The following is a 90,756-nucleotide window of genomic DNA, read 5'->3' on the forward strand; positions in this document are numbered from 1 at the left end:
GCTTTTCTAAAGATTCATATTTCTCCAGCAAGTTCATAATTTCCTGCTTGCTGCGAAAGCGTACTGCCCGACGCGGTTTGATTGGTTGTAGCTCCATAATAATATTTTATGAAGCCAAATTTATAAACCGTGATAGCTCTCGTCAAGATGCACTGTAGTGTTAGCTTACATAATTTTTCGAGCAAAATTATTTGGTAGTATATTATTTTCGATAATATCTATTAGAGCTTGTTTAAGCTCAAATAGCAATTTTTCATAGGCACTATTACTTAGTTGAAATTCGTTACTGTAATGAGAATTTTCCCAAAAAGACCCATTATCAAAAGATTTACCTGAAAAATCTCTCAACTTAATTGAGTTTTCTTTCTCAATTTGACTAGATAATTGAGCTGCTATACTAATAGTCGCTAATGGTTTATAAATTAATTCGTTTCCATCAGAAGGTCTTTCGAAGCAGTTAAATATTATTACATCCTTCTTTGTAAAAATAAAGAACATTGGAACTTGACCAGAACTATAAAGCTGCTTATGTAAATTTATCAATTCAGTCTGATCAATGCTTAGGTTTTCAGTGTAATCGTATAAATAAATTTGAGCGACTGAAGGCCTGTCTTTAAATCTTCTGAAGTATACGTAATTAGCTTTATACTTACTTGCGTTTTCAATTGCAATTATTTCTTCTGCACTCGAATTAACAATATATTTAATATCTTGGACAGGAACTAGTCCTGAAAAGGGATTTGAATCACCTATCATTTCTAGACTTTCAAGATAATATTGTAATTGTTCGTTCATTTGTTTAGGAAGCGCTACCTCAAAGTAAAGTTTTAAAGTTAAACCTATTTCATGCTAAGATAGATAAAACCAACATTGTATAAGCATTTTTTGTGACTTTCAGTATCCAAAAATAGGAATTATATTAACTAGGTGTAGGCTAATAAGTGTCTAACCTAATTGTTCAATTCGTACTATGTTTTAAATGAGTAATCTACATTCGATTACTGGTTTAACGGGGAGTAATTATTATCCATGGCTTAATATTGTTTATACCAAGTAAATCTTATAGTTGAGTTATTATTTCAGTAAAAAATGAATCAAATAAGCTTATTTCCAAAGCTATTGAGGGATAAACGACTTGGCTGTTATCCTGCCCAACCATCCCTATCCAAACTCCTGTAATTGATGGATTCGGCCAAATGCTCGAGTTCTACATTTTCACTTCCGGCTAAATCGGCAATGGTTCTGGCTACTTTTAAAATCCTATCGTAAGCACGGGCCGATAAACCTAACCTTTCCATTGCGGTTTTTAATAAAGTAGTACCTGCTTCGCTAATCTGGCATACTTTACGCACCATTTTCGGACTCATTTGGGCGTTGCAGTGCAATTCTTCTTTATCAAGAAAACGTTTGTCCTGGATTTCTCGGGCTTTAATTACACGTTCCCTAATGCGGTTGCTTCTTTCTGTGTCGGCTGTGGAGGCTAATTCTGTAAAATTAACCGGCGTTACTTCTACATGAAGATCAATCCTGTCTAGAAGCGGTCCGGATATTTTACTCAGGTACTTTTGAACCACGCCTGGTGCGCAAACACAATCTTTCTCCGGATGGTTGTAAAAACCACATGGACAGGGATTCATCGAGGCCACCAGCATAAAGCTGGCCGGATATTCTACCGAAAACCTTGCCCTTGCAATGGCCACTTTACGGTCTTCTAAAGGTTGACGCATTACCTCTAAAACAGTACGTTTAAACTCAGGTAGCTCATCTAAAAACAAAACACCGTTATGGGCCAGCGATATTTCTCCAGGCTGCGGGTTCATTCCCCCGCCCACTAAAGCAACATCGCTAATGGTATGGTGTGGCGAGCGGTACGGACGGATCGTCATTAAAGCATCGGCAGCAGAAAGTTTTCCGGCAACGGAGTGGATTTTTGTGGTTTCTAAAGCTTCATTTAAATTTAAGGGGGGTAAAATAGTTGGCAGGCGCTTGGCTAACATGGTTTTGCCTGCCCCCGGCGGACCGATTAAAATAACATTGTGACCACCCGCTGCGGCAATTTCCAATGCTCTTTTAATATTTTCCTGGCCTTTAACATCTGCAAAATCGTGTTCGTAATTATTGATGTTTTTTAAGAATTCTTCTTTCGTATTGATTTTAACCTGTTCTAGTGTTTCGCTCTTATTAAAGAAAGCGATTACCTGAGCCAGGTTTTCTACGCCATAGGCAATTAAATCGTTTACAATGCCAGCCTCGCGAACATTTTGTTTCGGTAAGATGAAGCCCTTAAAACCATCTTGCTGTGCTTGGATCGCGATTGGTAAGGCGCCTTTAATGGGCTGAATGGTACCGTCTAAAGAAAGTTCGCCCATAATGAAATAGTCGTCCAGTTCGTCGGCAGGAATTTGCCCAGATGCGGCTAAAATGCCTATGGCTATTGGGAGGTCGTAGGATGAACCTTCTTTTTTGATATCTGCAGGTGCTAGATTGACTACAATTTTCTGCTTCGGCATACGGAACCCCGAAATATTAATGGCGCTGGCCACACGTTGAAGACTTTCTTTTACGGCATTATCTGGCAGGCCTACCATATAGTATTTTGTACCTGCGCTAATATTCACTTCGATTGTTATGGTTAGTGCATTTACGCCATAAACAGCACTCCCGTATGTTTTTACAAGCATTGATTTTGATTAAAATAAATTCGGATGTAAATTATTCGGGATGAATATTGATTCTAATATACAGATTATTTAAAAAAGATCAAGTTTTAGAGCCTGTTTAAATTTGATACAATTATTTTACTTATCTAACATTTTTGTCACACTGAGGGGTAATTTATTTCACAAAATCAATATGAATGACAGATGGATAAAGCCGGTGAATGGTCTTGAAGTATCGTCATTTCGACCGCAGTGTTCCAAAGGAACTCCTTTGGAGGAGAAATCTTTTAACTTTGATTCAATAACTTGGTACAAAGATCTCTCTCCCGAAAGTTCGGGACTGCGCTACAGTCGAAATGACGACCATTCTATTGGAGCCTGTCAATGATAGCAGAGTCGATCGCTTTTAATATACCGAAAAACGAGTCCTCGACTACGCTCTCCACAGGAGTCCTTTGGACAGACTGACATATTAACCTGAGTTCGATAATTATTAGCTGAAAATCATATCTTATACACGCCTAATCCAGCTTTATCGTCCTGCTAAATTTATTTCAGCATCTTTTTAGCGTGAAAGACCCTGAAATAAATTCAGGGTGACGACCGTCTTAACAGAAAACTTGATTAAAACGCCACAAAATGAGATTTAATAATCGAACTCAGGTTATTAATAATTTACAATGAAATTAAACAGGCTCTTAGTATCTATTAGCGAGGCGATTCACCAACCGCTGTTAAATAAACCTGATTGGACGAATGCCGATTCCTTCTATCGGCAGCAGGGAAAGCAGGGCTAAAACCCCCTATGGAATACTGAGCCCCCATTTCCAAAACCTATAAAACAAAAAATCCCAACCATTACTGACCAGGATTTGTATTATTTTAAAGATGCTGAAACAAGTTCAGCATGACGCTGTAGGTTGCGATCGGGATTTGTATTTTCACGAAGAATAAGGCCTTACGCCCTAAACCCTCTACCCTAACCCTTCTAAACTACCTGCCAAATGGCATTTTAGGCATACCTTTCATCATTGCTGCTGCGGCTGCCGGGTTAGAAAACTGCTTCATCATTTTACGCATATCTTCAAACTGCTTAATCAGCTTAGTAACTTCTTCTACCTTGCTGCCCGAACCTTTTGCAATACGTAAACGGCGGCTTTGCTGGATACTATCTGGGTTTTCTTTTTCAAATGGGGTCATTGAATTAATAATGGCTTCGATTGATTTAAAGGCATCGTCCTGGATATCTACATTCTTCATCATTTTACCAACACCCGGTATCATACCCATCAAATCTTTCATATTACCCATTTTCTTGATCTGCTGAATCTGGTTGTAGAAATCGTTGAAATCGAATTTATTCTTGCGGATTTTTTTCTGAAGTTCTGCTGCCTCTTTCTCATCGAACTGCATCTGTGCACGTTCAACAAGCGAAACCACATCACCCATACCCAAAATACGCGATGCCATACGGTCTGGATAGAAAACATCAAGTGCTTCCATTTTCTCGCCGGTACCGATAAATTTAATTGGCTTGTTTACTACCGATTTAATTGAAAGCGCTGCCCCACCGCGGGTATCGCCATCTAATTTGGTTAAAACAACGCCTGTAAAATCAAGCCTGTCATTAAATATTTTGGCTGTATTTACCGCATCCTGACCGGTCATCGAATCCACCACGAATAAAATCTCGTGCGGCTGAGTTTTGGACTTAACTTCAGATATTTCGTTCATTAAAGATTCGTCGATCGCTAAACGACCTGCGGTATCTATAATGATTACGTTATTTCCATTTTCTTTACCATGTGCAATACCTTCTAAAGCAATGCCAACAGGATCGTTTGATGCACGGTTAGCATAAACTGAAACACCAACCGAGGTTCCTAAAACCTCCAATTGATCTACAGCCGCCGGGCGGTACATATCGCCTGCAACCAATAAAGGTTTTTTTCCCTTGCCTTTTAAATGCAAAGCCAGTTTACCTGCGAAAGTAGTTTTACCTGCACCGTTTAAACCAGCAATTAAGATAATGGTAGGATTTGCTTTAGTATCTAACTCTGTAACTTCACCACCCATTAAGGCTGCAAGTTCATCGTTCATTATTTTGGTAAGCAATTGACCTGGAGAAACGGCTGTAAGCACGTTTTGCCCCAAAGCTTTTTGCCTCACATCATCGGTAAATGCTTTTGCTGTTTTATAGTTAACATCGGCATCTAATAATGCTTTACGAATTTCTTTCATGGTTTCTGCCACGTTGATTTCCGTAATGCTGCCTTGTCCTTTTAGTACTTTAAATGCTCTGTCTAGCTTGTCCTGTAAATTATCAAACATCTTTTTTTAAGCTAAAAGCTTCATGCCGAAAGGCAAAAAGCTACTTGTTTTTAATAAAAGGCAAATGTATCAAATTTTGCTTGTAAATCTTAGCAACTCAAAGTCAAAACTTTAGGAAGATGAATATTAAATTTTTTTTTTTGGTGCAACATTTTGTTTAAGGCACGGTCTTATACCTAACTAACCTAAACGAATGAAACGCTGCATCCTCCTTTTTTTTATATTTATTTGTGCTTTTTCCCAAGCCCAGGATATTTCGAAACAGCGCCAACTGGAAGCAAAAAGAACACTGCAAAGCCCCAAAATAGATGGTATTTTAAATGATGAGTGCTGGAATAATGTTCCAATTGCTACTGATTTTATTCAGATCAGGCCACAACCCGGAAAGATAGAAACTCATGATCGGCGTACAGAAATGAAGGTGCTTTATGATGATGTTGCGATTTATGTTTATGCCCGGATGTACGATCACCCTGACAGTGTTTCGCACGAGTTGGTTTCGAGAGATAATATTGGCAATGCCGATTTCATTTCAATTATTGTCGATCCCTTTTATGATAAGATGAATGGAAATGGCTTTTTCGTTACCGCTGCCGGTGTTCAGTTTGATGCCAAATACTCGCAGGTGGGTGATGAAGATGCAAGCTGGAACGCTGTGTGGGAAAGTGCTGTTAAAATTGATGATAAAGGCTGGACCTGCGAAATGAAGATCCCTTATTCGGCCTTGCGTTTCTCTAGTAAGGATGTCCAGAACTGGGGTTTGAATTTTAGCCGCAGGATACAGCGGAGCAATACGCAGACATTTTGGAATTTTGTAGATCCTAAAGTAAATGGTTTTATCAATCAGGAGGGGTTGTGGATGGGAATAAAAGATGTTAAACCTCCGTTAAGATTATCTTTTTCGCCATATATTTCAGCTTATGTAAATCATTATCCGGTTAATTTGCCCGGGATAAAAAACACAACCTCTCGGTTTAACGGGGGGATGGATGTTAAATACGGAATCAACAATAGTTTTACGCTGGACATGACTTTAGTGCCCGATTTTGGGCAAGTGCAATCCGATAACCGGATACTGAACCTCACTCCTTTTGAGGTGAAATTTAATGAAAACCGACAGTTTTTTACCGAAGGAACAGAATTGTTTAACAAAGGCGACCTGTTTTATTCGAAGCGCATTGGTTCTATTCCATCCTATTATAATTACAGCGGGGTAGGCAGTGATAAAATTGTAAAAGATCAAACTGAAGCCAAGGTATTAAACGCCACAAAAATTTCAGGACGGACAGCAAAAGGCCTGGGTATTGGGATATTTAATGCCATTACCAATAGCATGGAAACCGAGGTAGAGGATGCTCAGGGCAACCTTCGTATGGTAGAAACGCAACCGCTCACCAATTATAACATTCTGGTTTTCGATCAGTCGTTAAAAAATAACAGTTCGGCTACGTTTATAAACACAAATGTGCTTAGACAAGGTTCTGCTTATGATGCCAATGTGAGTGCCCTGCTTTTCAGTTTAAACAATAAAGGCAATAAATATTTCGTAAATGGCGGGGGCAAAATGAGCTATTTACGGGGTGAAGAATCGAGCACGGGTTATAGCTACACCTTAAGGTTTGGAAAACAGAGCGGCAATTTTACCTGGAGCTACAATCAGGTATATGCAGATGATAAATTTGATCCATCAGATATGGGTTTCTTTACCAATAACAACTTTTTAGATCAGCGGATTAGTATTGGTTATAACGTATACAAGCCAAGCAAATGGTATAATCAATTTGAAAGTTGGCTAAATCTGAATTATTCTCGCAGAGCAATACCGAGTGCTTACCAAAAAACCAGTACAAATGCAGGGTATTGGGTTCAGTTTAAAAATCAATGGTCGGCAGAGTTTGATTTAAGCGTAGATAGAAAAGGGAACGACTTTTACGAAGCTCGAAATGGACAAATGTATCAGGCGCCTGGAAATTTTGGTGTTGCCTTGTATATAAATCCCAACCGTGCTAAAGCCTATAATTTTGGTGGAAATGTGCGCTATTTTGAGCAACAACTTTTTGGTGGTAAACAGTACAACTTTTACTTTTTCCAGAACCTGAGGGTAAATGATAAGATTGCTTTTGGTTTAGACCTGAATTTTAACCCGAATTACAACTATGTAAACTGGGTAACCGCACAGGGAGATCAAGCCATTTTCTCTAAATACGACCGCAGAACGGTAGAAAACTCATTTGATGCTAAATATACCTTTACCAACTTAATGGGGCTAACCGTTGTACTAAGACATTATTGGAGTGATAGAAGAAATAAAGAATTTTACCTGCTTCAGCCTGATGGCCATTTAACCGATTATCAAGGGCCAACATTAACCGCGATGGATAGAAACTATAATGTGTTTAATATTGATTTGATTTATACCTGGCAATTTGCACCCGGTAGCACCCTTTCTGTTTCGTACAAGGATGCGGCCGAAACTTATGATACTTTTTATACGCAACGTTATAATAAAAACCTGAGCGGAATTTTAAATGCCCCTCAGAATAACAGCCTCTCTGTAAAGGTTTTATATTATGTTGATTATCTCGATTTAAAGAAAAAAAGGAAAAAGATTTAAGTTTTGGCCGTTCCTAGCTTTGGGTTTAAACCCAAGGCTAGGAAATGTGCACTAAGGACTAACCTTACCTTGCTTTCCCCGGGCTTACACCAAATTTTTTACTAAAAGCACTGCTAAAGTGCTGTACCGAAGAATAGCCCAGTTCGTCGGAAATATTCTTGATATTTTTGCTGCTATCGGCCAGAAGTTCTTTAGCCCGCATTAATTTATAATCGCTTAAATAGCCAAAAACGGTATTCTGGAAAACCTCTTTAAAGCCTTGTTTCAGTTTAAATTCGTTTATGCCTGCAACCTTTGCCAATTCAGTTAAACATGGCGGATGATTGGCATTGGCTAACAAATATTCGCGTGCATAATAAATGCGGTCTTTATCGTAGGTCGATTTAATAGTAGAAGTGTCGGTTTTTTTTGCTGCAAGTTCAAAAGCCTGGGCTTGTAATGCCAAAAGTTCGAGGCATTTAGACTGCAGGAACAAGAGCTTTAATCCACCGGTAAACTGGCAGTTCATAATATCATTTATACAACTGTGCATGGCTAAGCTGATGGGCAGGTTTTCTGATGAAAGCTCTACCGAACGGTTGTTCATAATTTTGTCGGCAAAGTTTTTTAGCAAAGTGCTGCTTTCGCCAGTTAAATCAACAAAACGTGATCTTTCGAAATTTACCTCGAAAAATTTATGCGGCCCCCCTACCGAAAATTCTGCCATCCCATCAAAATCAGGACTGTAAATAATATTGTGCTGATTGGCTTTGATATCCAGGCGTTTGTTGGTGAGGTAATTTTCCATAATGCCGCCGCCTGTAATTGAAAAATGAAGCTCAACCATATCTGGCTCATCAAAAGATTTAATGCGCAGGCGGCTCTTTTTCACAAGCATATCGCCGTAAACAATGTAAATACCCGAAAAAGCGATCTCCACAATCTCTGCATCGCCAAAGGGAAAGCTGTATTTGTCTCTTCTTTCGGTTACCAGTGCCTGATTAAATTCGTTATTGTCGAACTTGTTACCAACAATATAGTATTTATCGTCACCATCATAAATGCTTAAAGCCATAAAATCCTTTTGATATAAACTTTAATCCTTTTGGTATAAAAAGATGCGTTTGTTAGACAACTACTTTTGTTCAAAGTTACTAAACAAAAGAATACGATGCCAAAATTACCATCATGGCTGGCCAACACTATGGAAAAAGTGATCAGCAATAAAATATATCAGGTAGAAGTTGTAGAAACTAAAATGTTGAGCAGCAACTTAAAGTGCGTTACTTTTAAAGGCGATTTTTTCGATGCCAAATTTATTCCTGGAATGGAAGTGCTGTTTAGGGTTAATTCAAACGAGTACAGACATTATACCCTATCTGCCTTTAATCAAATGGAAGAAACCTGCGAAGTTATCTTTTATTTAAACAGACAAGGGCCAGGGCACAGTCTTGCCGTGAACATTCAGAAAAGAGACACTTTAAAGCTTATTCTAGACCGTGCGAGGATTAAATATAAGGAAGAATCTAACCAGCATTTCTTTTTTGGTGATGAAACCAGCCTGGGTTTATACGAATCGCTTGGGAAAAAAGTGGTAGATGAGGATGTGGAATATTTTGGCATTTTAGAGCTGCAGGAAGAAAACCTTTGCGCTGCAGAGCAGCTAAATCTGTTGATCGATGTGGTGCCTTCTGATGTGGATACTCCTGCTAAAAATGCCATCAACTGGATGGAAAATATGCACCCCATGTGCTGGGAAATGTGGCAAAATGCTACTTTTTACCTAACAGGAAGAGCAAAATCTGTACAGTTGTTTAAAAGGTACCTAAAGCAAAGGGGAGTAAGCTTTAAGCAGATTGTTACGATGCCATATTGGGAAATCGGTAAGGTTGGTGGCGCCTAAACCTATCTGGGAAAGGTAAAGCCAAAACCCAACGCTAAAGTTTGGTTCGCCTGTATTTTGTTCGTGCCTGTATCCTTATCGAACAAGAGTACGCCAGTTAAACTCGTGTTCATAAAGCGATTGATTTTTGCCGTTAATGCAACATCTAAGCGGTGATCAATATTGCTCATCATAAAATCCTTATAGGGAATGAACATCTGGTAACGTGCTTTAAGATTGGTATTGGTAAATATATCCTTATCAAATGCACTTACAATCTGAAAAGCCAGCTCATTACGTACTTTTTTGCCATACGCTACACCATAAACACTGGCTTTTGGTGGCTTGGTATTATCAACTGGATCAAGAAAAAGCTTTTCGTCTAAAACAAAAGTCTGGCGCGCTGTACCGGTACCTATACGGGTAGAAAAATATTTAACCGGTTTGTACTCGAAACCGATAGATTCTGTTAAATAACCCGGACCCATAAATTTTGAAATTAGCGTAGCGGTTTCTTGTCCGTTTGTAACGTTGTAAGAATAACCTTTATCAAACTGAGATTCAAAACTTATCGATCCGAAAAAGAACCAGCTTTTAGAGAGTTGGAAAGACGCTTTATTGTCCCAAAAAATACGGTCGTTGGTTTTCTTTTGCAGCTGATCTTTATTTTTGATTTTACCATATTGCAAAACAAGTTCACTGATATAGCTATAGCTGTTTTTATTATATTCTGCTTTCCAGTTTAGCAAGCCACCAACAGCCACAGAGTTGGTACCCCCACCTTTCCAGTTGTTACTAAACTGGGCCTGGTTAACATTGATACCGATGTTGGTTCTTGTTTTCCAATAATTAATCTTGGCGTTTACCACCAAAGGCTTAATTTTTACCGGTTCAAAGTTTAATGGTCCTTGTCTGCTCGGCAAAGGACTACGCTTTAACTTTATATTCAGGTCTTTTGTATTGATCGGAATAGTATCAATTTCCTGTGCATATAATTTGGTAGAGCAGAAACTTAGAATCAGGATTATGGCAGCTAAACAGTTCTTCATTGCCTACAAAGAAAACGAAAAATTTTAGAGATAAAAAGCATTTAACAAAATGATTGTCAGATTGACAATTGAATTGGGGGCGAAAACTGTTGTTTCAGATCTTTTTAAACCAGCCATACCAATTATCCTTTTTTAGGTAATTTAAATCATTTTCATTTTCATAAGCTTCCTGCTCAAAAACGATGTTACGGTAGGCTAAATCGTGGTTCCGGTATTTAATAAGATTAACCAGGTAGTTAACCAGATATAAAATATAAAAAGGGAAAATAAGCAATTCTAATTGCTGGCGTAAATGGATTTTTTCGTGGTTAATAATGATAAGATCGTTTTTAAACCGCGGCGATTTTAACAGGATGAATGGAAAAATTGCCATGCCTGCTGCCGGAAGTTTTTTAACGATGATGATTGGCGCTTTCAAAGCTTATCGATGGTTATTTTAGGCAATGGGGGCAATTGTAGTGCTTTCGGGTTTAACCTGTAGCTTTTATAGGCATTTCTGATAAACTGGTTAAAAGAATAATCAGTAGCATTGAGCACAAACTGATAAGTTGGGCGGTATTGCTGCATAAAATCAATGAGCTCAGCATCTTTTATACCTAATACCTGGCTAACCAGACTGGCGCTGAAACGATAATCGATCAGGTCTTCACGATAGTCTTTTTCCAGGATTTTTTGAAGGTGGCGAGCATTTCTTCCTTGCTTGCTTAACAGATTATAGATCGCATCGATACCTAAACCAACACCGCCGTTACCTAAATTCAATAAATCTTTACTACTTCCTTTCATGGTTTGGTAACGATATTCCTGAACATTTTTTTCGTATTGCTGTTGCGGACTTAATCTTTTTTGTTGAATAAGTACATCGCGCAGTCTTATGCCCAACGATCTCAGTTGAAAGTATGCGGCAGTTTGTCCCTTAAAAACAATAGTATCTACCCCATAGCCCGATAAAGCTGCAACTAAGGTGTCACCAGGCAGCGCAAAGGTACTAAACTCACCCTTCGTATTGTTATATAAACCATCGCCTGTACGGATGTTATAAATATAAACCTTGGCCAAACGCTGCTTTGTTTCTTTATCAATAACAATTCCCTGCACAGGTTTATTCTGTGCATGAAGCAACGTAGAGCAGCCGAAAGCAAGTATAAAGAGAAGAAAAAATTTCATTAAGCTACAAAACTACAAATATCTGGCAGGCTATGTTTGTACTTAACATTATTTAACCTTAAGTATTTGACCCAGTTTAATGGCGTCGGTGCTCATTTCGTTCAGCATTTTTAACTGATCAACTGTTAAATTAAAACGTTTTGCAATATTGTAGAGTGTATCTCCTTTAACAACGGTATAAGTACCATCGGCAAGAATGGGTCTAGCTCCGGCAGGTGGGGTTTCCACTGGCGTAAATTTAGCCTTTTCCTGCGGGATATTCTGGTTGATTTCTGAAAAGACACGATCCTCCCGGGCAATCTTTTGCTTTTCGCTTTCCGATTGATCGTATTGATAAAGCTGGTATTTTTCGATGGTGTTGATTAACAGATCCGGATATTTTGGATTGGTGGCATATCCCGCTGTTTTTAAGCCTTGTGCCCAACTTTTGTAGTCGTTTTTATCCAACTGGAAGAGAAAGCTATAACGTTTGCGTTTTAAAAACTCAGAGTGATCCCTGAAAGATTCGCGGGCATCCTTATACACCCTAAAACAGTCGTTTTTTTGATCATCATCTCTGAAATAGTTTTTCCCCTTCCAATCTGATGTACATTTAATACCGAAGTGGTTGTTGGCATATTTAGCCAGATCGCTATTTCCGCTGCCCGATTCTAAAATTCCCTGCGCCAAAGTAATACTTGCAGGGATCCCGTTGGCATTCATTTCTTCTACCGCAACGCCTTTAAATTCGTCGATATAACTTAGGGTATTGTAACTTTTGTACGAATTGTTGTTGGCCTTGTTGGCTGCTTTTTCGATTTGTTTGTTGTTTTTAGAAAATTTCCGCGTACCGCAAGAGCTAAAAAATAGGAGGGTTGCCGCTAATAGGATAAGATGGTTGGATGAACGCATTATATGGTGATGTTTAATCGGTTAATTGTTTAAATTGGTTAACTGTGAACTGCAAATTGCAAACTGGAAATTAGACTTAAGACTCATGACTATGGACTTAAAACTTAATCTTTTGTCCTGGTTTTAAGTTCGCTTTTTTTATGCCGTTTTTTTGCATCAGGGCTTTAACGGTGGTGCCTTTCTTTTTGGCAATTATACTCAGGTTGTCTCCAGATTTTACGGTATAAGTTTTAGCTGTTCTGCTGCCTTTGCTGCGGTGGCGCACTGGTGCTGCATAAACTGGCTCTTCATATCCCTCTGGTCTTTCATCGTATTGGTAGAGGTCGTATTTTTTAATTAAGTCAATTACCTGGCTGGCCCAGCTCCTACTGCTGGCGTAACCGCAACGGCGGATTCCGTAAGCCCAGCCTTTGTAATCATATTGATCGTATTTTTCAAAAAGATTATTAAAAGGCTTGCGGGTTTCCATAATTTCTACAAAATGGCTGTAAGATTCATCCGCATTTAGGTAATCGCGATAGGATGAACGGATTTCGGCATTGTTATTCGGGCCTTTTACTCCAAAATGATTATTAAGGTGTTGTGCGATTTTACTGTTTCCTGCGGCCGATTCGTGTATGGCAACAGCTAAAATAACGCTGGCCGGAATTTTATGATCGTGCATTAAACCCTGTGCATATTCTACATGCTCTGCAATATATTCTTCCGTATCTTGCGCTCTTGCAACAATCCCTGTTAAAAGGAGCAGACAAAAAGTAAAGATTTTTTTAGTCATGGTTTTTATATTTTCCGTCATTGCGAGGCACGAAGCAATCCTACAATGATCGCTAGTCAACCCAACGCTTTAAGATTGCTTCGTGCCTCGCAATGACGATTTTTATATTTTCCTAATCACAAACAAACCATCGCGAACAGGTAATATCAGTTTCTCAACCCGTTCATCTGCAGCTATTTTATCATTAAAACTAGTAATATTTCTGGTGTCTTTATCCTGTTTCTCCTGCAGTACTTTTCCACTCCATAATACATTATCCACAATGATAACCCCGCCTGGACGAACGCGATCAAAAATCAGATCGTAGTAAGTGCCATTATTTTTCTTGTCGGCATCGATAAAGACAATATCGAAAACTTCGTCTAAACCCGCTATTGTGGTGGTGGCATCGCCTAAGATATAGTTGATCTGATCATTAAATGCAGATTGTGCAAAGTTACGGTGCACCATATCTTCCAATTCCTCATTAATATCCAGCGTATACAACAGGCCGTCTTTGGTTAAGCCCTCAGCCAGGCATAAAGTAGCATAACCGGTAAAAGTGCCGATTTCTAAAATCCTTTTAGGGGAAATCATTTTGCTCAGCATGCTCAAAACCCGGCCCTGATAGTGGCCAGATAACATGCGGGGCATTAAAACTTTAAGATTGGTTTCGCGGTCTATCTGTTGAAGCAATTCGCTTTCAGGCTCGCAATAGGCAATTAGTAAATCCTGTAAATCGTCGTTTATTAGGCTCATTTGTTGGTTATAAACGGTTACTTTCCATAAAATATTGTAAAATGATGGTTGCGGCAATGGTATCAACCCGATCTTTATCTCTTCTGTCCATTTTTTTTAGGCCACTTTGCATAATGGCCTGATGGGCAAGTTTAGAGGTAAAGCGCTCATCAACCCAATGTCTTGGGATATCGGGGAATGATTTTTTTAGCAGTGTAGCAAAACCCTTTACATGTTGTGCCGAATCAGACGGAGAACCGTCCATCTGTTTCGGATCGCCCAATACAAAAGCCTCCACCTGCTCGGTGAGCATATACTTTTTAACATATTCGATCACATCTTTCGGGTGCACCGTGTCTAGTCCTGTCGCGATAATCTGCAAGGGATCGGTTACCGCGATACCGATGCGTTTTGTTCCATAATCAAATGCGAGGATCCGTGCCATAAAAATAGTTAAGCGTTGGGTGTTTGGCGTAAAGCGTTTAGCTCCGTTTAAAAAATAAAAGCCAAAGGTAAGGTTTTTTAGGAAATGGGTTTTTTAGCAAAAAGGCTTCTTCAGAACCAATCTAAACCCTATTGCAGCGGCATCCCCAAATTAGTTCAATTTGGGATATAGCGGAAAGAGGGGCCGAACCGAACAAAAGCATTACCGGAGCCTGCTTTTCTAAAAAATAAAATGTCGTTTTAATCTAAAAAATACAGATTCTGAAGCAAGTTCAGAATGACGAGGCTGTGAATCTCATATCTATTTCTTATTTTGCACCAAATGCAGTTTAAAGAAATCATCGGACAGGAAAGAGTGAAGCAACAATTGGTGCAAACGGTTAAGGAAAACCGCATTAGCCATGCACAACTGTTTTTGTCGCCTGCCGGTTCTGGCGCTGTACCGCTGGCTATTGCCTACGCACAATACATTAATTGCCTTAACAAAGGCGAAAATGATAGTTGCGGCGAATGTTCGAGTTGTAGAAAATACGAACGGTTAATTCACCCCGACCTACATTTCTCCTATCCTTTTTTTGCTTCTGCAAGTGTAAAAACAGCTGTAGATGTGTTGGAAGAATGGCGGGGTATGTTAATGCATGACCCTTATTTCGATATGGATATCTGGCGTTCTAAACTCGATGCAGCCAATAAACAGGCCAATATTAACATTGCGGAGTGCCACGATATTATTAAAAAACTAAGTTATAAAGCCTTCGAAGCCGAAACCAAGGTTTTAATTATGTGGCTGCCCGAATATTTGGATAAAGCCGGAAATGCGCTGCTTAAATTAATTGAAGAGCCACCCGCAAATACTTTATTTATTTTAATTGCACAAAGCCAGGATCAGATTTTAACCACCATTTTATCCAGAACGCAAATTGTGAAAATCCCAAAACTTTCGTCGGAAGAGGTAACTGGATATTTATTGAATGCGAGGGGATTAAGCGAGCACCAGGCTATTGATTACTCATTTTTGGCGGATGGAAATTTAATTGAGGCAAAAGCACTGGCTGCCGATACGCAAAGTGATAGTTCGGGTACATTTACGGCCTGGTTGAGGATGGGTTTTGGCAACAAAGTTCCCGATCTGATCGAATTTACCGACGAGGCCGCGAAGTGGGGAAGAGAAAACCAGAAGAATTTTTTAAAATACGGCGTAAATTATTTACGCGAATGCTGTTTAATTTTAAGTGGTGCTGAAGAATTGGTGAAATTACCCCCCCTAACCTTCGAAACCGCTAAAAAACTCAGTACACATGTACTTACCTTGCCTATGGCAGAGGCTATAATCGGCGAACTGGAAAAGGCACATTACCACATTGAAAGAAACGCAAACCCGAAAATTCTGTTTTTAGATGTATCTTTACAATTGGTAAAAATTATCAAGTTTAAAACGCTCCCCGCGGGGATTCAATATATATACAATTAATATGGGATGTGGAAGTTGTTCAACAGGTGGTGGTTGTACCCCTAATGGATGCAAAAGTAATGGCTCATGCGGCACCGGTGGTTGCCAAACAATGGAAGTTCACGATTGGCTATCTAATTTGGATATGCCTTCTAATTATAAACCTTTTCAGGTTACAGAAATCAAATTTAAAGGCTCACGCAAAGAGTTTTTCCTTAATAACGATAACATTTACCTCGAAATTGGAGAACTTGTTGCCGTTGAAGGACCAACTGGTGGTTTTGATGTGGGGCACGTTTCGCTTACGGGCGAACTCGTAAGGATCCAGATGAAACGCCGTAAAACGGCGCTCGATCAGGTAACCAAAAAAATCTACCGTAAGGCTACAGAAGCTGATGTAGAAAAATGGAATGCCGCTAAAGGGATGGAATGGGAGACTATGCACAAAGCCCGTAAACTAGCCTTGGATCTTCGTTTACAGATGAAAATCAGTGATGTAGACTATCAGGCCGACAAAACCAAAGCCACTTTCTTTTATACAGCAGATGGACGTGTGGATTTCCGTGAGCTCATTAAAAAAATGGCAGAGAGTTTCCGTATCAGGATTGAAATGCGCCAGATCGGGATGCGTCAGGAAGCTGGCCGTTTAGGCGGAATTGGCTCCTGCGGCAGAGAATTATGCTGCTCAACCTGGTTAACCAACTTCAAAACCGTATCTACTGCTGCGGCGCGTTATCAAAACTTATCACTAAATACTTTAAAGCTTGCAGGGCAATGCGGTAAATTAAAATGTTGTTTAAATTATGAGCTAGATACCTATTTGGATGCTTTAAAAGATATTCCCGATAGAATTGAAAACCTTGATACTGAGGCTGGTTATGCCCGTCACCAAAAAACCGACATTTTCAAAAAAATCATGTGGTTCAGTTACCAGGGTGATGAAAACTGGATTCCTGTTAAAGCTGCGCGTGTAAAAGAGATCATGGCAATGAACAAGGCAGGCAAAAAAGCGCCTAACTTAAAAGAAGAGGCCGTTCAGATTGCTGCGCCAGTTGTAGTAGAAAAACCTTTCGATTATGAAAATGTAGTTGGTCAGGATAGTTTAACCCGTTTAGATGAACGCTCGAGGGGTAAAAACAACCAGAACAAAAACAATAATCAGAAAAACAGCCGCAACAACAACCAAAATAAAAGAGAAAGAATTCCTGCCGGAGAGAAAAATGCAGGCCCTAATAATAAGACTCAGCAACCTCAACAGGGCGCGCAGAAAGCTCAACAAGGCGGCAAACAACAGCCTAACGGACCAAAGCCCCAACAGGCAGTGCCTAAACCACAGCATGTTAATGGGCCAAAACCTCAAAACAATAAGCCAAAACAACAGCAGCCACAAGCACAAAAGCCTGTAGTAAAAGCTGAAGGAAATGTAGCGGCCGAGGGTGTTAAGCCAGAACAGAGCAAAAATAAAAACAGAAATAACCGTAGGAAAAACAATAACCGCCGAAACAATAATAATGGCTCAGAAAATAAACCTGCTGCTGAATAAAAAGCAAATAATTTTGCTTGGCTTTTTATTCATTACTTCGCTATTTGTTGGCTGTACACCCAGCGTAATTAATAGTAATGTAGAAATTGCCAACCGCAGGTGGACCTACCGTAACCATATTTCGACACCGTTTGAGGTTAAGGATAATACTAAGGCCTATAACATTTATTTTAAGCTTAGACATACCGCCGATTATAAATATGCCAATATTTTTATCCTTGCTCATTTTAAAGATGGCAAAAAGATGATCACCCGGCGTTATCAATACAAACTCGCCAAAAATGATGGCGAATGGTTGGGCAGTGGTTCGGGGAATGTATTTAGTTATACCCTTCCGATGTTAACTAACTATCATTTTCCCCGAAATGGTAAGTTTGAGATCGAAATCGAGCAGAATATGCGCGATAATCCACTATTGGAAGTGAGTGATGTAGGGCTTTACGTGGAGGAAGTTAAGTAAACCACTGCTTGGGCCAAAGCAGCCCCGCTCTGATTGGGTTTAGGGGGCTTAAATAGTACAACTGTTAAACGTAAAATAAACCCGGCCGACAGCGTTATCCAGGTTCAAGCATTTTTTCTTTATGGCCTTTTTTATCGGGATCAAGCAAAGGACGGGACTACCGGAACCGTTTATCACAGGCTTTGCTTTCCTTAAAATAAAATCTGTTGCCTTTTATCTGAAAATGAAAATTTTGTGGTGCTTCGCAAGCAGCAATCCCGTTATCCGCTATAGCTCCGATGAAAAATCGGAGGCTGTCGCTTCTACCGGGTTTAGGGTGTTTAAACCGTACTGCTATCAGGGGTAAATAAACCAACTTAGCGCAAGATTCCGTAAATGGATTATAAGTACTGTAATAAACTTTCCAGTTTCATTCCTCTTGACCCTTTTAACAATACCAAATGATTCTGAACGAGGTTTGCCTGCAAATATGCTGCGGCTTCGGCCGGACTTTCGAAAAACATGCCCTTAAAATTGTCTTTAAATGAATAGAAATCCTTCCCGATAAAAATTAGCTGATCTAAACCACTTTCATTTGCCTGTTTCGCAATGAGTTCATGCTGTTCATGAGATTCTGGTCCAAGCTCAAACATATCACCCAAAATGGCAGTCTTTTTATCGGCCGATAATACTGCAATATTTTTCAGTGCAGCGGTCATGCTGCTTGGGTTTGCATTATAAAAATCGCAGATTACGGTATTCTTTTCTGTTTTGGTTAATTGAGAACGGTTGTTTTTCGGCTGATAATTAGATAAACCGGAATTGATTTCATCCGGAGTCATGTCAAAGAAATCGCCAATACAGATTGCAGCAAGAATGTTTTCGAAATTATAACTACCTGTTAAATTGGTTTTAACAGAAGAAGACACGTCATGGTTAGTCCAATCCACTTCGATAAATGGATCACTGCTTTTTAATTCGCCTTTAATGGTATTGCCGTTTTCTGTTCCGTAATAAATAAGTTTGTTTAAGCCTGCAGCGATACTCATTTCAAGCAAGTATGGATTATCTCTATTGATAAAAGTATAACCATGGGTTTCTTTTAAATAGGCATAAAGTTCTGCTTTGCCCTTTTTTACCCCTTCAAATCCGCCGAATCCATCTAAATGTGCCATGCCAACATTGGTAATAATGCCATGTGTGGGCTGAGCAATGGTACAAAGCAGTTCTATTTCCTTTTGGTGGTTTGCTCCCATTTCGATTACCGCAATCTGCACCTCACCGGTGATGGATAAGATAGATAACGGAACACCAATGTGATTGTTTAAATTGCCGAATGTGGCAAAGGTTTTGTATCGTTCTGCTAAAACAGCATTTACCAATTCTTTGCTGGTTGTTTTGCCATTACTGCCCGTTAAACCGATTACCGGGATATTTAATTGTTTGCGGTGATAACGTGCCAGATCCTGCAAAGTGCTTAATACATTTTCAACCAATAGGCATTGACTATTTTTGGCATATTTTTCTTCATCTACAACTGCATAAGCTGCACCTTTTTCAATAGCTTGAGCAGCAAATTCGTTGGCATTAAAAAGATCTCCCTTAAGCGCAAAAAAGATACAACCCGGGCTAATGTTTCTTGTATCGGTAGAAATAACATTGTGCTGTAAGTAATGCTGATAAAGGGTTTCTGTATTTGTCATTTTAAATAGATTGCGGAGGTAAAATTAAGAAACAAGCTCAAATAAAACACTCTTTTTCGAATCTTCACTATTTCTTCATCGATTTTGTAAGAAAAAGTGAGTATATTCATTTACTGATGAGAAAATTTAGGTTTGCTTATCGGTCATTATTAACTTAACTAGACATAAAACATGAAGAAACTATTACAAAGTTTGTTCGTTCTGCTGCTATTTGCATCTATTGCAATGGCGCAGGAAAGAACTGTTGTGGGCACGGTTACATCAAAAGAAGATGGTGCGCCAATCCCGGGGGTAAGTATAAAGGTAATTGGTACCAATATTGGCGTATCAACTGGAGCAGATGGGAAATTTTCTTTAAAAATTTCGTCAGATGCAAAAAGTTTGCAATTCTCTTCATTAGGATTCTCAACACAGACGGTAAACATAGGTGCCTCTAATATAATCAACGTTATATTGCTTACCGATTCAAAAATTTTAGGAGAGGTGGTGGTAACGGCTTTAGGCATAAAAAGAGAGAAACGTACACTCACTTTCTCTACGCAAGAAGTTAGTGGAGGCGCTTTAGTAGACGCGAAAGAAAACAACCTGGTGAATGCGTTAGCTGGTAAAGTGGCGGGCGTTCAGATTACAAATTCAAGCGGTGCGGCAGGAGGATCTTCAAAAATTGTAATTCGAGGTAATACCTCATTAACTGGAGAAAATGGAGCACTTTTTATTCTGGACGGTGTGCCTATCGATAACTCTGAGGCAGGTAATCCTGATGGTGCGCTAAGTGCCGGGGGAACATCCAACCGAGCCATCGATATCGATCCAAATATAATAGAAAGTGTAACTATATTAAAAGGAGCAGCCGCAAGTGCTTTATATGGCGCTGCTGCTGCTAGAGGTGTCGTAATTATTACCACTAAAACAGGAAAGGGAAAACCATCTGTAACCTTAAGTTCTGGTGTAACGTTTGATAACCCTATATTTCCTGAGTTTCAGGACAAGTATGCGCAAGGTAGCAATGGGGTGTATGTTGATGGAAACAATGGTAAACTAAGTTCATCCTCATGGGGGCCACTTATAGATGGGTTAATGGTAAACGGACAGCCCGTAGAGAAACATGATCCAAGAAAGGAATTTTTTAAAACAGGTTTTACAACAGATAATACTTTAGCAGTAAATGGTTCAACGGATAATTCTACTTACCTCGTTTCTTATTCCTATCTAAAAACCAATGGAACGGTACCATCAACAGATTTTGGACGACATTCATTATTCACGAAATTTTCTAATAAAATCACAAAAGATATCACTGTTACGGGACAGTTTAACTATGTTAATTCTGTAAATAACCGTTTGGCTGAAGGTAACGGGTTGGCCAGCCCGTACTGGACTGTTTATGCTGCTCCTATCTCGTGGAACCCATTCCCAACAACAAATCCTGACGGCTCACAACGTGTATACCGGGCGGCAAGGAACAATCCATATTGGCTGGTAGATAATACCAAGTTTGTTTCTGCGGTTAACCGTTTTTTACCGGTACTTACTGTGAGCTACAATCCTTTACCATGGTTAACCATAACCGAACGTGGTGGTGCGGACATTTACAATGATAATAGTAACTACCATGAAGCACCAGGAATAGTAGGTGGCGAATCTGCTGATGGTAAAATGTATAACCGAGAAATAAATTACAAGCAGTTTAATAATGACATTATTGTTGAGGCCAAAAAGAACTTTAATGAAGATTGGTTTGGTAGCATACTTGTAGGGAACAACATTCTAAGCAATTCTCAAAGGAATGTGTTCGATAAAGGAGTAGGCTTATCTGTTACTGATTTTTACAACATCAATAATGCCTCCACTCAAATATCATCTATAAATAATTACACCAAAAGAAAAGTTGGCTATTATGCTCAATTAACAACAGAGTATAAAAGAATGCTATCATTATCATTAACCGGACGTTATGATGGAACTTCAGTATTAAGTCAGGATAAAAACTATTATCCTTACGGCTCTGCCTCTGCAGCCTTTATTTTTACGGAACCACTTCATCTAGAAGATAATGCCATACTGAATTTCGGTAAAATCAGGGTATCGTATTCTTATGTAGGAAATGATAACGTAGGCCCTTATGCTTTAAATACCACTTATGTACACCCTGTAATTTCAAACATAGAATTTCCTTATCAAGGTCAAAACGGATTTTTGCTAACCAATACTTATGGCGATCCAAATCTTAAAAATGAAGGATTAAAAGAGTTTGAAACAGGACTTGAGCTAAAGATGTTTAGAAGTAGATTAAGTATAGAAGCTACTTATTTTGACAAAAAAAGCGTTGATTTAATCACGACTACACCTATTACGCCATCTTCGGGCTTTAATGCAGCTACGATTAATGCGGCAAGTATGTATAATAAAGGAATAGAATTAATTCTAAATGGTACACCTATTAAAACAAAAAACATTACTTGGAATATTGGCCTTAATTTCTCTAAAATCAAAAATGAGGTTACTGAAATTGGTCAAGGACTAGATAATATACAATTTGCAGGTTTTACAAACCCAGGTATTTTTGCCTATAAAAACCAACCATATGGAGTAATATTCGGTTCCAGGTATAAAAGAAATGATAACGGCAAAATGCTGATTGATGATGACGGTTATCCAATTATTGATGACCAACTTGGTGTAATTGGAAATACAACGCCAAAGTGGAATGCAGGTTTGACTACAACTTTCACTTATAAAGGATTGAGCCTGTCTGCAGTATTTGATATGAGGTATGGTGGTGATGTATATAATTTAGATGGCCATTATTTAGATTTTTATGGAACAACCAAAAAAACTGAGGATAGAACAGCAACTAAAATATTTGATGGGATTAGAGAAAGTGATGGTGCGGTAAATACAACTGTAGCAAAGCTTGATCAAGGATATTATCAAAACAATGAAAGTGTAGTTGATGAAACTGGTGTAGAAGATGGTACTTATTATAAATTAAGGCAGGTAACGTTAGCCTATACCTTTAATCCTTCCTTTTTAAAGAGAACGCCGTTTAAAGGATTAAGTATCTCAGCTACTGGCAGAAATTTATGGCTTTACGCACCACATTATACGGGTTCAGACCCAGAGGTGAGCTTGTATGGAACGGGTAATGGGGCAAGTTTTACCAATTTTGTTACGCCAACCAACAGGAGCTATAATTTTGCTATAAAAGTTACTTTTTAATTTCGAAGAACATGAAAATCATATATTATTCAATAACAACTTTATTACTGCTTTCCGTTACCAGCTGTAAGAAATTTCTTGATGTTAATCAAGACCCAAATAATCCAACAATGGTGCAGGAATCGTTGATTTTGTCGCCAATTGAGCTTTATACTACTACGCAAATTGCGGCGGGTTACCCGTCGGTTACTACAGCTTATTGGACACAGCAGCTGGCCTTAAATCAGGAATCGCCAAATATCGACACTTACCGCATTACCCCTACTGATGTAAACAATACCTGGAGTTTTGATCTTTACCCAGCTATCTTTTATAATTTACGTACTATGATTAGTAATGCGGATCAGAAAGGTAACACAGGTTATTCAGGTGTAGGAAAAGTATTACTAGCTTATAATTTAGCTGTTTGTACTGATTTATGGGGAGATGTTCCTTATACACAGGCTTTCCAAGCTTTAAATGGTGTAAAACCAGCATACGATTCTCAAGAAAGCATCTATAAAATTATTCAATCAACCCTTGATGAAGCTATTGCTAAATTGAATACACCTCCTGGAGGCAAACTTGTAGGTTCTGATGATTTTATTTATGGCGGAAATTTAGCTGCGTGGAAAAAGTTTGCCTATACACTTAAGGCACGATACTATCTTCGATTAAGCAAAGCGGCAGGTTACAATGCAGCAACACAAGCAGATCTGGCGCTTACAGCCCTTCAGAATGGTTTTGCTTCAAATGCAGATAATGCTTCTCTAACCTATGCAGGAACGGCGAAAGCTGAAAACCCATGGTATCAGAATACATTACCAGGTGCGGGCGGGGTTGTTTTATCTTCGTATTTAGTTAATATTCTAAAATCAAATAACGATCCAAGACTACCAATAATGGCAAATCAAGGTTCGGGGAGCAACTATATTGGAAGAACAAGTGGTACTGCTGCTGCAACAGACCCAACTATATATGCGACCGTGGGAACATTTTACGGCGGATTTATCGACGGAGATGACAGCGGTGCGGCAGCTCCTGTATTCCTGGCTACTTATTCAGAAGCATTATTTCTTAAAGCGGAGGCAACACTTTATAAATCCGGAGCTGCTGCGGCAACACCAATTTACAGTAGTGCCATTGGAGCCCATATGGATATGCTAAAGGTTGCTACCGCAGACAAGGCTACTTATTTAGCGGCTCACGCAACACTTGATCCAGTTACTCCGTTAAAAACTATAATTGGCGAAAAATATATTGCCGATTTTTTATCTCTTGAAGTCTACAACGACTGGCGTAGAACGGGATATCCAAGTTTATCTGTGGTTCAAAATGCATTTAAGCCTTATATCCCACAGCGCTTTCCTTATCCTTCACAAGAAATCACATCAAATCCACAGCCACAGCAAAGTATTGCTACTTCAACAAAGGTTTGGTGGGCTAATTAGATTTAGTTTTCACATGGCAGTTCGAAATGGCACTGCTTTATGATCTGATTTTATAATAAAATAAGGCTTCCAATAATGGGAGCCTTATTTTTATCCAGAATACGATAGTTAGCCACAAAAATGATATGATATAGGTGTTCAAATCATTTTTATTTTATGTATTATTGGTTAAACTATTATTTTTTCATGAGATACGTTCTGTTCTGCCTTGCTTTATTCATTAATCTAAACGTTTATAGCCAAATACAAAGTCCTGATGATTTTTTGGGCTACCAGTTAGGTTCGCACTTTACCCCGCACCATAAAGTAGCCGATTATTTTAGGCAAACCGCTGCGGCTTCTGATAAAAACATGAAACTGATAGAATACGGTAAAACCAATGAAGGCAGACCCTTAATGGTGGCAGTTGTTTCTTCACCAGAAAACATAATCAAACTCGAACAGATTAGGAACAACAATTTAGTTTTAGCAACGGGCACCACTAATAGTGTCGATTTAACAAACCAGCCCGCTATACTTTGGTTAAGTTATAATGTGCACGGTAATGAGGCAAACTCAACTGAAACCTCTATGAAGATGCTTTATACCTTAGTTTCGGGTAATAATAAACCTGCAACAGAATGGTTAAAAAATACAGTTGTGGTGATTGATCCTTGTTTAAACCCCGATGGAAGAGACCGTTATGTGAATTATTTTAATAGTGTAGTGGGGAAAACCCCCAATTCCGATCCATTATCAAGAGAACACATAGAGCCATGGCCAGGTGGTAGGCCAAATCATTATTATTTCGATTTAAACCGCGATTGGGCCTGGCAAACTCAGGTTGAAAGTCAGCAAAGATTAGCGCTATATAACCAATGGATGCCACAGGTACATGTCGATTTTCACGAGCAAAGTTATAATGAACCTTACTATTTTGCACCAGCTGCAGAGCCTGTTCACCAGGATATTACGCCCTGGCAAAAAAGTTTCCAGATTGTAGTGGGTAAAAACAATGCCAGGTATTTTGATGCAGGAGGCTGGCAATACTTCACCAAGGAACGGTTTGATTTGCTATATCCATCTTATGGCGATACTTATCCTTTATACAATGGATCAATAGGCATGACCTATGAGCAAGGTGGAATTAGGGCCGGATTATCGGTGGTTACCAATGATGGCGATACCTTAACCTTAAAAGACCGCATTGCACATCACTTTACAACAGGAATGTCGACCCTTGAAGTAACTTCCTTAAATCGTCAGAAGTTATTAGAGGAGTATAAAAAATATTTCCAGCAGGGATTAGCCAATAGTCCGGGTGTTTATAAAAGTTATATCATAAAAGCGACTAATTTGTCACGCTTAAAAAAACTGGCTGAACTGCTAACCAAAAATAAAATCGAATTTGCTTTTGGTGGTGATAAAACGGGAAGAGGTTATGACTATGATACGCAAAAGGAAGAAAGTTTCAGCATCGCCCGTAACGATTTAATTGTTAATATTCAGCAGCCAAGGGCAGTTTTGGCGAACGTTTTATTAGAGCCCCAAACTCTTGTAACCGACTCTAATACTTATGATATTACTGCATGGGCCCTACCTTATGTATACGGATTAAAAGGTTATGCCAGTAAAGAAAGTATTAAAGGGAAATATTCAGCAATTGAAGAGGCAAAGATAATCAGTAATGAACTTGAGAAGCCCCTGGCCTGGTTATTTAGCTGGGGAACAGGCGAAGATGTTCAGGTTTTAACGGCACTGCAAAATGAAAATATAAAAGTTAGACAGGCCGATCAGCCATTTGCGGTAAACGGTAAAGACTATCCTGCCGGAACCCTAATTGTGTTGAGGGCAGAAAACGAAAAGCTGATCAAAGGAACGAAAGATAAGGTTGCATCGATCGCCAAAATCTTAAACAGACCAATTCAGGCCATTAGCAGTGGTTTTGTAGAAAAGGGAAAGGATTTTGGCTCTAACGTTTATCCATTGTTAAAACAGCCTAAAATTGCCATTGTATCTGGTATGGAGGTTTCTTCTCTCGCTTTCGGCGAAGCCTGGTTTTTTCTTGAGCATGATCTAAATCTTTCACCAAGCATTATTAATGCCAAGGATCTGAATAACCTGGATATTAATAAGGTAAACACCTTGATTTTGCCCGATGGAAGTTATAGTGCTTTTATAGGGGATGGTTTAACCGCATGGCTAAATAAAGGAGGAAGATTGATTTTGATGGAAGATGCCATCGAAAGCGTATTCGAGAAAAAGGGATTTGATGTTAAAAAGAAGGAAGCCGTTGTAAAAAAGGACGAAAAGCCAGAAGCAAACAAGCTTCTTTTCAAAGATAAGAACAGAGATGATTTCGAAACGACCATACCTGGTGCAATTTATCGCATCAATCTTGACGCTAGTCACCCCTTTTCTTATGGCTTGGGTAAAACTTATTACAGTTTAAAAACAGACCGTAAGATTTATGAGCCCTTGGTTAAAGGTTGGAATGTGGGTTTAATTAACGAAAAAAGTTTAATGGCAGGTGTAGTTGGTAAAAAAGCAAGGGAAGAGCTTAAAACCGGGCTCCTTATCGGCGTACAAGATTTCGGCCGAGGCCAGGTCGTTTATTTGGCTAACGACCCGCTGTTTAGAAACTTCTGGGAGGGTGGGAAAACCTTATTTGGAAATATAATTTTTTGTGGGTATTAACAACCGTACTTGAAAACAGGCGCTGATTACTAGATTTTTAGTTAAAAGTTTAATTAGCATAAAAAAGTTACGCCTGTGAAATGGGCCTCAGGGGGCATTTAAGATGCCATTAGTTAAAAATAGTTAAAATAAATTTGCTTCAGGAGTTAACTAACTCTAATTTAGCATAAATTTTAATACATTAACTAACCTATTTCTACTATGAAAAAACTTCTACAGAGTTTGTTCATCCTCATGTTTTTTACGGTAAACGTAATGGCACAGGATCGAACAATCACAGGAACAGTTATGTCTTCAGAAGACAAGCTACCAATTCCTGGCGTAAGCGTAAAAATTCAGGGTGCCACTGGTGGTACTTCAACTGATGCTAATGGAAAGTACTCCATTAAAATCTCATCGGATGCTAAAACAATCGTATTTTCATCAATTGGCTTTGTATCTCAATCCAAATCCATCGGAGGATCAAATGTAATTGATGCTGTTTTAACAAGCGATTCTAAAACTTTGGGCGAGGTTGTGGTAACCGCCTTGGGCATCCAGCGCAAGAGAAATGAAGTTGCCTACGCAGCGCAGTCTCTTGATGGTACAGCCGTGAGCGAAAACAGATCGCCCAACATCGGAAGCAGTTTATCCGGAAAGGTGTCAGGTTTGGAGATCCGTCAAAATAATACTATGGGTGGCTCCACAAACATTGTTGTACGCGGGGTGAAATCCATCACGGGTAATAACCAGGCACTTTTTGTAGTTGATGGTGTTCCTGTTGCAAATACAAGTATGAACACTACTGGGCAGACCAGTGGCGTTGGTGGTTACGATTATGGTAACCCGGCTTCAGATATTAATCCGGATGATGTTGAAAATATTACGGTATTAAAAGGGGCGGCAGCTTCAGCACTGTATGGTTCCAGGGGTAGCAATGGTGTAATTTTGATCACCACTAAAAAGGGAAAATCTGGCTTAAATATCACCGTTAATGCAGGTATTAATTATTCGATAATTGATAAGTCGACTTTTCCGAAGTATCAAAAGCTATATGGAGGTGGATACGGACCGTATTATGGACCAAATGAAGATTCTTACCTCAATTCGGCTGATATTGACGGAGATGGAAAAGCTGATTTAGTGGTGCCGCTAACCGAGGATGCCTCATACGGAGGGGCCTTTAATCCAAACTTAATGGTTTATCAATGGGATGCTTTTGATCCATCCTCACCAAATTACAAGAAAGCAAGACCTTGGGTTGCTGCAGCGAACGATCCGACAACCTTTTTCGAAAAACCTGTTTCCAATAACCAGAGCATCATGTTAACAAATAGTTATGATAAAGGGACATACAAAGTTGGTTTTAATAGAGATGATCAGAACGGGATACTTCCAAACTCGAGCATTCAAAAAAATGTATTTAATTTCGGGGCAACTTATAATATCACCAGTAAATTAACCGCAGGTGCAGAGGTAAACTACTTCAATGTAGAAGGTAAAGGAAGATATGGAACCGGATATAACGGAAATGGTGTATATAATCCTGCTACTAACTTTAGGCAATGGTGGCAAACCAATGTGGATATTAAAGAACTCGAACAGGCTTATTTAAGAACAGGAAAAAATGTAACCTGGAACTGGTCAGACTTAACTGGAACAAAGCCGATTTATTGGGATAATCCATATTTTTCGCGATATGAAAACTTTGAAACAGATACACGTAACCGTTATCTGGGGAACGTTAATTTAAACTATAAGGTAACTGACTGGTTAAATTTAATGGGCCGTTACTCAATGGATACCTATAATCAGGTACAAGAAGAAAGACAGGCTATTGGGAGTTTAGACGTGCCTTTTTATTCTAAATACCTGGAAGACTATAACGAAAGCAACGTTGATTTTCTGGCGAATTTTGATAAGAATATATCTACTGATCTGAATTTCAAGGGGCTTCTGGGGCTAAATATCAGAAAACAAAGAACACAATCCATGTTTTCGATCACCAATGGAGGGCTAGGTATTCCTGGAATATATTCATTAAGCAATTCATCTAATCCAATTGAAGCGCCAGTTGAACGGGATCTTAACCGGGAAGTTCATGGCTTATTTGCAGGTGCATCATTTACCTATAAAAACATGCTAACTTTAGATGGAACAATTAGAAGAGATGTTTCCTCTACCCTTCCTAAAGGAAATAACGTTTACTACTATCCCTCGGTTTCATTGGGCTATGTCTTTTCAGAAATGCTTAAGGAATACAAATGGCTTTCTTATGGTAAGTTAAGAGCAAATTATGCCGAAGTGGGGTCTGATGCCCCAGTTTATAGTTTACAGGATACCTATTCGTTAATTACGCCAATTGATGGGCGTGCTCAAACGGCGGTTCCAGTCATAAAGAATAATCCTAACTTAAAACCAGAAAAAACAAAAAGTAAAGAGATTGGCCTTGAAGCCTCATTCCTGAATAACAGAGTCGGTATTGATTTTACTTATTATAATGCCAAAACGGTAAATCAGATTATTCCAGTAAGTTTATCTACATCAACAGGGTACAATTCTCAGTATCTAAATTCAGGAAGTGTTGTAAATCAGGGTATAGAACTGTCCTTAAATGGTTCGCCTTTTAAAACGAGTGATTTCGAATGGAAAGTCAATGTAAACTGGACCAAGAATAACAATAAAGTAACCGAGCTATTTAAGGATGCAACCGGTAATGAGGCTCAGAATCTGTTAATTCAAAGTTTTCAAGGGGGAGTGAGTGTAAATGCTACCCTTGGCCAGCCGTATGGAACAATACGAGGGAAAAATTTTGTGTATTTAAATGGAGAGAAGGTTGTTTCGAGCAACGGACGATATGCACAGTCTGAAACCTCAAATGAAGTTATCGGTAATATGAATCCTAAATGGACCGGAGGTATTAATAATAGCTTCAGGTACAAAGATTTCAATTTGAGTTTCCTGATTGATATTAGGCACGGGGGAAGTGTATTCTCTCTTGATCAATACTATGGACTTGCAACTGGTGGATATGTTGAGACAGCCGGGCTAAACGATCTGGGAAATCCTTCGCGGAATGCACTTAATCAGGGAGGTGGCTTTATCAATCCCGGAGTTAAGGCAGATGGAACCCCGAATACTACCAGGGTAACAAATGCTGAGTTTGGATCTTATGGCTACAGGCGTCTGCCTGCTGCAGCGTTTGTATACGATGCCAGCTTTGTGAAATTAAGAGAAGTAGTTTTAGGATATTCATTACCTAAAACATTTGTAAGTAAACTCGGTCCTGTTAAAGGGGTCGATCTTTCTTTAATTGGAAGAAACTTATGGATTATCCACAAGAATCTGCCTAATGCCGATCCAGAAGATGGATTAAGCTTTGGTAACGTTCAGGGATACCAGGTAGGATCTTATCCGAGTGTTAGAAGTTTTGCCTTCAATTTAAAAGTTAGATTTTAATTACGAATAATTATGAAAAAGATATTATTAGCCCTAATAGCAGTGCTATTTATCGGAGCGTGTAAAAAGGATGTAACTACTGTTAACGTAGATCCTAAGCGCCCTTTAAATGTGTCATCTGCCTCTCTGTTTACAAATGCTCAACGTAGGCTTGTAAATACGGTAACCTCATCAAATGTGAATTTAAATATATTCAGATTAATAGAGCAACAATGGCAAGAGACAACATATATAGATGAAAGTCAATATGATTTACAAACCAGAACAATTCCCGATAATTTGTGGAATGCTTTTTACAGAGATGTATTAAAGAATTTTAAAGAGTCAAGAACTATTGCCGCTACCGAAGGGAAATCCGCAGTTGATTTGAAAAATCAGTTGGCCATCACCGATATCATGGAAGTATACAGCTGGTACTACATCTTAACCACATTTGGAGATGTTCCATATTCAGAGGCATTGAATATTGATAATGCGTTTCCTAAATATGATGATGGCTTAACAGCTTTTAAAGATTTACTTAAAAGGTTGGATGCAGACATTGCCGCACTTAATCCAGCCTCAGCCTCTTTAGGTTCGGCAGATGCCATTTATGATGGTGATCCGCAAAGCTGGAAGAAGCTTGCCAACTCATTAAAACTGAAGGTGGCCTTAACCATAGCCGATGCAGATAATGCCACTGCAAAAACAGCAGCAGAGGCCGCGGTTGCTTCGGGAGTTTTTGCCTATTCGGTTGGAGGTGCCAATGTAGATAATGCAAAATACCCTTACACTACCATCACCCCAAATACCAATCCAATTTGGGTTGATCTGGTTCAAAGCGGTCGTTTAGATTTTGTAGCAAACAATACCATTACTACGCAGATGAATACACTCAATGACCCTAGAAGACCTTTTTTCTTCACCTTGGATGCTGACGGAGTATATTCAGGAGGTAATCCAGGAGAAAGTAGTCCTTATGCAAACTTTTCTGCACCTGCAGTTCCCATCACCAAACCAGATTTTCCAGGTTCATTAATTGATGTAGCTGAAGTACAGTTTTTATTGGCGGAAGCTGCCGAAAGAGGATATAGCGTTGGTGGAACAGCAGGGGTATTTTATTCCAATGCTGTTACAGCGTCAATTTTAGACTGGGGAGGAACTTTAGCTAGCGCAACCATCTATTTGGCACAACCGTCTGTTGCCTATGCTACAGCAACAGGTACATGGAGAAAAAAAATTGGTACACAGAAATGGTTAGCCTTATACAATAGAGGTTTAGATGCATGGATTGAAAATAGAAGATTGGATTACCCTCAATTACCCGAAGCGGCAGACGCCCAGACCGATTTTCCGGTAAGATTCACCTATCCTGTTAAAGAGCAGAACGTCAATAACGTGAACAGAGCTGCTGCGGCAACAAAAATTGGCGGAGATAACGTAACCACTAAATTGTTCTGGGATAAATTTTAGAAATCCAGATACAAAGTAATCCCTGTTGATGACAATGTGTCGTCAACAGGGATTTTTTATGAAATTAACGCTTTTTAGTAAAGGTGCAACAACAATTTGTTTTAAGTGAAGTATTGCATCTATACTTGACTGAATGAGGTCAAAAATGCGTCGATTTGCACAAAAGCATTTTCTTTAGGAGCGGCTGAAAGCGCCCCCCCTGGTTCGTCGAAAAAATAAGGCAAATTGTAAGCTCAATATTATTTAATCACTTTATTGAAGAATACTAAATAGTCAAGTGTGAATATTTGTTTACATGAATTGATTTCTAATTAACAATATTTTTGGCATAGTTTTTTTTCGAAAACCAAATCGGTCTGGAGGTTTTCGTACTCTAGTTCTTTAAAACCCAATAAAAGTCAAGAGATAGCATCTTGATCATTCACTTTTTGTCGGGATAATTCATAAATTGTCTTTTTTGTAATACGGTTATTTTGTCATAATAAAGTCATTATATGTTAGCGGCTTGTTAAATTATGTTAAAATGTTGCTGATCTCTGCTATATTTAGTGAGTAAAAAAATCATTAACTAACCTATTTTCAAATTATGAAAAAACTTCTACAAAGTTTGTTCATTCTTGTGCTATGCGCCTCCTCGGCGTTTGCCCAAGAAAGAACAGTATCTGGTACAGTAACATCTCAGGAAGATGGACTTCCTGTACCTGGTGCATCGGTAAGGGTAAAAGAAATCCCTAATTTAGGTGCTCAAACGGGCGCTAACGGAAAATTTTCACTAAACGTTCCCAAAAATGGTAAAACTTTAGTGGTAACCTTTTTAGGTTATGCAACAAAAGAGTTTGTTATCCCTGCAAACAATGTTGTTAACGCTGTTTTAAATTCAGATGTCACCTCTTTAAATGAGGTTGTGGTTACTGCGGGTGGTATCACCATTCAACGTCGTCAACAGGGTAACCAATCTACTACCGTAAAAGCTGAAGAGCTAACTCAGGGTAAAGCCTTTAACGTAGCAAGTGCCTTAACTGGTAAAGTTGCCGGTTTACAGGTAAATGCTGTAAGTAGTGGTGTTAATCCTAGCGTACGTTTAGTTTTAAGAGGTAACCGTTCGTTATTGGGTAATAACCAGGCTTTGGTTGTTGTTGATAACGTAATCGTGCCTAGTGATATCTTAGGGAACTTAAATCCAGAAGATATTGAGAACATTGAAGTATTAAATGGCGCGGGTGCTGCTGCACTTTATGGATCAGACGCTTCTAATGGTGCATTAATTATCCAAACTAAAAAAGGGAAAAGAGGAAGTTCTACAATTAATGTAAGCCATACCACTAACGTAGAGCAAGTAAGTTTCTTGCCTCAGTTACAAGAGCGTTTTGGCTCTGGTACAGGAAATGATGATATACCAACCTATACCCCGTTTGAAAACCAACAATATGGTCCAGCATTTGACGGTGTTGTGCGCCCAATAGGTAAACCTTTAGCAGATGGATCTATCCAATCAGTACCTTACTCATTCAATGCTGATGAGAATAAAAATGCTTTCTGGGAAACAGGTGTTTCAAACCAAACAGATTTTAACGTTTCTTCTGGAGACGATAAAGGTACATACTATTTTTCTGGGCAGTATTTTGATCAAAAAAGTACAGTTCCTGGTGATAAATATAATAGGTTTACCATGCGTGTTAACGGAGAGCGTAATTTAGGTAACAATGTCACATTCAGTTTTAACGCTAATTATGTTCAAAACCGTTATAATCAATCAAGTGCTATTGCTACTGTTTTTGATAACGTTCTTCAGTCGCCGGGTGAAATTCCACTGACAAGATATAGTGATTATAAAAACGATCCTTTTTCTACTCCAGATGGATACTATAATGAATACTATCAAAATCCTTATTTTGCATTAGGTAACAACCGTAGTATTACGCGTAACGATTATTTAACAGGTAATGTGCAGTTAAAATGGTATCCAATTAAAGAATTGTCTTTATTGGTTAGAGCAAGTTTATCAAACCGTAGTTTTGCAAATAAATCTACAACAGATAAATTTACTTATTCAGACTACAGATTAAAAGAAACACCAAACTTTTCAAACGTTGTGGGGGGAGTAAGTGAATCGTCTGGTTTTAATACCCAAATCAACCCAGAGTTTATCGCTCAGTATATTAAAAAACTGTCTAAAGATTTCACATTAAATGTGATTGGTGGCGGTACGATTAGACAAAATACTTACAAAACGGTTAATGTTAATACGAATGGGGGATTAGCCCAAGGTGGTTTCTTTAACATAAACAACGGTTTAGGTAATTCTGGTGCCAGTGAAGCTGATTATAAAGCCAGGCAAATCGGTTTATATGGTGATGTCCGTTTAGGTTTCAGAGACTATTTATACCTACACGTTACAGGTAGAAATGACTGGAGGTCAATTTTGTCTGCTGAAAACAGATCATTCTTCTACCCATCTGCAGATATTTCATTCATTGCATCTGATGCAATTCCTTTATTAAAAAACTCAAACGTTATTGAGTCATTAAAGATTAGAGGTGGTGTGTCTAAAGTGGGTAATGTTAACTTAGGTAACAACTCTAACTTTGGTGCTTATTCATTATTGCCAACATTTGGTTCGGCTTATGGATATCCTTTTAATGGAATTCCGGGATATACTTTAGGCGGTCAAGTTGTTTCTGCAAACATTAAACCAGAGATGACTTTGGCGTATGAAGGTGGTGTTGATTTTGCTTTATTTAAATCAAGAATAACAGGTAGTTTTACTTATTACAATACTAGTACAACAGATCAAACTGTGCCTATCGATATTGCAAGCTCTACCGGTTTTACTAAATTTTTAACCAATACTGGTGAGGTATCAAACAAAGGTGTAGAAACTTCAATTCGTGTTGTTCCAGTTAGAAACCCTACAAGTGGATTAGAAGTTTCAGTTGGTGCAAACTATACTTATAATCAAAATAAAGTTCTATCAATTGGTAACGGATTAAGCCAGATTTCATTATCTGGTTCAGCAACAACTGGTTTAGGAGTATGGGCAATTGAGGGTCAATCATTCCCTTCATTAAAAGGATCTGACTATGTTAGAGATTCTCAGGGTAGAATCATTGTTGATCGCATTACTGGATTTCCAAGCAATACAACTGGTACAATTATTTTGGGGAATACGGAGCCAAGACACCGCATAGGTTTAGATGTAGCCGCTTCCTATAAAGGATTCCGTTTAACTGGCTTGTTTGAATATAGAGGTGGTTTTGTAATGGCACAAAGCTCTGGCAGTTATGATTTCTCTGGTGCTGGTATCAGAACTACTTATTTCAACCGTGAACGTTTTGTGGTGCCAAACTCATCATATTTGGATCCGGCTACTAATACTTATGTTGAAAATACAAACATTACCACCAGAACAGGTGGTGTAGATTTCTGGACTAACGGACCAACCAATACAGCAGTAGGTACAAACTACGTTTACTCTGCAGCGTTTTGGAAATTAAGAGAGCTATCATTAGGATACGATATTCCTAAATCTGTTTTGGGCAATTTAAAATATGTAAAAGCTGCCCGCATTAGCGTGCAAGGTAGAAATTTATTCATCTGGACACCTAAAACAAATATCTATACTGACCCTGAATACAGTTCTGCAGGTTCTGATAATAATGGTATTGGTATTGTTAACTTAGGCCAAACGCCTCCAGCTAGATTCTACGGAGCAACTTTATCATTAACATTTTAACACACATTAATATGAAAAAGATTTTAAACCTTTTATTGATAGGTGCCGTTGCGGTTGGCTTTTCAGCATGCAAAAAATACCTTGATATAAATACTAATACAAATAATGCAACTACAGCAACACCTGCGCTTGTTTTGCCTCAGGCAATTGTAGGGTCTGCTTCTATTGTCCAAGCATTAAATGCTGCATACTATTTCCCAGGGGGATTTGCTGCTAATATTTATGGTGTTGGTGGGTATGGAGCAGGTGTAACTTATGCATATACTGCAGGAAGTTTTGTTACGGGATTTTCATCTTCATATGACAATGCCCTTGATTATCAATATGTAATCGATAATACTTCTGGTACTCCCTCGTTAGCCTATTCAACGGCTATTGCCCGGATAATGAAAGCTTTCATTTTTTCGAAAATTGTAGATCAATACAATGATGTACCATATACAGAAGCATTAAAAGGAAATGCCCTTTTAACGCCAAAGTATGATAAAGCTGAAGATATCTATAAAGACTTAATTTCTCAACTTACATCTACTATTAATGCTATTACAGCTGCTCAAGCTGGTACTGTAGCAAATACTGTTGCTGCAAGTGCCGATCCTTTGTTTAAAGGGGATATGAACTTATGGAAAAAGTTTGCCAATACGCTGAAATTAAGAATGTTGGTCAAAATGGCTGGCGTTCCTGCACAAGCATCATATGCAACTACTGAATTTGCCGCTTTAAATACAACGATTGGATTCTTGACTACAGATGCATTGGTTAATCCTGGCTATGTTAAAGCAATAAATTCACAAGGTATTAGTCAGCAAAATCCTAATTATGGAAGTCTTGCATTTGGTACAGATAATGCTAGGTCTCAGGGGCAGGCAATCCCAACAAGGTGGATAATGAGTTTCTATAATGGTCTAAAGTTATCTGACCCGGGACGTGGCGCGGTTATCTACAGAGGTTACCCAGCTACAGCTGTTAACCAATTAGGTGAAGAAAATACAACTTCAAGTCAGGTCCCTCCTTCAGGGTCTACTTCATGGTTCACGGGTGTTGATGCAAATACACCGGGTTTGGGTGTGGCAAAAGGACCCTCTCAAGGTCAACCTTTATTGTTGGCTACCGAAAGTTACTTTTTACAAGCTGAGGCTTATACAAGAGGATATTTAACTGGTAACGCTAAAAATGCCTTCACTGCAGGTATTACCGCATCATTTAACTATTTATACCAAAACCAGAGCAATGTGGTTGATGCAAGTAAAAATGTAAGTGCTGATGTTACAACTTATTTAACGGCCAATACTGCTAGCCGCTTAGTAAATTTTGATTTAGCGCTAACTACAGATCAAAAAATCGAAGCTATTATTACTCAAAAGTATATTGCTTTGAATGTAATCCACAGCGACGAAGCCTTTAATGAGTTTAAGCGTACAACTTATCCAGCAATTGTTAATGGATCACAAGATCCTCTTTTAACGTTTGCATCTAAACAATCTGTTTCAACACGCCCAGATAAATTGATTGGAAGGGTTCTTTATCCTCAGTCTGAGTATAACTTAAACCCTACTAACGTTCCTTCAGTAACGTTATTTGGATCACGTATTTTTTGGGACTTAAATTAATAAAGACATGAAAAAAAATATTTTTAAATCTATAATACTTTTACTTGCGGTAACCTCACTTACCTCTTGTTTAAAAGACGATAGCTTGGTGTTGGATCCTGCAAAAGGCCATAACGTTATCGAATTTGCCAATCCAGCGCAAATAGCTGTTAATGGAACGCCGTCTCCTTTGTACGTTTTCTCTTATGATGCGGCGTCTACGCCTACACTCCCAATAACAATCAGTTACTCTGGGCCAGAAGCAGTAGCACCTCAGGATATCACAGTTAAATTTACTGTAGGTAGCCAAGCAAAAATTGATGAATACAATACTGCGACTTCTAATCATTATGTAATGCTGAAACCTGTTAGCTATACTTTATCAACAAATGAAGTAGTGATCAAAGCTGGTACCAGCAAAGCAACTTTCAATATTGCGTTAAAGCCTTCAACTTTTGATTTCGCCGTTTCAGAGGTATTGCCTCTAACTATTACCTCAGCTTCTTCTGGTATCATTAGTGGAAACTTCAGTACAATCTTATTGAATCTTGGAGCGAAAAATAAATTTGATGGTGTTTATACATACTACGCCCTTCACGAAGCGCCTGATAGACCAACATTCTTAATAGGTACGGAATTTAAATATCCAAATGATGTTCAACTAAGAACAACAGGTGCTTCTAAGGATAATCTGTTTAATACTTATTACGGAGACTTCTTAATTCCATTATTAACCAGTACAAATGGTACCAGTGGATTTGGTTCAACAAATTTGGTATTAGAATTCGACCCGGCTACGAATAAAGTAATCTCAGCTGCCAACGCCAATATTGCACCGGCAAATGGTAGGGCAATGAATCTTGATCTTACGGCTAATAACTATTTTGATCCTGCAACGCACAATGTGTTTGTAACGTATTTTATGACACAGCCTGGTTTCAGTCCTTTAAAGATTACAGCAAGATTAGTTTACAAAGGATCTAGATAAAAGAATCCAAATAATGGACGATTAATGATTTTAACCATTCGTTAAATCTACTAACTTCAAACGGCCCCCATCTTTATAGTTGGGGGCTGTTTTTTTAATTAATAATTTTATGCAATAGACTAATTTACAGGGATTTTTGTTGTTTAAATTTAAAAAAAGGAAATAGATAATTTAAAAATTAACTATATTTATGTTCAAACTAACTAGCTCCATTATGAATATTTACAAAAACATTTATTTTGCTGCCGTTGCACTTTTCGCATCTGCACAATTAAGCCAGGCCCAGGAACAAAAAACATCCGTTCTTTCTGATCAAACGAAGGTTGTTTATGCAATGAACGACGCTAAAAAACTAGAGGGCGTTTATTCTGTTTTGAAGAATGACGATAAAGTTTTTTTAAGAGGAGTTTATAAAGATAATGTAAGATCAGGTAATTGGTATGCGTTTAACGATAATGGAAATGTTTTTCTTCGCTACAATTACGACCTTAAAAAACTGCTTTATTTAGATACGGTAAGCATTAATCGATTAAAGGTTGAAGTGAAAACCGATGATCCAGAAGTAAAAGAAAAAGCGAGTATCCCTGTCCCCATTTCATCAATCGATCAGTATATTTCGTTATTGGCAACAGAATTAAAAAGGGTGATCCTAAAGGATAATAAAAATGCAGATGGTACACTTGATGCGGATCTAATTACCAATATTGATAAAAATGGTAAAGCCAGTTATGAAGCAAGTTATACTGTTGATGGGATTCCTGTAACCAAACGTCTAATTATTTCTGAAAAAACATTTGATATTGACTGGATTCCTTCAAGTTATAAAGGTGTAAATTATGCATCGGTGTTTTCGGTTAAGGCCAAAATAGATTTTGCACAAAAGCCAGGAATAAAACAGAGATTTATTTGGGTATACTAGCATAGTAGCCAATGGAGGAAAACTTCCTAGTGATATTCATTAGTTAAATAACAAAAGGAACGACTGCAATCGTTCCTTTTGTTATTTAAACATTTTGAATTATACCAATGGCCAATAGTTGTTTAATCGTGTCAGAACACATTATTCTCATAAAAGTAGATTTTAAAAGACATGATTGCTAAGTATTTTGTCTGTGTCATTTAAAAGTCAAATACAAGTTTGTTTTGTTAATGTTTGTTAAAAATCTATAAAACGCGATTATATTTAAGGCTTTTTAAAACAAACTAAATCATTTACTAACTTAAATTTCATGAAAAAACTTCTACAAAGTTTGTTCGTGTTGATGTTTATTGCATTTAATGCAATTGCTCAAGAACGAACAATTACTGGTTCTGTTATCTCGTCTGACGACAAACTGCCACTTCCCGGAGTAAGCGTTAAGGTTCAGGGTGTGCAAGGTGGGGCGATGACCGACGCAAATGGTAAATACAGTCTTCGTGTTTCGGCTGGGTCAGCTATTTTACAATTTACTTACTTAGGTTATGCTACACAAACTCTAAAAATTGGTGCGGGCAATACCTTAAATGTGGTTTTAGTACCTGATGCTAAAGATTTATCTGAAGTGGTTGTAACTGCTCTAGGTCTAAAAAGAGCCAAAAGAGACTTAGGTTATTCCACACAGAATGTTAAAGGGGAGCAGCTTGTTGATAGAGGAGATAATAACTTCCTTAATGCTTTACAAGGTAAAATTGCTGGCGTGGAGATTACTGGCGCGAGTGGTAGCGCAGGTTCTTCAACTAACATTATTTTACGGGGGATGTCTTCGTTATCTGGCTCAAACCAACCATTATTCGTAATAGATGGCATTCCGATTAGCAATGATGTAGATCAAACTACCAATACTTTGTATGGTAATCAGCCAGCTAACCGCGCTTTGGATATTGACCCAAACAATATCGAGTCTTTAAACGTGCTGCAAGGCCCAGCTGCTGCCGCACTTTATGGTTCGAGAGCATCAGCAGGTGCAATTATAATTACCACAAAAAAAGGATCAGGAGCGGCTGGTAAAACAGACATTACAGTTAATTCTGCCTATGGTGTGCAAAATGTTTATGGATTTCCTAAATTACAAAATGAATTTGGCCAAGGTTCTAGTGGGGTGTTTTCTCCAACCTCAACATTTTCATTAGGTAATAGATTTGGCACAACACCAACAGTTGCAAATGGTTTAATCGCTGCTGCAGGCACAAACCCAGTAATTAATGGCGTAACTTACAAACCTGGTGATGTATTGCCGTATATTAGCTATCCAGATAACTTTAATACATATTTCGCACAAGGTCATACGTGGGATAATAATATTTCAATCGTAAGCGGTGACGCTAAAAATAATTATGCATTCTCTGCAGGTAATTCAACAACCAAAGGTATCTTGCCCGCATCTGATTTTGATAAAGTTAACTTAAGATTTAGTGCGGGTTCTCAGCTAACCAAAAAGTTAAATCTTAATGGTTCTGCAAATTATTTCAATACTTTCCAAAACGGTGCTACAACTCAGGGTAATGGTGCAAACAGTAGTATGTTTGGGGTTTTCGGAATTACTAGATCAACAGATTTGGCTTATTATAGAGACAATTATAAAAATGCTGATGGTACGAATAATTGGTTTGTTACAGGTCGCGATAACCCATATTTTGCAGCATATGAAAATTCTTTTAAAAGTAGAGTTTCTCGTTTCTTAGGTAACGTTAGTTTAAGCTATGATGTTTTAGACTGGTTGAACGTTAGTTATCGCTTAGGTTTAGATACTTATACTGATAGGCGTAAACGTTATGTAGCTATCGGTTCAACTCAGGCGGCAAGTTCTGCTGGTAGCGTAACTGAAGATAACTTCTTTAGAAGTGAGTTAAATGGTGACTTACTTATCACAGCTAAAAAGCAAAATATTTTTACAAAAGGGTTGAATGCTACTGCGTTATTAGGGCAGAATATCAACCAAAGAGATTTCCAAAATGCTACAGTATCAGGTGTCGGATTAACTATCCCAGACTATGCTAATGTTGCAAACGGACAAGTTTTCACTAATTCTGGTGAAAGTACGACAAGAAGAAGATTATTAGGTTATTATGGACAGATCTCATTGGGATATAATAACTATTTATTCTTGGAACTGACTGGCCGTTTTGACCAATCTTCTACTCTTCCTGTTGCTAATAACACTTATTTCTACCCATCAGTATCTACAAGCTTTGTGTTTACAGATGCATTTAAAATTAAATCAGACATTTTAAGCATGGGTAAAATTCGTGCTTCTTATGCTAAGGTTGGTAAAGATGCTAATCCTTACGTGTTAGATGCTAGATCTTATTCTTCTGGTAGCTATGGGAATAATACTGCAAGCTTTAGTTTCCCTTATGGATCTATATTAGGATTTGGTGCAAACAGTTCGATTGGTAATCCTGATTTAAAACCAGAATTCACTAATTCTTATGAATTTGGGTTAAACTTGGGTTTATTTAAGGATAGGATTAACTTAGATGCAACAATCTATAAACAAGGTAGTAAAAATCAGATTGTTAGTGTAGCATTGCCTGCATCAACAGGATACGGTAGCCGCTTAACAAATATTGGTGAAGTATCTAATAAAGGTATCGAACTATTATTAAGTGGTTTAGCGATTAAAACTAAAGATGTTAGTTGGGATATCTCCGCAAACTTCTCTAAAAACAAAAATAAAGTTGTTTCAATTGCCCCAGGTGTAACTTCATTTGCCGTTGCTGGTAATGCATTCACTGGACAGATCCCAACTATTTATGAAGGTTATGCTTATGGTGTAATTGTAGGTAGTAAATATCCACGTAGTCCTTCGGGCGATTTGATCGTTGATAAAACTACAGGTCTTTACAGTACTGCAACTATTCCAAACCAAGTTATTGCAGATCCAAACAAACAATGGACTGCAGGTTTAACGAATACAGTAAGGTATAAGAACTTCATTTTCTCCGGACTTGTTGATTTCAAAAAAGGTGGAGATATTATTTCATGGACTGCAGCTACGTTAAGATCTAATGGATCATTATTAATCACTGCAGAGGATCGTGAACAACCACACATTTTGCCGGGAGTTATCCAAAATACAGATGGAAGTTTTTCTCCTAACAACATCCAGATTCCAGGACAAACATATTGGAATGCAGGTTTTGGTGGTATCGGTGGAAGTGAGTTCAATGTATATGATGCGACAACTTTCCGTTTAAGAGAGATTACCATTGGCTATGATTTAGCTGGTAAAGTTTTAAAAACAAACGTTATTAAAAATATTCGCTTAACTGTTTATGGCAGAAATCTTTATTATTATGCCCCAAATAGCCCTATCGATCCTGAAGTCTCAACTCAAGGTGCCGGCAATATTAGAGGCTTAGAGCTTCAAAGCGCACCTAATACAAGAAACTTTGGGGCTAGTTTAAGAGTAACTTTTTAATTAACTATCGTAAATATTTAAATATGAAAAAAATTATATTATTTGCAGCGTGTGTATTGTCGATGGCATCCTGCAAGAAATTTTTAGATGTAAACCAGAATCCAAACTCTGCGTTAAAGGTGCCTTCTAAAGTGTTATTGCCAACAACCTCTATTGGAATTGGATGGGCTAATGCAAATGAATTAGGTAGATGTGCATCTATTTTGATGCAGTATAATGCTGGCTTAGCTAATCAAAACTTAACCTATGATAGTTATAATATCTCAGGTTTATTTGATAACCAATGGAATTTTGAGATTTTTCAAGGTTGTATAAATAACTTACGTGTTATTATTCAGCAGTCTGAATCTACAGATCCTGCTTATTCAGGTATTGCTAAAATTCAATTGGCTTATATTTTTTCTGTGATGACAGATCTTTGGGGAGACGTTCCATATTCACAAGCTGGTTTCGGTTTAGATTTCCCAGCGCCAAGATATGACGCTCAAGCAGATATCTACCAAGGTAATTCAGGAGCTGGCATCACTTCACTATTTGATCTTGTGAAAAGTGGTATTGCTGATTTAAACAAAACATCGGCATTAAAACCAGGTACCGATGATTTAATTTATGGTGGTGTGTTAACGAAATGGAAAAGAGCTGGAAATAGCCTAATCTTAAAATTCGCAAATACGATTTCAGGTGTAAACCCAACATTGGCAAAAGCCCAGATCGATGGCGTACTGGCTAGTGCTGAAGGTTATATTGATGATAATCAGTATGATTTAATGGTACCTTTTAGCTCAGCTGTTACTAACCAGAACCCAATGTATGTTCAAGACATTTCTGGAAGTTTTAAGAATGGTGAAATGTTAAGTACGAGATTGTTAGCTTTATCTAAAAGTGTTAATGATACCGTTAGGTTGTCTAAGTTTTATACTAAGCCACTGGGTACAAGATTTGTTGCCTACGAAAATGGTTCTACTGTTGCTGCGCCAACGCTTGCTACTAGGTCCATGTATAATACATACGTGGTTGGTACTGCGGGTGAAGCACCGGTTAGGTTGTTAACCAATTTCCAAGGAAAGTTCATCTTGGCTGAATCGGCTTTATTATTAGGTACAGCTGGTGACGCAAATAGCTTATATCAGGCGGGCATAAGAGCTTCGATGACTAAAGCTGGAATGACTACAGCAGAAATTACTCAATATTTTACTGATAACCCTACTGTTGTTACTTTGAGTGGTACTAATGCAGATAAGCTTAAACAAATTATCACTCAAAAATATCTTTCGTGGGTAGGTAATGGTATCGAAGCTTATAACGATTACAGAAGGACCGGATACCCGGTATTAGCTCCTGCATTAAATGCTGTTGGAGATAACAATGGAGTAATTCCTTTGCGTTATGTTTATACTTCAAATGAAGGAAACGCAAATCCTAATCAGCCTAAGCCGCTTATTAAAACAAGTGTAAAGGTTTGGTGGGGTAAATAACAAATATTAAGTACATTTTAGATAAACATCATGAAATTAAATATAAAATCAAGTGTGTATTTGGGATTAATGGTTATTATGGGATTGGCTTCTTGTAAAAAAGAAAATATTTCTAACGTTAATAATCTTCCCGAAATACCGGTAACCGTAAACAATAAATACGATATCTTTACTGCACCAACTGTTAAAACCTCTTTAAGCGGGGGCGGTGCAATTCAGATTGTATTGTCAATCCCTGCTGAATCGGGCAGAACTATTAAAGAAATAACAAGGGTAGCGGCTGGAACGGCTTATGGAAGTGTTCAGGTAGCTACTGGTTTATATAATACTGCTCCTATTGTTGGAAATGGTACTACTGTTACCTTTAATACGACTTTAGCCGAATACACTGCTAAAACAGGTTTAGCTGCCCCTACTTCAGCTGTAGCAGGAACAACTACTGCTGCGATTTTGGCAAGAAGTTTTTATTTCCTCATTACCCTTGATAATGGACAAACTATTGTTCCAACATATGTAAGGGTTTATGTAGATAAGTAACTCATTTAAAAACAGTATTAAGAGGAGGAGATTGCATTGCAATCTCCTTTTTTTGTCTGAGATTTTTAACTTTATTTATTGTGTGTGTATATTTTGTTTTTTTTGATTCTTTTTTTTGTTGTATTTTAGTTTGTTATTGATTTTTTAGTTTTTATATTCAGCTATTATTAACTAAACTAAAATTTTTATGAAAAAACCTCTACGGAATTCATTCGTATTTCCGTTATTGCAAATTTTGAAACAAATTACGATCGAATTTTGGCAAAAATCCTATCATGTGGGGATGATTCATCGCTCTTTTCTGATTTATGTGTTAAAATGAAGTTTAAACTGGCAGAACCACCACAGTTGTAATTACGATAGCTCATTTTATCATTCAATTAACAAATATTATTTCTTTAATTTTTTTGCAAAAAAAGGGTTAACTGACTAAATGAAGCTAATCTGTTTTTTAAGGGTACTTTGATTTTTGAGTGAATAATGCAAATATAAAATTGTAAAATTTGCATTACAAAATACTAAATCATATATTGGATTATTATTAACTAAACTAAATTATTTTTATGAAAAAACTTCTACAAAGTTTGTTCATATTGCTATTTATTGCCACCTCAGCAATAGCGCAAGATCGAACAATCACTGGAACAGTTACGGCTCAAGAAGATGGATTACCTCTCCCAGGTGTAAGTGTAAAAATCAAAGGTGCAACTGGCGGAACCACTTCAGGTGCAGATGGTAAGTATTCACTCAAAGTCAATGGCAAAGCAACAGCACTAGAATTCTCGTATATCGGTTTCTTAAGCCAAACAAAAGCTATTGGCGGTAGTAATGTGGTTAACGTACAGTTAAAAAGCGATTCTAAAACATTATCTGATGTCGTAGTAACAGGTTATACCACACAATCAAAGAGAGATGTTACCGGGTCAATAGCAAGTGTAAGTGGAGAAAAGCTTAAAAACTTACCTGTTCAGAGTTTTGAGCAAGCACTTGCAGGTAAAGCAGCAGGTGTAAACATCATTCAGCCAAACGGCGTTTTAAATAACCCTCCTGTTTTTAGGGTGCGTGGTTTTAACTCTATCTCTTTAAGTTCTTATCCATTAATCATTGTTGATGGTATTCCTGTATTTACCGGCGATCAATCGGCTAACAGTGCTGCAGGTAATGCATTGGGAGACATCAACCCTGCTGATATCGAATCGATCGATATCTTAAAAGATGCGGCATCATCTGCAATCTATGGTTCCAGAGCAGCTAACGGCGTTGTAGTAATTACTACTAAAAAGGGTAAACAAGGGGTAACTAAAATTAATTATGAAGGTTGGGTAGGAACTACAAAAGCCCAAAACCTTACACCATTATTAAATGCCGCCGAATATGTTCTGATCAAAAATGAATCCAGAACAAATAATGGCCAGGCTCCAGCATTCTTTCTACAAACAAGATCGGATGGTTCGCAAGTAGAAACAAATTGGTATGATTACGCCTATAGAACAGCCACATCTCAAAACCATGCCTTAAACTTTTCTGGGGCAAATGAAAAAACTTCATATTATGTATCATTAGGATATAGCAATCAAGAAGGTTTTATCATTGGAAACTCTTTTGAAAGGAAAAATGGCCGTGTAAATATTGACCATAAATTATTTAAAAACGTAACTATTGGAACAAACTTTTCATATAGTAATACCTTAAACCGTGCACCCAATACGGGTTCACTACCTGGACAGGCTTTCTCAACTGTTGGTTTGGGTAGGTTGGCAATTGTATTGCCTCCAAACGTAGCGGCATATAACGAGGACGGCTCTTATAATATAAATGCGCCGGCAGGCTCTGTCGGTTTAGGTGCAAATACCATTGCATCAAATTATCCGAATGCAGCTGTATTGGTAAACGAAGATAAAAATACATCAGAAAGTGACCGTATCATAGCAAATGCTTATGCTTCAATCCAGATTGTAAAAGGCTTAACTTTTAAAACGACTTATGGTTTAGATAACCTTAAAATCGATAACAATTCATTTGTTAACCGTTTACAAGGTGATGGTTTTCCTTACGTTGGAGGTGCCACCAGTAATTTTGTAAAAAATAGTAGGTGGAATTGGTCCAACACGTTAAACTATAATGGTGTATTTGGTGATCATTCCGTGGGTGCATTTATCGGTGCTGAAGACCAGTATACCAAATCGCTTGGCTATGGTGCAACCAGACAAGGGGTAATTGATCCTTTCATTGAAGTTTTTCAGGGAGCCTTTGGCGCCATTACACCTGCTGGATTAGTACAGGGAGATAATGCTTTCCGCTCTTATTTTGGTAGTGTCAATTATGATTATAAAAAGAAATATTATTTAACTGGATCTTTCAGGCGTGATGGCTACTCTGGATTATCAGCTGCGAATAAATATGGTAATTTTGGTGGCGCATCAGTTGGTTATGCTATTTCAGAAGAAAGTTTCTATAAAGACCTCGGTATCAGTAAAGTCTTAACACGTATTAAATTACACGGAAGTTATGGAGAGGTTGGAAATATCAACATTGGTAATTACCCAGCCTTGTTCCTATATAATCCAGGGTTATACGGTTCTTCACCAGCACTGTCTTTTTCACAAGCAGGTAATCCTGATTTAAGGTGGGAAACTAGTAAAAAGGCCGATATTGGAATTAATTTAGAATTTTTAAGCGGACGTTTCTCATTAGATGTAGATTATTACCACAATGATATCGATAACCTGGTTCAGAACGCACCGCAGGCACCTTCAAAGGGCATTCCGGGGAATGCAATTACAACCAATGTTGGTAAAATGTATAACAAGGGGCTTGAATTTACATTAAATTCAAGGAATTTTGATGGTGATGACTTCGGTTGGACAACCAGTTTTACTTTCAGTACATTGAAAAACGAGGTTACTGCATTGGGTAATAACAATGCAGATTTATTTGGCGCTACCTCTTTAGAAACTGCAAATATTACAAGAGTGGGCTATCCTATTGGATCGATCTATACGGTTGAAACTGCAGGTGTTGACCCAGCAACCGGCGAACGGATTTTCGTTAATAGATTTGGGCAAAAATTAAGGTTCAGTTTTGGCCGTGCTACTGCAGCCCGTTACCAGTATCTTGATGGCCCGAATGCAGGACAAAATGCCCCAGCAATTGATGCCGCATTAGATGCCACAATAACCGGACAATCAATACCAAAATGGTTCGGCGGTTTAGATAATAATTTCCGTTATAAAGCTTTTGATTTAAGTTTAGGGTTAACATTCTCGGGTGGAAACAAGATTTACTATGGATCATTAGCGGGTCTTCGTGATCAACGCTTTTGGAACAATGAAGCAGGTGTATTGAACAGATGGACCACACCAGGTCAGATCACAGATATACCCCGTGTTGTTTATGGTGATAATACTTCAAATGGATCTGCTTTTGCCCAATCACAGAATGTTTTCTCTGGCAATTTCTTGAAAGTTAGAAACCTAGCTTTGGGTTATACGCTGCCAAAAACGCTTTTAAGTAAATATGGGGTTTCAAACATTAGGGTTTATGCGCAATCAAGTAATCTTTGGATTATATCAAACTACCCAGGCCCTGATCCAGAGGTTTCTGTAAATGGTAACTCTACCACAACAGGAAATAGTGGTAACCTGGCACCAGGTGTAGATAGAAATTCTGTGCCATCTGGTAGAACACTTACTTTTGGTATTAATGTTGGATTTTAAAATTAGAGATCATGAAAATTAAAATAAATAATAAAATAAAATATCTTTTTATCGCCGCTCCTTTACTCTTTGCGTCGTCGTGTAAAAAGGATTTCTTAACCACAGCTCCAGATACAGCTTTACCAATTGAAGATGCGTTTTCCAATCCGGACAGGATTCTATCGCAGGTAAACGGTATTTACGCTGGTGTTAAAACTGGCCAGTTTTATGGTGCAAGATATTTAATCTATAATGATATCCGTGGCGAGGACTTTGTGGTAAATAAACCCAACGGGGTAACAGGTTTAGATACCTGGAGGTTCAATTTAACTTCGAATACCAATGAGGTTGTTAATTTATGGGGCGCAATTTACGCTGCAATAAACAGGGCTAATCTGGTTATTGAAGGCATAAATGCCAATGCATCTTTACTTGCCCCGGCAGTAGCGAAACAATATATTGCAGAAGCCAAGTTTTTGAGGGCTTTAAGTTATTATAGCGCATTACAATTATATGCAAAACCCTATATTACGGATAACGGTGCCAGTCTGGGTGTACCCTTAAGACTTAAAGGTGAAAAGGATCTGACTGGTAACGACTTAAAGAGAAGTACTGTTGCCGAGGTGTATACACAGATTTTAAAAGATTTAAATGAGGCAGAGCCAGACTTGGCATTAACTTTACCAACAACGGCAACATCCATAAGGGCTTCCAGGAATACTGCTATTGCCTTTAAAACCAGAGTATACCTGGCGATGGGGAATTTACCGGCAGTAGTTACCGAGGCCAATAAAATTGTTAGCGCAACAGCACCATTTAAAGCAACAACAGGTACACCTTTACAGTTAGAAGCTAATATTGCTACTGTATTTGGTGGTTCTTATACAGGTAATGCAACTGCTACTGAAGCTGTGTTATCTTTTCCAATGGCAGATTTAGATGCTCCCGGTACGCAGAATCAGTTGGCTTATTACTACAATGTTTCAACAAACCAGGCAGGCGGTAATGAAGAATATTTCTTAAACCCTACAGGTATTTTGGCCAATCCTGTTTTCGCTGCCTCTTCTACCGATGCAAGAAAAAGTTTGACTGCGGTTTCTGGAGCAAATACCTATTTAACTAAATTTAAGAGGCCGTCTCCATATACAGATTATATTCCTGTAATTAGATATGCTGAGGTTTTATTAAACTTAGCAGAAGCTACGGTAGTAACCGATCCTGTAAGATCTATTGCGCTATTAAACGCAGTTAGACAAAGATCCAATCCTGGTTATGTATTTCCAGCAACTGATTTATTGCCTGCAAATCTTAAAAACACTATTCTTACCGAAAGGAGAATTGAGTTGCTTGGGGAAGGCTTTAGATCTCCGGATGTAATGAGGCTAGGGGCTAACTTTGTTGCCAAAAGTGGCCCTCAGGGTACCGCTCCTGCAATTCCATTTAATACTGCAGGCTATATTTGGCCAATATCGGCTAATGAGGTTCAAAACAATAAATTGATTGTTCAGAATTAGATTTGTTCTTTAACAAGAAAGCCTAGCGAAGAATTTCTTCGCTAGGCTTTCTTGTTTATATAGTAACCTTTTATTTCTTATCCACACTATACTTACCCGGCCCAATAAAAATCAGTCCGAAAAATACAATACCCAATTCTATTGCATGACTGGCACCGCCTAATCCATCTCCTTTACCAAAATGAACCAGTGCTGCAATAATCATCGTAAAGATTAATAAAATTAGCGCCGGACGGAAAAACAACCCTACAATTAGCAAGAAACCACCAAAGGTTTCGGTAGCGGCGGCCATAAAGCCCCAAAATATTGGTAAAAAGTCAATGCCGATTACTTTCATGCTTCCTCCTAAACCTGTCCAGCCGTTTGGGCCACCAGCAAGTTTCGGGAAACCATGAATAATAAACATGGTGCCTAAACCAATGCGTAGCAGCAACAAGCCTGTATTGCGGTATTTCCCTAAATTGTCTAAAATCGCCATCTTATAAATATTTAAATTGAACGTTGTTTGTTTCTACTTTTAAGTTTACCTCAGCACCTAAAACCATACTGAGGTTATTATCGATATGTCCCGTCGGAAAATTAAAGCAGACTGGAAAATCATAGTCCTTAACAATATCCCAAATTACCTCATCAGCCGTTTGCCCGAAAGAAATCTTTTCTTCTTCAATCTCATTAAAGGCACCAATAATCAAACCCTTTAAGACTTTTAGCTTACCCGCCCTTTTCAGCATCCGCAACATTCGGTCTATAGCGTATTCTTGTTCGCCAACATCTTCCAAAAAGAGAATTTTATCTGTAAAATCCATTTCCGAAACTGAGCCCTGTAATATGGTAAGCAAAGTTAAATTGCCTCCAATCAAAACCCCGGTCGCCTCTCCTGCCCGATTTTCAAAGGCACTCTGGTAAGAATAGGTCTGTTTCTCGCCAAATAAAGCCTGCTGTAAAGAAATTAAAGCTTCTGTGGTAGATTCGTCAAAAGTATAGGGCATTTGCGCGTGCATGCACTGGGTATTACATTGCGCAATCAAATGCGACAATAGCACGGTAATATCGCTGAAGCCTACAAACCATTTAGGGTTCTTGTTAAATTCTGTAAAGTCAAGGTCATCAATAATCCTGATGGTACCATAACCGCCACGGCCCGAAATAATCGCTTTTATAGATGGATCGTCTAAAAAACGCTGAATATCTTTGGTTCTTAACGCATCAGTTCCTGCAAACTGGTGGTGACTGGCGTATACGCTATCGCCAATAATAACCTCCAAGCCCCAGCTTTCTAATCGTGCTATGGCATGGTCTATAGGTTTGGGTAATTTCTTTGCCGGACATACCAGGGCAATCTTATCTCCTTTTTTTAAATACGGGGGCTGCTTAATCATCTTCAAAACACTTATCTTTGCCAAATTAATAAAAATTGTTTTGGATAATAGTAAAATTAAAAGATATACCGTAACTGCAGCGCTTCCATATACCAATGGACCAGTTCATATTGGGCACCTGGCTGGTGTTTACATCCCTGCAGATATTTATGCCCGTTATTTAAGGTCGAATAAACGTGATGTAAAGTTCATCTGTGGATCTGACGAAAATGGTGTGCCCATTACTTTAAAAGCCAAAAGAGAAGGTATTACGCCTCAGGAAGTGGTAGATAAGTACCATAAGATTATTGGCGATTCTTTTAAAGAATTCGGCGTATCTTTCGATATCTATCACCGTACCTCATCGCTTACCCATCACCAAACCGCTGCCGATTTCTTTGAAACGCTTTACGATAAAGGTGTTTTTACCGAAGAGGTTACCGAGCAATATTACGATGCCACTGCAAAACAATTTTTAGCCGATCGTTACATTACCGGTACCTGCCCAAAATGTGGGAATGAAAATGCTTATGGCGATCAGTGCGAAAACTGTGGCTCTACACTTAATGCGACCGATTTAATCAATCCAAAATCGACACTATCTGGTGATAAGCCAATTTTAAAGGAAACTAAAAACTGGTTTCTGCCGCTAGATAAATACGAAGACCGTTTACGCACCTATATCGAAAGCCATAAAGAATGGCGTCCAAATGTGTACGGCCAATGCCAAAGCTGGTTAAATGCAGGTTTACAGCCAAGAGCCATGACCAGAGATTTAGATTGGGGTGTTCGCGTTCCGCTTCGCGATGCCGAAGGTAAAGTGCTTTATGTTTGGTTCGATGCCCCAATTGGATATATTTCTGCCACCAAAGAGCTTTGTAACTATGCCAAACTCGATGTTTGGAACCCCATAGCCGAAGAATATTACATCAGCAGCCACGAGAGTGATAAATGTGGTTGGGAAGAATACTGGAAAAGCGACGAAACCAAACTGGTTCACTTTATCGGTAAAGATAACATCGTTTTCCACTGCATTATTTTCCCTGCAATGTTAATGGCCCATGGCGAATATACCCTGGCCGATAATGTGCCGGCAAACGAATTTTTAAACTTAGAAGGACAAAAAATATCGACTTCTAAAAATTGGGCAGTTTGGCTGAACGAATATTTAAGAGAGTTTGAAGGTAAACAAGATGTATTGCGTTATGTATTAACCGCAACAGCTCCCGAGACCAAGGATAACGATTTTACCTGGAAAGATTTTCAGGCGAGAAACAATAATGAATTAGTGGCCATACTGGGTAACTTTGTAAACCGGGTAGTGGTGCTTACGCATAAATACTTCGGTGGTTCGGTGCCTACCTGCATGGAAATTACGGATGTAGATCAGGCTGTTATTGATGAACTGGCTGGGTACCCTGGTAAAGTCTCTGCGTCTATCGAGAATTATCGCTTTAGAGAAGCCTTATCAGAAGTAATGAATGTTGCCCGTTTAGGAAATAAATACCTGGCCGAAACCGAGCCGTGGAAACTCATTAAAACGGATGAAGACCGGGTGAGAACGATATTGAATATTGCGCTTCAAATCGCCGCCAATATTCAGATCCTGATTGAACCTTTCTTGCCATTTACAGCAGAAAAGTTAATGAAGATGCTTCAAAACGGCGGTCATGATTGGGATGATGCAGGTACGGTGAGCCTGTTAAAACGTGGCCACGAAATTGGCGAAGCTGTGCTCTTGTTTGATAAAATTGAAGATGCAGAGATCGACTTCCAGATTGAGAAACTAAACCAAAGCAAGGCCAGTAATGCAGCCAGTAATATAATTGCTGTTCCGGCAAAAGAGAATATCCAGTTTGATGATTTCTCGGCAATGGATATCCGTGTAGCCACCATTGTTGCTGCCGAAAAAGTAGAGAAAACAAAAAAACTATTAAAATTAACGGTAAATACCGGTATCGACGAAAGAACAGTGGTTTCGGGCATAGCCGAATATTATAAACCTGAAGATATTGTTGGTAAACAGGTAAGTATGATCATAAATCTTGCTCCACGCGAAATCAAAGGGATTTTATCACAAGGCATGATCTTGATGGCCGAAAATGCCGAAGGCAAACTCACTTTTGTGGCACCTGTAGAAAAGTTCCAGGAAGGTAGTGTAATTAGATAGTGTTTGCCTGCTGTAATTAAAATATAAAGAGATTGTATCATAAATATAGATTTGTCATCCTGAGCTTGTCGAAGGACCTGTTTAAATACGCTTTAAGGTGTTTCGACAGGCTCAACATGACAGCATCTGGGCTGAAATCGCCTTTATGATACACCCTCTTTTTTTATGCTATCTCTACGCAATAATCCAAAAGGGCGTTTGTTATTATTAATTTTTTTATCTTTTTAAAGACAGTTATCCTTAGATAAATGCTTGTTAAAATGAATTCTCTTGCGACAAAACTTTTGTTATATGTGCGCAATAAATGGTCCCCTAGTTCAACGGATAGAATAGAAGTTTCCTAAACTTTAGATATGAGTTCGATGCTAGTCGGATGATTTCTTAAACCATTTGTTTTCAGTTAATTATAGGCTTTCTCTCGGCTAAAATGTGACATTTTTGATTCGTATAATGGCAAACTCGCGCATTGCTACATTTAGCTATATTTCAATAAATTTTAGCTATAAATTATTTCTATAGTTAATAGTAAGATTATAGATGGCCTATTTTCAATTGTAAAACACTTAATAAACATGACCTTTCAATACGCATCTGATTTACATTTAGAATTCCCTGAAAATTATGATTATCTGAATAAATTCCCAATTCAACCTAAGGCTGATGTATTGATTTTAGCTGGCGATATTGTAACTTTTAGCCAGCTTGAAAAACGTATGGATTTCTTTAATTATGTTTCAGATAATTTTGAACAGGTATATTGGATCCAAGGTAATCATGAATATTATTACGGTGATATCGCCAGATGTTCTGGGCCCCATCTAGAGCACATCAAAAATAATGTTCAACTGATCAACAACATTACGATCAAAGCTACAGATTACGATTTAATCTTTTCAACAATGTGGTCTCGCATTAGTCCTCCAAATGAGAGACAGATATTTGATGGAATGTCCGATTTTTATGTGATCCGGAATAATGGGCAAGTTTTCAGGCCAGCTGATTACAATAAACTACATCAGGAAAGTTTAGACTTTATTCAGCGTGAAATATCAAATGAAAATGGACAGCAAAAGATTGTAGTTACTCATCATGTACCAACTTTAAAGAACTATCCTTCCAGGTTTTTGGGAAGTATACTGAATGAAGCCTTTGCTGTAGAATTAACTGAGATGATAGAAAAATATAATCCTCTTTATTGGATATATGGACACCATCACCAAAACACTTTGCCTTTTAAAATCGGTGAAACAATAATGTCAACCAATCAACTTGGTTATGTAAGATCAGGGGAGCATACTAATTTTAGTTCAGCTAAACTTCTCGAGATTCTGGACTAGATTTTAAAGATTTGCTTAATTTTGCGACAGGAAATATTTGTATTTGGGATATGAGCTATTGTCTCCGAGAATAATCAAATTATCTGCTCTTCAAGAGTGTCTTTCCAGATTACAAATCCTTTCCGCTCATCTGAATAGTCATGTAGGATGCGACTGAAGTTTGCTGGCGCAGAAGTTAAGTAAGCTAGCCTACCTTGATTTCTTATTACTCTGACATACTCATTTATTCTTTCAAGTTCGATTTTTAAATCACCAACACTTTTATTGATACGCCAAATATATGTTGCTTCTTCACTGTCTAATGTTTCCATTATCATATGGAAGTGATCTTTCCCATCCAAGAGAAACAAGAATGCGAATGGACTTAAGACAAATCTCACTTTTAATATATGAGTGGCATGGAATTCAGCCAAATATCTTAATTGTCTTTGGTGCCTGTAATTTCCTTTATTCAAAACATCATTAAGTAACTCCTCCCCGGATTCATAAGGCAAATTATTGCCCTCAGAAATTGCTCCCCCATTTTGAGTGGCATCTATCTTATATCCTGAATTTCGCTTAAACAAAGTATTTTCTACATACCGGAATCTGGCCGCCTCAATAATTTCCCTGCTTAATTTATTTATATCTTCCGACCTAGCCGATTTAGCTATGATATCGCCACTTCTTAAAACTAAAGAAATTTCGGCTTTAACCGACTTTGATTTTAAAAATTTTTCAAAGTATGGTTTCAAAACCTCAAATTCCGGCCTTATCGTCAAATTTTCAATATCAAAATTGATTTCCCTTCCATAATCTTTCACTGATATATCAAAAGCAACTGCTCCATATAGGAAATCAAGCTTTTCAATGGGAATATTTATTGTTTTTTCTATAATTGATTCTTGCTGTGATTTCAGAGATTCTTTCTGCTCATCAAAATCATCAAATAGTGTTAGTGTTTTTTCTAATTTTCTGTAGTAGACATTTCTTTTAAGAAACATTCGATTTAGATATTCAATCTTTATATCTCTGTAGTCATAGATTATTGGTTTAATTTCAGACCTCTGAACTCTTCCGATATACTGCACTAATTTGCCTTCAAATGAGAATGGATATACAAGGAACAGACATTGTGCGTTGTTCAGATCTGAACCCTCTCCAAAAAATTGACCAGTGGTAATAAGGGCTTGATAATTTCCGGAATTTAAAGCTCCCCATTTCATTTTCCGGTTAGCTTCTGAGTCATCCCCACTAAGTGTGATGACCTCAAAGTTTCTTTTGAGCTGCTGGTGCAAAGTTTCAATATGTTCTTTGCGCTCTGTTAGAATAATTACTTTTTTACCTCGGCCAATTTGTAATGTAATATCCTCTATAATTAAATTATTTCTTAAACTATCATGTATCAGTATGTTTGATAGTGTTTCAAAACGATCTGTTTTTGCATTATATGGTACATCAAGTGCTGTGTTCCTTATAATTATTTCCGGTGATTGTTCGTTTTTTATACTACTGCTTTCTATTTCCGATATTATTTCCCCAAGATGTACAGAGATTAACTTTCCATTATCATTTTTACGAAATGGCGTAGCCGTGAGGCCATAAAGATAATATGAATTAAGTTGACCAATCGTGTCACTAAAGGTTTCAGCCGCGATATGATGACATTCATCCACAATTATAGTCCCGAATGAGGATTTTATTTTAACTGCATTTTCGCCTTTAAGCTCTTTAACCAGGCTCTGGATCATTGCGATCGTTATGTGGGTGCCGATTTTTCTTTTGCCTTGGCCGATTGTGCCTATGTCTTGTTTTTGTATACCCAAGAATGTTTCTATTCTTTCCGCCCACTGATCTGCCAATTGTTTTCTGTGTACCAATATAAGCGCAGGTTGTTGTTTTGATGCAATTATTTTTAAGCCCATTACAGTTTTTCCTGTCGCCGGCGGAGCTACAATAATTCCAATATTTTTCTTTTCCGCTGCTGCAATAACTGGGAATTGATACTCTCGGAGTTTTGGGTAAAACGAAAAAATTATTTCAGGTCTTAGAGTTCTTAGATCTTTAAGATCATAATCAATCTTCTGCTCTAAACAGAATCTGATAAGTTTTCCTATGAAGCCCTTAGGAGCTGAAAAACCACTGGCATTTTCTCGGATAAACCTAAAGTATCTGGGTAAACCAAATGTACTCTTACCGCTATTTTTTCTAATGATAAATTCTGTATTCGGAAAATTTAATGATTCCCTTAGAAACTCAGTCAAGGCTGGTGTCAGGCCTTCTCTACTGATTTTAACATCATTAGAAAGGCTAATTGTCAATTTTGTATGGGGCGCATTTTCATTAGCCGCTTCATTGAAAAGCGATGTGTATATATCCTCTAAATATTGTATGTCGATACGCTCTATCTTTTTTAGAAACCCCCATTGGTCATCATATTTTTGTAGTGTATCGGGATCTATGAAACAATTATTTCCTTGGGTACTAATTGTTTGATTAAGTGGTAGGGCGATGAGATTACCAATCCCTTTTCCAGAAAGGTAGTCCTGATTTGGGAACATCCTGTCGAAACTCGCGTTTTTATCGAAAATTGACACTACATTACTGCTTTCAAGAAGTTTTAACAGAATTTTCCGGGCTTTGTAAGCAGGAAAAGGCTTGTTAAAAAAAATCCATACATGCCCGCCATTGCCAGACCTGGATCGCTCAAGGTAACAAGGGATTTTATTTTTTTTGCATTCAATTATAAATAAGCGACAATCGTTTATCCAATTTTTTTCATCAAAATCTGCAGCTATAAACCACGACGTGTTGTTTTGTAACAGAGGATAAATTCCAACAAATTGTTTTCCATTTAGATGATTAGCGATCTGGATATTGTCTAGCGCTTGATGTGTTTTTTCTGTATAGTTCTGAAAACTTCCACCTTTCATTTTGTGAATTTTATACAGATATGGGTCATACGAATAAGCTGGTGAGTATCCGCTTTTCTTTTCTTTTTCCCATCGCAATGCGAAAACATCTTCTCTTCCCTTAAATAGGGATTTATACAAATTAATTTGTTCTTGAGTCAAATTTTCCATTTACGTAGGATTCGATTATAATCTTTCTGTACTACTTTTCGAATATACAGCTATGATCCTAAGATTTGATAATAAATGCTATGCACTAATGTATTTTAAATCTTTTGAAAAATTCGTGTAAACTTGCTAATCTAGATTTGTGTTTTGAACCAAGTTAGGTAATCCCTCAATTCCATAATCTCAGGATTTGTTAGTGACAGCGAGATTTGCTTGGCGTTAGTTCCAGAACGACGTTAATAAAGTACTTTAATGAGCTTATTGGTGCAAAAATACTCAGTGTGGCAAAAGAGGAAAGAAGTATTTTATATCAACGACGATCTCATTCAGATATAGAAGAGGTAAGGAATTATTATCGAATGCTAATTCTATCCGGGGGCAATCATAAAAAGACTAGCCTTGCCAAATTTTGACAAGGCTAGTATCTTAATGTATTTGCTATTTGATTACCAACCAGGGTTCTGCACCAATTTAGGATTTGATTGAAGATCAAAGAATAAAAATGGATAACGGTTCATATTTTCGGTAAAAACCTTTTGCTCCATATCATAAGGAATATAAGTAAAGGTCGTTCCTGTTTTCTGTATTTTCATTCCCCTCATTTTGCGGTTGAATACATCTTTTGCAATGTTCCACCGTCTTGCGTCCCAATATCTATGCCCTTCAAAAGAAAGTTCTATTCTTCTTTCATTGCGTATACGCTCACGCATTTCTACTTGAGTTAATCCGGTAGGTAAAACGGGCATAGTTACCCTGTTTCTTATCAAATTCATTGCCGTATACACCTCATTTGTAGGTCCCTGAGCCTCGTTTACAGCTTCTGCGTAATTTAGTATCATTTCTGCTAAACGGAAGTGAATCCAATTGCGCTGGGTTGTACCCGGAGTTGCAGCGCCAAGATCAATGGCAGGATCTATATGTTTACGCATATAATATCCAGTTCTGGTTCCATTTGATTTTTGAGCACCATCTAAGCCACCATCAAAGGTTTCGATAGTTCTTGCTTTTATTGGACTGCCATTATAAAAAATACTTACTGCAAAACGTGGATCGCGGTTAGCATAAGGGTTTGCAGCACTGTACAATGGTGAAGTGGTGTAAGGCAAACCATCTTTCATTTCGTAAGCATCAACCAGGTATTGTGATGGACAAACGCCACCATTTCCATTAACTTCACCAACTGGAAAATTGGCCGATTCTAAAGTATTAGAGTTTGTGGCAACCCTGCTCCAGATAATCTCTTTATTGGTTGAAGTATTAGTTTTAAAAAGCCCTTCGTAACCGGCAATTCCAGGTGCTAAATTAAACATCGCGCTGGTTGTACCATCGTTAAAAGGTTTCGCAGCCTCAGCAGCTAAAGTCCACTTGCTGAGATCATTGCCCGGATTATTCAACGGACTGGCAGCGTACAATAATGTTCTGGCCTTTAAAGCTGCAGCACTCCATTTAGTACCCTTGCCGTAATAATTTTCGGTGGCAGAACCAATATAAGTATCAGGAAGTCTCTTAAAAGCCGAATCGCAGTCTAAAACAATTCTCTTAACCACCTCATCAAAGGTTTTTCGAGGCAGATTTATATCATCTTGTAAGCTTAACGATTGCAGTGTTATCGGCACGCCTCCATAACGTTTTAGCATGTCAAAATAATAATAAGCCCGCAAGAAAAATACCTCTCCTATTAACCTGTCGCGTTGAACGGTTGCCGTAATATTATTGATCACTAAATCTCTACCGTGATCCTTTACCTGAACTTTACCAATGTTTTCAAAAAAGACATTACATTTTCTTATTCCCCGATAAGAGTTACCGTACATATCATCTGGATTAAAGGTGGGCCCCCAGGTGCCATTGGTATAACGATAACTATCATTTGATAAATTAGCATGAACAGCATCATCAGTTGCTGCTTCGTACATCGTGCCATTATTACCAGTAAACCCTCCTAATGCGGTATATCCACTTATCACCCCACCATATATATCGGTAACATATTCTGTAGTGTAACTAATATTCTTAAAAACAGTAGTATCCTGAACATCTAATTCTAAAGGTCTATCTAAAGGATTTTTCTTGCAGGAAGATACCATGCAGATTCCAATCAGGAATATAACTGGAATAAATAAATATTTTTTGATTGATTTCATCTTGTTAAAATTATAATTCAATATTTAAACCTACCTGAAATGATTTCGTTCTTGGCGCTGAATTAATCCCGGCACCCAAAAATTCTGGATCTATAAAATCTGGCAGATCTGACCATGTATATAAATTGTTAGCACTAATAAAGAAACGTGCGTTAGAAATTTTAACATGTTTTAAAACATTCTGCTGGAAGTTATAACCGATTTCAATATTCTTTAATTTAAGGTATTTCCCATTTCTGATCCAGAAATCATTATTTCTATAGTTGTTATCGCTGGTCCGGCCATCTATTGAAAGTCGCGGAAAATCTGCTGTTGCCGCTGTTGCAGGCGTCCATCTATTTGATGCAAAATCAGACGGTTTACTTCCATTAGCAAAACCAGAAGTTGCTGCATTCATAATATTGACCGACCTATCGCCAGCTCCCTGAAACCAAACCATTAAATCGACATTTTTAAATCTTAGTCCAGCCTGTGCGCCATAAGAAAGGTTACTGATAAACGGAGCTCCCAAGGCTACTTCATCAAACTGATCGATTACTTTATCCCCATTTTGATCTTTGTATTTAAAATCGCCTGGTTTTACAGCACTAAAAGTTTGTTTAGGGCTGTTATCTATATCAGCCTGGTTTGCAAAAAAACCAATTTGCTGTAAACCGAATACCGTTCCACTCGATAAACCAGTACGTTTAAGGTAATCGTATGGTGTTGCCTGCTCGTCGTTGTAAACAATTTTATTTTTTGCATAGGTGGCTATTCCCCGTACAGAATAAGCAAAATCGCCAATTATATCCTGATAAGACAATTCCATATCGAAGCCTTTATTATTTACGACGCCAATATTTAAGGGTTTAAAAGATGCACCGATTACCCTTGAAACCGAACCAGGAAATGCCAGAATGTTATCTCTTTTTTCGTAAAAGAAATCAACACTACCGGTAAGTTTGCTGTTTAAGAAAGCAAAGTCGACACCTAGATTTGCTGTTTTAGCGGTTTCCCAGGTGATATCCGGATTGGATAACAAACCTTCAGCCCGACCGGTTAAAGTACCAGGATTACGTCCAAAAACATAAGAAGTACCCGTACCGTAACCATCAGCATAGAGATATCTAAATAAACTTCCGAATGTAGTGCCCAGAAAGCCAAAATCCGAATTCCCAGTTAAACCGTATGATGCTCTAATCTTAAGCAAATCTATGCTGCTATTTTTAAGAAAATCTTCCTCATTAATTAACCAGGCAGCAGCAACGGCCGGAAAAAAACCATAACGCTTATTAGGCGCCAAATTTTCGCTACCATTATAGCCAATATTAAGTTGGGCCACATATTTCTTTTTGAAGATATAGTGGGCATTTGCAAAAAAACCTTGCGATACATAAGGAAAGTCGTTACCGGCTGGTGTTTGGATAGATTGAGAAAAACCAATGCTTGAGTTTAGTTCATGATCTTCGCCAAAGTTATTTTGATAATCTAACTTACCCCAGGCGGTATTCATTCTATCTTGTGTTTGAGATCTTCCAGTAGCAGAATAGAGGCCATCGCTATTAAAACGGGCATAAGTACCATCGGCTTTTTTATTGTAAACTTGAAAATCTGAAGCAGGAGCACCAAAAGTTGAACCTTCTGAGTTTTGATTAAAATTATAATAAGAAAATGCACCGGTTACACTTAGCCCCTTTGTAATCATATCTAGCTTTTGAGCTAGTCGGATAGTACCAAACAAATTGCGGTGTACTTCTACTATATTTCCTGTTCTGGTAATTAAACCATAAGGATTTCTCGTATAGTTTAATCCGCTTTCATTAAAGCCTCCAATTTTGCCATCTGCATAAAGCATTGGGAACAAATTTGAAGGATAAGTAGAGATATTATTATAAATAGTAGAAGTAGCAGTACCAGGGAAATTTTTTGTTTCCAACCTACCTGCTAAATCTAAGCCTACCGTTAAAGTAGAATTGATATCTATATCCAGATTGGTACGGAAATTATACCTTTTGAAATTGGTATTGGTGTTAAATCCAAGTGATTCTTCACTTAAATCATTATACTTTAAAAAACCTCTTTGGTCCATATACCCAGCTAGTACAAAATACCGCACATCTTTTGTACCTCCTGAAAATGTCAGATTATACTTTTGCTGAATAGCCTGCTTTGCTACGAGTTCTTCGTTCCAATTTACATCAGGATACAATTCCTGATCTCTGTTTGGATTATCGTACTGGCCAATTTGTGCAGCGCTGTAACGTTCGGCTCTACCGTCATTAACCAATGCTTCATTGTAAAGTTTCATGTAGGTCTGCGCACCTAAATAGGTTGGAGCTTTCGAAGGTACTAAAATGCCAAATTGCGAATAAAACTTAATACTGTTTTGATAGGCTACTCCCCTTTTAGTTGTAACCAAAATATTCTTGTTTGCACCTCTCAAACCATAAATGGCATTTGCAGCCGCATCTTTAAGCACAACTAGCTGATCTATTTCTAATGGATCTAACTGAGCAAAGCCTACCGGCGCATTATCTACAATGATATTAGGGCTTGAGCTATTATAAGTTGAGAATCCGCGTATGAACAAACTGCTGCCATCATAACCAGGCTCTTCACTATTCATATTTGTAGTTAAGCCTGCAACTCGGCCGGCCAACATATTCGAATTGTTTGCATATCTAAAAAGCGACATATCCTCACCTGTGATGAAACTCGCTGCACCTGCATAATATTTTCTATTTACCTTTAAATTATAGGGTAAATTAATGGTATCTCCTTTTAACTTGATTTTCTTAAGGCTGTCTAATTTAGTGTTGTTAACATTTTGTGCAAATGCTTCCTGACCTAAAAAGCCTAAAAAAACAGTTAAAGAACCGATGATGTATTTATAATGAATTTTAAATTTCATGTTTTCTTCTAATTAAATTTAAATGAAATTAATAGCCTGGATTTTGCTCAACGGCTGTTCCTTTATACACTTCTGCAATAGGAATGGCTGCTAAATACATCCTTTTCTGAAAAATACGGTTCTCAATTACATAACGTTCGTGTTTGATCACTCCTCCAATTCTGGTAACCTTAAAACCATATACAGGTCCGTTATCAATATTTTCGGCAATCATCCACCTGCGCACATCATAATAGCGCTGTGCTTCTAATGCAAATTCTACAGCTCGTTCATTTCTGATTTTCTCACGCATTTGTAACTGTGTTAAACCTATAGCTAAATCAGGCATGTTTACTCCAGCACGTTTGCGTACAATATTGATATATTGGTAAGCATCGCCAGGTCCATTAAATTCATTTTCAGCTTCAGCCAGCATTAAATAAATATCAGCTAGCCTCAAATAATGCCATTTCTGCACACCAGTATTGGCATCTTGGCGCTGAAACTTTTTAAAGAAAAGGGATGTTTTATAGGTGTCCTGATAATCTTGTCCTTGTGCAACACCACCCTGGTTCGACCAGAATTCCATCTTATATCCTTTAAAAGTATCGTCATTTTTGAGCACTGTAAACGCCAATCTCGGATCCCGGTTAACCCACCACTGTTGTTCATCATAACCTGAGCCCGCCTCATCCTTGGTTTTTCCATTCAGCATTTCGTATTTATCAACCAGGTTTACCAATATCTGATTATGGGCATAACCGGCCAGCCTACCTCCCGGGTTGGAATAGATAGCTCCATTATCCATTGATTGGCGGTACCAGATTAATTCATGGTTAGCTGCATCTCTCGATTCGGTAAAAAGTTTATCGTAACCACCGGCATACAGTGTATACCAGTTTCCATTTGCTGTATTTTTAGCCAGGAAATCCCTGCAGGCGTCAGCGGCAAGTTTCCACCTATTCTTATCGTAGCTGGTATAACCTATGTCAGGTCTCGACATACTTCCAGGTTGGCCAGCAGGCGCTGGCGTTTCATTGTTGAATAATTTGCTGGCTGCGTATAAGAGCGTTTTAGCTTTTAGCGCCACGCACGCGGCAGCTGTAGCTCTTCCCCTGTCATTGTCGCTCGCAGGTGCCCAGGGTAAATCTGTTTCGGCAGCGGTTAATTCTTTTACAATAAAATCTACACAATCTGCAAAAGAAGCTCTTTTCAAAGCATCTTTGTAAGCCTGCTGAGCAGCTGCATCTTTAAGTTCTTCAAAAGTTACTGCAGATGTCAATAACGGTACTCCACCAATTCTTTTCACCAATTCGAAATAGTAAAATGCCCTTAAAAACCGTGCTTCTGCAACAAATTTGGCTTTGCTGCTTGGCGTAAATGTCATTAAATTGGCATTGGCAATTAGCACATTAGTACGTCTGATGTTGGTGTACATCGCCGAATAAACATTGTCTAGATTATTGGTTGCATCAACAGCCCCGAAATTTGCTCCGTTTGTAGCTAAATAAGCTGGTCCGGCTTCTGCCTCATCTGAGAGTTGTGCAAAGTTCTGTCCATTACCAAAATCATCCAAACCACCTGTAAGCGGAGCATAGCAGTTTGCTAAAAATTTACTGGTATTAATTTCGTCGCTAAAGGTTTTCTGTAAATCCAACGCTACCGTTATTGGTGGCGGAGCCAGGAAATCGCGTTTCTGGCAAGCGGTTAAGCCAGCTACCAATGCCCCAACCATCAAGTATATTTTTATGTTTTTTTTCATGATTGCAATCTTTAAAATGTAACATTAACACCTGCACTCCAAACTCTTTGTTGCGGATAATACCACGCTCTGGTATTTCTGTTCTCGGGATCCAGGTACTTGATTTTACTCCAAGTGTAAAGGTTTGAGCCGTTTAAGTATACACGGAGCATACTCATTTTAACTTTTTTAAGCCATTCTGAAGAAAAGGTATAGCCTATCTCTGCCTGCTTAAAGCGCACATAACTTGCGTCTTTAACCCAAAAGTCGTTTTGCTGATAATTGTGTCCACTTCCTGATGATGAAGACAGGCGTGGATAAGTAGCTGTTGCAGCAGTCGAGGGGGTCCACCTGCCCATATGGATATCCATAACCTTACCTGTATTAAAAAACTCGTAAGCTGCTTCTAAACTCACTAACATCGAAGCCTGATCTGCGCCTTGAAAAGCTGCAGTAAAATCGAAGCCTTTATAACTCGCGCCTAAGTTTAATCCAAAAATATATCTTGGCAACGTTGGATTTCTTAGTTGTACCCGGTCAAAATCATCAATAATACCATCACCATTCTGATCAATATATTTGAAATCACCTGGTTGAATTTTACCTAAAGGCCCCGGATCGTAACTCGATTTTGGCCAGGCATCAATTTCTGCCTGCGAATTAAAGAACCCCGCAGTTTGTAAACCTCTGTTCATTCCAAGCGGTTTGCCCGTATCACGCATCCAAGGGTACTTTGCATCTACCTCATCCCTAAATAATAATTTGTTTACCGTATAGGAAACGTTTGTATTTACGAAATAATTTAGCGCACCTGCTTTATCCTGATAGTTTAATTCGACTTCATATCCTTTATTTTCAACTATCCCTAAATTTACTGCTGGTAAAGCTGCACCAACTGTAGCGGGTATAGTACCTGGTGTTACTAAGATATTATTTCTTTTTTCGTAGAATACATCCACGTTAAAAGTGATGCGGTCTTTTAAAAATTTAGATTCTAAAGCAATGTTCGATTTATTTGCTTTCTCCCACTGTACGTACTTATTACCAAAAGCACTTTCTAAAATACCTCCAGGATTAACGTTATTGGTTAATCCAAAGGCATAACCACCGCTTGAGGTATAAGCATTATCGATGTATAAAAAGCGAACGCCCGAATTGAGTTTATCATTACCTACCTGCCCATAAGATCCCCTTAGTTTTAAAAAGCTGATGGCTTTAAAATTTTGCATAAAAGGCTCATTGCTGATTACCCAACCTGCGGAAACTGATGGGAAAAAACCGTATTTCGCCCCATCAGGGAATTGCTCTGAACCGTTGTAGCCCATATTCACCTCTGCCAGATAACGGTCGTTCCAGCCGTAAGTTAAGCGGGCAACTACGCCCTGATACGAAAATGGCCAATCGGGAATTGCAGCAGTTCCTGCCCTGTTTAATGTTTTTCTACTTTTGTTAAAAAGTACAAGACCACTTACATTACTCTTGCCAAAAGAATTTTGATAATTTAATGCACCTTCGAAATAAACATCCCTATATGAATTATCTGCATCAGAAATAAAACTTTGTGCATAACTTAATATCGGTTGCTCATTACCTATACGTGCACCATAGGTATAATTACCGTTTGCATCTTTACCTGTAAGTTGGTACCTGGCATAATCGCTCCTAAAGCGCTCTATACGCTGCTTATAGTGGTTTGTAAAGGCAAGTTTAGAATTTACACTTAATCCTTTAAGTAAAGCATCTAAACTGTACCTGCCTTCTACTGTTCCTTCTATTAAGTTGGTATAATCTTTTTGAAAGCCATAATCAGAAAATTCGACCAAAACATTATCGGTTAAACTTGGGCCTGCACCATAAGTGCCATCAGGGTTTAATAAAGGTCCATTATTTGGTGGAGTACGCATTAATAAACTGAATAAGCGCGAAACACCGGGACGCGGTACATTGGTTACTTCTGATCTGGCTGCCAGATTTACTTTTAAGAGTAAATCTTTATTTACATTTAAATCAACATTCGACCTGAAATTGAATCGGCTATAATCAATACTGGCATCAACAGCTTTATCTTTGGTATGGTTAAACAAGCCTCCCTGGTAGAGATAACCGCCACTTACAAAATATTTAACAAATTTTGTACCTCCACTTGCATTTGCGTTAAATACTTGCTGAGGTGCAAAAGGCTTTAAAAATTCGTCTACGTAATCAACATCCGGATATAAATAAGGGTCAGTATGATTTTTATAAGCATCTAAAGCCGTTTGATTATACAATGGTGATTTACCTTCGTTTGCAAGAGCCTCATTCATTAAAGTTGCAAAATCGTATGAATTTAAAAACTTAGGCATACGTGTAACTTCCTGAATATCGGTGTGGTAAGTAATACTTACTTTAGCCCTGCCCTCTAAACCACGTTTTGTGGTTACCAGCATTACACCATTTGCACCCCTAACACCATATACAGCTGTTGCCGATGCATCTTTTAAAATTGAAATGGTTTCTACCTCATAAGCACTGATACTATTTAGCGGCCTTTCTACACCATCAACCAAAATTAAAGGAGCTGTACTATTCAGTGTAGACCTTCCCCTGATCAATAAGGTAGAACCATCAAGCCCTGGCTGTCCGGAAGTTTGCTGGGCAACCAACCCTGGCATTCGCCCTACCAAAGCATTCGAAATGTTGGCAACAGGAGTTTGCAATAATTGTTTGTTGGTAACGGTTGATACTGCAGCTGTTACGCTCACTTTCTTTTGCGAGCCGTATCCAATTACTACAACGTCTGACAGATCATTGCTTTGTGGCACTAAGCGGATATTTAATGCTGTTTTGCCATTTACATTAACTTCTTTTGGTGTATAGCCAACATAAATAATAATTAAAGTAGCATTATCGTCTACATTTTTAAGGGAGAAATTCCCATTGTTATCGGTAAAGGTGCCAATATTAGTGCCTTTAACTTTTACAGAAACGCCTGGCAAACCTACTCCGGTTTCATCAAGTACTTTGCCATTTACATCAATTTTAAATTTCCTGAATAAAGACGGTTTTGCCTTTTTCAATACGTGTAAGTTGCCAAGTAAGCCAGAAACCTCAGCAGTGGAGGCAATGGAATTGAAACTTACAAGATTAAGCATGCAGATAGTTAATAAACATGCTGAACGTAGAGTTTTCACATACATTAGTTTTTAAGTTTTAGTGTTTAAAGAATAAGCTCGGTTTGTTAATTCTCTGTAAGTATTACATCGAATTTGGGCAGTTAAGGCATAAAAAAGCCTAGTGACAAAAAGTAAAGTTTTTGATCATAGTATATATTTAGGTTGATAGATTTCTTAGCAAAATTCTTTACTAAGAGATGATTAGTTTTGTGTTTTAGTTATTATTCTGGTTAGCGACTCTGCTCCTTGTTAAACAAGAAATTGGTTAGTTAGCATAAACAAGTATCTGACCCTTATTTATCAATACAAGATATAACTTAAGAAAGGTGGATTTTTATTTTTTTAAGGACAAACGTTTGTTTAAAATACTTACTAGTTATAAATCTGATTAATCAGATCAGCGCTTTCCAATAAAAAAATCGACTGGATTTTTTAGATAAACATTCCCGAAAGTTTTCATAAAAAACAAAAAATGTCTAAACGACAATTAATGCACTAAAGCATCGGCTTTTTTGTAGCATAAATTATGTAATTGCCACAATTTCATTGATAGGTCAAAAATTGGAGGGTTTTGCGTAAGAGCTTTAAAATGTTATTTAAGCGCAAACGTTTGATTTTTATTCAAAATCAATAAAAATACCAAAAATAGTGCCCATAGATTAGGGATTTATACAAATTAATTTGTTCTTGAGTCAAATTTTCCATTTACGTAGGATTCGATTATAATCTTTCTGTACTACTTTTCGAATATACAGCTATGATCCTAAGATTTGATAATAAATGCTATGCACTAATGTATTTTAAATCTTTTGAAAAATTCGTGTAAACTTGCTAATCTAGATTTGTGTTTTGAACCAGGTTAGGTAATTCTCGATTTGAGATACCAGATAATAAGGGAGATTCAATAGTTTGTATTTCTTGCCGCCAGGGGTAACGGCATCAGTAATGTGCAGCGAGCCTGCATAAAATCGGATGGCCATATTATGTGGGGACAGATCCATAAACATATGCAAAGATTTTAATTTACCTTCAGCTCCTGATTTCACTTCTACCGGAATGAGTTGCCCTTCAAAAGGTACAACGTAGTCCACCTCCGCACTTGAAGTATTTTTCTCCCGTACCCAAAAATGGAGTGCACTTAAGGATTTAAACTGTGTGGCTAATAACCCTTGACCAACCAAGTGCTCAATTAAGGTCCCTTGATAAACTTTATTTAAATCATCAGTTCCTAAAATCTCTGTCTGTATACCAGCAAAATAATTAAGCATTCCAGTATCCAGCACCTGAAGCCTTGGAGATTTCCGATAGTCTGGCAGCAAAGGCAATTTTACATCACTTGAAGGGTAAATGAGCTCGATTAACAAGGCCTTTTCCAGCGTTCTTAATGCTTCTCCCATATCCCTGGACCGGTAGGGCGAATTTCCGAAACCTTCAAACTTAATACGCTGACCGGCCTGCCCAAATGATGCCCTTATCGCATGACCTATATGTAATGCCTGTGCATTTGTGCCAGCATATTTCTCAACATCGTCCATATATGCCGTAATCAACGAATCGAATATTGATGACAATTCCAGTAGATCTTTGTTTTTACTATACGCTGCAATAACTTCCGGCATTCCCCCTATAAGTGCATAGGTATGAAATAGCTGTATGAGTTTATCATGTGTAAAGGTTGGTGCGGGTACCTGTTGTAAATAATTTATCGCTTCCCGCTCACCCATAGCACTCAAAAACTCTGGAAAAGAAACAGGTCTTAAAACCATATATTCCACTCTTCCGACCGGAAAGCTAATGTTTTTATCAAATAAAGTTTTGAGCATACTGCCCGCGGCTATTACCGCAATCCCTGGTTGGTCTTCATAAAAATAACGTAGAATGTTTAAGGCCTCAGGCACTTCCTGTATTTCATCAATAAACAAAAGTGTATCGTTTCTTTGGGTAAGTGACTGATTTTTAATAAAAAACAAAGACTGCACGAGCAATTCGATCGTTGTGAACTCTTCAAAAGGTTTTCTGTCAACAGCAAGCTCCAGGTTGAGATAAATATACTGCTTAAATTTTTTTGAAAATTGTCCAACAACGGTCGTCTTACCCACCTGTCTAGCGCCTCGTATCACTAATGGCTTACGATTTGATTTGGTAAGCCATTTTTCTAACGCTGTAAATATTATCCTATCGAACATTTTGACAAACTTTAATTCCAAAACTACTTGTTGTTGCAAAATTAGGGTTAATTAGTGAAAATTTCGTCACAGAATTAGGGTTAATTAATTACTTTTTTGTTACAGAATTAGGGTAAATATAACTAATAATTGTAATAGAATGATGAAGAAGGGTTTAAAACTGGACACGAGAGTGATCTTTATACTGTGGTAGTCAAATATTATAAGTAATAATAAAATTTATATTAAGCAATCGTTTCTAGCAACATTGCTAGAGCGTAATAAATAAACAGTCATAATTTAGAAACATATTGACGATGAAAAAAATCTTATTTTCAATTATCATTGCAACTGGCATTTTTGTTAATGTACAAGCGCAAACGGACCGCAAAGCTGCATTTCAGGTAAGCTATCCTGATCGATCTACCCATTCTTTTTTTTGAGGAGCATCCCGATCTTGATCGTATTATAATTCAATATAAAAATGATACAGCTGTTACACTGAGCCTATCTTTTCATCAGACTACAAGTGCCCTTAAAGAGGAAACATATTATCTAACGTTCGAAGGAGACCGCTATCTTCTTCATAAAAATTATGCAAAGTTAATCGTGCCAAAACCTGCTAAGTTAAAAATGCAGTACTTCTAGGGAATTCAAGACAAAAATAGAAGTAGATATAGATTGCAAACAACGCTTTACCGTGACTCTGTTAGTATCTTTAATAAGTTGCAACTATTTAATGAAAAAAATATTTATAATCCTAATATTCCTCCCAGCTCTACTTAGAGCACAAACCAATAATACAATAAAGAGTGTAACCCCTGTAGGAGCATTTTTTCTTAATATTCCTACTGGTCCAAGAGCTTTTGGAATGGGTAATTTAACAGCTGCATCTGGTGAGGGCTATGCTGCATCCTTTAGTAATCCTGGGAGGATACCAATAGGTTCAGATACCTTTGATGAAAATGCTACTAATGCCTATATCGCTTATACACCAATTGCTACAGACCGTACCAAAAACATTCACACCCTTATTGCCAGAACAGCTTTAAATGAAAAACGGGAACCATCTAATAGACGGTCCTCGTTTTAATCTAAATTAACGCTCTCGGTATATAATACGTGTATTGGGGTATAATAATTAAAAATTTCCATGTATCAGGGTATTCTTTTTCCAAATTAGCCACATAAAAACCGGATAACGGGAGTATATAAAGAACAGTTATCTGCTTTAACTTCTAATTTCCCTACGCATAAAAAGGTAATAAGCAATGGCAAAACAACCGGTACTTGAGGCAATCATCCCGCTTAACTGGGGCCATACAATCATCAGGCTCTCTTTTACCGGCAGCGGACTGGGAATGGCACCTGCCATTTGCTCCATGCTCATCGGGCCGAGGCTCCGTATCGATGGCATCAATAATGTAGTGGCCGCATCGGTATAAAGCTGGTTAGGTGCAATCCGCAGTATATCTAAGATAAATTCATTGTAACCCATTACCTGCGCCTGCGTAAGGTAGGCAGGGTCGGGTAAAAAGGCCCTTATTATCAGGTTAACGATAATCGGATAAAAAACGGTAAAGAAGAGCCACAGCCCCAGGGCGCTCAGCGCAGCAGTTGCCGGTTGCCGAAAAACAATAGAAAGCAGGATCGATAAACTTAAATAGAATGCAACGTAAAGAAGCGTTACAAAAACAAAACCCATTATTCTGATCAGTTCCTGGGCTTCTAACCTAACGCCTGTTAACACCAGTCCCCCACCAATCATCAGTAAGGTAAGTGAAAGAAAAAGCATGCCTACTATCAGTATTGCACCGCTAAATTTAGCCAGCAGCAGGTTGTCCCGGTAAATCGGCTGTGCCAAAAGCCGGGTTAAAGTGCCGTTGTTCTGCTCCGAGTTAATGGCATCAAAACCCATGCTAATGCCAAGCAGCGGTGCAAGAAAACTGAGCAGCACATGGAAAGGCGGCATAGTGTTATCCGTTGATGTAAGCAGCTTTAGGTACATAAAAGCATGGTCGGGATCGTTTGTATTGGTAAAGGTCGTTCTGATATTGCTTACCGAAACATATAAAGAAGCCACAAAGGTTAACAGCACCAAAGCAACCAATACCAAAAAGCGCCAGCTCCTGATGTGATCGGCAATCTCTTTTCGGATGATTACGCCAAAGGCCCTGTTTGGCTGAGGTGGGGCTGTATGTTTTTTATCTTTTGTGCTGCCCGAAGAAAGCGCGCTTAAAGATACCGCTTGATTTTCCATGATTTAGATTTTCATTAAAACTACTTTCAAAATATTTCTGATAGATCTCATCCAGGCCATACTCCTTACGGCTTACCTGTAAAATGTTGTAACCCTTTTCCACTAAATGGCGAACAATGCGCGGGGTAATATCATGCTGGGTGGTAAACTCCAGCGTATCACCAGAAATGGCGATCTCTGTAAGCGCTCCCCATTGCCTCATTTCTGCCTCCAATGGCCAGGGCTGCTCAATTAAGTGTACTGTTTTAATCGTGGTAACCGCTCCTTCTTTGCCGAAAAGGTTAGCGGAAAGCGAGGCAATATCGCCCTGGGCCAACAGTTTCCCGCCAACAAATATGCCCACACGATCGCATACCTGTTGTACATGGTGCAGGTGGTGCGACGAGAGCAAAACGGTTAAGCCCTGCTGCTGGCTCAGGGTTTTAATCAAGGTTAGAAATTCCTTTACTCCTGCAGGGTCTATGCCGAGTGTTGGCTCGTCGAGAATAATCACCTCAGGGTCTTTGATCAATACATCGGCCAAACCCAGCCGTTGTTTCATGCCCCGCGAAAAAATGCCGGCTTTTTTATCCATGCTGCCGGCAAGCCCCACTATATTAAGTACTTCTTCGGCCCGGTCTTTTAATGTGCTTTCGTCCAGGTTGTTCAGCCGCCCTAAATAAATTAAATTTTCGAGGGCCGTCATGTGGTTATAAAAGCCCACGCTATCTGGCATATAGCCCACCTTTTGCTTTACTGCAATAGGGTTTTTGGTGGCATCATATCCGCAAACACGGGCAGTGCCGCTATGGGGGTCGGTTAGCCCAAGCATCATCAATATGGAGGTGGTTTTGCCCGCACCGTTTGGTCCGAGCAATCCAAAAATCTCACCGCGGTATACTTCCAGGTTCAGTTCGTCAACCGCCTTAAAGGTTCCATAGCGTTTGCTTAGGTTCCTGAGTTGTATAATAGGTTCCATCTTATTTCGTGCTGTTAAAGAATGGATTATCTTCTGCCGTACTTGCGGATGAGGTAGTATACACTGCCAATGGCGAGCACAATCACCAGGATGCCGATCCAGCCAGAAAGCAATGAAGTTTTAACAAACATGCGGAACGCCAGCTGTGTGTTCGCGTTGGCACCCGAAAGGCTAAAGGTTGCGGCATAATCTCCGGCTATTGTTTTATCGGGAACTTTTAAAAAAGCGGTAACGGCTACGCTTTTTCCTGCCTCAAGTTTACTGATCTTGGCCGGCTCAAAACGCACTTCCCAGCCACTTGGCAGCTGACTGCTCAGCTCCAGATCGTTCAGGGCCAGTGTTCCGGAGTTTTTAACCTCCAGCTGTATGTCTTTATGCCCGCCCGAGCTCACCTCTTCACTCAGCCTTCCGCTCGGTGTACTCATGGTTACGCCATACGAGCCTTTTACTACTGCTTCGAGGTTAAGTAAAAGGGTATCATCGGTCGAAACGGCTTTAAGGGGGATATTGTATTTTTTAGGTGATGCATTTGCACTGGCATTAATCTCCACAGCAATTTCCTGGCTTTTGCCTGCATCGATATTAAGCGAGGTAACCTGGCTGCCCTCTACTTTGTAACTCACCACCCAGCCCGCTGGCAGCGTTGCCTTCAGCTCGTAAATGGCCTGCTTTTTGGTTCCGTTATGCAGGGTGGTGCTGTACCTAAAAACCTCATTCGTGGCCGCCTCAATATTAATCAGCTTTGCCGTAAAAGCCGATGGGCCAGGCTTGGCTTCGTTTAAGGGTTGGGCAATAGTGGCCACTGATGGCGCAAAAAAGATGATAAAAAAAAGCGCAAATCTTCCTGATAAGCGAAAACGGTTAAATAGTAATGCTGATAACATGATCTAAAATCAAAAAATAAATAATTGCTCTAAAAAATGCTTTCCTGTTTGTTTATCTGATGGAGATTCAAAAAAAAACAACAAAATAATATTTTCAAATTCCTTTAACATTTTTTAACAATTAGCGGCTTAGGCAGGCCGGCGCTTTTCTGCATTACACCGGTTACAAAAGCTCCGCTTTAAGTTTATCCTGTTTCCCCGAAAACTATTGCATCAAACTGTTGATGATCAATAAGCGTTTGTCTAGAAATTACAGGCGTTGGTCTAGCGGTTACCAACGCTGGTATAATACTGGGTTTTTGCCTGAAACGTTTGATGGGCAGCTGCGTCTTAATAACAAAACAATAGCAAAAACCTACAATATAAAAGATATGAAAACTTTAGCAAAAACATTATTCGCAGCAGCATTAACAGCAGTAGTATTTACTTCATCAGCCATGGCAACTTTTGCCGCTGAGCCAGTTAAAGCAGAAACCAAAACTTCCTCATTATCAAAATTCAGCAGGATCTGGGTAAGTGGTAACGTGAAGCTTATCTTAACACAAGGTGATCAACAAAATGTAGCAGGCACGGGCAATTACGATGCTTCAAAAACCTCGGTATCAACTGATGGAAAAACCTTATTTATCAATTCATTGGAAACAAGTCAGGTAACGCTAAACATTACTGTAAAAGATTTAGAAAGAATTGAAGCTTATGGTCAATCTGTTGTGGTAACCAGCAATAATTTCGATGTAAAATACCTTCAGTTATTTCTGAACCAGAGCGCTACAGCGAAAATTAAAACAACAGCAGGCAGTTTATATACTATTGTTAAAGATGATGCGGTATTAAAATTAAATGGTACTGCCGGTGAAAGTACAATGGTTGCGAGCAACATGAAAAATGTAAAATTAGCAGACTTTGCCAGCCTTAAATCTGCATCCTATGCTTCTCAGGCCATCATGGAAGCGGAACAAAACGCAATGGTTTTAGCAAAATAACAACTTAGGTTAATAGTAGTAAAGGGGAGCGTATTCCTCATAAATCCACAGTCAAAACACATTAAAAGTAATAATTGGCTGTGGGTAAATAACATCTAATCTTTAATAAATGCCGCCCTAACCTACAGGCGGCATTTAACATTCGGGCTAAGAGCCGTTTTCTCATTAGCCGGTAGGGCAGGTCAAGTACCACTACAAGCCCGATGCACATCATAGCCAAGCACGGCTTTCTGCTTTTATCAGGCATGAGGTAAAAAGGATGATTATCGAAGCATTTCAACAACCGGCACCCAACTGATAGAACACAAGCATTAAAGCCTTAACTAGCTGCTTTTACCATTAAAACTCTTTTCTTATACTGCCAATACACAATAAGGTTCGCAGCGCTGAGTAAAAACACAAGAACCTGAAGTGTTTCCAGTAATTCACATTTGCTCAACGATTCTTTCCATTCTTTTATTTTCGGATCCCATAGCCTCCAATATTCTTGCTTAGTGATCGAGTGGCTTTGCAATTCCGCCCAGAGCTGTATCCTGTAAACATCGAGTTCCCTGTTCCTTTTATAGTAATGGTAATAAAACCCACATATCAATACGCATAGGGCAAAAAGGAATAACTGTATTTTACGATGGGCTGCTTTTGTCATTTGAGGTAGTTGATCTGCAAAGGTAAATTATTATTTACTAGTCCCCAGCTCACCCAGGCACAAACCCTCTCGCTTAAAAGACAATTTGAGCGGGGGCTTAACAACCATTTAATCTCCACTTTTAGTGCCTCAAAATCCCTGTGTTCTATTTCCATTTTCGTATTCGTTTTTTAAGCTGCCACCTGGCCCGATAAACTTAAACTCATATTCCTCCAGCACCCTTCCGCCCATGGCAACAAAGGTAGCCCAAAGTCCCCTCCAGTCTTCGGTGTCCTGCGCTTTTTCTGTATCCCACCTCACCAGTCCGTAAAGTCCGTCAGGGGCATCCTTTAACACCAGCCCATATTCTCCACTTAGCCAAACAATACTGCCCGGTACGAACTCCTGGTTGCGTTTCCACCAGTCGGCCCTTTTAAAAACAGACCTGCCCAGCTCAAACCCTTGCCTTCCCATCAAGCTATCCCAATCTGCGTTTGGCGCAAACCATTCCCGTACCCTTGAAAAATCAGGATTGTTTGCTCTTTCAAGCTCGCCCAGTTCTTCTGTAAACCAGTCCTTAAAAGCAATAAAATCAATACGGTTATCGTCTGTATGCTCCAGAACAGCCTTTACCCTATCTAGGTCATCGAAAAGTGCATATAATTCAAATGCCTCCCAATAATCTACTTTGGATAAAACAGGTTTAGTTTTTTTCTTACCGAAGAGCCAATTGAACATGGAGCGTTAGTATAACGAGTGGATAAAAGATCGATAAATATACGTCAATTTGTTTTCCAGCCGATAAAAGATCCATCAAAATGTCACCTACAATAGGTTCTTCTGTTTAGGATAAGCAGTATCATCCAGAAGCACGATATTGCGCTCGGTACTTTCCATAGGGACACGGTTATCCGATTCGTCTTTACGTTTCCAAGTTGTCTTTGGCATTGGAAAAGGTATAACCAGGCTTAATTTAGGAACAAGTGATAATGTATCTTTAAAATAGCGGTTAAATGTCTTTGTACCGTTATAAACCGCAGAAACAGATATTGTCCCGATCTTTTTGGGGTATTTAAAATATAAACGGGAGTCAAGTCTTCCTGAAGCATCGCCGGTTGTATCCAGTAAAACCTCATTATTTAGCTTGACCAAGAGCCGCTCACCCGGATAAAGCATAATTATAGCAACAGTGAAATTTGCACCTGTCTTTATCTGGCACCCTATAAGTCTGGGCTGCTTTATTTTTACAGCCCAGTATGCCTACTGCAAGCAATATGTACAATAAAATTCTCATATCTTTTTTTGGACGCGCTCAATTAACAGGGCTGTAAATTATTTCGCTATTAATATAGATATTGACCCGGCTAAATACAAGTTTTCGCTTCATTTTGCAGCAAATTTTCCTCAATATGCTTATGTTTCTTAAATTCTTTGTAATGCATTGGGCTCCAAAATGCACCTGCCGGCGATGGCTTTATTGCCGGGTTTCATACTGCTTTAATGAGAGATGGGCAGACTGCACATGGATAAGTACGGACAGGCATTTGTTCCCGGCAGCCCATCCGATTGCTACTTTGCCAAACTATGCTTCGTTTCCCGCCATGCCCAGGGTGCTACAGCATCTGCTTCCTGCCACAAACCTACTTTGTTTTTCCGGGCGGTTATTTCGAGTTGTGCATAAAGCAAATCGCTTGAGTATTTTTTATAATGCCAGGCCATGCCTTGTTTAATCATTTCCTGGTTGAGTACCTGTTTTTTGCTGTTAATCACTACAGCAATTAACCTTTTATAACGGTCGTATTTTTGGCCTTGTACACTCACCATTTGCCCGAAACACAAATCGGAGAGTGCTTTTTTGGCATTATTGCCAAAAGGTTGCGATCCTCTTTTCTCAGGACAATCGATATGTGCCAAACGGATTTTGATGGGCTGGTTTTGGTATAATACCTCCATGGTATCGCCATCCACAATGCGGATCACTTTGGCAGTAAAAACAAGCTGGTTGTAGCTTATTAGTGGTTTGCTTTCGCCTGGTGGGATGAAACAAGCCTGGAGCGTTAACAATAAAACCAATAAACTTACTTTTCCCAACCGCATAATGTTTTTCCGTCTTTTTTGGCTTTTTCTATATCCATCTTTATAATTTTATACGTGCAATTGCTTAAACCGCGGCAACTGGAGGTATAGTGGTATTTTTTAGCGCCAGGACTATTGCAAATGTACACGCTTGTATTTTCTTTACAAGTAATGTTGGTAAAGAAAAAGAGGAGTAAGGAGAGCATTTTCATGATTGAGGGATGGGTTATGAAAAAGATGAAGGATGAACAATCTGTGTATAAACAGAATATGATAATGTAGAAATAATTATGGATTATGATTTCCTTGAATGAAATCATTGATTACAGGCTCTAGGCTAGAAGCCAAATCGGTTGTTCGTAGATCAAATTTCTTCACCTTCATGGCCTTGAACCAATCTGTCCAATATTGCTTAATTACATCTTCCTCGTAAGGATTTTTAACAGAAGGATTGATGCCTAAAACAATAATTTCTAGGTCTTTTAAATTATAGGGAAAAGAAATAAAGCCCAGGTTGTTTTTCTTCATTATACTTTGGTAATTTGCTGTGTTGAGCTTTTTTAAGCTTAGAAATTCTGGGGTGATATAAGAGCTTTTACCTTGTATCTCAATTTTACTATCTTTGTGGTACATGTAACCATCCGTTAATATCACCAGAATATTCCGGTGTTGCGGTTTAATACAGTACTGCTGTACATTGTTTTTGAAGAATCTCCAGATGTCGGAGCCAACGTAATTGCCATCTTTAATCGCATACTGATAAATTTTGGCAGGATTATCGGTATAAACCCTGTCTATATTCTGGAAGTCCTTTTTGCTCGTTTTAGGATTAAAATCAACCTTTAATTTTTGGCTTAACTGATCAATGTTCGTAATTTTAGGAATGGGATTAAAGAATACTTGCATCTGGTCTTTTAAAAGAAGCATCTTCTTTTTCATTACATGATCTACAAAAACCTTTTCTACGGATTTAATATATTGAAGGTCGCGCTGATAAAGGCCAGGGTTTCTTTTAGGATCGATTCGATCAGATAAATCGAGTAAAAAGCTGATGTTCAGGTTTTGGGCATTACTTTCTTTTATGAAAACACTAACTAATAAAGGGATCAATAAAAAGGTTAATAATTTCGGTTTCATAGTGCTGGTTTTATAAAGTAGATAGGTAAACTGAATTTTGAGAATCTTCACTGGCGCCAACACTTTTAAGGTTTTCATCATAACAGGCCCTGCATTCATTTTGAAGTTCAAATTTTTCGTGCTGTGAAATGCGGAGTTTTTCGTTAATGAATGTAATCCAGCCTTGCATGTACTCAGAGGCATACAGTACGTATTCTTTGGTGGGAATAATTACGGCATCGATAATTCTTTGGAGGGTAACGACACGCCCTTGCGCTTCTAGCGAAAGTTTTTTGATATCGCTGAGTTCTGCGATCAGTTTTTCTTTTTGGATTTCGATATCCGTTATCCGGTCCTGATGGATCTGGATGTCTTTTTTTCTGAGGAGCTGCTCATGTTTTATTTTGTCTTTTTCACGGTGTTCTTTCATGATAAAATCGAACACTACGCCCCAGATGAGGTAGACCACAAAACCCGCGAATATGATTCCCCAGAATTGGATTTTGCCGAAGGCAATAGGGAGATTAAATGCAGGAGTTTCGAAGGTTTTGGTTAGTTCGTAAATCTTTTCTTCTATCTGATAGGCCAGAATGGCATCGAACACAAAGGTGGTAAGTAAAAGAAGACCGATTTTAATGTAGTTTGCCACACTTTTAACTTCGCCAAACATATGGATTAAATAGCCTAAGCCTAAAAAAACGAAAGGAATAAAGGTTACAAAAGCACCTTCTAGCGATCCATCCTGCCAAGCCTTTGAAAAAGCCTTTGAATCGAGCACATTCATGATGATGGTACTGTTGGCATCAAAAGGTTTAAAAAAGGCTGAATAAGAGGTAGAAATATAAAAGGTAAACAGATATAAGCTTAAAGGCATCAGGATGATTAAACCGATCCAGAATTTTGTTGAGGCACCTTTTGAAGCGCTGATGTGGTATTTTTCGGGATCCCTGGCCAGCTCGTTAATTTCGAATTTTAACTCTTCGATATTGTCTTTTACCTTTCTGATATTGGTTTCAACCAGGGTGATTTGCTGTTTTTTGCTTTCTTCACTGATGGCAAGGGTTTTGATTTCCGTTTCCTTTGTTTTCTGCTCGTTGATATAGGGCTCTTTAGCCAATTGCTGTTTTTCTACCAGCTCTTTTTCTTCGTTTTGAAATTTGGCATAAATGGCATTCAGGCATATTGAAAGCGCCAAAGGGCTACCGCTGTTTCGCGATCCATCTCTGAAACCTGCTTCGTGATAAGTTCTTTTTCTTACTTCCTCTACTTCTTCTGTAATAGGCTCCTTAATCTCTACATTTTCATCTTGAGGCGCTTCAGCTGTTTTTTGGTTAAAAAATTCTTCTATTTGGGCAATCATAAGGTTAAGTTTTGAGTTTGATTTATTAATTCATGATTATATTTCTCGCTTCGCCGAAACAATCCGGTCTCTGGCGTATGCTTTTTGAATGGGTAAAAATTCTGCGGCTTTTTCTTCTTTTTTTGCGGGTTGTTTTTTAGGATAAAAGGCGATTAATAAAAATAGCAGTCCGGTGATTACATCAAGCGGGATCCAGATACTTTTTCGGTGCAGGTAAATTGGAAATAGTGGATTAAAAAGAATAAGTACTAGTATAAAAATGATTACCCACAGGAAGTGTTTTTGTTTTGTCCAGATGTAAATCAGCAGTAATGCGCCCAGCGAAACTATTGTTCTCAGAAAGGTGTAATATTCGATGGGCAATTTAAATATGGCTGCGAAACAGCAGATGGCGCAGATAGCAAGAAAAACTTTCATAATTAGGGCGGATTGAATGTTTTAACCTCTGAATACAATTGCATCATTAAGTGCGTTTACAATATTCTGAACATATGATCTGTCTTTCGAAACAATACTGTTCACTTCTCCCGCATTTGTACTGATTCTGACTGTGAATTCGTTTTTAATAAGGACTAAAATTAATATACCAATAGCCAGAAAAATAAAGCCTAGAGCCCTTGATGCATCAGAAAGAAGCATCAGGCCACCGAGTATGACCATCACAATAGGTAGGGTTTTACTTTTTACAATTTCAAAAATATGAACTGAGGATATGTTCCTCATTGCATATGTTTTTGAGTGGGTAACATATCTCGATTGTGTAACCGTAACATTTACATCTTGATAAAACGTTACTTCATTTTGTAATTGTGTTTCCATGTTTAGTTTATAAGGTGTTTGAGTTTGTTGATCAAAAGTATACAAGCCTAAACCCCATACCTTACGGAAAACCGTAAAAAGACAAAGTATTCAAGAAAAATTATAAGTTGATTTCCAGTTGATTATATGCTTTTGCGGAGAATGTAGACACTAAAGAAGGATTGCCCCATTTTCTTAAACGAACATGAAACAATCCTTCAATTTTTAAGCACTTAAAAGCTATATCAGTTTTACGTGGTGTGGCAGTCTATAGAACATGTTCTGCAACCGTTTGATTTGCTGTAAGTTTTTTTCGCTTCTGTTACCGCGCCTTTACATGAAGAAAATTCTCCCAAATACTTTCTGTTATCACTAGAAGGTAAGTAAATACAGTTTTCATCATGAACTTCATGATCGCCGTTAATTTGGGCATTTTTGTTTACATAATACTTTTTCATCTTAAATTATTTTAGACTATAAACCTATAGCGACAAGAAATCTTTTCCTAAAGGAAAACCGTAAAGCAAAATTTATAAGTTTCTTTTAATCAGATTTCTCCACTGCGGTCGAAATGACGACCTCGCGAGACATATAGCCCTACTCAAAATCGCCAATCGTTTATATGGATTTTTATGAAATGAATTATTCCTTCGACTTCACATAATCTTCTGATTTTTCTTTCTTCCACCAGCTATTATCGAGGCGTTTAATGGAATAAAAAGCGCGGTTTACACCTGGTTTCATGGTTGCCGTATCGAGGTGCCTGCGCCATACGTGGATTAGGGTGTCGGTGCCTATGCGTACCCACCAGAAGGTTTTGCCATAACGTTTTGTGGTGTACACTTCGCTGATGGTGCCCTTAATTGTTTTGTTGTTGAAACCAGGTTCCATTAACTGATAGGTGATCACTTTCTGTTTTTGTGCCTGGGCCTTGCCCATTGAGCATGTTAATAATAGCAGGGTAACGAGGTGTTTCATACCGCCAAGGTATTCAGGCAAAAAATACATTCCTTACGGCTAACAGTAAGGGAATGATAGCATATAGAATGTGAGGGTGATGGAATGAGTGAATGTAGTTAATGCAAAAATGAGAGGTTGTCCTGCCTGGTTCGAAAACATACACGGAAGCAACCTCTACATTTTTTGAGAGATGAGCGGATAATTAGTAGTTTTCTATAGTCTGATGCAACTGGTTTCTGTAATCGTAAAGCTCATCAAGGTTAAACAGCTGCTTTTTCTCGCCAGCATCTTTTCCCTTCTCGAAAGTTTCGATGTACTTGTTAACGGTATTAAAATGGAACCTGCAAATCGGTTTACGGTTATTGTCATCCAGCAATACGCCAAAGTAAGATTGGGTATCCCGTGCAGCGATCCTGGCAGATGGAATCTTCTCGCGCAAAATGGCCTTTACAATCTGGAAGGCTTCTAATTCCTCTTCAGTAGTTACGATTTTAGAAGCATCGGGATCTTCATTAACGGGCATCACTTTGCCCTCCTCCTTTTTCTCAATTTTCTCGTTAATATTCAATGCCGATTTTAAGCGGTCGCTGATGGATTCATTGATCGAAATGGTAAGGGCTTTTTTGGTATAATCTTTAAAAGCAATCATCCGGTTTGCGGTTAAGGGTTTATCAAAAAAACGGTTAACCAATAGTTTCACCATTTCATCAGAAGGGCTGTCTATTTCTTTTTCAAATTCCTTTCTGATGGCTTTGATGTATTTTAAACCTTCAGCCGAATCGAGGATCGTTTCTAAATTATATTCGTTTTTGGTGAAACTTTCGAGGATTTTAATGGCATTATCTTTCAGGTCTTCGATATCGATGGTTAAGAATGGTTTCTCGTCCATAATATTCGGTTTTTCCAGATCGGCGTAAAAGTTGTAAACCGTACCGTTGGTTAATACTCCAAACCGCGCTTTAGAAACATGGTAATAGCGGTGCAACTGAGAGTTGTGCGCATCGGCACTTTCTTTCCAGTGTTTACATTCGAAAATGAGGATTGGCTCGTTGTTTTTACGGATCACATAATCTACCTTTTCGCCTTTTTTGGTGCCAATATCGCAGATGTGCTCGGGTATAACTTCTGTAGGGTTAAAAATATCGTAACCGAGGATTTGAATAAAGGGCATTACAAATGCATTTTTCGTAGCCTCTTCAGTATTGATCTGATCTTTTAAGCCTACCACGCGCTGATGAAGTTGTTCTAACTTTAGTTTAAGATCCATAACTTTTTGTGTTAAATGGTTTCATCTTTTACTGATGCATCCGGCGCATTTTCTTTAACCGATTCGATACCGTTATCTCTGGCATCAGCAGTGGTATACATTTGGCTGGTACCGATAATTTCGCCATTTGCAGCTTTTAAATTGAAATAGTAGGCTCCGTTTTTGGCAATTTTTCTGTCGTACCTGGCATCAGTTGGTGCATTGGTTTTTACCGATTCGATACCTTTGTTGCAGCCAGCTTTTGTGGCGTAGCCCTCGCTGGTGAGGATAACCCTGCCGTTTGCTGCTTCGAGATTAAACTGGTATTCGCCGTTTGTTCTTTTGGTAATGATAAATTTTCCCATAGTTGTTTTTTTTAAGCTGCTCAAAAGTATGGGAGGAATATGGTGCATCCTTACGGGAAACCGTAGAACGGCTAGATAGTTAATAGTTTATCAGCGATCTGGTCGCCATAATAATGGTAATTGGCTCCAAACGCCAAATACGCGGTAGCATTTTAGTTAAAATTGAACTCAAAAGAGGAGATTACAAATCCCGGCTACCTGTAGCCCGGGATGAATTTGCAAACATAGATTAATTATGGAATTGAAAACTATATGATTTTTCTATCTATGCAATAGGCAATCAGCTGCGGGTTGTTCTGAAATTCAAGGGCTTCCCTCATTTTTTTTAGCTGTTTTTCAATACTGCTTAAGCTATTAGGTTTAATACCCATGTCTTCCAAATGCTCCTGCATCATTTTCTGGGATATCCCTTTAGCTAGCAGCGTTAAAATAGCAATGTCGAACTTCTCAAAGTTATATACCTTTTCGCTTATTGTTTTCTTGAGATTCGCGGAAATATATCTCTTATTATCAAAAATAGCCTGGATTGCAGATTTCAAATCTTTGACATCGCCACGTCCTTTTGGAACAAAGCCATCTATATTCAAACTTTCAAAGAGAATTTGTGCTTCTGACAATCTCCCCTCACTAGAAAATACCAGTACTTTTATTTCAGGTTGTACTTCCTTTACAGCCTTGATTAATCTTGCGCCATCTGTTATTTGTTGTTTTGGGAAATCTTCATTGAACGACAAATCTGTTATTAATAATTCATAAGGTTTGTTTTCCGATTTGGCTTTATGGATGCGACTTAAAGCGTCGTCGCAGTAAAAAACATAATTTTTGAAATCGTGCTTAATGCCTAAATTTTCCAATGTTATCTGCATTGAATAATTCATTCCTTCGTGATCTTCAGCTATTAATACTTTTTGAAACATAATTTTCTTAATTAATGAATTGGAAAAGAAATTAAAATTTCTAAACCATTTTTATCCATGGTTTCAAAAGTAATAGTGCCGGAGATATTTTTAATACGGGTTTCCGTATTTCGCAAACCATTGTTATAAATTACTTTCTCTGGAAAGCCTATACCATTATCATAATAATTTATTGATATCAGATTATGGTTTTTATTAAACTTTATTTTAACTACTGTTGCCTGGCTATGTTTTTTCATGTTGTTCATGAGTTCCAATAATATAATAAAGATCTCACTTGCTGTGTTTTCAGGAACATTTACCCAAACCTCATCTTCATTACCGATAACATCAATGGAACGTGTGCTGGCAACATAGGCGGAAAACAGATCGGAAAGCTGCTGCCTAAATGTTTTGTTTAATTGATTATCAGTAATTTCGTAAGAAATATCTCTTGATGTGTTATAAATATATTCCAATTGATCGAGCAGGTTGTTTCTGTCCAGGTCATTCTTATTTTCAACTTCTGACATTACCCGGTAAATTTTATTAGCAACTTTATCATGTACCTTTTTAGAAGTTTTGAGCTGGCTGTCGCGGATCGAATTTTTCGCCGCTAGTTCCAGTTTTTGTTTTCGCTTTCTGTACCAAAGCGTTCCTGTTCCTGCTAATAAAAGCAGACCGAAGGCTAAAATAATAACCTGGTATTTTTTCTCTTCATTATCTTTTTGCAGCACCAAATTATCGGCTTTGCTCTTTTCAGTGTCGTAACGGATCAGTGCGAATTGGTTTTTAGAAGCATTGCGGGCATTTTGCAAGCTATCGTTGATTTTCTCATAAACATTGAAAAAATATTTCGTTTCTTTTGCCGGACTTAATTTTATGAGTTTTTGCAAGGCCTCTATTTGATCTGGTGCACTTTTTAGAGTTTGAGCCACATTATACATATTTTGCGCATAAAAAAGTGCAGTATCTGGCTGCTTTAAGGTATAATAATCAGAAAGATGTGCGTAGCTTGAATTTTGCCCCCACAAATCATTTTCTTTTTTTCGAATTTGTAGAGATTTTAAAAAATCTGGAACTGGATTGTATTGAGAATTTTCAAGCCATTTTGTATTAGCAATATTGGTTAGTACGCGGGCATATTCTTTCTCATTTTTAGCGGTTTTTGCTAAAATCTGATCATATATTTTCAGTGCTGATTTGTAATCTTTTATTTCTTGGTAAACTTTAGCCTTATTATTTAGATACATGCGGGTATCTAAGGAATCATCAGAAAATTTGATTGCAGAATCGTATAGTCTTAGTGAATTATTATAATCTTTTAAATTATATGTGGCAATGCCTAAATTATTATAATTAGATCCTAGATAATAATGATGACCTGTATCACCTTCATTCAAATATTTATTAGCCTCTATTGAGATTTCCTGACCTCCGAAATAATCACCTGCATTTGTCAGCAATATGGCCATATTAATTAAACTACTAGCTATACTTAAGCTATCTCTATTTTGTAGACCGAATTCTTTTGCCTGATTAAATTGTATAAAGGCACTATCTGGCTTTCCACTGTCCCTGTATTTTTTTGCTAAATCGTAGTATGGGTTATGAAATTTCTTTTCTACATTTTCTTTTTTTGAACAAGAAAATAATAGTAAAATAAGGAGTAATGAGAAGAGCGGTTTCAATAGCTTTTTTTTATTCGAAAATACAAAAAATAAAAGGCTTTTTAGTTGCTTCTGATTTTTTGTAAGCAATGACTATGTATTTTAGATATAGTCTGGATACAAAAAAGGAAGATGATTATAACCATCTTCCTTGAACAATGCTACCTTGGAGGGTTTTGTCCAGTATCTCCGCCAGTCCCATCATCACCTGGATCTGTTGGATCTGTTGGATCTGTATCTCCGGGATCAGTAGGATCGGCATCGGTTGTACTTACTGTTGTACCTGTTTGAGGTGCGCAATTGTTATTTGTATTTGTAGGCGTTGCCAGGCCAAGTAATATGGCAATAAAAAGAGGTAAAAACATCTTGTCAAAAATTAAAGGGTTGATAAAGTTGTAGGTCCCCGCGAATCCTATCGCGGGGGTTGCTACGGTTTGTATCAGAAGGCCTTCTGAAATTTTTGGGAAGTGTTGAGTGTCTGTCGCGGGAGCTAGTAACTGCTTCCCAGGCCGGCTATTCACAACCGCGATTTCTACTCGTTTTAACATTTAGTTCTTTGCTTGGATTATCGTTTGAATCGTCGCTTGAATTAATTGTTGGGACAAATATCCAAGCTTCAAAGCGCTAGTTTTCAGATAATTCCGAAGATTCCAATAATTCTTATTAAATTCCTTTCGAATTCCGGAAAACCGTAAGAATTCCGGCAAGTTCCGTTCTATTTTTACGCTAAAATTTTAAAAAAATGACTCCAGAATACCCAGAATTAGTATTGTCTACCTATAAAAAGATGAGAGATAATGGGGAGCTATATACGATCCTACCAAAAGAGACAACTGCAGCATTAAAAAATGCTTGCTTGAAAGTTTATGACAGCAGGTATAGCCAAGATGATGCAGATATACTTTCGGTATTTTTTAATGTAGATAAAATGAAATGTGATTTCCGCAAAGTAATATCTGAAGTTAAATCCGATTATTTTAAGGCACTATATAACCATATTAGAGATGAAACAGACACGAACGAGAGAAATAGCGATCTATTGGCTTGGCTAATAAACTTTAAGCCTAGGCCTAGTGGATCATATTATAAAAACCTTCGTGAGAATATTAAATTAACTGAGAAATCAGGGGGAAAAACAACTGAAGTAATTATTGACAATACCAATCAAAACAGAGGACAGAAACAAGTAATAGGAAATATAGCGTTAGAAAACCAAGAAAATTTGGATATTAAATTAATTGAATATACAAATGAACCTACTACAGGGCCAACTAGCCAAGGCACTACTGAAACAATTGGTAGAACGGAAGATGAAAAAGAATCTATATCTAAACCAAGCACACCTCCAGTAGTAATTATTCCTATAAAGATTAATGATGGCAAAATAGATGAGTATAACACCAAACCTCCAATTCAAACTGAAGATCCCGTTTACATCCCCCGCTTCTCACCCCATTACATCACCATTTCCTGCATCATTTTACTATTGGTTGGAACCACTTCTTTTGTGGCTTGGGAAAATAGCGGCACTTCGGTAAGAATGCCAAACTCGGACGAGAAATGTATGTACTGGAATGAAGATCGTTACGAGCCGGTAAAATGCGATGAACAAATTACAAATGCTACGATAATCCCATTAAATCTTAAAAAGTTACAGCATCAAAGGAAGATTAATCTATCAGATACCCTAACCAGCTATTCGTTGGGAAAAGTGTGGTACAAGGGCTTTGTGAAAGATCATGAATATTTCACTGATAGTGGTGCATATCCTTTGGATACACAAAGAATGCTAAGACCACTTTCAAATACAATCTTAACAAAATACACTTCTAATTATCGGTATTTACTTACACGGTTAGTCTGGTTTTTATGTGCCGCTTTTTTTATAAGCCTTTGTGGTTATGGGGTGAGTAGAATGAAGAGAGAGGTAAGTGTTAAAAAGCAAAAGGAAACAACTGATGATCATGTTGCTGCTTTTTCTGAAGTGGAATTAGCCCAACAATAGGTAACCTATTATTGGGCGATAAAGCATATTTAGCGGCTAAGCAACCGTTTAACCCAATGTATCATACCTGGATTAACCCATTACTTAATTTATTGGCCCCAATTTACCTGGATGTTGTTTTTTTTGGCGTAGGCTTTACCTTTTTCCATTAAGGCATTAAAATTTTGCTCAAAGTGGGCGCCATATTTCTGGTCGATGCTGTTGATGATTTCATCTTTGGCGCTTTGGCTGCCTTTGCTGTCGCACAGTTTGGCGTAAGCGAGGTATTCGTTTTTATAAACGGGGATGACCAGTTCGTACAATTGCTGCGAAAGGGCTTTAATTTCTTTTTCTTCATCGCCCGAAATGGAGAGCTTTTTCACCTTTTCGAGCGATTGCTCGAGGTATAAAATTTTATTGTTGAGGTTGGTAGTGGCTTCGTTGCCTTTCTTTTTACTGGATGGGATATCGGGATATTCTTTGGTTTCGTCGTTTAGGTGGCGGGCCAGGTCGGCGCTGGCAAAATCGCTGATCATGTTGGTGTTAAGGATCGTAATGTCGAAAAAATGTGCTGGTGTTTCGGAGCATGCGGAGAAAAAAAATGTAATGAGGATTAAAATAGCGAATCTCGATTTTTGGGATAGTGCCTGTAATTTGTTCATGAGCTAAAATGGGTTTTCCTTATGAAATTTAAGCTTCGGTAGGAGCAAAGATTGAACCGTTTTTGAGTTTTTACCATATAAGAAATATAAGCTCATTTAAGTGCCTGGTCGATTGATCAGTCCAGAGTTGGAAGTCTGGAGTTGGTTTACAAAAGATAGTTTTACCATTAAGAGGTTAAGAACATTAAGATAACCACCTAGTTTGGTGTTCTCCGTACCCAGACTCTGCTAAATTGCGGTTAAAAGATCAAGGTATGGAAAATGTAAGATGGATTGTGGAAACAGTCAGGTGTTTGGCGGGGAGCGATTAGCGCTGATTAAAAAATGCTGAAGCCTATATGGCCAAATAATATGGAATGGGATACTCGGTTTGGTTTACAATTAACCGAATGAACCAACAATAATATACCCAACATGAGGTATTGATAATGAACTACTTAATGTGTAGATTTAGTTTTATTTTATAGCCTGCTTTAGCTTACGCCAATATTCTTGTTATTGAGTTAAAACCAAAAGACCCACTATGAAAGAATCAGAATTAACGGAAAAGAAAAGACGTTTTATTAAGCGCACTTATTTCGGTGTATCAGACAATCCGCTTGATGATGTAAATCCATTTGATGGCTGGGATGAATTTTTAGCGGCTAAGGTAAAGGATATGAATTGGGGGATAGATCCTGATGCCATTAAAAGATCAAAAATCAGGTTTGCCTATAATTTTAACCAGATTTTAGCCCATTATAATGTTTCGCTGGCGCTTGAAGATATCCTGGTCGACCTGGATAAGGATACGCAGACCAACGAAGCGATGATAAACACCTGGGCTGATAAGGCCGTTTTTCCAAGTGATAAGACCGGCACTAAAGCGATAAAATGAAAAGGGCGCTATTATTGATCTCCTGCCTGGGTTTTGGAAGCCTGGCAGCTGCACAAACGAATGGTGCCGATACCACTGTAAAAAAAAGTATGGTAGAAGCGTCGGCTTCGTTTAAAGTGTTCGATAAATATGGGCTAAAGCTTGACCTTAAATTTATCGATCCGGAAAAAGGGTCATTCGGGATCGATTATCAGTTTCAACTGGATAAAAAACTATTGGGCAAGGACCCGGCTAAAATTAATAAACTTAACCTATCATTAGGTAGTAGCGGTTTTGTAACCGTTGCTGAGGATAAAAACAAAAACAGCAGCCTGATTTCGGAAATTAAATTGGAGGGGCAGCCCCTTTTTCACGTAAAAGGCAAAGACCTTGGGCCAAGTAGCCCTATAGATCCGCTGGCAGATGATGACCCGGAGCTACCTCCCGGAAAAGACCCTCTTGTTCAACAAATACGTGATCAGGCCGCACAGGTAGCTTCGCCTTTGTGGCTATCGTTTAACCTGCATGCGAAACATGAAACCACACAGGATTTCAGGAATTACGATTTTGCATTTGGCCCGCAGCTTGCTGTTTCCACTTCTTACCTGAGTTCGATCCTCGATTTTCCTTTTGGTTTGTTAAGGGCAGCAAAAAACAACAATCCCAGGCAGTTGGATTTATCTGTCGGTTATGATTACGTAACCGGCGCGAATAAAACCAGCCTTGCTCCTTTGCTTGAAGACTCGAAATTTATGAACAGGTTAAACCTTAAAGCTGAATGGGAAACGGGCATACTTTCCGGAAATGAGCGGATTGCTTTTTTATTCGATTCGTATTACGACCTCGACCGTAATTTATTGTTGAAAAACGCAGGTAAAGACTGGAATTACTTTTACATGATCAGGATAGAAAAGCTGCTTAAAATTAATTTAGGTCCGGGCACCAAAACCAAGATTGCGATCAAGTATACTGCAGGTGAGCTTCCTCCAAATTTCGATAAAGGTTTTGTTCTTGGCGGAGGTTTCTCTATCGATTTTTAGTGAAATGCCTTAAAAGAGCGACGCGCCAAATGATGCGCCAGTTTGGTCTGCTGCGCCTTTGTGGTTAAAAATATGGAAAATGATGATGGAATTTTCAGTCCGGAGTCGTGTATTTTGAACCATGTAAGACATAGGAGTTTCATATAAGCTCAAGGGTCTTATATTTTCTTATATTCCTTAAATGGTGGTATGCTTTAAGATTAGCTTCGCTGAGCACTGCGTGGTTCCC

General features: G+C 38.3%; 66 protein-coding genes. 26 read left to right on the forward strand and 40 right to left on the reverse strand.

Translation table 11 applies throughout. The features are described from left to right. Nucleotides 1–165: 165 nt before the first annotated feature. The 3 genes from AW17_RS03905 to ffh all read right to left on the reverse strand — a co-directional run bounded on the left by AW17_RS03905 (nucleotide 166) and on the right by ffh (nucleotide 4,991). On the reverse strand, nucleotides 166–795 hold the full coding sequence (locus tag AW17_RS03905; protein WP_029274811.1) for a hypothetical protein: 630 nt from the start codon (nucleotides 793–795) through the stop codon (nucleotides 166–168). A 347-nt stretch (nucleotides 796–1,142) separates the two neighbouring features. After that, nucleotides 1,143–2,681: a YifB family Mg chelatase-like AAA ATPase gene (locus AW17_RS03910; RefSeq protein ID WP_029274812.1), complete on the reverse strand. Its 1,539-nt coding sequence runs from the start codon at nucleotides 2,679–2,681 to the stop codon at nucleotides 1,143–1,145. A 972-nt stretch (nucleotides 2,682–3,653) separates the two neighbouring features. Further along, nucleotides 3,654–4,991 (reverse strand): signal recognition particle protein, encoded by a 1,338-nt coding sequence (gene ffh / locus AW17_RS03915; protein WP_029274813.1) that lies wholly within the window; start codon nucleotides 4,989–4,991, stop codon nucleotides 3,654–3,656. 193 nt (nucleotides 4,992–5,184) lie between these two features. On the opposite strand from ffh, the gene AW17_RS03920 reads away from it, so the two are divergent. Continuing rightward, nucleotides 5,185–7,605 carry a DUF5916 domain-containing protein gene (locus AW17_RS03920; RefSeq protein ID WP_029274814.1) on the forward strand — a complete coding sequence of 807 codons (2,421 nt, stop codon included), beginning with the start codon at nucleotides 5,185–5,187 and terminating at the stop codon, nucleotides 7,603–7,605. A gap of 64 nt (nucleotides 7,606–7,669) precedes the next feature. Here AW17_RS03920 and AW17_RS03925 read toward each other — a convergent pair whose 3' ends face one another. Next, a complete protein-coding gene (locus AW17_RS03925; RefSeq protein WP_051691624.1) occupies nucleotides 7,670–8,659 on the reverse strand; it encodes a helix-turn-helix transcriptional regulator in 990 nt (329 codons plus the stop codon). 96 nt (nucleotides 8,660–8,755) lie between these two features. On the opposite strand from AW17_RS03925, the gene AW17_RS03930 reads away from it, so the two are divergent. Further along, nucleotides 8,756–9,487 (forward strand): SIP domain-containing protein, encoded by a 732-nt coding sequence (locus AW17_RS03930; protein WP_029274816.1) that lies wholly within the window; start codon nucleotides 8,756–8,758, stop codon nucleotides 9,485–9,487. A 2-nt stretch (nucleotides 9,488–9,489) separates the two neighbouring features. Here AW17_RS03930 and AW17_RS03935 read toward each other — a convergent pair whose 3' ends face one another. From AW17_RS03935 to ruvX, 7 genes are all read right to left on the reverse strand, one after another. Next, on the reverse strand, nucleotides 9,490–10,515 hold the full coding sequence (locus AW17_RS03935; protein WP_029274817.1) for a DUF3078 domain-containing protein: 1,026 nt from the start codon (nucleotides 10,513–10,515) through the stop codon (nucleotides 9,490–9,492). A gap of 94 nt (nucleotides 10,516–10,609) precedes the next feature. Then, the gene (locus AW17_RS03940) at nucleotides 10,610–10,933 is read right to left on the reverse strand and encodes a hypothetical protein (protein WP_029274818.1); all 324 of its coding nucleotides are present in this window, start codon (nucleotides 10,931–10,933) and stop codon (nucleotides 10,610–10,612) included. Then, on the reverse strand, nucleotides 10,930–11,682 hold the full coding sequence (locus AW17_RS03945) for a hypothetical protein (protein WP_029274819.1): 753 nt from the start codon (nucleotides 11,680–11,682) through the stop codon (nucleotides 10,930–10,932). The genes AW17_RS03940 and AW17_RS03945 overlap by 4 nt, the downstream gene beginning before the upstream one ends. A gap of 48 nt (nucleotides 11,683–11,730) precedes the next feature. Beyond that, nucleotides 11,731–12,573, reverse strand: a complete 843-nt coding sequence (locus tag AW17_RS03950) for a glucosaminidase domain-containing protein (RefSeq protein ID WP_029274820.1) — start codon at nucleotides 12,571–12,573, stop codon at nucleotides 11,731–11,733. Between the two features lie 97 nt (nucleotides 12,574–12,670). Further along, the gene (locus tag AW17_RS03955; protein ID WP_029274821.1) at nucleotides 12,671–13,348 is read right to left on the reverse strand and encodes a glucosaminidase domain and LysM peptidoglycan-binding domain-containing protein; all 678 of its coding nucleotides are present in this window, start codon (nucleotides 13,346–13,348) and stop codon (nucleotides 12,671–12,673) included. Nucleotides 13,349–13,450: 102 nt separating this feature from the next. Next, a complete protein-coding gene (locus tag AW17_RS03960; RefSeq protein ID WP_029274822.1) occupies nucleotides 13,451–14,086 on the reverse strand; it encodes an O-methyltransferase in 636 nt (211 codons plus the stop codon). A gap of 7 nt (nucleotides 14,087–14,093) precedes the next feature. After that, nucleotides 14,094–14,510 (reverse strand): Holliday junction resolvase RuvX, encoded by a 417-nt coding sequence (ruvX, locus tag AW17_RS03965; protein WP_025141594.1) that lies wholly within the window; start codon nucleotides 14,508–14,510, stop codon nucleotides 14,094–14,096. Between the two features lie 321 nt (nucleotides 14,511–14,831). On the opposite strand from ruvX, the gene AW17_RS03970 reads away from it, so the two are divergent. The 3 genes from AW17_RS03970 to AW17_RS03980 are packed head-to-tail and all read left to right on the forward strand — an operon-like array spanning nucleotide 14,832 to nucleotide 17,962. After that, nucleotides 14,832–15,980, forward strand: a complete 1,149-nt coding sequence (locus tag AW17_RS03970) for a DNA polymerase III subunit (protein ID WP_029274823.1) — start codon at nucleotides 14,832–14,834, stop codon at nucleotides 15,978–15,980. Between the two features lies 1 nt (nucleotide 15,981). Next, nucleotides 15,982–17,502, forward strand: coding sequence for a PSP1 domain-containing protein (locus AW17_RS03975; RefSeq protein WP_029274824.1), 1,521 nt, complete (start codon nucleotides 15,982–15,984; stop codon nucleotides 17,500–17,502). Next, entirely contained in the window at nucleotides 17,471–17,962 is a 492-nt protein-coding gene (locus tag AW17_RS03980) for a gliding motility lipoprotein GldH (protein ID WP_029274825.1), read from the forward strand. Before AW17_RS03975 ends, AW17_RS03980 begins: the two co-directional genes overlap by 32 nt. Nucleotides 17,963–18,342: 380 nt before the next feature. On the opposite strand, the gene AW17_RS03990 is transcribed toward AW17_RS03980, so the two are convergent. Next, complete coding sequence (locus AW17_RS03990; RefSeq protein WP_029274827.1) at nucleotides 18,343–19,644, reverse strand: UDP-N-acetylmuramoyl-tripeptide--D-alanyl-D-alanine ligase; 1,302 nt, start codon at nucleotides 19,642–19,644, stop codon at nucleotides 18,343–18,345. 171 nt (nucleotides 19,645–19,815) lie between these two features. Between AW17_RS03990 and AW17_RS03995 the strand changes: the two genes are divergently transcribed. From AW17_RS03995 to AW17_RS04060, 14 genes are all read left to right on the forward strand, one after another. Next, nucleotides 19,816–22,863 (forward strand): SusC/RagA family TonB-linked outer membrane protein, encoded by a 3,048-nt coding sequence (locus AW17_RS03995; RefSeq protein WP_029274828.1) that lies wholly within the window; start codon nucleotides 19,816–19,818, stop codon nucleotides 22,861–22,863. Between the two features lie 11 nt (nucleotides 22,864–22,874). Continuing rightward, nucleotides 22,875–24,293, forward strand: coding sequence for a SusD/RagB family nutrient-binding outer membrane lipoprotein (locus AW17_RS04000; RefSeq protein WP_029274829.1), 1,419 nt, complete (start codon nucleotides 22,875–22,877; stop codon nucleotides 24,291–24,293). Nucleotides 24,294–24,479: 186 nt separating this feature from the next. Further along, nucleotides 24,480–26,969, forward strand: a complete 2,490-nt coding sequence (locus AW17_RS04005; protein ID WP_029274830.1) for a M14 family metallopeptidase — start codon at nucleotides 24,480–24,482, stop codon at nucleotides 26,967–26,969. 201 nt (nucleotides 26,970–27,170) lie between these two features. Then, complete coding sequence (locus tag AW17_RS04010; protein ID WP_029274831.1) at nucleotides 27,171–30,407, forward strand: SusC/RagA family TonB-linked outer membrane protein; 3,237 nt, start codon at nucleotides 27,171–27,173, stop codon at nucleotides 30,405–30,407. 12 nt (nucleotides 30,408–30,419) lie between these two features. After that, the gene (locus AW17_RS04015; RefSeq protein ID WP_029274832.1) at nucleotides 30,420–31,859 is read left to right on the forward strand and encodes a SusD/RagB family nutrient-binding outer membrane lipoprotein; all 1,440 of its coding nucleotides are present in this window, start codon (nucleotides 30,420–30,422) and stop codon (nucleotides 31,857–31,859) included. A 586-nt stretch (nucleotides 31,860–32,445) separates the two neighbouring features. Beyond that, a complete protein-coding gene (locus AW17_RS04020; protein WP_029274833.1) occupies nucleotides 32,446–35,592 on the forward strand; it encodes a SusC/RagA family TonB-linked outer membrane protein in 3,147 nt (1,048 codons plus the stop codon). Between the two features lie 11 nt (nucleotides 35,593–35,603). Beyond that, entirely contained in the window at nucleotides 35,604–37,202 is a 1,599-nt protein-coding gene (locus AW17_RS04025; protein ID WP_029274834.1) for a SusD/RagB family nutrient-binding outer membrane lipoprotein, read from the forward strand. Nucleotides 37,203–37,209: 7 nt separating this feature from the next. Continuing rightward, nucleotides 37,210–38,169, forward strand: a complete 960-nt coding sequence (locus AW17_RS04030; protein WP_029274835.1) for a DUF1735 domain-containing protein — start codon at nucleotides 37,210–37,212, stop codon at nucleotides 38,167–38,169. A gap of 190 nt (nucleotides 38,170–38,359) precedes the next feature. After that, on the forward strand, nucleotides 38,360–39,088 hold the full coding sequence (locus tag AW17_RS04035) for a hypothetical protein (protein ID WP_157280204.1): 729 nt from the start codon (nucleotides 38,360–38,362) through the stop codon (nucleotides 39,086–39,088). A 343-nt stretch (nucleotides 39,089–39,431) separates the two neighbouring features. Next, nucleotides 39,432–42,569: a SusC/RagA family TonB-linked outer membrane protein gene (locus AW17_RS04040; RefSeq protein WP_245235007.1), complete on the forward strand. Its 3,138-nt coding sequence runs from the start codon at nucleotides 39,432–39,434 to the stop codon at nucleotides 42,567–42,569. A gap of 23 nt (nucleotides 42,570–42,592) precedes the next feature. Further along, a complete protein-coding gene (locus AW17_RS04045) occupies nucleotides 42,593–44,044 on the forward strand; it encodes a SusD/RagB family nutrient-binding outer membrane lipoprotein (RefSeq protein ID WP_029274838.1) in 1,452 nt (483 codons plus the stop codon). Between the two features lie 30 nt (nucleotides 44,045–44,074). Next, a complete protein-coding gene (locus AW17_RS04050) occupies nucleotides 44,075–44,581 on the forward strand; it encodes a hypothetical protein (RefSeq protein ID WP_029274839.1) in 507 nt (168 codons plus the stop codon). A 563-nt stretch (nucleotides 44,582–45,144) separates the two neighbouring features. Next, the gene (locus tag AW17_RS04055) at nucleotides 45,145–48,297 is read left to right on the forward strand and encodes a SusC/RagA family TonB-linked outer membrane protein (protein ID WP_029274840.1); all 3,153 of its coding nucleotides are present in this window, start codon (nucleotides 45,145–45,147) and stop codon (nucleotides 48,295–48,297) included. An 11-nt stretch (nucleotides 48,298–48,308) separates the two neighbouring features. Then, nucleotides 48,309–49,790 carry a RagB/SusD family nutrient uptake outer membrane protein gene (locus AW17_RS04060; RefSeq protein WP_029274841.1) on the forward strand — a complete coding sequence of 494 codons (1,482 nt, stop codon included), beginning with the start codon at nucleotides 48,309–48,311 and terminating at the stop codon, nucleotides 49,788–49,790. Between the two features lie 70 nt (nucleotides 49,791–49,860). Here AW17_RS04060 and AW17_RS04065 read toward each other — a convergent pair whose 3' ends face one another. Continuing rightward, a complete protein-coding gene (locus AW17_RS04065; RefSeq protein WP_029274842.1) occupies nucleotides 49,861–50,268 on the reverse strand; it encodes a DoxX family protein in 408 nt (135 codons plus the stop codon). A gap of 1 nt (nucleotide 50,269) precedes the next feature. Next, on the reverse strand, nucleotides 50,270–51,169 hold the full coding sequence (locus AW17_RS04070) for a S66 peptidase family protein (RefSeq protein WP_029274843.1): 900 nt from the start codon (nucleotides 51,167–51,169) through the stop codon (nucleotides 50,270–50,272). 40 nt (nucleotides 51,170–51,209) lie between these two features. On the opposite strand from AW17_RS04070, the gene metG reads away from it, so the two are divergent. Together metG and AW17_RS04080 are read left to right on the forward strand one after the other, a co-directional pair. Beyond that, entirely contained in the window at nucleotides 51,210–53,318 is a 2,109-nt protein-coding gene (gene metG, locus AW17_RS04075) for a methionine--tRNA ligase (protein ID WP_029274844.1), read from the forward strand. Between the two features lie 572 nt (nucleotides 53,319–53,890). After that, nucleotides 53,891–54,655 (forward strand): metallophosphoesterase, encoded by a 765-nt coding sequence (locus AW17_RS04080; protein WP_029274845.1) that lies wholly within the window; start codon nucleotides 53,891–53,893, stop codon nucleotides 54,653–54,655. 74 nt (nucleotides 54,656–54,729) lie between these two features. Here the strand turns inward: AW17_RS04080 and AW17_RS04085 are convergent, their stop codons facing one another. The 6 genes from AW17_RS04085 to AW17_RS04110 all read right to left on the reverse strand — a co-directional run bounded on the left by AW17_RS04085 (nucleotide 54,730) and on the right by AW17_RS04110 (nucleotide 69,848). Then, nucleotides 54,730–57,717, reverse strand: coding sequence for a DEAD/DEAH box helicase (locus AW17_RS04085; RefSeq protein ID WP_029274846.1), 2,988 nt, complete (start codon nucleotides 57,715–57,717; stop codon nucleotides 54,730–54,732). A 443-nt stretch (nucleotides 57,718–58,160) separates the two neighbouring features. Continuing rightward, complete coding sequence (locus AW17_RS04090; protein ID WP_029274847.1) at nucleotides 58,161–59,858, reverse strand: RagB/SusD family nutrient uptake outer membrane protein; 1,698 nt, start codon at nucleotides 59,856–59,858, stop codon at nucleotides 58,161–58,163. Between the two features lie 10 nt (nucleotides 59,859–59,868). Continuing rightward, nucleotides 59,869–62,748 (reverse strand): SusC/RagA family TonB-linked outer membrane protein, encoded by a 2,880-nt coding sequence (locus AW17_RS04095; RefSeq protein WP_029274848.1) that lies wholly within the window; start codon nucleotides 62,746–62,748, stop codon nucleotides 59,869–59,871. A gap of 28 nt (nucleotides 62,749–62,776) precedes the next feature. Further along, a complete protein-coding gene (locus AW17_RS04100; protein WP_029274849.1) occupies nucleotides 62,777–64,489 on the reverse strand; it encodes a RagB/SusD family nutrient uptake outer membrane protein in 1,713 nt (570 codons plus the stop codon). Nucleotides 64,490–64,500: 11 nt separating this feature from the next. Next, entirely contained in the window at nucleotides 64,501–67,602 is a 3,102-nt protein-coding gene (locus AW17_RS04105; protein ID WP_051691626.1) for a SusC/RagA family TonB-linked outer membrane protein, read from the reverse strand. 857 nt (nucleotides 67,603–68,459) lie between these two features. Next, nucleotides 68,460–69,848, reverse strand: a complete 1,389-nt coding sequence (locus tag AW17_RS04110) for an ATP-binding protein (RefSeq protein WP_209444195.1) — start codon at nucleotides 69,846–69,848, stop codon at nucleotides 68,460–68,462. Nucleotides 69,849–70,527: 679 nt separating this feature from the next. On the opposite strand from AW17_RS04110, the gene AW17_RS04115 reads away from it, so the two are divergent. Next, nucleotides 70,528–70,881 (forward strand): hypothetical protein, encoded by a 354-nt coding sequence (locus tag AW17_RS04115; RefSeq protein ID WP_029274852.1) that lies wholly within the window; start codon nucleotides 70,528–70,530, stop codon nucleotides 70,879–70,881. Between the two features lie 138 nt (nucleotides 70,882–71,019). Here the strand turns inward: AW17_RS04115 and AW17_RS04120 are convergent, their stop codons facing one another. The 3 genes from AW17_RS04120 to AW17_RS04130 are packed head-to-tail and all read right to left on the reverse strand — an operon-like array spanning nucleotide 71,020 to nucleotide 73,890. Next, on the reverse strand, nucleotides 71,020–72,048 hold the full coding sequence (locus AW17_RS04120; protein WP_029274853.1) for an ABC transporter permease: 1,029 nt from the start codon (nucleotides 72,046–72,048) through the stop codon (nucleotides 71,020–71,022). Beyond that, complete coding sequence (locus AW17_RS04125; RefSeq protein ID WP_029274854.1) at nucleotides 71,993–73,006, reverse strand: ABC transporter ATP-binding protein; 1,014 nt, start codon at nucleotides 73,004–73,006, stop codon at nucleotides 71,993–71,995. Before AW17_RS04125 ends, AW17_RS04120 begins: the two co-directional genes overlap by 56 nt. 26 nt (nucleotides 73,007–73,032) lie before the next feature. Continuing rightward, on the reverse strand, nucleotides 73,033–73,890 hold the full coding sequence (locus AW17_RS04130) for a COG1470 family protein (protein WP_029274855.1): 858 nt from the start codon (nucleotides 73,888–73,890) through the stop codon (nucleotides 73,033–73,035). 371 nt (nucleotides 73,891–74,261) lie between these two features. Between AW17_RS04130 and AW17_RS04135 the strand changes: the two genes are divergently transcribed. Continuing rightward, a complete protein-coding gene (locus AW17_RS04135; RefSeq protein WP_029274856.1) occupies nucleotides 74,262–74,873 on the forward strand; it encodes a GIN domain-containing protein in 612 nt (203 codons plus the stop codon). A 319-nt stretch (nucleotides 74,874–75,192) separates the two neighbouring features. On the opposite strand, the gene AW17_RS04140 is transcribed toward AW17_RS04135, so the two are convergent. The 16 genes from AW17_RS04140 to AW17_RS04210 all read right to left on the reverse strand — a co-directional run bounded on the left by AW17_RS04140 (nucleotide 75,193) and on the right by AW17_RS04210 (nucleotide 86,350). Further along, on the reverse strand, nucleotides 75,193–75,519 hold the full coding sequence (locus tag AW17_RS04140) for a hypothetical protein (protein WP_029274857.1): 327 nt from the start codon (nucleotides 75,517–75,519) through the stop codon (nucleotides 75,193–75,195). Between the two features lie 129 nt (nucleotides 75,520–75,648). Then, entirely contained in the window at nucleotides 75,649–76,236 is a 588-nt protein-coding gene (locus AW17_RS24595) for a hypothetical protein (protein ID WP_051691627.1), read from the reverse strand. A gap of 87 nt (nucleotides 76,237–76,323) precedes the next feature. Then, nucleotides 76,324–76,674 carry a hypothetical protein gene (locus AW17_RS04150; protein ID WP_029274859.1) on the reverse strand — a complete coding sequence of 117 codons (351 nt, stop codon included), beginning with the start codon at nucleotides 76,672–76,674 and terminating at the stop codon, nucleotides 76,324–76,326. Between the two features lie 393 nt (nucleotides 76,675–77,067). Then, complete coding sequence (locus tag AW17_RS04155; protein WP_029274860.1) at nucleotides 77,068–77,595, reverse strand: thermonuclease family protein; 528 nt, start codon at nucleotides 77,593–77,595, stop codon at nucleotides 77,068–77,070. Beyond that, nucleotides 77,577–77,786 (reverse strand): hypothetical protein, encoded by a 210-nt coding sequence (locus AW17_RS23525; RefSeq protein ID WP_083488625.1) that lies wholly within the window; start codon nucleotides 77,784–77,786, stop codon nucleotides 77,577–77,579. The genes AW17_RS04155 and AW17_RS23525 overlap by 19 nt, the downstream gene beginning before the upstream one ends. A gap of 76 nt (nucleotides 77,787–77,862) precedes the next feature. Next, nucleotides 77,863–78,711 (reverse strand): hypothetical protein, encoded by an 849-nt coding sequence (locus tag AW17_RS04160; protein WP_029274861.1) that lies wholly within the window; start codon nucleotides 78,709–78,711, stop codon nucleotides 77,863–77,865. Between the two features lie 10 nt (nucleotides 78,712–78,721). Then, nucleotides 78,722–80,050: an ABC-2 transporter permease gene (locus AW17_RS04165; RefSeq protein WP_051691629.1), complete on the reverse strand. Its 1,329-nt coding sequence runs from the start codon at nucleotides 80,048–80,050 to the stop codon at nucleotides 78,722–78,724. Between the two features lie 36 nt (nucleotides 80,051–80,086). Further along, nucleotides 80,087–80,467: a DUF6804 family protein gene (locus tag AW17_RS04170; protein ID WP_029274863.1), complete on the reverse strand. Its 381-nt coding sequence runs from the start codon at nucleotides 80,465–80,467 to the stop codon at nucleotides 80,087–80,089. 21 nt (nucleotides 80,468–80,488) lie between these two features. Beyond that, nucleotides 80,489–80,869 carry a DUF6232 family protein gene (locus tag AW17_RS04175; RefSeq protein WP_029274864.1) on the reverse strand — a complete coding sequence of 127 codons (381 nt, stop codon included), beginning with the start codon at nucleotides 80,867–80,869 and terminating at the stop codon, nucleotides 80,489–80,491. A gap of 230 nt (nucleotides 80,870–81,099) precedes the next feature. Further along, nucleotides 81,100–81,306 carry a hypothetical protein gene (locus AW17_RS04180; RefSeq protein ID WP_029274865.1) on the reverse strand — a complete coding sequence of 69 codons (207 nt, stop codon included), beginning with the start codon at nucleotides 81,304–81,306 and terminating at the stop codon, nucleotides 81,100–81,102. A gap of 184 nt (nucleotides 81,307–81,490) precedes the next feature. Beyond that, complete coding sequence (locus AW17_RS04185) at nucleotides 81,491–81,826, reverse strand: hypothetical protein (protein WP_157280205.1); 336 nt, start codon at nucleotides 81,824–81,826, stop codon at nucleotides 81,491–81,493. Nucleotides 81,827–82,010: 184 nt separating this feature from the next. Beyond that, on the reverse strand, nucleotides 82,011–83,075 hold the full coding sequence (locus AW17_RS04190; protein ID WP_029274867.1) for a type I restriction endonuclease: 1,065 nt from the start codon (nucleotides 83,073–83,075) through the stop codon (nucleotides 82,011–82,013). An 11-nt stretch (nucleotides 83,076–83,086) separates the two neighbouring features. Then, a complete protein-coding gene (locus tag AW17_RS04195) occupies nucleotides 83,087–83,419 on the reverse strand; it encodes a YegP family protein (protein ID WP_029274868.1) in 333 nt (110 codons plus the stop codon). A gap of 248 nt (nucleotides 83,420–83,667) precedes the next feature. After that, nucleotides 83,668–84,336, reverse strand: a complete 669-nt coding sequence (locus tag AW17_RS04200) for a response regulator (protein ID WP_029274869.1) — start codon at nucleotides 84,334–84,336, stop codon at nucleotides 83,668–83,670. 11 nt (nucleotides 84,337–84,347) lie between these two features. Next, on the reverse strand, nucleotides 84,348–86,006 hold the full coding sequence (locus tag AW17_RS04205) for an ATP-binding protein (protein WP_245235008.1): 1,659 nt from the start codon (nucleotides 86,004–86,006) through the stop codon (nucleotides 84,348–84,350). Between the two features lie 140 nt (nucleotides 86,007–86,146). Further along, on the reverse strand, nucleotides 86,147–86,350 hold the full coding sequence (locus AW17_RS04210; protein ID WP_029274871.1) for a hypothetical protein: 204 nt from the start codon (nucleotides 86,348–86,350) through the stop codon (nucleotides 86,147–86,149). Nucleotides 86,351–86,727: 377 nt separating this feature from the next. On the opposite strand from AW17_RS04210, the gene AW17_RS04215 reads away from it, so the two are divergent. Continuing rightward, nucleotides 86,728–87,990 (forward strand): hypothetical protein, encoded by a 1,263-nt coding sequence (locus tag AW17_RS04215; protein ID WP_029274872.1) that lies wholly within the window; start codon nucleotides 86,728–86,730, stop codon nucleotides 87,988–87,990. 89 nt (nucleotides 87,991–88,079) lie between these two features. On the opposite strand, the gene AW17_RS04220 is transcribed toward AW17_RS04215, so the two are convergent. Beyond that, on the reverse strand, nucleotides 88,080–88,631 hold the full coding sequence (locus AW17_RS04220; RefSeq protein ID WP_029274873.1) for a hypothetical protein: 552 nt from the start codon (nucleotides 88,629–88,631) through the stop codon (nucleotides 88,080–88,082). A 523-nt stretch (nucleotides 88,632–89,154) separates the two neighbouring features. Between AW17_RS04220 and AW17_RS04225 the strand changes: the two genes are divergently transcribed. Both AW17_RS04225 and AW17_RS04230 read left to right on the forward strand, forming a co-directional pair. Next, nucleotides 89,155–89,508 carry a hypothetical protein gene (locus AW17_RS04225; protein ID WP_029274874.1) on the forward strand — a complete coding sequence of 118 codons (354 nt, stop codon included), beginning with the start codon at nucleotides 89,155–89,157 and terminating at the stop codon, nucleotides 89,506–89,508. Further along, nucleotides 89,505–90,527: a hypothetical protein gene (locus tag AW17_RS04230; RefSeq protein WP_029274875.1), complete on the forward strand. Its 1,023-nt coding sequence runs from the start codon at nucleotides 89,505–89,507 to the stop codon at nucleotides 90,525–90,527. Before AW17_RS04225 ends, AW17_RS04230 begins: the two co-directional genes overlap by 4 nt. The last annotated feature ends 229 nt before the right edge of the window (nucleotides 90,528–90,756 follow it).

This window comes from Pedobacter borealis DSM 19626 (assembly GCF_000708285.2).
Taxonomy (GTDB): Bacteria; Bacteroidota; Bacteroidia; order Sphingobacteriales; family Sphingobacteriaceae; genus Pedobacter; species Pedobacter borealis.

What these genes read in the sequence shown, in the direction of transcription:
- AW17_RS03970 (WP_029274823.1), top strand. Translation starts at nt 14,832, where the DNA reads ATGCAGTTTAAAGAAATCATCGGACAGGAAAGAGTGAAGCAACAATTG.
- AW17_RS04090 (WP_029274847.1), bottom strand. Translation starts at nt 59,858, where the DNA reads ATGAAATCAATCAAAAAATATTTATTTATTCCAGTTATATTCCTGATT.
- AW17_RS04190 (WP_029274867.1), bottom strand. Translation starts at nt 83,075, where the DNA reads ATGGATCTTAAACTAAAGTTAGAACAACTTCATCAGCGCGTGGTAGGC.
- AW17_RS03960 (WP_029274822.1), bottom strand. Translation starts at nt 14,086, where the DNA reads ATGAGCCTAATAAACGACGATTTACAGGATTTACTAATTGCCTATTGC.
- AW17_RS04175 (WP_029274864.1), bottom strand. Translation starts at nt 80,869, where the DNA reads ATGGAAACACAATTACAAAATGAAGTAACGTTTTATCAAGATGTAAAT.
- AW17_RS03975 (WP_029274824.1), top strand. Translation starts at nt 15,982, where the DNA reads ATGGGATGTGGAAGTTGTTCAACAGGTGGTGGTTGTACCCCTAATGGA.
- AW17_RS04095 (WP_029274848.1), bottom strand. Translation starts at nt 62,748, where the DNA reads ATGAAATTTAAAATTCATTATAAATACATCATCGGTTCTTTAACTGTT.
- AW17_RS03905 (WP_029274811.1), bottom strand. Translation starts at nt 795, where the DNA reads ATGAACGAACAATTACAATATTATCTTGAAAGTCTAGAAATGATAGGT.
- AW17_RS04015 (WP_029274832.1), top strand. Translation starts at nt 30,420, where the DNA reads ATGAAAAAGATATTATTAGCCCTAATAGCAGTGCTATTTATCGGAGCG.
- AW17_RS04170 (WP_029274863.1), bottom strand. Translation starts at nt 80,467, where the DNA reads ATGAAAGTTTTTCTTGCTATCTGCGCCATCTGCTGTTTCGCAGCCATA.
- AW17_RS03945 (WP_029274819.1), bottom strand. Translation starts at nt 11,682, where the DNA reads ATGAAATTTTTTCTTCTCTTTATACTTGCTTTCGGCTGCTCTACGTTG.
- AW17_RS03990 (WP_029274827.1), bottom strand. Translation starts at nt 19,644, where the DNA reads ATGACAAATACAGAAACCCTTTATCAGCATTACTTACAGCACAATGTT.
- AW17_RS04030 (WP_029274835.1), top strand. Translation starts at nt 37,210, where the DNA reads ATGAAAAAAAATATTTTTAAATCTATAATACTTTTACTTGCGGTAACC.
- AW17_RS04125 (WP_029274854.1), bottom strand. Translation starts at nt 73,006, where the DNA reads ATGGAACCTATTATACAACTCAGGAACCTAAGCAAACGCTATGGAACC.
- AW17_RS04200 (WP_029274869.1), bottom strand. Translation starts at nt 84,336, where the DNA reads ATGTTTCAAAAAGTATTAATAGCTGAAGATCACGAAGGAATGAATTAT.
- AW17_RS04165 (WP_051691629.1), bottom strand. Translation starts at nt 80,050, where the DNA reads ATGATTGCCCAAATAGAAGAATTTTTTAACCAAAAAACAGCTGAAGCG.
- AW17_RS04220 (WP_029274873.1), bottom strand. Translation starts at nt 88,631, where the DNA reads ATGAACAAATTACAGGCACTATCCCAAAAATCGAGATTCGCTATTTTA.
- AW17_RS03980 (WP_029274825.1), top strand. Translation starts at nt 17,471, where the DNA reads ATGGCTCAGAAAATAAACCTGCTGCTGAATAAAAAGCAAATAATTTTG.
- AW17_RS04185 (WP_157280205.1), bottom strand. Translation starts at nt 81,826, where the DNA reads ATGAAACACCTCGTTACCCTGCTATTATTAACATGCTCAATGGGCAAG.
- AW17_RS04020 (WP_029274833.1), top strand. Translation starts at nt 32,446, where the DNA reads ATGAAAAAACTTCTACAAAGTTTGTTCATTCTTGTGCTATGCGCCTCC.
- AW17_RS04130 (WP_029274855.1), bottom strand. Translation starts at nt 73,890, where the DNA reads ATGTTATCAGCATTACTATTTAACCGTTTTCGCTTATCAGGAAGATTT.
- AW17_RS04160 (WP_029274861.1), bottom strand. Translation starts at nt 78,711, where the DNA reads ATGAAACCGAAATTATTAACCTTTTTATTGATCCCTTTATTAGTTAGT.
- AW17_RS03955 (WP_029274821.1), bottom strand. Translation starts at nt 13,348, where the DNA reads ATGACTAAAAAAATCTTTACTTTTTGTCTGCTCCTTTTAACAGGGATT.
- AW17_RS03910 (WP_029274812.1), bottom strand. Translation starts at nt 2,681, where the DNA reads ATGCTTGTAAAAACATACGGGAGTGCTGTTTATGGCGTAAATGCACTA.
- AW17_RS04115 (WP_029274852.1), top strand. Translation starts at nt 70,528, where the DNA reads ATGAAAAAAATATTTATAATCCTAATATTCCTCCCAGCTCTACTTAGA.
- AW17_RS04035 (WP_157280204.1), top strand. Translation starts at nt 38,360, where the DNA reads ATGTTCAAACTAACTAGCTCCATTATGAATATTTACAAAAACATTTAT.
- AW17_RS04140 (WP_029274857.1), bottom strand. Translation starts at nt 75,519, where the DNA reads ATGACAAAAGCAGCCCATCGTAAAATACAGTTATTCCTTTTTGCCCTA.
- AW17_RS04025 (WP_029274834.1), top strand. Translation starts at nt 35,604, where the DNA reads ATGAAAAAGATTTTAAACCTTTTATTGATAGGTGCCGTTGCGGTTGGC.
- AW17_RS04225 (WP_029274874.1), top strand. Translation starts at nt 89,155, where the DNA reads ATGAAAGAATCAGAATTAACGGAAAAGAAAAGACGTTTTATTAAGCGC.
- AW17_RS24595 (WP_051691627.1), bottom strand. Translation starts at nt 76,236, where the DNA reads ATGTTCAATTGGCTCTTCGGTAAGAAAAAAACTAAACCTGTTTTATCC.
- AW17_RS04155 (WP_029274860.1), bottom strand. Translation starts at nt 77,595, where the DNA reads ATGCGGTTGGGAAAAGTAAGTTTATTGGTTTTATTGTTAACGCTCCAG.
- AW17_RS04065 (WP_029274842.1), bottom strand. Translation starts at nt 50,268, where the DNA reads ATGGCGATTTTAGACAATTTAGGGAAATACCGCAATACAGGCTTGTTG.
- AW17_RS04010 (WP_029274831.1), top strand. Translation starts at nt 27,171, where the DNA reads ATGAAAAAACTTCTACAGAGTTTGTTCATCCTCATGTTTTTTACGGTA.
- ffh (WP_029274813.1), bottom strand. Translation starts at nt 4,991, where the DNA reads ATGTTTGATAATTTACAGGACAAGCTAGACAGAGCATTTAAAGTACTA.
- AW17_RS03920 (WP_029274814.1), top strand. Translation starts at nt 5,185, where the DNA reads ATGAAACGCTGCATCCTCCTTTTTTTTATATTTATTTGTGCTTTTTCC.
- AW17_RS04070 (WP_029274843.1), bottom strand. Translation starts at nt 51,169, where the DNA reads ATGATTAAGCAGCCCCCGTATTTAAAAAAAGGAGATAAGATTGCCCTG.
- AW17_RS04085 (WP_029274846.1), bottom strand. Translation starts at nt 57,717, where the DNA reads ATGGAAAATTTGACTCAAGAACAAATTAATTTGTATAAATCCCTATTT.
- AW17_RS04195 (WP_029274868.1), bottom strand. Translation starts at nt 83,419, where the DNA reads ATGGGAAAATTTATCATTACCAAAAGAACAAACGGCGAATACCAGTTT.
- AW17_RS04230 (WP_029274875.1), top strand. Translation starts at nt 89,505, where the DNA reads ATGAAAAGGGCGCTATTATTGATCTCCTGCCTGGGTTTTGGAAGCCTG.
- AW17_RS04210 (WP_029274871.1), bottom strand. Translation starts at nt 86,350, where the DNA reads ATGTTTTTACCTCTTTTTATTGCCATATTACTTGGCCTGGCAACGCCT.
- AW17_RS03995 (WP_029274828.1), top strand. Translation starts at nt 19,816, where the DNA reads ATGAAGAAACTATTACAAAGTTTGTTCGTTCTGCTGCTATTTGCATCT.
- AW17_RS04040 (WP_245235007.1), top strand. Translation starts at nt 39,432, where the DNA reads ATGTTTATTGCATTTAATGCAATTGCTCAAGAACGAACAATTACTGGT.
- AW17_RS03950 (WP_029274820.1), bottom strand. Translation starts at nt 12,573, where the DNA reads ATGCGTTCATCCAACCATCTTATCCTATTAGCGGCAACCCTCCTATTT.
- AW17_RS04005 (WP_029274830.1), top strand. Translation starts at nt 24,480, where the DNA reads ATGAGATACGTTCTGTTCTGCCTTGCTTTATTCATTAATCTAAACGTT.
- AW17_RS04060 (WP_029274841.1), top strand. Translation starts at nt 48,309, where the DNA reads ATGAAAATTAAAATAAATAATAAAATAAAATATCTTTTTATCGCCGCT.
- AW17_RS04055 (WP_029274840.1), top strand. Translation starts at nt 45,145, where the DNA reads ATGAAAAAACTTCTACAAAGTTTGTTCATATTGCTATTTATTGCCACC.
- AW17_RS04100 (WP_029274849.1), bottom strand. Translation starts at nt 64,489, where the DNA reads ATGAAAAAAAACATAAAAATATACTTGATGGTTGGGGCATTGGTAGCT.
- AW17_RS04050 (WP_029274839.1), top strand. Translation starts at nt 44,075, where the DNA reads ATGAAATTAAATATAAAATCAAGTGTGTATTTGGGATTAATGGTTATT.
- AW17_RS03925 (WP_051691624.1), bottom strand. Translation starts at nt 8,659, where the DNA reads ATGGCTTTAAGCATTTATGATGGTGACGATAAATACTATATTGTTGGT.
- AW17_RS04120 (WP_029274853.1), bottom strand. Translation starts at nt 72,048, where the DNA reads ATGGAAAATCAAGCGGTATCTTTAAGCGCGCTTTCTTCGGGCAGCACA.
- AW17_RS04135 (WP_029274856.1), top strand. Translation starts at nt 74,262, where the DNA reads ATGAAAACTTTAGCAAAAACATTATTCGCAGCAGCATTAACAGCAGTA.
- AW17_RS04215 (WP_029274872.1), top strand. Translation starts at nt 86,728, where the DNA reads ATGACTCCAGAATACCCAGAATTAGTATTGTCTACCTATAAAAAGATG.
- AW17_RS04080 (WP_029274845.1), top strand. Translation starts at nt 53,891, where the DNA reads ATGACCTTTCAATACGCATCTGATTTACATTTAGAATTCCCTGAAAAT.
- AW17_RS04150 (WP_029274859.1), bottom strand. Translation starts at nt 76,674, where the DNA reads ATGCTTTATCCGGGTGAGCGGCTCTTGGTCAAGCTAAATAATGAGGTT.
- AW17_RS04180 (WP_029274865.1), bottom strand. Translation starts at nt 81,306, where the DNA reads ATGAAAAAGTATTATGTAAACAAAAATGCCCAAATTAACGGCGATCAT.
- AW17_RS03935 (WP_029274817.1), bottom strand. Translation starts at nt 10,515, where the DNA reads ATGAAGAACTGTTTAGCTGCCATAATCCTGATTCTAAGTTTCTGCTCT.
- ruvX (WP_025141594.1), bottom strand. Translation starts at nt 14,510, where the DNA reads ATGGCACGGATCCTCGCATTTGATTATGGAACAAAACGCATCGGTATC.
- AW17_RS23525 (WP_083488625.1), bottom strand. Translation starts at nt 77,786, where the DNA reads ATGAAAATGCTCTCCTTACTCCTCTTTTTCTTTACCAACATTACTTGT.
- AW17_RS04000 (WP_029274829.1), top strand. Translation starts at nt 22,875, where the DNA reads ATGAAAATCATATATTATTCAATAACAACTTTATTACTGCTTTCCGTT.
- AW17_RS04045 (WP_029274838.1), top strand. Translation starts at nt 42,593, where the DNA reads ATGAAAAAAATTATATTATTTGCAGCGTGTGTATTGTCGATGGCATCC.
- AW17_RS04105 (WP_051691626.1), bottom strand. Translation starts at nt 67,602, where the DNA reads ATGCTTAATCTTGTAAGTTTCAATTCCATTGCCTCCACTGCTGAGGTT.
- AW17_RS03930 (WP_029274816.1), top strand. Translation starts at nt 8,756, where the DNA reads ATGCCAAAATTACCATCATGGCTGGCCAACACTATGGAAAAAGTGATC.